This is a genomic window from Rhizobium bangladeshense (assembly GCF_017357245.1).
GTDB classification, from domain to species: Bacteria; Pseudomonadota; Alphaproteobacteria; order Rhizobiales; family Rhizobiaceae; genus Rhizobium; species Rhizobium bangladeshense.
Window position 1 is genome coordinate 168,957 of record NZ_CP071616.1, and the last position, 111,463, is coordinate 280,419.

113 protein-coding genes and 3 pseudogenes (2 of these 116 only partly in view) are annotated in these 111,463 nt (G+C 61.0%); 61 read left to right on the top strand and 55 right to left on the bottom strand.

What is annotated here, in order from left to right; all coding sequences use genetic code 11:
* The 3 genes in view from J2J98_RS28560 to J2J98_RS28570 are tightly spaced (each overlapping or abutting the next) and all read left to right on the top strand, a layout consistent with a single transcriptional unit that may run on beyond the window.
* Positions 1–811: the 3' portion of an ABC transporter ATP-binding protein gene (locus J2J98_RS28560; protein ID WP_207604009.1), read on the top strand. The gene continues 740 nt to the left of window position 1, outside the view; the window shows 811 of its 1,551 coding nt (coding positions 741–1,551); the start codon falls outside the window, past its left edge; its stop codon occupies positions 809–811.
* Positions 811–1,479 (top strand): cysteine hydrolase family protein, encoded by a 669-nt coding sequence (locus tag J2J98_RS28565; RefSeq protein WP_207604010.1) that lies wholly within the window; start codon positions 811–813, stop codon positions 1,477–1,479. The genes J2J98_RS28560 and J2J98_RS28565 overlap by 1 nt, the downstream gene beginning before the upstream one ends.
* A complete protein-coding gene (locus tag J2J98_RS28570) occupies positions 1,472–1,825 on the top strand; it encodes a cupin domain-containing protein (protein WP_064713065.1) in 354 nt (117 codons plus the stop codon). The genes J2J98_RS28565 and J2J98_RS28570 overlap by 8 nt, the downstream gene beginning before the upstream one ends.
* A 102-nt stretch (positions 1,826–1,927) precedes the next feature.
* Here J2J98_RS28570 and J2J98_RS28575 read toward each other — a convergent pair.
* Positions 1,928–2,490 (bottom strand): annotated as a pseudogene (locus J2J98_RS28575) (LysE family translocator).
* A gap of 128 nt (positions 2,491–2,618) precedes the next feature.
* On the opposite strand from J2J98_RS28575, the gene J2J98_RS30635 reads away from it, so the two are divergent.
* Positions 2,619–2,822 (top strand): hypothetical protein, encoded by a 204-nt coding sequence (locus J2J98_RS30635; protein ID WP_246569489.1) that lies wholly within the window; start codon positions 2,619–2,621, stop codon positions 2,820–2,822.
* Positions 2,823–3,119: 297 nt separating this feature from the next.
* Here the strand turns inward: J2J98_RS30635 and hemA are convergent, their stop codons facing one another.
* From hemA to ccoN, 13 genes and pseudogenes are all read right to left on the bottom strand, one after another.
* Positions 3,120–4,334 (bottom strand): 5-aminolevulinate synthase, encoded by a 1,215-nt coding sequence (gene hemA, locus J2J98_RS28580; protein WP_207604163.1) that lies wholly within the window; start codon positions 4,332–4,334, stop codon positions 3,120–3,122.
* A gap of 251 nt (positions 4,335–4,585) precedes the next feature.
* Positions 4,586–5,263: a CBS domain-containing protein gene (locus J2J98_RS28585; RefSeq protein WP_207604164.1), complete on the bottom strand. Its 678-nt coding sequence runs from the start codon at positions 5,261–5,263 to the stop codon at positions 4,586–4,588.
* A gap of 243 nt (positions 5,264–5,506) precedes the next feature.
* Positions 5,507–6,004, bottom strand: coding sequence for a cytochrome c maturation protein CcmE (gene ccmE, locus J2J98_RS28590; protein ID WP_207604011.1), 498 nt, complete (start codon positions 6,002–6,004; stop codon positions 5,507–5,509).
* Positions 6,005–6,269: 265 nt separating this feature from the next.
* Positions 6,270–6,935: a Crp/Fnr family transcriptional regulator gene (locus J2J98_RS28595; protein ID WP_207604012.1), complete on the bottom strand. Its 666-nt coding sequence runs from the start codon at positions 6,933–6,935 to the stop codon at positions 6,270–6,272.
* Between the two features lie 32 nt (positions 6,936–6,967).
* Complete coding sequence (ccoS, locus tag J2J98_RS28600; RefSeq protein ID WP_207604013.1) at positions 6,968–7,126, bottom strand: cbb3-type cytochrome oxidase assembly protein CcoS; 159 nt, start codon at positions 7,124–7,126, stop codon at positions 6,968–6,970.
* Entirely contained in the window at positions 7,123–9,411 is a 2,289-nt protein-coding gene (locus J2J98_RS28605; RefSeq protein ID WP_207604014.1) for a cation-translocating P-type ATPase, read from the bottom strand. Before J2J98_RS28605 ends, ccoS begins: the two co-directional genes overlap by 4 nt.
* Complete coding sequence (locus tag J2J98_RS28610; RefSeq protein WP_064709249.1) at positions 9,408–9,893, bottom strand: FixH family protein; 486 nt, start codon at positions 9,891–9,893, stop codon at positions 9,408–9,410. Before J2J98_RS28610 ends, J2J98_RS28605 begins: the two co-directional genes overlap by 4 nt.
* Positions 9,890–11,458: a cytochrome c oxidase accessory protein CcoG gene (gene ccoG / locus J2J98_RS28615; protein WP_207604015.1), complete on the bottom strand. Its 1,569-nt coding sequence runs from the start codon at positions 11,456–11,458 to the stop codon at positions 9,890–9,892. The genes J2J98_RS28610 and ccoG overlap by 4 nt, the downstream gene beginning before the upstream one ends.
* Before the next feature lie 172 nt (positions 11,459–11,630).
* Positions 11,631–11,816: a hypothetical protein gene (locus J2J98_RS28620; RefSeq protein ID WP_064709251.1), complete on the bottom strand. Its 186-nt coding sequence runs from the start codon at positions 11,814–11,816 to the stop codon at positions 11,631–11,633.
* Between the two features lie 10 nt (positions 11,817–11,826).
* Positions 11,827–12,689, bottom strand: a pseudogene (gene ccoP / locus J2J98_RS28625) (cytochrome-c oxidase, cbb3-type subunit III).
* 1 nt (position 12,690) lies between these two features.
* Positions 12,691–12,843: a CcoQ/FixQ family Cbb3-type cytochrome c oxidase assembly chaperone gene (locus J2J98_RS28630; protein WP_017969139.1), complete on the bottom strand. Its 153-nt coding sequence runs from the start codon at positions 12,841–12,843 to the stop codon at positions 12,691–12,693.
* Between the two features lie 8 nt (positions 12,844–12,851).
* The gene (gene ccoO, locus J2J98_RS28635) at positions 12,852–13,586 is read right to left on the bottom strand and encodes a cytochrome-c oxidase, cbb3-type subunit II (protein ID WP_207604016.1); all 735 of its coding nucleotides are present in this window, start codon (positions 13,584–13,586) and stop codon (positions 12,852–12,854) included.
* A gap of 8 nt (positions 13,587–13,594) precedes the next feature.
* Positions 13,595–15,217: a cytochrome-c oxidase, cbb3-type subunit I gene (gene ccoN, locus J2J98_RS28640; protein ID WP_207604017.1), complete on the bottom strand. Its 1,623-nt coding sequence runs from the start codon at positions 15,215–15,217 to the stop codon at positions 13,595–13,597.
* A gap of 236 nt (positions 15,218–15,453) precedes the next feature.
* On the opposite strand from ccoN, the gene J2J98_RS28645 reads away from it, so the two are divergent.
* From J2J98_RS28645 to J2J98_RS28655, 3 genes are all read left to right on the top strand, one after another.
* On the top strand, positions 15,454–16,185 hold the full coding sequence (locus tag J2J98_RS28645; protein WP_138395943.1) for a Crp/Fnr family transcriptional regulator: 732 nt from the start codon (positions 15,454–15,456) through the stop codon (positions 16,183–16,185).
* A gap of 26 nt (positions 16,186–16,211) precedes the next feature.
* Positions 16,212–18,137 (top strand): hybrid sensor histidine kinase/response regulator, encoded by a 1,926-nt coding sequence (locus J2J98_RS28650; protein ID WP_207604018.1) that lies wholly within the window; start codon positions 16,212–16,214, stop codon positions 18,135–18,137.
* A gap of 245 nt (positions 18,138–18,382) precedes the next feature.
* Positions 18,383–18,826, top strand: a complete 444-nt coding sequence (locus J2J98_RS28655) for a pseudoazurin (RefSeq protein WP_138395945.1) — start codon at positions 18,383–18,385, stop codon at positions 18,824–18,826.
* Positions 18,827–18,998: 172 nt separating this feature from the next.
* Here J2J98_RS28655 and hemN read toward each other — a convergent pair whose 3' ends face one another.
* Positions 18,999–20,351 carry an oxygen-independent coproporphyrinogen III oxidase gene (gene hemN, locus J2J98_RS28660; RefSeq protein ID WP_207604165.1) on the bottom strand — a complete coding sequence of 451 codons (1,353 nt, stop codon included), beginning with the start codon at positions 20,349–20,351 and terminating at the stop codon, positions 18,999–19,001.
* A 321-nt stretch (positions 20,352–20,672) separates the two neighbouring features.
* Between hemN and J2J98_RS28665 the strand changes: the two genes are divergently transcribed.
* Both J2J98_RS28665 and J2J98_RS28670 read left to right on the top strand, forming a co-directional pair.
* Positions 20,673–21,005, top strand: coding sequence for a hypothetical protein (locus tag J2J98_RS28665; RefSeq protein ID WP_138395947.1), 333 nt, complete (start codon positions 20,673–20,675; stop codon positions 21,003–21,005).
* 132 nt (positions 21,006–21,137) lie between these two features.
* Positions 21,138–21,863 (top strand): response regulator, encoded by a 726-nt coding sequence (locus J2J98_RS28670; RefSeq protein ID WP_064712910.1) that lies wholly within the window; start codon positions 21,138–21,140, stop codon positions 21,861–21,863.
* A 60-nt stretch (positions 21,864–21,923) separates the two neighbouring features.
* On the opposite strand, the gene J2J98_RS28675 is transcribed toward J2J98_RS28670, so the two are convergent.
* From J2J98_RS28675 to J2J98_RS28700, 6 genes are all read right to left on the bottom strand, one after another.
* The gene (locus J2J98_RS28675) at positions 21,924–22,850 is read right to left on the bottom strand and encodes a ribokinase (RefSeq protein WP_207604019.1); all 927 of its coding nucleotides are present in this window, start codon (positions 22,848–22,850) and stop codon (positions 21,924–21,926) included.
* Positions 22,847–23,308, bottom strand: coding sequence for an RbsD/FucU family protein (locus J2J98_RS28680; protein ID WP_138395950.1), 462 nt, complete (start codon positions 23,306–23,308; stop codon positions 22,847–22,849). Before J2J98_RS28680 ends, J2J98_RS28675 begins: the two co-directional genes overlap by 4 nt.
* A gap of 109 nt (positions 23,309–23,417) precedes the next feature.
* Positions 23,418–24,437, bottom strand: a complete 1,020-nt coding sequence (locus tag J2J98_RS28685) for a LacI family DNA-binding transcriptional regulator (protein ID WP_138395951.1) — start codon at positions 24,435–24,437, stop codon at positions 23,418–23,420.
* A gap of 17 nt (positions 24,438–24,454) precedes the next feature.
* Complete coding sequence (locus tag J2J98_RS28690; RefSeq protein ID WP_064709263.1) at positions 24,455–25,366, bottom strand: carbohydrate ABC transporter permease; 912 nt, start codon at positions 25,364–25,366, stop codon at positions 24,455–24,457.
* The gene (locus J2J98_RS28695) at positions 25,366–26,484 is read right to left on the bottom strand and encodes a carbohydrate ABC transporter permease (protein ID WP_138395952.1); all 1,119 of its coding nucleotides are present in this window, start codon (positions 26,482–26,484) and stop codon (positions 25,366–25,368) included. The genes J2J98_RS28690 and J2J98_RS28695 overlap by 1 nt, the downstream gene beginning before the upstream one ends.
* 71 nt (positions 26,485–26,555) lie before the next feature.
* The gene (locus tag J2J98_RS28700) at positions 26,556–28,196 is read right to left on the bottom strand and encodes an extracellular solute-binding protein (protein ID WP_138395953.1); all 1,641 of its coding nucleotides are present in this window, start codon (positions 28,194–28,196) and stop codon (positions 26,556–26,558) included.
* Between the two features lie 338 nt (positions 28,197–28,534).
* On the opposite strand from J2J98_RS28700, the gene J2J98_RS28705 reads away from it, so the two are divergent.
* On the top strand, positions 28,535–29,602 hold the full coding sequence (locus J2J98_RS28705) for an ABC transporter ATP-binding protein (RefSeq protein WP_207604020.1): 1,068 nt from the start codon (positions 28,535–28,537) through the stop codon (positions 29,600–29,602).
* A 112-nt stretch (positions 29,603–29,714) separates the two neighbouring features.
* Here J2J98_RS28705 and J2J98_RS28710 read toward each other — a convergent pair whose 3' ends face one another.
* A complete protein-coding gene (locus J2J98_RS28710; protein WP_207604021.1) occupies positions 29,715–30,539 on the bottom strand; it encodes a universal stress protein in 825 nt (274 codons plus the stop codon).
* A gap of 234 nt (positions 30,540–30,773) precedes the next feature.
* On the opposite strand from J2J98_RS28710, the gene J2J98_RS28715 reads away from it, so the two are divergent.
* A complete protein-coding gene (locus J2J98_RS28715; RefSeq protein ID WP_138395956.1) occupies positions 30,774–31,118 on the top strand; it encodes a TraR/DksA family transcriptional regulator in 345 nt (114 codons plus the stop codon).
* Between the two features lie 141 nt (positions 31,119–31,259).
* Complete coding sequence (locus J2J98_RS28720) at positions 31,260–31,715, top strand: pyridoxamine 5'-phosphate oxidase family protein (protein WP_064709269.1); 456 nt, start codon at positions 31,260–31,262, stop codon at positions 31,713–31,715.
* A gap of 88 nt (positions 31,716–31,803) precedes the next feature.
* On the opposite strand, the gene J2J98_RS28725 is transcribed toward J2J98_RS28720, so the two are convergent.
* Entirely contained in the window at positions 31,804–32,637 is an 834-nt protein-coding gene (locus tag J2J98_RS28725) for a universal stress protein (RefSeq protein WP_207604022.1), read from the bottom strand.
* A gap of 177 nt (positions 32,638–32,814) precedes the next feature.
* On the opposite strand from J2J98_RS28725, the gene J2J98_RS28730 reads away from it, so the two are divergent.
* Positions 32,815–33,114 (top strand): hypothetical protein, encoded by a 300-nt coding sequence (locus tag J2J98_RS28730; protein WP_064709271.1) that lies wholly within the window; start codon positions 32,815–32,817, stop codon positions 33,112–33,114.
* A 12-nt stretch (positions 33,115–33,126) separates the two neighbouring features.
* On the opposite strand, the gene J2J98_RS28735 is transcribed toward J2J98_RS28730, so the two are convergent.
* A complete protein-coding gene (locus J2J98_RS28735) occupies positions 33,127–33,498 on the bottom strand; it encodes a hypothetical protein (protein ID WP_138395959.1) in 372 nt (123 codons plus the stop codon).
* A 243-nt stretch (positions 33,499–33,741) separates the two neighbouring features.
* Between J2J98_RS28735 and J2J98_RS28740 the strand changes: the two genes are divergently transcribed.
* On the top strand, positions 33,742–34,998 hold the full coding sequence (locus J2J98_RS28740) for an MgtC/SapB family protein (RefSeq protein WP_207604023.1): 1,257 nt from the start codon (positions 33,742–33,744) through the stop codon (positions 34,996–34,998).
* A 96-nt stretch (positions 34,999–35,094) separates the two neighbouring features.
* Here J2J98_RS28740 and J2J98_RS28745 read toward each other — a convergent pair whose 3' ends face one another.
* The 3 genes from J2J98_RS28745 to J2J98_RS28755 all read right to left on the bottom strand — a co-directional run bounded on the left by J2J98_RS28745 (position 35,095) and on the right by J2J98_RS28755 (position 38,587).
* Positions 35,095–35,367, bottom strand: coding sequence for a hypothetical protein (locus J2J98_RS28745; RefSeq protein WP_207604024.1), 273 nt, complete (start codon positions 35,365–35,367; stop codon positions 35,095–35,097).
* Positions 35,368–35,508: 141 nt separating this feature from the next.
* Positions 35,509–36,093 carry a cysteine hydrolase family protein gene (locus J2J98_RS28750; protein ID WP_207604025.1) on the bottom strand — a complete coding sequence of 195 codons (585 nt, stop codon included), beginning with the start codon at positions 36,091–36,093 and terminating at the stop codon, positions 35,509–35,511.
* Positions 36,094–36,217: 124 nt separating this feature from the next.
* The gene (locus J2J98_RS28755) at positions 36,218–38,587 is read right to left on the bottom strand and encodes a putative bifunctional diguanylate cyclase/phosphodiesterase (protein WP_207604026.1); all 2,370 of its coding nucleotides are present in this window, start codon (positions 38,585–38,587) and stop codon (positions 36,218–36,220) included.
* 123 nt (positions 38,588–38,710) lie between these two features.
* Here J2J98_RS28755 and J2J98_RS28760 point away from each other — a divergent pair, with 123 nt between their 5' ends.
* Positions 38,711–39,517, top strand: coding sequence for an ABC transporter substrate-binding protein (locus J2J98_RS28760; protein ID WP_064709277.1), 807 nt, complete (start codon positions 38,711–38,713; stop codon positions 39,515–39,517).
* Positions 39,518–39,608: 91 nt separating this feature from the next.
* Here J2J98_RS28760 and fdhA read toward each other — a convergent pair whose 3' ends face one another.
* Positions 39,609–40,799, bottom strand: a complete 1,191-nt coding sequence (gene fdhA, locus J2J98_RS28765; protein WP_207604027.1) for a formaldehyde dehydrogenase, glutathione-independent — start codon at positions 40,797–40,799, stop codon at positions 39,609–39,611.
* A gap of 687 nt (positions 40,800–41,486) precedes the next feature.
* On the opposite strand from fdhA, the gene J2J98_RS28770 reads away from it, so the two are divergent.
* The gene (locus J2J98_RS28770; protein ID WP_064712920.1) at positions 41,487–41,921 is read left to right on the top strand and encodes a hypothetical protein; all 435 of its coding nucleotides are present in this window, start codon (positions 41,487–41,489) and stop codon (positions 41,919–41,921) included.
* Positions 41,922–42,067: 146 nt separating this feature from the next.
* On the opposite strand, the gene J2J98_RS28775 is transcribed toward J2J98_RS28770, so the two are convergent.
* Positions 42,068–42,973: a DMT family transporter gene (locus tag J2J98_RS28775; RefSeq protein WP_064709279.1), complete on the bottom strand. Its 906-nt coding sequence runs from the start codon at positions 42,971–42,973 to the stop codon at positions 42,068–42,070.
* Between the two features lie 113 nt (positions 42,974–43,086).
* Between J2J98_RS28775 and J2J98_RS28780 the strand changes: the two genes are divergently transcribed.
* The gene (locus J2J98_RS28780; RefSeq protein WP_207604028.1) at positions 43,087–43,962 is read left to right on the top strand and encodes a LysR substrate-binding domain-containing protein; all 876 of its coding nucleotides are present in this window, start codon (positions 43,087–43,089) and stop codon (positions 43,960–43,962) included.
* Here the strand turns inward: J2J98_RS28780 and J2J98_RS28785 are convergent.
* On the bottom strand, positions 43,937–44,929 hold the full coding sequence (locus J2J98_RS28785) for a GlxA family transcriptional regulator (RefSeq protein WP_207604029.1): 993 nt from the start codon (positions 44,927–44,929) through the stop codon (positions 43,937–43,939). The genes J2J98_RS28780 and J2J98_RS28785 overlap by 26 nt on opposite strands.
* 101 nt (positions 44,930–45,030) lie before the next feature.
* Between J2J98_RS28785 and bcoG the strand changes: the two genes are divergently transcribed.
* The 10 genes from bcoG (at position 45,031) to J2J98_RS28835 (ending at position 58,724) form a co-directional block, all read left to right on the top strand.
* Positions 45,031–45,933: a 3-dehydrocarnitine:acetyl-CoA trimethylamine transferase BcoG gene (bcoG, locus tag J2J98_RS28790; protein ID WP_064709282.1), complete on the top strand. Its 903-nt coding sequence runs from the start codon at positions 45,031–45,033 to the stop codon at positions 45,931–45,933.
* 7 nt (positions 45,934–45,940) lie between these two features.
* Entirely contained in the window at positions 45,941–47,431 is a 1,491-nt protein-coding gene (locus tag J2J98_RS28795) for a carnitine 3-dehydrogenase (protein WP_207604030.1), read from the top strand.
* Positions 47,432–47,441: 10 nt separating this feature from the next.
* A complete protein-coding gene (locus J2J98_RS28800; RefSeq protein ID WP_207604031.1) occupies positions 47,442–48,602 on the top strand; it encodes an acyl-CoA dehydrogenase family protein in 1,161 nt (386 codons plus the stop codon).
* Between the two features lie 4 nt (positions 48,603–48,606).
* Positions 48,607–50,661, top strand: coding sequence for an acetate--CoA ligase family protein (locus tag J2J98_RS28805; RefSeq protein WP_207604032.1), 2,055 nt, complete (start codon positions 48,607–48,609; stop codon positions 50,659–50,661).
* Positions 50,662–50,667: 6 nt separating this feature from the next.
* A complete protein-coding gene (locus J2J98_RS28810; RefSeq protein WP_138395969.1) occupies positions 50,668–51,450 on the top strand; it encodes a carnitinyl-CoA dehydratase in 783 nt (260 codons plus the stop codon).
* 115 nt (positions 51,451–51,565) lie between these two features.
* The gene (locus tag J2J98_RS28815; RefSeq protein WP_064709287.1) at positions 51,566–53,155 is read left to right on the top strand and encodes an ABC transporter substrate-binding protein; all 1,590 of its coding nucleotides are present in this window, start codon (positions 51,566–51,568) and stop codon (positions 53,153–53,155) included.
* Between the two features lie 89 nt (positions 53,156–53,244).
* Positions 53,245–54,252: an ABC transporter permease gene (locus J2J98_RS28820; protein WP_064709288.1), complete on the top strand. Its 1,008-nt coding sequence runs from the start codon at positions 53,245–53,247 to the stop codon at positions 54,250–54,252.
* Positions 54,249–55,076: an ABC transporter permease gene (locus J2J98_RS28825; protein WP_207604033.1), complete on the top strand. Its 828-nt coding sequence runs from the start codon at positions 54,249–54,251 to the stop codon at positions 55,074–55,076. Before J2J98_RS28820 ends, J2J98_RS28825 begins: the two co-directional genes overlap by 4 nt.
* Positions 55,069–56,700, top strand: a complete 1,632-nt coding sequence (locus J2J98_RS28830; RefSeq protein WP_207604034.1) for an ABC transporter ATP-binding protein — start codon at positions 55,069–55,071, stop codon at positions 56,698–56,700. Before J2J98_RS28825 ends, J2J98_RS28830 begins: the two co-directional genes overlap by 8 nt.
* A gap of 20 nt (positions 56,701–56,720) precedes the next feature.
* Complete coding sequence (locus tag J2J98_RS28835; RefSeq protein WP_207604035.1) at positions 56,721–58,724, top strand: CocE/NonD family hydrolase; 2,004 nt, start codon at positions 56,721–56,723, stop codon at positions 58,722–58,724.
* Positions 58,725–58,727: 3 nt separating this feature from the next.
* Here the strand turns inward: J2J98_RS28835 and J2J98_RS28840 are convergent, their stop codons facing one another.
* A complete protein-coding gene (locus J2J98_RS28840; RefSeq protein WP_064712929.1) occupies positions 58,728–59,639 on the bottom strand; it encodes an alpha/beta hydrolase in 912 nt (303 codons plus the stop codon).
* A 251-nt stretch (positions 59,640–59,890) separates the two neighbouring features.
* Between J2J98_RS28840 and J2J98_RS28845 the strand changes: the two genes are divergently transcribed.
* The 4 genes and pseudogenes from J2J98_RS28845 to J2J98_RS30640 all read left to right on the top strand — a co-directional run.
* On the top strand, positions 59,891–60,418 hold the full coding sequence (locus J2J98_RS28845) for an RNA polymerase sigma factor (protein ID WP_207604036.1): 528 nt from the start codon (positions 59,891–59,893) through the stop codon (positions 60,416–60,418).
* Complete coding sequence (locus tag J2J98_RS28850; protein WP_207604037.1) at positions 60,415–62,553, top strand: vWA domain-containing protein; 2,139 nt, start codon at positions 60,415–60,417, stop codon at positions 62,551–62,553. Before J2J98_RS28845 ends, J2J98_RS28850 begins: the two co-directional genes overlap by 4 nt.
* Positions 62,554–62,662: 109 nt before the next feature.
* Positions 62,663–63,427 (top strand): SDR family oxidoreductase, encoded by a 765-nt coding sequence (locus J2J98_RS28855; protein ID WP_064709295.1) that lies wholly within the window; start codon positions 62,663–62,665, stop codon positions 63,425–63,427.
* Between the two features lie 12 nt (positions 63,428–63,439).
* Positions 63,440–63,634: pseudogene (locus J2J98_RS30640) on the top strand (hypothetical protein); the annotation flags it as partial.
* Between the two features lie 76 nt (positions 63,635–63,710).
* Here J2J98_RS30640 and mctP read toward each other — a convergent pair.
* The 6 genes from mctP to J2J98_RS28880 all read right to left on the bottom strand — a co-directional run bounded on the left by mctP (position 63,711) and on the right by J2J98_RS28880 (position 68,222).
* On the bottom strand, positions 63,711–65,186 hold the full coding sequence (gene mctP / locus J2J98_RS28860) for a monocarboxylate uptake permease MctP (RefSeq protein WP_207604038.1): 1,476 nt from the start codon (positions 65,184–65,186) through the stop codon (positions 63,711–63,713).
* Entirely contained in the window at positions 65,176–65,373 is a 198-nt protein-coding gene (locus J2J98_RS28865; protein WP_064709297.1) for a DUF3311 domain-containing protein, read from the bottom strand. Before J2J98_RS28865 ends, mctP begins: the two co-directional genes overlap by 11 nt.
* A gap of 12 nt (positions 65,374–65,385) precedes the next feature.
* A complete protein-coding gene (locus tag J2J98_RS30750) occupies positions 65,386–65,517 on the bottom strand; it encodes a hypothetical protein (RefSeq protein ID WP_259665029.1) in 132 nt (43 codons plus the stop codon).
* 100 nt (positions 65,518–65,617) lie between these two features.
* On the bottom strand, positions 65,618–66,289 hold the full coding sequence (gene mctR, locus J2J98_RS28870) for a two-component system response regulator MctR (protein ID WP_064709298.1): 672 nt from the start codon (positions 66,287–66,289) through the stop codon (positions 65,618–65,620).
* Positions 66,286–67,671, bottom strand: a complete 1,386-nt coding sequence (gene mctS, locus J2J98_RS28875) for a two-component system sensor histidine kinase MctS (RefSeq protein ID WP_207604039.1) — start codon at positions 67,669–67,671, stop codon at positions 66,286–66,288. The genes mctR and mctS overlap by 4 nt, the downstream gene beginning before the upstream one ends.
* 86 nt (positions 67,672–67,757) lie before the next feature.
* Entirely contained in the window at positions 67,758–68,222 is a 465-nt protein-coding gene (locus J2J98_RS28880) for an Lrp/AsnC family transcriptional regulator (RefSeq protein ID WP_064709300.1), read from the bottom strand.
* 162 nt (positions 68,223–68,384) lie between these two features.
* On the opposite strand from J2J98_RS28880, the gene J2J98_RS28885 reads away from it, so the two are divergent.
* The 7 genes from J2J98_RS28885 (at position 68,385) to J2J98_RS28915 (ending at position 73,296) form a co-directional block, all read left to right on the top strand.
* Positions 68,385–69,164 (top strand): ABC transporter ATP-binding protein, encoded by a 780-nt coding sequence (locus tag J2J98_RS28885; protein ID WP_207604040.1) that lies wholly within the window; start codon positions 68,385–68,387, stop codon positions 69,162–69,164.
* Positions 69,165–69,212: 48 nt separating this feature from the next.
* Complete coding sequence (locus J2J98_RS28890) at positions 69,213–69,986, top strand: transporter substrate-binding domain-containing protein (RefSeq protein ID WP_207604041.1); 774 nt, start codon at positions 69,213–69,215, stop codon at positions 69,984–69,986.
* Between the two features lie 12 nt (positions 69,987–69,998).
* Positions 69,999–70,724: an ABC transporter permease gene (locus J2J98_RS28895; RefSeq protein ID WP_207604042.1), complete on the top strand. Its 726-nt coding sequence runs from the start codon at positions 69,999–70,001 to the stop codon at positions 70,722–70,724.
* A gap of 13 nt (positions 70,725–70,737) precedes the next feature.
* Positions 70,738–71,427: an ABC transporter permease gene (locus J2J98_RS28900; RefSeq protein ID WP_207604043.1), complete on the top strand. Its 690-nt coding sequence runs from the start codon at positions 70,738–70,740 to the stop codon at positions 71,425–71,427.
* 76 nt (positions 71,428–71,503) lie between these two features.
* Positions 71,504–72,412: a homocysteine S-methyltransferase family protein gene (locus J2J98_RS28905; protein ID WP_207604044.1), complete on the top strand. Its 909-nt coding sequence runs from the start codon at positions 71,504–71,506 to the stop codon at positions 72,410–72,412.
* Between the two features lie 198 nt (positions 72,413–72,610).
* The gene (locus J2J98_RS28910; RefSeq protein WP_064709306.1) at positions 72,611–72,877 is read left to right on the top strand and encodes a type II toxin-antitoxin system Phd/YefM family antitoxin; all 267 of its coding nucleotides are present in this window, start codon (positions 72,611–72,613) and stop codon (positions 72,875–72,877) included.
* Positions 72,874–73,296 carry a type II toxin-antitoxin system VapC family toxin gene (locus tag J2J98_RS28915; RefSeq protein WP_207604045.1) on the top strand — a complete coding sequence of 141 codons (423 nt, stop codon included), beginning with the start codon at positions 72,874–72,876 and terminating at the stop codon, positions 73,294–73,296. The genes J2J98_RS28910 and J2J98_RS28915 overlap by 4 nt, the downstream gene beginning before the upstream one ends.
* A gap of 76 nt (positions 73,297–73,372) precedes the next feature.
* On the opposite strand, the gene J2J98_RS28920 is transcribed toward J2J98_RS28915, so the two are convergent.
* From J2J98_RS28920 to J2J98_RS28940, 5 genes are all read right to left on the bottom strand, one after another.
* On the bottom strand, positions 73,373–74,143 hold the full coding sequence (locus tag J2J98_RS28920; RefSeq protein ID WP_138395988.1) for an ABC transporter ATP-binding protein: 771 nt from the start codon (positions 74,141–74,143) through the stop codon (positions 73,373–73,375).
* Between the two features lie 9 nt (positions 74,144–74,152).
* Entirely contained in the window at positions 74,153–75,136 is a 984-nt protein-coding gene (locus tag J2J98_RS28925; RefSeq protein WP_064712939.1) for an ABC transporter substrate-binding protein, read from the bottom strand.
* Positions 75,137–75,174: 38 nt separating this feature from the next.
* On the bottom strand, positions 75,175–76,026 hold the full coding sequence (locus J2J98_RS28930; protein WP_207604046.1) for an ABC transporter permease: 852 nt from the start codon (positions 76,024–76,026) through the stop codon (positions 75,175–75,177).
* Between the two features lie 10 nt (positions 76,027–76,036).
* A complete protein-coding gene (locus J2J98_RS28935) occupies positions 76,037–77,389 on the bottom strand; it encodes an LLM class flavin-dependent oxidoreductase (protein WP_207604047.1) in 1,353 nt (450 codons plus the stop codon).
* Between the two features lie 337 nt (positions 77,390–77,726).
* On the bottom strand, positions 77,727–78,512 hold the full coding sequence (locus J2J98_RS28940) for an IclR family transcriptional regulator (RefSeq protein WP_064709312.1): 786 nt from the start codon (positions 78,510–78,512) through the stop codon (positions 77,727–77,729).
* A 360-nt stretch (positions 78,513–78,872) separates the two neighbouring features.
* Here J2J98_RS28940 and J2J98_RS28945 point away from each other — a divergent pair, with 360 nt between their 5' ends.
* Together J2J98_RS28945 and J2J98_RS28950 are read left to right on the top strand one after the other, a co-directional pair.
* On the top strand, positions 78,873–79,127 hold the full coding sequence (locus J2J98_RS28945) for a type II toxin-antitoxin system Phd/YefM family antitoxin (protein ID WP_207604048.1): 255 nt from the start codon (positions 78,873–78,875) through the stop codon (positions 79,125–79,127).
* Positions 79,124–79,546, top strand: coding sequence for a type II toxin-antitoxin system VapC family toxin (locus tag J2J98_RS28950; RefSeq protein WP_207604049.1), 423 nt, complete (start codon positions 79,124–79,126; stop codon positions 79,544–79,546). Before J2J98_RS28945 ends, J2J98_RS28950 begins: the two co-directional genes overlap by 4 nt.
* Positions 79,547–79,633: 87 nt before the next feature.
* Here the strand turns inward: J2J98_RS28950 and J2J98_RS28955 are convergent, their stop codons facing one another.
* Positions 79,634–80,704, bottom strand: coding sequence for a LacI family DNA-binding transcriptional regulator (locus tag J2J98_RS28955; RefSeq protein ID WP_138395994.1), 1,071 nt, complete (start codon positions 80,702–80,704; stop codon positions 79,634–79,636).
* A gap of 218 nt (positions 80,705–80,922) precedes the next feature.
* On the opposite strand from J2J98_RS28955, the gene J2J98_RS28960 reads away from it, so the two are divergent.
* The 12 genes from J2J98_RS28960 (at position 80,923) to J2J98_RS29015 (ending at position 94,096) form a co-directional block, all read left to right on the top strand.
* Positions 80,923–81,876, top strand: coding sequence for a sugar phosphate isomerase/epimerase family protein (locus J2J98_RS28960; protein ID WP_138396086.1), 954 nt, complete (start codon positions 80,923–80,925; stop codon positions 81,874–81,876).
* Positions 81,877–81,933: 57 nt separating this feature from the next.
* Positions 81,934–83,166 (top strand): ABC transporter substrate-binding protein, encoded by a 1,233-nt coding sequence (locus J2J98_RS28965; RefSeq protein ID WP_138395995.1) that lies wholly within the window; start codon positions 81,934–81,936, stop codon positions 83,164–83,166.
* Between the two features lie 102 nt (positions 83,167–83,268).
* Positions 83,269–84,156 (top strand): carbohydrate ABC transporter permease, encoded by an 888-nt coding sequence (locus tag J2J98_RS28970; protein WP_138395996.1) that lies wholly within the window; start codon positions 83,269–83,271, stop codon positions 84,154–84,156.
* Complete coding sequence (locus tag J2J98_RS28975; RefSeq protein WP_138395997.1) at positions 84,156–85,040, top strand: carbohydrate ABC transporter permease; 885 nt, start codon at positions 84,156–84,158, stop codon at positions 85,038–85,040. The genes J2J98_RS28970 and J2J98_RS28975 overlap by 1 nt, the downstream gene beginning before the upstream one ends.
* Positions 85,041–85,048: 8 nt before the next feature.
* The gene (locus J2J98_RS28980) at positions 85,049–86,131 is read left to right on the top strand and encodes an ABC transporter ATP-binding protein (protein ID WP_138395998.1); all 1,083 of its coding nucleotides are present in this window, start codon (positions 85,049–85,051) and stop codon (positions 86,129–86,131) included.
* Positions 86,132–86,215: 84 nt separating this feature from the next.
* Entirely contained in the window at positions 86,216–87,868 is a 1,653-nt protein-coding gene (locus J2J98_RS28985) for a GMC oxidoreductase (protein WP_207604050.1), read from the top strand.
* 217 nt (positions 87,869–88,085) lie between these two features.
* The gene (locus J2J98_RS28990) at positions 88,086–88,295 is read left to right on the top strand and encodes a hypothetical protein (protein WP_207604051.1); all 210 of its coding nucleotides are present in this window, start codon (positions 88,086–88,088) and stop codon (positions 88,293–88,295) included.
* A gap of 308 nt (positions 88,296–88,603) precedes the next feature.
* The gene (locus J2J98_RS28995) at positions 88,604–91,759 is read left to right on the top strand and encodes a putative Ig domain-containing protein (RefSeq protein WP_221109941.1); all 3,156 of its coding nucleotides are present in this window, start codon (positions 88,604–88,606) and stop codon (positions 91,757–91,759) included.
* 108 nt (positions 91,760–91,867) lie between these two features.
* A complete protein-coding gene (locus J2J98_RS29000; protein WP_207604166.1) occupies positions 91,868–92,398 on the top strand; it encodes a phage tail protein in 531 nt (176 codons plus the stop codon).
* Between the two features lie 36 nt (positions 92,399–92,434).
* Positions 92,435–92,962, top strand: coding sequence for a phage tail protein (locus tag J2J98_RS29005; RefSeq protein WP_064709324.1), 528 nt, complete (start codon positions 92,435–92,437; stop codon positions 92,960–92,962).
* Positions 92,963–92,990: 28 nt separating this feature from the next.
* Positions 92,991–93,524: a phage tail protein gene (locus J2J98_RS29010; protein ID WP_064695086.1), complete on the top strand. Its 534-nt coding sequence runs from the start codon at positions 92,991–92,993 to the stop codon at positions 93,522–93,524.
* Complete coding sequence (locus tag J2J98_RS29015) at positions 93,524–94,096, top strand: GNAT family N-acetyltransferase (RefSeq protein ID WP_082928141.1); 573 nt, start codon at positions 93,524–93,526, stop codon at positions 94,094–94,096. Before J2J98_RS29010 ends, J2J98_RS29015 begins: the two co-directional genes overlap by 1 nt.
* On the opposite strand, the gene J2J98_RS29020 is transcribed toward J2J98_RS29015, so the two are convergent.
* Positions 94,089–94,382 (bottom strand): DUF6916 family protein, encoded by a 294-nt coding sequence (locus tag J2J98_RS29020; RefSeq protein WP_207604167.1) that lies wholly within the window; start codon positions 94,380–94,382, stop codon positions 94,089–94,091. The two genes, J2J98_RS29015 and J2J98_RS29020, sit on opposite strands and share 8 nt — an antisense overlap.
* A 222-nt stretch (positions 94,383–94,604) precedes the next feature.
* On the opposite strand from J2J98_RS29020, the gene ppk2 reads away from it, so the two are divergent.
* Positions 94,605–95,519, top strand: coding sequence for a polyphosphate kinase 2 (ppk2, locus tag J2J98_RS29025; protein WP_064709327.1), 915 nt, complete (start codon positions 94,605–94,607; stop codon positions 95,517–95,519).
* Between the two features lie 74 nt (positions 95,520–95,593).
* Here the strand turns inward: ppk2 and J2J98_RS29030 are convergent, their stop codons facing one another.
* Positions 95,594–96,469 (bottom strand): aldo/keto reductase family oxidoreductase, encoded by an 876-nt coding sequence (locus tag J2J98_RS29030; RefSeq protein ID WP_207604053.1) that lies wholly within the window; start codon positions 96,467–96,469, stop codon positions 95,594–95,596.
* Between the two features lie 97 nt (positions 96,470–96,566).
* Here J2J98_RS29030 and J2J98_RS29035 point away from each other — a divergent pair, with 97 nt between their 5' ends.
* Complete coding sequence (locus tag J2J98_RS29035; RefSeq protein WP_138396006.1) at positions 96,567–97,478, top strand: LysR family transcriptional regulator; 912 nt, start codon at positions 96,567–96,569, stop codon at positions 97,476–97,478.
* Positions 97,479–97,506: 28 nt separating this feature from the next.
* On the opposite strand, the gene J2J98_RS29040 is transcribed toward J2J98_RS29035, so the two are convergent.
* The 4 genes from J2J98_RS29040 to rpsU form a co-directional block, all read right to left on the bottom strand.
* Entirely contained in the window at positions 97,507–97,986 is a 480-nt protein-coding gene (locus J2J98_RS29040; RefSeq protein ID WP_064709330.1) for a pyridoxamine 5'-phosphate oxidase family protein, read from the bottom strand.
* Positions 97,987–98,047: 61 nt separating this feature from the next.
* Positions 98,048–98,617: an alpha-ketoglutarate-dependent dioxygenase AlkB gene (locus J2J98_RS29045; protein WP_207604168.1), complete on the bottom strand. Its 570-nt coding sequence runs from the start codon at positions 98,615–98,617 to the stop codon at positions 98,048–98,050.
* Between the two features lie 20 nt (positions 98,618–98,637).
* Positions 98,638–98,832, bottom strand: a complete 195-nt coding sequence (locus J2J98_RS29050) for a hypothetical protein (RefSeq protein ID WP_207604054.1) — start codon at positions 98,830–98,832, stop codon at positions 98,638–98,640.
* Between the two features lie 44 nt (positions 98,833–98,876).
* Positions 98,877–99,110 carry a 30S ribosomal protein S21 gene (gene rpsU, locus J2J98_RS29055; protein ID WP_011427834.1) on the bottom strand — a complete coding sequence of 78 codons (234 nt, stop codon included), beginning with the start codon at positions 99,108–99,110 and terminating at the stop codon, positions 98,877–98,879.
* A 635-nt stretch (positions 99,111–99,745) separates the two neighbouring features.
* On the opposite strand from rpsU, the gene rapA2 reads away from it, so the two are divergent.
* Together rapA2 and J2J98_RS29065 are read left to right on the top strand one after the other, a co-directional pair.
* Positions 99,746–100,462 carry a calcium-binding lectin RapA2 gene (rapA2, locus tag J2J98_RS29060; RefSeq protein ID WP_064695079.1) on the top strand — a complete coding sequence of 239 codons (717 nt, stop codon included), beginning with the start codon at positions 99,746–99,748 and terminating at the stop codon, positions 100,460–100,462.
* Positions 100,463–100,632: 170 nt separating this feature from the next.
* A complete protein-coding gene (locus tag J2J98_RS29065) occupies positions 100,633–100,821 on the top strand; it encodes a hypothetical protein (protein WP_207604055.1) in 189 nt (62 codons plus the stop codon).
* A 100-nt stretch (positions 100,822–100,921) separates the two neighbouring features.
* Here the strand turns inward: J2J98_RS29065 and J2J98_RS29070 are convergent, their stop codons facing one another.
* On the bottom strand, positions 100,922–101,560 hold the full coding sequence (locus tag J2J98_RS29070) for a TetR/AcrR family transcriptional regulator (RefSeq protein ID WP_064709334.1): 639 nt from the start codon (positions 101,558–101,560) through the stop codon (positions 100,922–100,924).
* A gap of 282 nt (positions 101,561–101,842) precedes the next feature.
* Here J2J98_RS29070 and J2J98_RS29075 point away from each other — a divergent pair, with 282 nt between their 5' ends.
* The 5 genes from J2J98_RS29075 (at position 101,843) to J2J98_RS29095 (ending at position 107,619) form a co-directional block, all read left to right on the top strand.
* The gene (locus J2J98_RS29075; RefSeq protein ID WP_207604056.1) at positions 101,843–102,406 is read left to right on the top strand and encodes a TRAP transporter small permease; all 564 of its coding nucleotides are present in this window, start codon (positions 101,843–101,845) and stop codon (positions 102,404–102,406) included.
* 10 nt (positions 102,407–102,416) lie between these two features.
* Entirely contained in the window at positions 102,417–103,697 is a 1,281-nt protein-coding gene (locus J2J98_RS29080; protein ID WP_064709336.1) for a TRAP transporter large permease subunit, read from the top strand.
* Positions 103,698–103,765: 68 nt separating this feature from the next.
* Positions 103,766–104,782 (top strand): TRAP transporter substrate-binding protein, encoded by a 1,017-nt coding sequence (locus tag J2J98_RS29085; RefSeq protein WP_207604057.1) that lies wholly within the window; start codon positions 103,766–103,768, stop codon positions 104,780–104,782.
* 63 nt (positions 104,783–104,845) lie between these two features.
* Positions 104,846–105,706 (top strand): shikimate dehydrogenase, encoded by an 861-nt coding sequence (locus J2J98_RS29090; protein WP_207604058.1) that lies wholly within the window; start codon positions 104,846–104,848, stop codon positions 105,704–105,706.
* 23 nt (positions 105,707–105,729) lie between these two features.
* The gene (locus J2J98_RS29095) at positions 105,730–107,619 is read left to right on the top strand and encodes a bifunctional sugar phosphate isomerase/epimerase/4-hydroxyphenylpyruvate dioxygenase family protein (RefSeq protein WP_207604059.1); all 1,890 of its coding nucleotides are present in this window, start codon (positions 105,730–105,732) and stop codon (positions 107,617–107,619) included.
* An 88-nt stretch (positions 107,620–107,707) separates the two neighbouring features.
* On the opposite strand, the gene J2J98_RS29100 is transcribed toward J2J98_RS29095, so the two are convergent.
* From J2J98_RS29100 to J2J98_RS29120, 5 genes are all read right to left on the bottom strand, one after another.
* Positions 107,708–108,472, bottom strand: coding sequence for an SDR family NAD(P)-dependent oxidoreductase (locus J2J98_RS29100; RefSeq protein ID WP_207604060.1), 765 nt, complete (start codon positions 108,470–108,472; stop codon positions 107,708–107,710).
* A gap of 42 nt (positions 108,473–108,514) precedes the next feature.
* Complete coding sequence (locus J2J98_RS29105) at positions 108,515–109,243, bottom strand: SDR family oxidoreductase (protein WP_207604061.1); 729 nt, start codon at positions 109,241–109,243, stop codon at positions 108,515–108,517.
* Positions 109,244–109,269: 26 nt separating this feature from the next.
* Positions 109,270–110,529 (bottom strand): sugar ABC transporter permease, encoded by a 1,260-nt coding sequence (locus tag J2J98_RS29110; RefSeq protein ID WP_207604062.1) that lies wholly within the window; start codon positions 110,527–110,529, stop codon positions 109,270–109,272.
* Positions 110,526–111,344 carry an ATP-binding cassette domain-containing protein gene (locus J2J98_RS29115; RefSeq protein WP_207604063.1) on the bottom strand — a complete coding sequence of 273 codons (819 nt, stop codon included), beginning with the start codon at positions 111,342–111,344 and terminating at the stop codon, positions 110,526–110,528. The genes J2J98_RS29110 and J2J98_RS29115 overlap by 4 nt, the downstream gene beginning before the upstream one ends.
* A gap of 64 nt (positions 111,345–111,408) precedes the next feature.
* A protein-coding gene (locus J2J98_RS29120; protein WP_138396014.1) for an ABC transporter substrate-binding protein crosses the window boundary here: on the bottom strand, positions 111,409–111,463 show its final stretch. The gene runs 1,019 nt beyond the window's last position; the window shows 55 of its 1,074 coding nt (coding positions 1,020–1,074); its start codon lies off the right edge, out of view; it ends in the stop codon at positions 111,409–111,411.

Consider the following 111,463-nt stretch of genomic DNA (forward strand, 5'->3'; position numbering starts at 1 on the left):
GATGATGATCGGCGACGTCAAGCTCGCCGAGCTCGACACCCGCATCCCCGTCCCGGAGGACGCCAAGCCGGTCCTCAAGGTGGAGCAGGTCAGGGCGCCCGACCGCTCGGGTCTCAAGACCATCGAAATCAAAAATCTCATGGTCCGCTCTGGCGAGATCGTCGGCATTGCCGGCATATCAGGCAATGGTCAGAAGGAACTGACTGAGATCCTCGCCGGCCAGCGGCCGACCGATACCGGCCGTGTCAGCGTTAAGGGCGAGACGTACACGGCAACACGTCTGGAGACGCGCAAGAACAATGTCCGTTTTATTCCCGAGGAGCCGCTGCAGAACGCCTGCGCGCCACGGATGACGGTCAGCGAAAATCTCGCCTTCCGCACTTTCGATCTAAAAGCGGACGGCAAGGATGCCGTCTGGCTGAACAAGGCCAAAATGAAGAAGAGCGCCACCGCTCTGATTTCCGACTTCAAGGTGAAGACAGCCTCGTCTTCCTCGCCGATCGCGGCACTATCGGGCGGCAATGTGCAGCGCGCGGTGCTCGCCCGCGAGCTCACAGGCGAGGTTGACCTGCTGATCGTGTCCAATCCCTGCTTCGGCCTCGATTTCTCGGCAGTAGCCGAAATCCGCTCCCGGATCATGAAGGCGCGGAACGCTGGCACGGCTGTGCTGCTGCTTTCCGAGGATCTCGACGAACTGCTCGAGATGTCCGATCGGATCATGGTCATTTCCGAAGGCAAACTGGTCTACGAGACGCCGGCGCGCTCGGCGGATATCGGTGTGATCGGCGCCCATATGGCGGGGCATCACTGATGGCGGAGATCAAGGCAGAACCCTTCGCCTTTCCGGCGAGGCATGATCAGCTCGCGCTCATCGTCATCGACATGCAGCGTGATTTCGCCGAGCCCGGCGGCTTTGGCGCCAGCCTCGGCAACGACGTCAGCCGCATCATGAGAATCGTGCCCGAAGTCAGACGCCTCATCCAGGGCTTCCGCTACGCCGGACTGCCGGTCATCCACACGATGGAATGCCACAGGCCCGATCTTTCGGATTTGCCGCCGGCAAAACGCGACCGCGGCAACCCTACACTCCGGATCGGCGACGAAGGCCCCATGGGTCGCATCCTCATCTCCGGCGAGCCCGGCACGGCTATTCTGCCAGAGCTCGCTCCGGTAAAAGGCGAAGTGGTTATCGAAAAACCCGGCAAGGGCGCCTTCTACGCGACCGAGCTCGCGGAAGTGCTGCAGCAGAAGGGTATCACACAGCTGGTTTTCGCAGGTGTGACGACCGAAGTTTGCGTGCAGACCACCATGCGCGAAGCGAATGACCGCGGCTATGAGTGCCTGCTCGCCGAGGAGGCGACGGAAAGCTACTTTCCCGAATTCAAGGCCGCCGCCATCGCCATGATCCGCGCCCAGGGCGCGATCGTCGGCTGGACGGCCCGAGTCGACGATATACTGGAGAGCATCGCCCATGCCTGAAACCACACGCGAACTGCTCACAGCAGGCGGTTGGAAGGATCTGGAATTCGGTCCGTTTCGCGATCAGGTGACCATCCACTGGATCCGACCTTTCGCCGACGACCAGCCAGGCGTGGCGCTCCTGAAATACGAAGCCGGCGCGGGTGTTCCCCGCCATCGGCATGAGGGGCTCGAAACCATTCTCGTGCTCGACGGCGTGCAATCGGATGAAGCGGGCGATTACGGCCGCGGCAGCTACGTCGTCAACGCACCCGGTACCGAGCATTCCGTCTGGAGCGACACCGGCTGCGTCGTGCTCATCCAATGGGATCGGCCTGTCAAAATGTTGGAACAGGAGGCAGTGTGAAGCGGGCGATTGCGCCTCCGCAAACCGGCTGTCGTCGGCGCCAGTGCGCGATGAAGACTCCGCCGGCGTTCGCTCCGGCGCGCAGGCGCAATAGCCGCATGTTCATCCGCCAAGAGCGCTGAACGTCAGCACGGCGGAGAATGCGACGAGGGTCGCGGAGCCGCACCGCCGGGCAAATGACGGCATTCGTTTCTCACGTCCGAGCATGACCCTGCCGATCGACAGCCAGATGGAGGACACTGCCAGGACCGCGGATGCGAGAATGGCGATAGATTCCGTCGCGGGCACCTCCTCGGTGGGAGGGACCATCGTCACTGCGATGATAAGGGCTTTGGGATTCAACAGCGTAGTAACGGCCAGCTGCCGCGCGCTCACGGCCTCGGCTCGGCTAGATCCGAGGCTCCAGAGCCGGAGCGCCAGGTACAGCACCCAGGTCGCCGAGAGAAGTTTGACGCCTTGCGAAACCAGCGGGTGGTCGTGGAAAAAGAACCGGCCAGACTGGATGCTGGAAGGACGATCGCAAGATATGCGGTCAGAACAGTGACGAGCAGCGCGGCCGCGCGTCCAAAGGTCAGACCCTGAGATGCCATTGCCAAAACGGTGTTGGTCGGCCCAGGCAGGATGAGAAGCGTGAAAACGCCCGCTGCAAAAGGCAGAAGATGCACTGCTAAAGTCTCCGGTTTCGCCCGCTTCTTGCACGGCCGCTCGTTCCAGTCGTTGATGAAAATCATTTTGCGTCCGGAACAATCCTGGTGCCCGGACATTTTAAATTGTTAGCTCTGAGGTGGGCGCTATGCCTTGCATGATCAGGTTCATGCTCACTCGGTTTGCCGCGGGATTCGCCATTGGTTGCACCGTGGGACTAGTCATTTGCCAGCAAGCGTTTCCTGCGATGGGTGCAGTTGAGAGCTATCTCGTGCATGGCCTCTTCATCTACTTTTTTGCGAGCACCATAGGCATGGGTTACCTCGCAACCGCTCTCCTCCTGGAAGAATAGTGCCGCAGGGAGCCGGACGCCCGCCATCATGCCGCGTCCTGCCCAGGTTCGAAGTCGGCGGGATCCGTAAACCGCAGCTGCATCGGCCGGCCGGGCGACGGAGAGCGCGGAAGAGGGAACGAATGTTCGATTTCGCGATGGTGATCCGTTCTCTCCGTGCTAGCAGAAGCCAACAACTCGTTCTTGTGAAATGGCGGCTTGCCGGTCAGGGACTATGACCAGGGCCGGTGTCTTGTCGCTGCTCGCTCGCGAGCGGCTGGCTGATCGCAATCGGTATGCGCATTTTTCCCTGTATGCTCAGGCAACCATTCGCGCCAGCGCGCAGCGCGACCAGAGCGAATGCAGGGCGTCGACGAGATGGGCGATGTCGGCGTCGGAGTGCAACGGCGTCGGGGTGATGCGCAGCCGCTCGGTCTTCTTCGGCACGGTGGGATAGTTGATCGGCTGGACGTAGACGCCGCAATTGTCAAGCAGCAGGTCGGAGATCCATTTGCACTTGGCCGCATCGCCGACCAGCACCGGCACGATATGGCTGGGATTGTGCATATGCGGAATGCCACGCTGGTCGAGCAGCGAGCGCAGCCTGCGCACCCGGTCCTGATGGCGGGCGCGCTCGAACTGGCTGACTTTCAGATGCTGGATCGAGGCGACCGCACCGGCGGCCAATGCCGGCGGCAGCGCCGTGGTGAAGATGAAGCCGGAGGCGAAGGAGCGGATGAAATCGCACAGCGCCGCGGAAGCAGCGATATAGCCGCCCATCACGCCGAAGGCCTTGCCGAGCGTGCCCTCGATGACCGTCAGCCGGTCCATCAGCCCCTCGCGCTCGGCAATGCCGCCGCCGCGCGGGCCGTACATGCCGACCGCATGCACCTCGTCGAGATAGGTCATCGCGCCGTATTTGTCGGCCAGGTCGCAGATCTCCCGGATCGGGGCGATGTCGCCGTCCATCGAATAGACGCTCTCGAAGGCGATCAGCTTCGGCGCCTTCGGATCGGCGGCCGCAAGCTTGGCTTCGAGATCGGCGACGTCATTGTGCTTCCAGATCACCTTGTCGCATTTGGCATGACGGATGCCCTCGATCATCGAGGCATGGTTGAGCGCATCGGAGAAGATGATCAGGCCGGGGATTTTCGCGCCGAGCGTACCGAGTGCGGCCCAGTTGGAGACATAGCCGGAGGTGAAGATCAGTGCTGCTTCCTTGCCGTGCAGATCGGCAAGCTCCCGCTCGAGCAGGACGTGGTAATGGTTGGTGCCAGAGATATTCCGGGTGCCTCCCGCACCCGCGCCACAGTGGTCGATGGCGCTCTTCATCGCCTCGATCACCTTCGGGTTCTGGCCCATGCCGAGATAGTCGTTGGAGCACCAGACCGTGACTTCCTGCTCGCCATTCGCGGTATGGCGCGTCGCGCGCGGAAAGTTGCCGCGGCGACGTTCGAGATCGGCAAAAACGCGGTAGCGGCCCTCGGCATGAAGCCCGTCCAGCTCGTTTTTGAAATACGCTTCGAAATCCATCATATGCTCCCTTTGCACGTCAAGCGATACATCGGGGCAGCCGGCCGGTGTTTGATCTCCGTCAAGTTCGGCGCAAGTTGCTTCCTTTCGCGGAGGTCGTGGTATTTGCTTTCCATCAAAGAGGAAGCACGCGGCGGGTCAGGAGCTCCCGTGTCAAGCAGGGAAGTTGGCAGATGGCTTGCTCAATCTTGGCACAACGGGCAAGGCTCTTGTCATTTGCTCGTGATGGTCCGCCGATACGGCCCGAGCCTTCAATCCTGGCTGCGAACAGGAGAAACCAGCAGACAATCCTTATAGCCGGCAATTCCGCCAAGGCCTTCGACGAGTACCTTGACCGCCCTGCGCTTAAGTTCGGATTCCACCTGACCGCCAACCGTCACCTGCCCGTTCAGGACGGACACCTGGACTTTTTGCGGCGTGAGACCGAGATCTGATCTCAACCGGGTGCGCACTGCCAGCGTGATGGCCTCGTCTCCCCGCGGCAACAGGGCCGTCGGCGCCTCGGCGATGACGCTCAGGATGTCCCGTCGGCTGACGATCCCGACCAGTCGTTCGTCTTCGACGATGGGTAGCCGTTTGATGCGATGCACCTGCAGGCTTTCGGCGATGTCGGAGACTTCGCTATCCGGCCGGGCGACGATGACGTCCTGGGACATGACGTCGGCGACACACCATCCGTTGCTGCCAATATAGCGTTCGAGATCGATTTCGGAGATCAATTCCGGCGCGCGCGCCGGACGGGGAGAAAAGCGAACCTCCCGGCGTAAAAGCAGATCGCCCTCCGTGACCATGCCGCAGATACGGCCGTGGTCGTCAACGACAGGAAGGCCGCTGACGTGGTTTTGCAGCATCGTCGTGACGGCATGGCGCACGCTGACCGATGGGCTGATCGACACCACATTTGTCGTCATTATATCCCTTGCTTGCATGGTCGCTGCCTCACTGATCATGATTATTCTTGGGACATGCTAGAGGCCGGCCGGTCATGCCGCTTTGATTTTCATCAAACTGTTCGTGGCCGCCCGTCACATTCGCTACAGCTCGGCTTCCTGCGGATCTATCGGTGACCGAACGGCACGATGACGAGCAGAGGCGCCATCAAGAGACTGAAGGTCACATCGAAGAAGGGCGCCCGACCGAGTTCTTGTCGCGGTTAGGGCCGATCTCGATGATTATGGCGTCGCTTTCGCCTCCTGCCCCTGTCCCGGATTTTGGCTCTGCCCCCGCCCCTGGCCTTCCTGCCACAGCCCCTGCTGCTTCAGTTTGTCGGCCACCTCCTTCGGCATATAGGTCTCGTCATGCTTGGCAAGCACGGTATCGGCAGTAAAGACGTTACTGCCGGCGGCAAACACGCCCTCGGTAACGACGCCCTGGCCCTCGCGGAACAGATCGGGGAGGATGCCGGTATATTTGACCTTCACCGCATTGGCGCTGCCGTCGGTGACGGAAAACTCCACCGTCGAACCGGCGCCGCGCACGACGCTGCCCTCACCCACCAGACCACCGAGCCGGATGCGGGTCTCCGGCGCCACCGGCGTCTTGGCAAGATCGCCAGGCATGTAGAAATACGCCACAGACTGGCTGAAGGCGAACATCACCAATAACACCGCCGCAAGGATGAAACTCATCCCGCCTGCAATCACCACAAGGCGCTTCTGCTTGCGCGTCATTGCAAATCTCCTGCAGCTGTCGTGTGCTTAACTCCGCCACACCGCCATGGAAAAATCGCCGCGCGACTTCGGCACGGGCATTCGCACTCGTTGCCGCCGAGGTGGTCGGCAAGTGGATAAGGAAGGATAGCGATGACGCGTCGCGGCGAACACAATAGGGACAGCATGACATCGAGGTGCCATTTACCCAAAGCTTGGTGGAGCTGGCGATCCCCACATTGATGCCGGTCAAATTGCGCCGCGCTTTTCCGGCTGGTTGACAACGTCAGCATGCCTTCCGCAACAGATCGACACTGTCGACCAGCACTACCTTGCCTCTGACTTCTACACCTGCGGGAACGAGCGCCGCGAATGCCCGCGACAGGGCTTCGGGCGCGAGCCCCAATTTTCCGGCCAGAATTCTCTTCCGGTAAGGCAGGCGAAACGTAACCTGCGAGGCCGAGGCCGGGCATCGGCTCACGAGATAGTTCGCGACACGTTGCGCGGCGGTGTGCAACCGGTCCCCCGCAATGCAATCCATGGCGCCGAGCAGGTGCCGGGTCATAATACGCATGATGTTGCGATGAATGATGGGGTGCCGGTCGGCGAGTGTCCGCAGGTCCGAAAGTTCGAACAACGCCACCTCCGCTCCGTCGGCGGACCAGGCGCTGTATGCGTAGGCGCCGCCACCCGACAGAAGATATTCGCCGAAGGTGTCGCCGCACTCGCAGACATAGATATCTGCCTCGCGCCCGGCGGATTCGGATTTCGAAAGCCGGACGAACCCGCTCATCACGCAATAGACGAACGACGCCGGCTCGCCTTCGGCGATGATCCGCTCATCCGGCGCGAAGGTTTCAAACCGGGCCGTGGCGGCCAGTTCCTCTATCGTCGCCTCGTCGAGGCCGTCGAACAGGTCAGACCGCAAGAGTACGGGGTTTTTCGCAAGCATCGATCTTCCTTTCGTTTTGGCCTGTCTGCGATTCATGATTTGTTGCGATCGGTTTCGTCGTCGGCGAGAATTCGCCAGGCGGCTCCTTCAAGGTCGTCGTACTGGCCGCTCTTCAGCGACCATAGGAACGCCAGGAGCCCTATGCCTCCCATCAGGAGCGCGATCGGTATCAGATAGATCAGCATATTCATCCGGTTGTCGCCTCTCTGCTCCTGCGTTCCCGCGTCTCGATCGCCATGCGGGGACCTTTGCCGAATGTGTTCAGCCGCAGCGCGTTCGTGACTACGATGATCGATGATGTCGACATGGCTACCGCAGCGATGAGCGGCGTTGCCAGTCCGGCAATCGCAATCGGCACCGCCAGGACGTTGTAGCCGATGGCAAGCGCGAAGTTCTGCCGGATGAGGCTCGCGGATCTCCGCGCAATGGCGATCGCCTCTGGAACGGCGTCAAGGCGATCGTTGAAGAAGACAAGATCGGCCGCCTGCCGTCCGATGTCGGACGCTGTGGCAGGCGCCATTGAGACATGCGCGACGGCAAGCGCCGGAGCGTCGTTGATCCCGTCGCCGACCATGAGCACGCGACGGCCCTGGCCGCTCAGCCTCTGGCATTCCTCGACCTTCTGCTTCGGCGTGAGCGTGCCCAATGCCACGTCGATCCCGAGAACCTTTGCGGTATTGTCGACGACAGCCCGCTTGTCCCCCGAGACCATGAACGTGTCAAGACCGGCCGCGTCGAGCTTGCCGATGGTTTCGGCAGCTCCCGGGCGCAGCGTGTCGTCGAACAGGAAACGGGCCAAATGAATGCCGTTCTTCGACAGAATCACTTCCGAGAACGGGCTGTCGCCGTCTGGAGGTGCGAAACCGGCTCCGCGGGCGAATTTCGCGTTGCCGAGGCGGTAGACATCCGTCCCACGCCTTGCTTCCAGTCCGCCGCCCGGAATTTCCGCGACGCTGTCGAAGGACGACATAGGAGCGAGGTTCGTATCCCGAACCAGCGCCTGGGAAAGAGGGTGGCGCGAATGGATCGCCAATCCGCGGGCGATGACCGCGGCGTCCTCATCCACCGCCTCGGTCTTGATGAGGCGCGGTCTGCCCATCGTGACGGTGCCGGTTTTGTCGAAGGCTACAGTGTCTGCCTCGGCCAATCTTTCGAGCGCCGAGCCATCCTTGACCATGATGCCCTTCCGAAAAAGTTCGCCCGCTGCGACGACCTGAACCACGGGAACCGCCAGACCCAATGCGCATGGGCAGGTGATGATCAGAACTGCAATTGCGACCAGCATCGCCTGTTTCCAGTCGCCGCCGATAAAGCCCCAGGCAAGGAAAGAGATGAGCGCCAAAAGATGCACGGCCGGGGAATAAAGTGCGGCGGCACGATCGGCGATCCGGCGATAGCGGGCTCGTCCTCCCTCCGCGGCTTCCATCAATTCGATGATTTCCGATAGAAGTGAATCCTTCGCCACTTTCGTCGCCCGCAGGATGAGCGATCCGGTCAGATTCAACGCGCCCGAATTCACCGCGCTACCGTTGGCGACGGCGACCGGACTGCTTTCACCGGTGACGATAGAGAGATCCACGTCGCTCTCGCCGCTGACGACCATGCCGTCGACCGGGATGCGTTCGCCTGCTGCGATCGAGATGTGGTTTCCCACCGCAATCTCTTCCACCGGAACAAAGCGTCGCGATCCGTCCGGCATCATCAGCAGCGCCCCGCGCGGAGCCAGCCTCGCAAGTCCGTTGATCGCCGCGCGCGCTTTTTCCCGCATGATATGATCAAGTGTCCTGCCGATTAGCAGAAAGAACAGCAGAGAAACCGTAGCGTCGAACCATGCATGTTCGCCGTGATGAGCGGTCTCCCACAATGAAACTGCATAGGAGAGCGTCACGGCGAGCGAGATCGGAACGTCCATGTTGGTGCGCCCGCGCTTCAGCGCGTTCCAGGCCGATTTGAAGAAGAAGCGCCCCGCATAGATCAGCGCGGGGGCCGCGATCATCGCCGAAATCCAGTGAAACATGTCACGCGTCGCCGCATCTGCGCCCGACCAGACCGATACCGACAGCAACATGATGTTGGCGGCGGCGAAACCGGAAACCCCGACCGCAAGCAGAAGCTGATTTCTGGTCCTGTCGTTTTCGGGGGCTGCGGGTGTGAAAAGGTGTGCTCGATATCCGGCCGCATTGATTGCTGTAAGAATTTCGGACGGATCGGTTTCACGATCCTGGATGGTTTCCTCGTAGACGCAGGTCACTCTTCGCGCGGTGAGATTGACCCGAGCCCTCCTGACGAAGGCGAGTGCTGACAGCGCCTTTTCAATGGTCGAGATGCAGCCGCCGCAATGGACGTCGGGCACGCTGAGGTCCAGCTGGCGCAATCCTGCGCCGAGCGGATGACTGGCTAGGCGGGCCTCCTCTGCGCTGGATGACGTCGCGCTGAGGGCGAGCACGCTTTCCGTATCCATGGAGCAGCAGGTCATTGCCCGAACTCCGCAGTATCGATGCGCTTGGCCTCATGCATAATGACCGCGCCGTTCCTCCTCGATGTGGCTTCGACGATCCAGTCGCCGACCGCGACCTCGTGGTCGGCTTCGAACCTGCCCTCACCCGTCTTCCGGAGCGTCAGGTGGAAATCCTCGTGATCGCCGACCGGGCGTTTGAAATTCAACGTGACCTCGTCGATGATCGCAGGCTCGCCGTTTCCGTCGTGGATGTCGTAGCGGATCTCGCGGCCGTTGACGGAGAGAACGCCCTCGACGCCGGAGGCGGCCATCGCCTTCATCGCCGCGGCCTTGCCGTTGAATTCCTGACTGGCCACATAGGTGTTTTCGACGACCAGGCCGCTCCAGCTGGATGAGGCATAAAAGGCCATGGTGACGTTGACGGCGATCACCACGGCGAAGAATGCCGAAATTGAAAGCAGCATGTGCAAGCCGGTAAAACCTCGAGGGGAAGCATTCATTTCACGTCTCCCGGTGCGTTGAACGCCGCGCGATAGGTCGCCCGGTCGGAATGGCCCGTATCTTCGATGACGAAAAGGAATTCATTGATCTCGGCCCCATCCGGCTTGCGCGTTACGAAGACCTTCAGCGTCGTGGCCGCGTCGGGTTCTGCACGGACCGTAAAGCTGCGGCCATCCTGCCTGCCGAACTCGGGGATGCGCATCGTCCCGCCCTCGAGCCCGACAAGAGTGAGGATCACATCCCGCGGCATGGGCACCATGTTGAGGACACGAAGCGTGTAGCCGTTGCGGATGGAGCCATCGCTTTCCAGAACATATTGAGGGTTGCGATCATGGACGACGTTAAGTTCGAGCCGTTCGCGGAAGGCGAGATGGATGACCATGGCGATGCCGATCGATGCCCAGACGACGGCATAGAAGATGATTCTCGGACGAAAGATGATGCGCCAGTCAAAATGCCGGATTGCCGGAATGAAGCTTCCATCGTCATTTCGAACATTCGAGGGCTGGATAGCTGTCCGTCCTCCGTCCGTCGCAAGCGACATATTGCTCGAATACTCACTGAGCGTCGCATAGGCGATCAGGCCGCGAGGTTTTCCGAGCTTGTCCATGACGCCGTCACAAGCATCGATGCAGAGAGCGCATGTGATGCATTCCATCTGCTGTCCGTCGCGAATGTCGATTCCCATCGGACAGACCGCGACGCAGGCATTGCAATCCACGCAATCGCCGACCGGCAGGCCCTTTGCCTGGGCCTTCTTGGCGTGGCGCGACCTCTGCTCGCCGCGCCAGTCATTATACGTGACGACAAGCGAATTCTCGTCCAGCATCGCGCCCTGGATGCGCGGCCACGGGCACATATAGGTGCACACCTGCTCGCGCATGAGGCCGCCAAGCACATAGGTCGTGGCGGTCAGGATGGCGACCGTCGCATAGGCCGCTGGAGGAGCACTGCCGGCAAATAGCGACGCCGCCAGGCTCGGTGCGTCAGCGAAATAGAAGATCCATGCGCCGCCGGTGGCGGCGCCGATCAGAAGCCAGATCGCATGCTTGATCACCCGCTTCCGCAACTTGTCGAAGGTGAAGGGGCCGCCGTCGAGCTTCATTCGCGCGTTTCGATCGCCTTCGATGGCGCGTTCGACGACGAGGAAGAGATCGACCCAGACGGTCTGCGGGCAGGCGTAGCCGCACCAGGCGCGGCCCACCGCGGCGGTGACGAGAAAGAGGCCAAATCCGGCCATGACGAGCAAGCCCGCGACATAGTAGAATTCCTGGGGCCAGATTTCGATGAAGAAAAAGAAGAAGCGCCGCGAGGAGAGGTCGACGAGGATTGCCTGATCGGGCGCGTAGGGACCGCGATCCCAGCGGATCCAGGGCGCCAGGTAATAAATGCCGAGCGTGATCAGCATCACGATCCATTTGAACCGGCGGAACTGGCCCTCGGCGCGCTTTGGAAATATCTTCTTGCGCGGCGCATAAAGAGGCTGCCGATTACGACGGGCGTTGACCGGCTCGACGCTGACACGCTCGATGTCATTTGGATCTGGGGCGGTGTAAAGGTTCATGGGAGCTGTCCGGTGTTCGCCCGCTCTTGTCCCACCCGCGGCGCATCAATTCCTTGATCCAGATCAAGAAATGACCTCCGGAAACAAAAAGGGCCACGCCCTGGGGTAAAGGGCGTGGCCGGAGGACAGCGGGGGAGAAACACCGCTGGAATGTCCTCGACAGGAGTTGAAACTACCGGCTTGTCTGCCTGTGATCCTTGAGGCAGATCAAGCTGACGATCGAATTGCCGATCTTTGCCGGATCGTCCTGTTCGGCAGACGGAGGCATCGCCTTTGCGCGTGCCGAAACACGCGACCGAATGGCGGCGCGCGGTGTGCCGTAGAGGCCGAGGATCGGGTTGTGGTCGTGGGACGTCATCAATCTCTCCTTAGGTCCCGCCGCCAAGCGAATGAACGAAAATGGTGAGCTCCTTGACGGTCGTGTCCCCCAGGCGTTCTGCCCAGGCAGGCATGACGCCATGCTTGGGGAGGCAATCTGGCGAATGATGGCGTCTTCGCCGCGCGTTTTCAGCCAGATCGCGTCGGCAAGATCCGGAGCACCCATTTCCGACTTTCCTTTGGCATCTTCGCCGTGACATGCGGCGCAGTTGTCGAGGAAGAGCTGCTTTCCGGCCTCCGCGAGAGCGGGGTCCGAGGGCGTATTGGTCAGTCCCCAGACATAAGCGGCGACCTGTCGCATCTGGACAGGCTCCAGAACATCGGTGAAGGCAGGCATCTCGGAAGCGTGCGTTTCGGCATCGGACTCGGAGCGGACCCCGTGGGCGATCGTGGCCTGGATGGCTTCCAGGTCGCCGCCCCACAGCCAGTCGTCGTCGTTAAGGTTTGGAAAGCCGAGGCCGCCGCTCGCCCCGGAGCCATGACAGGGCGCGCAGTTGACTTTGAATGCCGAGGCACCGCCGGCTATGGCGAATTCACGAAGGGTAGGATCGGCGTCGATCTCCCGCACTGTCTTTGCCGCGATGAGGTCATGAAACTGCGTCTGGGACGCTTTGGCCAGATCCAGATCCTGCTGCAGCTCCGCGCGAGTGGAGTAACCGAGATAGCCTTTTGTGGCGGAAGTAATCATCGGGATCGCGGGATATGCGATCGCATAGCCAATCGCCCAGAGAATGGTGGCGTAGAAGGTCCACACCCACCAGCGGGGCATGGGATTGTTAAGCTCGCGGATGCCGTCCCATTCATGTCCGGTCGTTTCGACGCCGCTCAATTCATCGATATGTTTTTCCGACATCTCAATCGTCCTTCAAGGGAATATCCGCGGCTTCTTTCGCCGTCTGCTTGCTGCCTGGGCGAAGGGTGAACACGACCACGCCGACGAAGAATGCCGCCATCGCCAGGAGGCCCCAGCTGTCCGCGAAGTGTCTCATTGCAGTGTAGGTTTCCATGGATCACCTCAACGGTAGCCGGTCGCGTCGTCATAGGTCGAAAAATCGACCAGGGTCCCGAGCATCTGCAGGTAGGACACCAGGGCGTCCATTTCGGTCAGCTTGGCCGGATCGCCGTCGAAATCGCCGACCTTCGCCTTCGGATAGCGTTCGAGGAGGGCAGTCGTGTCGGCATTGGGATCGGCTTGAGCCCTCATGTCAGCCTCCGCGTTCGCCAGCATGTCGTCATTGTAAGGCACGCCCACGTGCTCATTGGCCTTGAGGTCCATTCCGACACCCTTGACCGTCACTTCCTGCTCCTTGAGGAAGGCGTAGCTCGGCATAATCGATTCCGGCACGACCGCCCGTGGCTCCGCGAGATGCTGCACGTGCCATTCGTTCGAATAGCGGCCGCCGACGCGGGCAAGATCCGGCCCGGTCCGCTTGGATCCCCACTGGAACGGATGGTCGTACATGGATTCCGCGGCCAGCGAATAATGGCCGTAGCGTTCGACTTCGTCGCGGAATGGCCGGATCATCTGGCTGTGGCAGAGATAGCAGCCTTCACGGATGTAGACGTTCCGTCCAGCGAGCTCCAGCGGCGTGTAAGGCCGCATGCCCTCCACTTTCTCGATCGTGTTCTGCAGGTAAAACAGCGGGGCGATTTCGACGATGCCGCCGATGCTGACGACGAGCAGCGAGCCGACCAGAAGAAGCGTCGCGTTCTTTTCGAGGATCTTATGTTTATCCAATATCGATGCCATGTCTCACCTCATTCGGCAGGCTGTGCTTGGGGCACGAAAGTGGTCGGGATTGCGGCTTCGTCGCGCAGATGGCCGCGGATCGTCATGAACACGTTCCAGGCCATGACGAGGCCACCTGCTAGATAAAGCGCTCCGCCGGCCGCGCGCAGCACGTAGTAGGGGATCATCGCCGCAACAGTTTCGGCAAAGGAATAGACGAGGAAGCCCTGGGAATTGTATTCTCGCCACATCAGCCCCTGCTGTATGCCGGCAACCCAGAGCACGGCGGCGTAAACGACAATGCCGAGCGTTGCGAGCCAGAAGTGCCAGTTGACCATCCGCAGGCTGTAGAGACGCTCGCGCCCCCACAGTTTCGGCGTCAGGTAGTAGATCGCCCCGAAGGTGATCATCCCGACCCAGCCGAGCGCGCCGGAATGCACATGGCCGATCGTCCATTCGGTATAGTGACTGAGTGAATTGACCGCCTTGACCGACATCATCGGGCCCTCGAAGGTCGACATGCCGTAAAAGGCGATGGCGACGATCATCATCCGGATGATCGGGTCCGTGCGGATCTTATCCCAGGCGCCGGACAGCGTCATAAGGCCGTTGATCATGCCGCCCCAGGAGGGCATCCAGAGCATGACCGAGAAAACCATGCCGAGCGTCTGGGCCCAGTCCGGTAGCGCCGTGTAATGCAGATGATGCGGTCCGGCCCAGATATACATAAAAATTAGGGCCCAGAAGTGGATGATCGAAAGCCGGTACGAATAGACCGGCCGATTCGCCTGCTTCGGTACGAAGTAGTACATCATGCCGAGGAAGCCGGCGGTAAGGAAAAAGCCGACGGCATTGTGGCCGTACCACCATTGCGTCAGCGCATCCTGAACGCCCGAGAAAAGAGAATAGCTCTTGGAACCGAGCAAGGAAGCAGGAACTGCAAGGTTGTTGACTACATGCAGCATCGCAATGGTAACGATGAAGCCGAGATAGAACCAGTTCGCCACGTAGATGTGCGGTTCTCTGCGCTTCAGGATCGTTCCGAGATAGACGGCGAGATAGGCGACCCAGACGATCGTCAGCCACAGGTCGACATACCATTCAGGCTCGGCATATTCGCGGGCCTGGGTGATGCCGAGGACGTAACCGGTCGCCGCCATAACGATGAAAAGCTGGTAGCCCCAGAAGACGAACCAAGCAAGGTTGCCGCCGAAGAGACGCGCGCGACAGGTACGCTGCACGACGTAAAAGGACGTCATGATCAACGCGTTGCCGCCGAAGGCGAAGATCACCGCCGACGTGTGAACCGGCCGTAACCTTCCGAAATTGAGATAGGGCGCGATGTTGAGGTCGGGAAAGGCCAGCTGCAGCGCGACAACGACGCCGACGAGGAAGCCGACCACGCCCCAGAATACCGTAGCGATCAGGCCGTAGCGGACCACTTCGTCGAAATAGCCCGATAGGTCCACTTTCCGCCGTTGGTCCGCCGGTGCGAAGTCGACCTTCCTGACAAGGAGCAGGGTTCCCGCAACGAGGCAGAAGCTGAGTATGCCCATATGGATCGCAAAGAGATGATCGTGCGCAAATGCGGCTCCAAGCAGCGCTAGAAACGCCGCGACCGCGAGCATCATCGTTTCCGTGGTGTAATTCATGATGTCGTCCCCAGTGCAAAGACGACCGCCCCGCGGCCGGCTTTCTCGTGCTTCGAGGCAGGACTGTCATGAAGCCGGCAACGGCTCCTTGATCTACATCAACAAGGCGACCCCAAGCCGCGGACCAACCGCCGCTGTTACATACTGTTACAATCTTTCACCCTTTCGCACCGTCCGCTCATCTGCTTGTGACGCAGCAGCTTTCTACTGGCCCCACTGCCACGAGGGACACGACGATGCTGATGCAGAACAACCACGCGTTCGACCATGTCGAGAAAACGGGCGAAGCCATTGATGCCGGTCAATCGCTTTCATGTCTCTTCCTGAGTTCGGCGGCGGAACCCGTCTCAGCCGGCAAGGCAATTTGTTGGGAGGGCGACAAGGCGAAACATCTCTTCCAGGTGGAAGAGGGCGTCGTTCGCCTCCATCGCATCATCGGCGAAGGTCGCCGGGTGATCACCGCATTCCTTTTCGCCGGCGATCTCATCGGCGCCTCCTTACAAAATGATTTTATTTTCACGGCCGAGGCCGTGACCGAATGCAAGATCCGGCGCATGTCGCGGAAGAGCTTCCACGAAGAAGTCGCCCGGTCCGAAGCGCTCGTCCCGGCCTACATCTCCCTACTTTGTCAGGAGGCGGCCGCCGCACATGAACAGATGGTGCTGTTGTCGAAGAAGAATGCCGAGGAGCGCCTCTGCAGCTTCATCGTCAAGCTTGCATCCCGCCGCAACCCGCGGCCGCGCCAAGGGCTCGTGCGCGTTCCTATGAACCGCCAGGACATTGCAGATCATCTCGGCCTGACCATCGAGACGGTGTCTCGCACGATCACGAAACTGGCTTCGCGCAACATCGTTATTCCCGAGGGCAGGCACGACCTGCGGATCGTCAATCTCCCCCGGCTGATACAGTTATCAGGCGACGCTGATGATTTTTCTGATGATTCCTGTCATAGGGTCAAGCTGCACTGATGCAACCAGCCGCAGGATCGACATTCATGCCTCACCGCCTCGTGTCACCGAGAACCGCATCGCCGCAGGAGCTGGATGCCATGGTGCACGTCCTCGACGGAGCGGATATCGTGGTCCATCGTTTCGACGGAACGATAACGCACTGGTCCATCGGCTGCGAGAACATGTATGGCTGGGCAAGAGAGGAGGCAATCGGCGAGAAGGTCCACGAACTTCTGGCGACGAAGTTTCCCGAACCAGCGGAAAACATCCGCGACCAGCTGAAATCGCGCGGCTTCTGGCAGGGCGAAATCATTCATCGCCATAAGAGCGGGCACGATATTCATGTCGCATCCCGCTGCGTGCTGGTCAGCCTGCCGGACGGCGAGCTTACCGTCATCCAGACAAACAGCGATGTCAGCGCCCTGAGGCGGGCTCAGGAGGCGGTCAAGTCGCGTGAGGCGCATCTGAGCTCCATCCTCGAAACGGTACCTGATGCTATGGTGGTGATCGACCATAAGGGAACCGTGCTGTCGTTCAGCAAGGCTGCCGAAAAACTGTTCGGAATGCCGGCGGATCAGATTTGCGGCCGTAACGTCAGCAACCTGATGCCGAACCCCTACCGCGACGCTCATGACGGTTATATCGGCCACTATATCGAAACCGGCGAGAAGCGCATCATCGGCTACGGGCGAGTCGTAACCGGACAGCGGGCCGACGGCTCGCAATTCCCGATGGAACTCCACGTCGGCGAGGCAACGGCCAACGGCGAACGTATTTTCACCGGTTTCGTCCGCGACCTGACGAGCCGTTTCAAAATCGAGGAGGATCTCCGCCAGGCGCAGAAGATGGAGGCGATCGGGCAGCTGACCGGAGGCCTCGCGCACGATTTCAACAATCTCCTGACGGTCATCAGCGGCAATCTCGAAATGATCGAGGACAAGCTGCCGCCCGGCAGCCTCCGCGATATTCTCAAGGAGGCCCAGGCCGCCGCGCAGGACGGAGCGATCCTGACCGGCCAGCTGCTGGCCTTCGGCCGGCGGCAGCCGCTGAACCCGAAGCATGCCGACCTCGGTCAGCTCGTCAGCGGCTTTTCGGATCTGCTGCGGCGGACGCTCGGCGAAGATATCAAACTTTCGACCGTTATTGACGGGTCGGGCTTCAACGTTCTCGTCGACAGCTCGCAGCTTCAGAACGCCATTCTGAATATCGCCTTGAACGCAAGGGACGCGATGCCGAGGGGCGGCAGTCTGACGACCACGATCTCGCGCGTCTACCTCGATGCCGATTATGCCAAGATGTATCCGGAGGTGCGCAGCGGCAACTTCGTCCTCATTACCATGACGGATACTGGTACGGGCATGACCGAGGAGGTCAGAATGCGCGCAATCGAACCTTTTTTCACGACGAAGGAAGTCGGCTCAGGCACGGGTCTCGGGCTCAGCATGGTGTATGGCTTCGTCAAGCAGTCGGGCGGGCATCTCCAGCTTTACAGTGAGGTGGGACACGGCACGACCGTCAGGATATATCTGCCTGCCATCAATGGGGCGAAGCCCCGCGAGCTTGCGCCGGATCTTGGCAGCGGAGAGAGCCAGATGCCGCGCGGCGACGAGACGGTTCTGGTCGTCGAGGATGATGCCCGCGTCCGCCGCGTGGCCGTCGCCAGGCTCGCGTCAATGGGTTACACGGTGCGTGAAGCCGAAAATGGCCGCCGCGCACTCGAAGTCCTGCGGGAAAACGCCGACATCGCCCTCCTGTTCACCGACATCGTCATGCCGGGCGGGATCACCGGTGACGAACTCGCACGGGAAGTGCGCGTTATGCGGCCCGACATCGCGGTTCTGTTCACGTCGGGATATTCCGAGCCGGGTCTTGCGGAAAAAGGGACCGTTCCCGGCGCACAGTGGTTGCGCAAGCCCTATACCGCCAAAGAGCTGGCGTTGAAGATCCGGGAGCTTCTCGACGCCAGGTGATCTCAGGCCTGCTGCCCCCTCGACTTGCCCCTGGAACTGACGCTTGGCGAGCGAACGTCTCCCCGGCAACTGGCGCAGCGCCGCTTGTCGAGCAAGGCAAGCGCATTCCCGACATGGTGCCCGGCAAGCTGCCAACCTGATCGCCGGCTTTTCCCCGAATTTGACGGGCGTCAAAGAACCCGGCTCGGGCATCTTCTAAGACATGTTCATGAGGCTGATCGAGCCTCGCAGAACAGGAGATTGCAATGCGTTTGAAATTCGGTCTGATCGCTGCAGCGGCAGCCTTGATTGCCTCGACAGCGCCGGTGATAGCCGCCGACCACCAGGTTCAGATGCTTAATAAGGGCATGGATGGCGCAATGGTGTTCGAGCCCAGCTTTTTGAAAATCGCCCCCGGCGACACCGTAACTTTCGTTCCCACCGACAAGAGCCACAACGTCGAGACCTTCAAGGGCCTCATTCCGAATGGCGTCGCCGAATTCAAATCCAAGCCGAATGAACAGTATCAGGCAAGATTCGATGTTGCCGGCGCTTACGTCCTGAAATGCACGCCGCATGTCGGGATGGGCATGGTTGCCTTGATCCAGGTCGGCGACAGCCCGGCCAATCTCGAAGCGATCAAGACGGCAAAGGTGCCGAACATGGTACGCAAGCGGCTTGATGCCGATCTTGCGCATATCACCCAGTGATGAATGACCGGTGCGGGTGGGCGCACTCGCGCGCCCTCCCGCACGATGGAGAACCCCTAGCTTCGCCGACGGTGAACCGATCAAGGCTGCGCTGCGGCGTTGGCTGCCGGCGATCTATCGAACCTGACCGCCTGAAGGGCACGAACAGACAGGCCGCAGTCATTGGATCGGGTCAGGCGGCCTTGCTGTGCGTGCGTCCGTGCGAGCCGAAATAGGCGTCGAACGCCGCCGCGACGGCACGGACCATGAAGCGTGCGTCCTGGGATACGACGATCCGCTCGCCGTCCATTGTGACAACGCCATCGGCCATTAGCTCACCGAGACGGTCGTTGCGCTCGACAAGGAAGCCGGTGTCGAAACCCGATCCGCTGCTAACTCTGCCGAGGTCGACCTCGAAATCGCACATCAGCCTTTCGATGATCTTCGCCCGAAGCTTGTCCTCTTCACTGAGAAGATATCCCCTGGCGGTGGGCAGCACGCCGGAGGCAATCCGTTCGGCGTAGAGACCGAGAGGCACGTGGTTCTGCATGTAGCCAGTCGGCAGCCGCCCGATCGCGGAAGCGCCGAGGCCGATGAGATTATCGCAGTCATCCGTGCTGTAGCCCTGGAAGTTTCGTCTCATCGTGCCGTTGCGCGCGGCGCGCGCCAGCTGATCCTCCGGCAAGGCAAAGTGGTCGAGTCCGATACGCACATATCCGGCTTGTTGAAGCTCCTGGGCGATGGCTTCCGCCTGCTCGTTGCGCTGTTTTGCCTCTGGCAGCGATGCTTCGTCGATGAGACGTTGATGCTTCTTGAAGGCGGGTATGTGGGCGTAGCCGAAAACGGCGAAACGATCGGGACGCAGCTCCGCAGCAAGGCGGACGGTTTCCACGCAGGATTGGACTGTCTGCTTCGGAAGGCCATAGATCAGGTCGAAATTGATGCTTGTCACGCCTGCTGAGCGCAGTCCGACGATCGCCGTCTCCGTCTGCTCGAAGGACTGCAGCCGATTGATTGCCGCTTGCACGACCGGATCGAAGCTCTGGACGCCGAGGCTCGCGCGATCGACGCCGTTTTCGCTGAGCGCATCGATCATGGAGGCAGCCAATGTGCGCGGGTCGATCTCGATTGCGACGCTGGCACTCGCTTCGAAAGCGAAGGCGCTCCTGAGCTTTGCCATCAGAGCGGAGAAGTCCTGCGGCCTCATGATTGTCGGCGTGCCGCCACCGAAATGCACGTTCCTGACGGGCACGTGGTTGCCAGCGGCGAAGGTGACGAGCTCGATCTCCTGGCTCATCACGTCAAGATATTCGACAACAGGAGCGCCCTGCCGGGTGATGGACGTGTGGCAGCCGCAGTACCAGCACATCGAACGGCAGTATGGCACATGGAGATAAAGCGAGACTGGTCCGCCCTCTCCGATTTCGGCGAGGCCCCTAGCATATTCATCTGGTCCGACGGCGGCTGAAAAAGCCGGTGCCGTCGGGTAACTCGTATAACGCGGAAGCCGTGCATCGCCGTATTTGGCGACAAGATCGTCGGGCATCATCACATTCCTTTCAAAAGCAGGATGCTTTGTGCGCGTGGACCGAGATGTCTTCCTTGTTCCAAATCAATGATGATGCCGCCGCCGCGAGATAATCCACATATTCGTTGGCTCCCGAGCCGGCTAGCGTGTCGTTCCGACACTCAGGACGAAATATGGCCCATTACCTTGAAGCGTCGCGGGCGGTCACGGAGCGAATGTTCGGTGCCGACCCCTTCGCCCTTCCACTTGATCGAGGTCAAAGCGTCATTCGACAGGCGTCGTAGCTTGGAGAAAATGGGAGAGGCCGCAGCGACGAAGCGATGATCCGGAGCGAGTGGAATGCCATATGAAATCGTCACAGCAAGTCTCGACGTGAACGACAAGTCGGGGCGCATCGACGTGTGGTTCGGACCCGACATGAAGACCATCGTCGTGTCGCGGCGGGCATTGCTCTCGGTGGCCTCGCCGCCGCGGGCGACGGAATTCCGCCTTCTCCAATACGTCGAAACCTTCTGCCAAATCGCCGCGCGCCGCCTTGCCTCGACGAGCGGCAACACCATTCTGATCACGGCGAACGATGTCCGCGGATGGCTCTGCGCGTGGCAGTCCTCTCCAGCCCCGGTCCCGATACAGGCGGTCCGCCATCGGCTCCACGACGCCGGATCGGTGTGATCTTGCCCGGAACAGTTTCCGGCGTCCGATGAGGACAATGGACCGCGTGCTGGTGACACCAGCTTGACCGGCATGTTAAAGACGATGCCATTGAACAGGATCTGTAACGAGCAACGGCTTGGCGGATGGACGATGGCAGCAACTCAGCATGACGCGCATCTTCTCGTCGTCGACGACGATCCGCGCATCCGCCAGATGTTGACGCGCTATTTCGAGGATGAGGGTTACACGGTCTCCTCCGCCGCCGACGGCACCGAGATGCGGTTGCGGTTGCGTCAGCAGAATTTCGACGCCGTCCTGCTCGATCTGGTTCTTCCCGGCGGTACGGACGGACTTGACCTTGCCCGCGAAATCCGCGCCCATTCCGATGTGCCGATCATGATGCTGACGGGCCGCGACGACGTCGTCGATAGAATCGTCGGTCTAGAGGTCGGCGCCGACGATTACATCGCCAAGCCCTTCCATCTCCGGGAAGTCCATGCGCGCCTGAAATCGATCCTGCGCCGCCGGCAATCTCCTGCGCGCAGCGCCGAATCGACTGGCGAGGAAATCATCGGCTTCGAGGAGTGGAAACTCAACCTCAGCCGCCGCCAGCTTCTCGACCCCGAAGGCACGGAAATCGAACTGACGACCGGCGAATTCGATATGCTGACGACCTTTGTCCGGCATGCCGGACGGGTTCTGACCCGCGACGTGCTGATGGACCTGACCAGAGGCCGAAGCCTCGAAGCGTTCGACCGGACGATCGATGCCCAGATCGTCCGGCTGCGGCGCAAGATCGAGACGGACCCGAAGAAGCCGCAATTCATCAAGGCCGTTCGCGGCGTCGGCTATGTCTTTACCGCCAGGCTCGATTGACGGTTTCAGGAGATGGCGAGGCTGACGCGCCTCGCCGAAATCCCATGCAACGTCCAATCATCAGGGGCGCAGCAAGGCAGTGATCTCGGCGCGAGAAGGCATGGCGGGGGCTGTGCCCGGCCGTGTTACCGCGATTGCGGCGGTCGCGCAGCCGAAGCGGACGGCCTCGATCGGCGCCTGACCTTCGGAAATCGCTGTCGCGAACCCGCCGAGAAAGGCGTCGCCGGCTCCGGTTGTGTCGACGACGTTTCCCGCCGAAAATGCGGAGACAAATTCGCTCTGCCCGGCTGTGTGATAGAGCGCACCGCGAGCGCCGAGCGTGATGACCGCTGCTTTCGCCCCCCGATCGACCAGCGTGCGCGCCGCCGCCCGTGCCTGCTCATCAGTTTCGATAGCATGGCCCACCAATTCCGCCGCTTCGACTTCATTGGGGACGATGAAATCGCACAAGCCGTAGATGCTGTCCGGGATGGCGCCGGCCGGCGCGGGGTTGAAGATCGTAATGGCCCCTGCCCTTTTCGCGATCGACAGGCCGTGCAAGGCCGCTTCCAGCGGCTGTTCGAGCTGTGTCATGAAAATAGCGGCGCTTTCGATCGCCGCCCGGTTGGCTTCGACATCTTCGATGCCGATCAGCCCCGCGGCGCCCGGCACCACGATGATGGCGTTGTCGCCGCTCACTTCGTCGACGAAGATGAAGGCGGCACCCGTGGAAACGCCTTCCATCTTCATCACATTGGCTTTGACGCCCGCCTCCGCATAGGCCGCAAGCGCCATCGCGCCGAACGCGTCGTCGCCGACCCGTGAAATGAAAGCCGCCTTGCCGCCTGCCTTTGCCGCGGCAATGGCCTGGTTGGAGCCCTTGCCTCCCGGCCCGAGCGTGAAACCTGACCCCATCAGCGTCTCGGCGATATAGGGCAGACGCTTTGCCTTATAGGCGGTGTCGGCGGCGAAAATGCCAAGAATGACGATCCCGCTTTTCTCGCTCATCTGACCGCCTCTTCCGCTGGAATGACGCCCTTGGTCAAAAGGAAGCATCCGTAGAACCGCAGCTCCCCGGTTGCGATCACGCAATAGGCCTTTTTGGCGATGTCGTAGAACGCCATGCGTTCGACGGGATACATCGGCGAAGGCTTGCTTTCGGCGCGGTCGACGATCGCCTGCACTTCCTGTTGAATCGGCGGAATTTCATCCGGCTTGCCGATCACTTCCATACGGCCAACCGAAGGCTGGATCGGTGTGTCCAGAGGCAGCACCGAAAGGATGGCGTCGATCGCCTGCGGCGCGGGAATGTTCTCCATTGTCAGCAGCTTCCCCAAACGCGTCTGGCGGGCTATCGAATCCGATGGAAAATTCATGTCGGAGATGACGAGATAGTCACCGTGTCCCATGTTGCAAAGTGCTTGAAGAATGTCGCCGTTGAGTTCGGCCCGAATTCCCTTGAGCATTGATCTCCATCCTTTCTCTAGCCGGAACGCCGGCCGTGCTTCAATTTCTGTTGTCCGGCGATATCCGGCATGGAGCGCCGTGCGCTTTTCGTGCGCACAAAACAGCGCCTCATTTTCGGCCCGATGCGCCGGGTTGCGGGCACGGGCCGCTCGAACCGCGCACGATCAGCGATCCGTCTACCATTTCGTCCCCCTTGCCAGGCGGTTCCTCCAGGAGAAGGCTGACTGCGCGCCGTGCCAGCATGTCGGCCGGCTGACGTATGGTTGTCAGCCGCGGCACCACGAGATTGGCAAGCGAAATGTCGTCGAAACCTGTGACGGACAGTTTTCGCGGCACATCGATCTTGAGGTCGCGGGCGGCGCGCAACGCGCCGATCGCCTGCTGGTCGCTGGCGGCCGCAATCGCCGTTGGCCGGTCCTGCGGCGGGTACGAAAGCAGCTCGCGGGCAATTCTTTCGCCGGACTCGTAGTCGAATCTGCCATAGGCGATTTCCAGTTCGACAGGCTCGCCGGTCTTGCCGAACCCGTCCATGCGGCTGACGAAGGCCTCCTTGCGCATGCGCCCTGCTTCGGTGTCGGTCGGCCCGGCGATATAGGCGATGCGGCGATGCCCCAGCCCATAAAGATGATCGGCGATCAGCGTGGCCGCCTGCGCATGGTTGGTCGAAACCAGGGGAAAGGTGCCGAAGCGCCGGTCCAGCGATATGACCGGCACCGAGGCTGGCAGATCGAGACCTGAACCGTCGCTTGAAGCCACCACGATGATGCCGCGCACCGATCGGTCGAGAAAAGCCGAAACGTGGCTCTGCTCCGCCTCGCTGTCGTTATGCGAGCTCGCCAGCATCAGGCTGTGGCCGCATTCGAGCGCCGCACGCTCGACGCTTGCCGCAAGCTGTGCAAAGAAAGGATTGGTGATGTCGGGAACGACGAGGCCTATGACGTCGGTTCTGCTGGTGCGCAAGGCTCTTGCGGTCACGTTCGGCCGGTAACCGAGGGCCGAAATGGCGTCGTTGACCCTTTCACGCAGCAACGGTTTGACCGCGGCTTCGCCCGACAGGACACGCGAAACCGTGCCCACGGATACGCCCGCATATTCGGCGACATCCTTGACTGTGGGCATCTTTGACATTTTCAAACGTCCCGCAGCTATTTTACCGCTCCCGCGGTCATCCCGGCGATGATGTGCTTTTCCAAAACGACGCCAACAATGACCAGCGGAAGGATTCCAGCGGTGGAAAGGGCGGCCATCGACCACCAGTTGATGCCCTGGCTGCCTGTCTGGCTCGCAATCATGACCGGCAGCGTGTTCGTATTGGTGGAGGTCAGCAGTGCGGCAAAGAAATATTCGTTCCAGCACAGGATCAGCGCCAGAAGGAAGGCGGCCACCATACCCGGTAGAACGAGCGGCACTATGATGCGGGCAAACGCGCCCCAGATCGACAGGCCATCGACCAGGGCCGCCTCCTCGAGCTCTACCGGAATGGTCGCGAACTGGTCGCGCATGATCCAGACGACGATCGGTAGCACCATAAGCGTATAAACTGCGATCATTCCGGCATACGTGTCGAGCAGCGCCAGTTCCTTGTAGAGCACTAGGAACGGCAGGGCGAGGACGACAGGGGGCATGATGAGCTGCGACAGGAAGAAAAAGGAAATGTCGGAATTGCGCATATGGCCGAATTTGTAGGAAAAGCGGCTAAGGCCGTAAGCCGCGAGCGATCCGAGCACGACGGCAAGGGCGGAAGCGGTGACGGAGATGATGACGCTGTTCCAAAGCCTGCGCATGAACTCGTCACGTACGGTTGATATCTGGGAAATCGTATCGGGAGAGAGGCCGAGCGAGCGCCAGCCCAGCCAGTTCGGCGCGAAATTCGCCCATGGGATCAGATTGCCGCGCATGACATCTGCGGCCGTCTTGAACGAGGTCGAAACCGTCCAGAACAGCGGGAAGATGCAGACACACGCCCAGATGACGAGCAGGCCGTAGACGGCCAAACGCATGGCCCACCAGCGAATGCGTTGACCGCGCCCATATTTTTCGAAGTCGATGCGAACCATCAGAGCCTTCCTGTCATCCGCTTCACGATGCGGTCGGAGATCTTCATCAGCACCGTCATGGCGACGACGATGATCACGAGGTAGACGAGCGCCAGCAAGGTTCCGTATCCCACATTCGAACGGTCGCGGTATTCGCGATAGATGAAACTGGTGACGGAGTCCGTCGCCCCGCCGGGACCTCCCGATGTCACGGTGATGATGATGTCGGCGAGCTTAAGCTTGAAGATGATGCGGATCATCACCGCCGTGACCGACACCGGCAGCATCAGCGGGAAAATCACCTGCCAGAAGCGTTGCCACTTGGTGGCGCCGTCGACTTCGGCCGCCTCCAGCACCTCCCTCGACAAGGCCTGCAGTCCGGCCAGCAGCATGATCATCATGAAGGGAATGAAGGTCCAGGCGTCCATGATCATGATCCAAAGGCGCGCCGTCAGCGGATCACCGAAAAAGGACGGGTTTTCCCAGCCGAGCCAGCGGGCCATGCGCGCGATCGGGCCGAAACGGGTTTCCAGCATCGACTTGCCCACCATCCAGCTCACCGCGACCGGCGACAACATCAAGGGCACGAGGAAGGTGACGCGCCAGAACTTTCGGGCAATGATTTCCTGGTTGAGAAGCAGCGCCAGGCCGAAGGCGATTGCATATTCGACGGCAATCGCGAGGCAATAAAGGATCATGTTGAGCAGGGCGTTGGCATAGAACGGATCGGCGATCATCCGGCGCACATTGTCGAGCCCGTTGAAGCGCCGCCCGGCCGAAGAGGCGAGGTTCCAGTCGGAGAAGCCGATCCAGAGCGCAAAGAGCAGCGGGAAGACCACCATCGATACGACGAAAAGTGCTGCCGGCAGCACAAAGAGCGCCTTCTTGCCGGCCTCTCCGTATATGACGACGCGGGTGACGCAAAGAACCGCGGCCCAGATGAAATAGGCGTAGAGAATCGGCCGCCAATTGGCAAAGCCCCAATCGGTCCAGCCGAGTTCGTGGACGGCCTGCAACACAAAAGATGCCATGAACCATATGGCGCTGAGCCACAGAGCCGAGCGGCCCCAGAGACGGCGGCTCGCGGAAATGGAGCCGGCTTCGACCGTGTGGAGCAGGTCGCCTTCGACTGTCGACATTGATATTCCTCGTCCAGACAGGATGGGCGCTGGCGGAGCCTTCCGGTCCGCCAGCGCGTTATGTCAAACGATCAGAGCCCGAGGCTCGCCCGATACAGCTTCAGCTGGCTATCGCGGCCGATCTGGTCGGTGATCTTTTCCCAGGCGGCTGCAATCGCATCCGCCGTTTCCTGCGCCGACTTGTATTGTCCGGCAAAGCCCTTCGCCAATTCGTCCTCGGCGACGGAGTAGTATTGGAAGATGCCGGGGATGCGCGGTTCGATCGCGGCGTTCGGGTGATTGTAACTGTCGGCGTTCGAACCCAGATAATCCTCGATATAGGCGCGGTCGTAACCGGCCTTTTCCCATTCGTCATAGTTGAAGTGGGACTGACGATAGGGCTGGAAGCCGGAGGGATAGGCCGAGGTCCAAAGGGACAGATCCTTGCCGCCGAGATGGGCGGCAGCAGACCAGGCCGCCTTGCGCTTCTTCTCGTCGCTGGAGACCCGCTTGGTGACGTAGATGCCCCAGCCGATGTAGGCCATGTTGGGCGCCTCGTTATACTTGTCTTCCCACTGCCCGGACTTGCGGTTGTAGACGCGGTTGGAGCCGCGGTTGATGCCGAAGCCGACCACGTCGCCGACGACCGAGGTATCGGATGTGCGGGCGCCGGAGCCAACATCGCCCCACCACATCAGCATTGCACCGGTGCCTGCCAGAAACTGCGAGAAGGCCGTGGTGCCGGGGTCCGCATTGATCTGATCGGCCGGATAGGCCTTGGCTGCGATCAGATCCAGCACGTCCTGGATCGCCTGGACCCAGGCGGGGTTATTAACCAGCGGCTTCATATTTTCGGGGTCGAACAGCCAGGCCGGATCGCCGGGATATTTGGCATAGGCCGTCGCACGGTTTTCGATGAAATAGAAGCCGAAGCCGCCCCAGCCCTTAAGCGGGTCGAGATAGCCGTAGGCCGGCTGGCCGGTCAGCGGATCGGTCTTGCCGATCAGCGCCTTGGACGCTGCGTTGACATCCTGCCAGGTCTTCGGCGGCTCGGCCATGCCGCTGATCGAGCCTTCACCGAAATAGTCCTTGCGATAGGCGAAGGTGTGGCAGTCGCCGTCGATGGTGACGCGATAGTTCTTGCCGTCCCAGGTGCCGACCGGCGGCTTCAGGTAGCTCACCAGGTCGTCGGCTTCGATTTGCTTTGCAGCCCAGTCGGGCATCTCGTCGAGAAGCCCGCGTCCGGCTGTATCGCCTTCGAAGGGAGCGCCCATTTCAAGGATGTCGAAATCAACAGTGCCGGTTGCGATCGACTGCTGAAGGCGGGCGTTGTAATCGGCCTGAGCGAGGTCGATCCAGTTGATCTTGGCGCCGGTATAGGCTTCCCAAGGCTTCAGGAAGCCGCGGAACAGGAAGTTGTGGAGGTTCTGGTTGTTGAGCCCCATGAAGGTCAGCTCGACGCCGGCGAATTCCCCCTGCTTGACATTGGCCTTTGTCGGGCCGAGGCAGAGCTCGCCAACCTTCTGCCAGTCTGCATCGGTCGGAGACCCCTTGCCGACGCCTGGAATTTGCAGAATCTGGGCCCGCAGATCATCGGCAGCCAAGGCCATGCCGGGAATTCCGGCCATCGCGCTGGACAGGCCAAGCAGAGCCGCCGCACTTGCCGTTCCGCGCAAAACGTCGCGGCGACTTGCCTGACGGCGCATCAATGCATCGTAAATCTCGATTTTCATGTCTTCCTCCTCCACGTTTGGTGCGCTGCCGCCAGCCAGTGTTCCGGAAGGCTCCGGCCGATTTTGGGACTGGTCTCGTGCAGAACTATCTGGTAAACAAGAAAATGAAACGTTTCATAATTCTTGTTTGAAACCGCTCCTCTCGGTCTCGCCATCGAGCATTAGACGGCAAGCGGAAAAAGTCAATAAAAAATGAAACGTTTCATGGAGGAGGCTCGACGGGTAATTCAGGTCATGGCGCAGCGCTGCTTTTGCTGGCCCTGAGTCGCTGTAATCTGTCGGGAGATGCGCGGGCGCCCGGAATTCTTCCGGGCTGCTGTAAAGCGAGTGGGAGGCATATGGCTGAGGTCAAAATTTCAGAGGCGCGGAAGGCCTATGGCGCCTTAAATATCCTGCATGGCGTGAATATCGAAATTCGCGACGGCGAGTTCGTGGTGCTCGTCGGCCCGTCCGGTTGCGGCAAGTCGACCTTGTTGCGCATGGTCGCGGGGCTCGAAAGCATCACCGGCGGCACCATCTCGATCGGCGGAAAGATCGTCAACAATCTGCCGCCGAAGGACCGCGATATCGCGATGGTCTTCCAGAGCTACGCGCTCTACCCGCACAAGACCGTTGCCGAAAACATGGTCTTTGCGCTACGCCTGCAGAAGCAGCCGCCCCATGTCATCAAGCAGCGGCTGCAGGCGGCGGCCGAAACGCTCGACCTGGTGCCCTATCTTGACCGTTACCCGCGCCAGCTTTCCGGCGGCCAGCGCCAGCGCGTGGCGATGGGACGAGCCATCGTCAGGTCGCCGCAGGTCTTCCTGTTCGATGAGCCCCTGTCGAACCTCGACGCCAAGCTGCGCGTGCAGATGCGCAAGGAGATCAAAGAGCTCCACCAAAGGCTGAGAACTACGACGATCTACGTGACCCATGATCAGGTCGAAGCGATGACCATGGCGGACAAGATCGTCGTCATGCAGGGCGGCAAGATCGAACAGACCGGAACGCCGCTGGAACTCTATGATCGTCCCCGCAATACATTCGTGGCCACCTTCATCGGTTCGCCGTCGATGAATCTGCTGAAAGGCCGCTACAAGGCCGACGGTGCCGTTTTTGTCACGGAGACAGGCGACGAGATCGCGCTCGGTTTCACGCCGGAGGCATCCGATGGTCAGGCTGTGCGCCTGGGCGTGCGGCCGGAACATCTGTCACTCGCTCCAAGCGGCTTGACGACGACCGTCAACGTCACCGAACCCACGGGCCACGAGACGATGGTATTCCTGCGCTACGGATCCGGTGAGCTTGTGGCGGTGCTGTCCGAACGTCACGATTTCGAGCCGGGGCAGGTCGTAACAATAGCTGCCCGGCCGGGCAAGCTTCATCTGTTCGATGCGGAGTCCGGTAAGACGCTGCGCCGAGACTGAGGAGCTGCTTCCTGCTGAGCGACAAGCCGCGGGTTATGAGGCACGTGGCCTTCGTGGTTGACAATCAGTTCGAGAGCCAGTCGAAGCCGATCCCCTGATCGCATGCCGTGTCTCAATGCGATAGCAGGACAGGCAGGGTAATGCTGGTCAGCACTGCCTCCGTCGCGCCGCCGAGCACGAATTCCCGCAGGCGCGAATGGCCGAAGCCACCCATGACGAGAAGATCGGCCCGCAATTCGAAGGCCTTGCTCTGAAGGACCTCCCCGACCGGCTTGCCGTGTGCGCGCAGTCGCGCCGCCTCCGCCGTCACACCGCTCTTTAGCAGGTTTTCGATGAGATAGTCGCCTGTCTCGTGCGTCACCGGCTTCTCGTCGGTCACGGAAAGCAGCCAAACGTTGGAAGCCTGCTCCAGGAAGACGGAGGCATCATGGGCCGCCCGCGCAGCCGCGCGGCTGCCATCCCAGGCGATGGCGATATGATCGATCCGGCCGCCGAAAGGCGCCGGCGGATAGAGGATGAGCGGCCGCCCCGATCCGAACAGCACCGCCTCGACGATCGGACGGGAGAGGCCTGTCAATTCCAGAAGCACGAGATCGTAGGCCCGCGAGGCTTCCGCCAGCGCGTCGACGACGAATGGCTCTTCAACTTTGATCGCGCGGGTGCGTAGATCGACGGAAGCCGTCCTTGCCTCATCGACCGCTTTCTGCGTCAGCGTCGAAGCATGCTTGCGGCTTAGCGCTCCCGCTTCCCGCGCCATTCGTGCCGCATCGATGATCAGTGAGGACAGGGCATTGGAGACGTCGGGAATGGTAATCTCCACTGCGCAGACGGTCAGCGTCGCCTGCATGTGGCGCGCGAGCATGATCGCATTGGTGATCATGCTTTCCGAAGTGGCATCCGGATAAGTGAGGAGCGGAAGAAAGATATGCCGTTTCATGGTGTACACCCGAAGAAGAGAATGGCCGTCTGATATTACCACTCTGGCACTCGACCCGGAATGCGCATTGACATGTCTCAAACTGGGCATCTCCCACCCCATTGACACCGATCAATGCGGCATTCCTCCGCAGCCGTACGGTAATGACCGTAGCGTAATGACCGGCCACCGGCCGGCTGTGTGTACCGATAGAGCGCGGCAGGTGCCGCGCTTTCCACAGCGGGAAAGCCGTCGATGAAAAACGAAGAGATAGAAAACAAGCTGAACACCATGAAAGCGGATCTGCAACGCCGGCTGTCGGTGATCGATGCCGATCTCGGTGCTGCGCTGGATCCGGATAGCGAAGATAGAGTTACCCAGATCGAGAACGATCAGGTGCTGACCGAAATGCGAAGGGAAGCAGGTGAGCAAATCTCATTGATCGAGGCGGCCCTCGAACGGCTGAAGCGCGGAAGCTTCGGTCGCTGCGTCAGATGTCTTGCACCGATCCACCCCAGCCGGTTGGAAGCCATCCCCTATACGCCCTACTGCGTGACCTGTGCCCGCCTGGTAGACGAGAGACTTTCCTCATTGGCTTGAAGCATTCTGCCGGAGCAGATTCCTTCTGTTGCCCAAGCTCCCAGTCGGCCCCGCTCCGGCCGATTCGACTTTGCTCTTCATCAATGCGCGAAAGGGCGGTCGGCCTACAGTGACTCCTCGAACACCCGAAAGGAGCGTCTCATGTCATTGGGTTTACGGGAGTTAACGCTGGCCGAATGCCACGCCGTCCTGGGAGAGACAAGAATAGGGCACCTGGCCTGCTGCAAGGGCGGCCAGCCCTATGTCGTTCCCATCTATTTCTCCTATCAAGATGGCGTCGCATATTGTTTTTCGATGCCCGGCCGCAAAGTGGAATGGATGCGGGAAAACGACAGGGTGTGCCTGCAGGTGGACACGCGGGTGGGCAAAGGCTGGACGAGCGTTATAGCCGAAGGAAAGTTCGAGGAGTTTCCGGACACCGACCTCTGGCGAAGCGAGCGTCTGCACGCCTGGGAAATACTGCAGAAGCACCTGGACTGGTGGGAAATCGGTTCGCTCAGGCCGAAAGAGGTTCCGGTCCTTGCCGAATCTCCGCACATCTTTTTCGGCATCCTTGTCCGGACGTTGTCGGGCCGCGCCGCTTTTGCCATCGACTAGACTCATGCATATCGCCCGGACGTGTGCAGCAACCGGGCGACATGCATAACAAGGTGTGAGACGCAGGGCCGGCTGAGCGCCTGCCGGTTCAATGGGCCATGAAGATCGGCATCCTGCTTTCTTCGATCATGCTGCGGGTCACCCCGCCAAAGATCGTCTGCTGCCAGCGGGGATGATTATAGGCGCCCATGACGATGAGATCGGCGGACACGTCGAGAGCGTGCTGCCGCAGGACCTGGTCTGCCGAATGGCCGCCGCTTGCAATGCGGTCCACCTGCACCTTTACCCCGTGACGGGCAAGATAGGCAGCAATGTCGGCGCCCGGTTCCTCGCCGTTTGCGCGCATCCGCGCCACCGGATCCACCATGGTGACGTAAACGGTGTCGGCTTGCTTGAGCAGATCAAGCGATTGCCGGGCGGCGCGCGACGCTTCGTCGCTCGAATCCCATGCCAGCAAAACCGACCTCACGGAGGCAGTCATCGCCCGTGTTCCGCGGTTGATGAGGATCGGGGTCGGTGTCTGGAAGAGAGCACCATCGATGATGCGTTTGCGGAGATCTTCGTCTCGGGCCGCCTGCCGCCCGACCAGGACGACGTCGGCATAGAGCGCCCTTTCGGCGATATCTTCGTCGGCCCATGCGAATTCGGTGTAGACGTCCTGGACTTCGTAGGAGATCTCGCTGCGGTCGAGCGTAGTCTTGATCTCGTCTGTCCTCCGGGACAGGACCTCGATTTCGCGCTGACGTTCGTCGAGCCAGACAGAAGAGATGGTGTTATAATTGCCTACCGTTGGAGCAGCTCCCAACGAGATCACCAGCGCATTCAGATGCGCGCCATGGGCGCCGCAGAAGTCGATCGCGGTTTTGAGATCTTCCTCGAACTGGTGAACGCTGAGGATGCTTAGTACCGTCCTGATGGTCATGTCGATATACCTCTGTGGTTGGATACGACAAGGATAGTCGCCATGGCCCTGGGTTCCTTGACCTTCGTCAAAGCGATAGGGATTCCTATCCGGTAAATTGCTTCTAGATGGACAGAACGTGGACGTCCTGATCGCGGAATTCGGAGTGAAGGTCTGCCACCGGTTAGGAGGCCGCAAATGCTGTCGACAGAGAGAGACTTCAAACGGGGCGGTGAGCGGTTGCCCATTCCTTCGCAAGGCGAAGTCGAAGGCAAGCTTGTCATGTTCGAGGCGGTTGCCGTCACCTGTTTGCAGGAGCTTCTCGCCAAAGCGGAATCGCGCCTGGTTCCGAGGCTTCGACGGAGACTTGTCCGCAATCTGAAGAAGCGGTGCGCCCCGTTGAAGCTATGCGCTGATGACGAAAAGGCTGCAGAGGAGTTCGCGCTCCAACTGTTAAGGGCAGCTCTGGAAGAGGCTGAAGACGAAGCAGCCCGCTGAAAGGCAGACGCATCAAGCGCAGGTGCGGGCGCCTAGGTCTTTGACGGTCTCATCCGCCAGCTTGCGCACCACCTTTGCGGAGACCACCCCCATTTTCGATGAGATCCCCGCCAGTCGCGCAGTCTCTCGAGGTGCTTCGGCCAAGGCATTCTGTGCAAAGTCGGCTACGACCTCGAATGTATCGTTCAGTTCTGCACTTTCAGCAAGGTCGTCCAGGAAGACCTGGTAAAGTTGAAGCCGGCGCCGGAATGAAGCCAGTAGCTCGATCTGACAACGTAGCATCGTCCGCGATGCTTCGGTATTCAGACTGTAGGCCGCGAGGAAAAGATTTCTTGCGGAAGCAGGCAGCGCCTGCTCCGGTATCAAGGGCGCGTTATTGACCATGGCAGAGTCCTCTCTTCTTCTTCAAGACTATCGCCGCGGCGGAAGATCTCGTTGATCTGCATCAAGCGGAATCTGCTCATTGCGACGTCATGGACAGATGAGGTGATTGAGCAATCGCAATGACCGGGCCGCATGGGTGTGGATGGATTGCAGGGGCAAGGAGATCGACATGCGAGCTTATTCCGGCAAATTGGGCATAAGGCCGCCGGGGGGCGGCGGCGCCGGCGAGAACTGGATCTTCGCATGATGACTTCATTGGTGATGGCTGATGCCTTTCAACGTCTCAGCCTTGCGCTTGCGATCGGCATACTCGTCGGCATCGAGCGTGGATGGCAAGAGCGCGAGGCCGCGCCGGGCAAGAGAGTGGCGGGCATTCGCACCTACGGCCTCTCGAGTTTCCTCGGCGGCTTTTGCGGCTTCCTGCAACCGGTCACGGGACCGATCCTGCCGACGGCAATCTTCGTATTCTTTGGCATAACGATCCTTGTTTTCAGCCGCGTGCAGGCGTTGCGGGAGGGTGACTACAGCGCAACCGGCGCCATTGCCGCAATTACGGTGTTTGCGCTCGGTTTCGGAGCTGTCGTTGCAGACATGACGACGACCGCGGCGAGCGCGGTCGCAATGACGGCACTTCTGGCGGCGCGGGAGCCACTGCACGGATTTCTGCGGAAGCTGACCTGGCTTGAGCTGAGAGCCGCCCTGATCCTGTTGACGATGACCGTCGTCATTCTTCCAGTTCTTCCCAACGAGGCCATTGATCCCTGGCACATGATCAACCCCTTCGAACTGTGGATGCTGACCATATTCGTAGGAGCGGTTTCATTTGCGGGCTATGTGATGATCAGGCTCACCGACGCCAGAGCCGGACTGCTCCTGACAGGAGCCTGTGGGGGTGTCGTCTCCTCGACGGCCCTGACTCTCTCCTTTGCACGGCAGTCCAAGCAGATGCCCGCCCTCTCGCCGCTGCTTTCAGCGGGAGCGATGATGGCCGGGGCCGTATCGCTGAGCCGGGTGCTTTTGATTTGCGGGGTAATCGCACCGGCGGTGCTGGAGGAGCTTGCAGCAGTGCTCGGCTCGGCTGCAGCGGTGCTTGCCATTGGAGGTGGTCTCGCCGGCTTGTCGCCGCGCTCCGGTGACAGCCCCGATTTTTCACCGAAAAACCCGCTGGAGGTGATTGTCGTTCTACGCTTTGCTCTTCTTCTTGCCGCCGTCACCATCGTGACGCGAGCGGCTTTGGAATTCTTCGGAACACAGTCGCTGGCGGTGGTCGCCTTCATCACAGGGCTGGGCGACCTCGACGCGATAACGCTTTCGATTGCCAAGCTTCCGAACGTGCCGCTGGATGCGGCTGCACATGCCATAGCAGTCGCTGCCTTCGCCAATCTTCTTGCGAAAACCGGGCTTGCAGCAAGCGCGGGAAGCCTTGGCTATGTGGTGCGGCTCGCCATCGTGAGTGGCATCGCAGTGCTTGCCGGCGCTGCCGGCTCATTTCTGATGTAAGCCGCTGATCTGGTCGTCGGCGATGGCGCTTGCCGCTTTATCACGCCGGATCTGACGCGCTACCTTCTATGGCCGCCGAGCGAGGTGCCATCCGGCCTACGCGCCCACTGATGTGCCAAGGTCGGCCGCATGAATGTGGATGCACCCGTCGGGCTCGATATCGCCACAATCGAACTTCGCGCAGGCGATTCGACTGAAAAGGCCGATATTTTCCTGAAGCCGGCTTTCGTCGCAGCGCGGCGGCTGGGCAACCTCAAGAAGCGCCTGCCTGTCGATAACGACCATCTGGTTGGTGCCGCCGGTATCCATTACCAGCAGGGCCTCCTCGCCGGACGATTTCATCATTCCACTGATCAGCTTCAAGGACATAGCTTATCTCCGGACCGGTTGATCTCGTAAACCTGCCGCGGGACGCGCTACCGGGCTGCTCGGGCAGGCTGCCGGCAACCTTATGCCAGCGCGGGAAGACCACGCCTTGATGCATATCAATAAAGATCGCCAGAGAGGCTCTCAGCCAAGGCCGCTCAAGAACTCCTCGGTCTCCATGAGCTCGAGCTGCACGGAAAAGCGGTCGTGCAGAAGCTCTAGCGATGCGTCATAGGTGTCGTCGGCGCTACTGCAGACGGCGTCCTTCAGCATGATGACACGATAGCCGAGATCGATGGCGCCGAGCGTCGTGGCAAGCACGCAGACGTCCGTTTCCCCACCGGTGACCACAAGGGTGTCGACCCGCTCGGATTGAAGAGTTGTGTGGAGGCGGCCGTCGATCCAGGGGGAATAGGTGCATTTGTCGAAATATCTTGCCGGCGGAACAAGCAAGGTCAGCGAGGAAGCCAGCTCGACGAGGTCACGCGGAAGATGCTCGCCCGTCATCATCCACCATTTCCGGTAATAGTCGCGCCATTTTCCGGGCATCGCATCCGCGCGCTGGGGCGGCACGAAGCGCGTGAAGATCGTTCGGGACGGATGCCGGCCGGCGAGTTCCTCGATCTGCGGGGAGATCCGGGCCATCCAGGGAACGTGCCACGGGGTGTCTTCGGCGAACATCCGCTGCATGTCGACGCAAAGGTGCCGCCACTCGCCGATCTCGCCCATTACATCTCCCTTCGTCCAAGAGCCTTTCCTGCTCAGAATGCTTCAATCTGACGAGGAAAGGCTCTGGGGCGTGAACCGCTGCCCGGGGCGAAAGTTCCCGACTGCCCGGCAGATCAAAAGCTGCTCAGGCAATGGCTCCGGGAACGATCGTCCGTAATGCGGCGCCGCTTTCGGATTTGCCGAAGCAGTCGAGTTCGCGAAGCGGAAGCGGTTTGGAGAAGAAGTAGCCCTGAAGATCGGTGCAGCCGAGGGCTGCCAGAAAATCCCTTTGATATTCTGTTTCCACCCCTTCGGCCGTCGTCGAAATGCCGAGGTTGCGGCTGAGCGCGACGATGGCGCCGATGATGGCCGCTCCATTGGCTTTCGTGCCGAGCAACGAGACGAACGAGCGATCGATCTTAATGCGGTCTATTTCGAAGCGCACTAGGTGGCTGAGGCATGAAAAGCCAGTTCCGAAATCGTCCAGCGATATCTGAACGCCTTGGCTGCGGAGCGACCTCAGCACCGAATAGATCTCGGAATTGTCCTCGATGAGCGAAGATTCGGTGAGCTCGAGCTCGAGCCGGTATGGCGACAGCCCGCTCTCCTCAAGCACGGCGAACACCTCCTCGGCAAAATTTGGCCTTCTCAACTGGGCGGGAGATACGTTGACCGCGACAAAGGTGCCTTCAGGCCATTTGCAGGCGGCTCTGCAGGCTTCGCGCAATACCCAAAAACCAAGCGCGTCAATAAGACCGCCCTCCTCGGCCGCAGGGATAAAGCTGGCGGGCGTCAGGAGCCCGCGCTGACTGTGACGCCAACGCACCAGCGCCTCGGCGCCCGACGCCTGAAATCCCTGCCCGGCACGATGCACCGTCTGGTAATAGACCTCGAGGGACCCGAAATCAGACCGTCCCGTAATCGGAGCCGAGGAGGAAGTCTCGGGGAATGAGGCGGTGCTCTTGGCGAGAACTTCCCGCAGCTCGTTCTTGAGGATATCGCGCGCATTTCTGCCGCCGTCCATGGACGGCGAATAGACGCGCCACTGGCCTCTTCCGCCCATTTTTGCCTCATAAAGCGCGACGTCGGCGTAACGCATGATATCGTCGGCATTGCGCCCGGCATCGGGCACGACGGTCACGCCGATCGAGCCGCCGACCCGGGCGACTGCTTCGCCCCTCAAAAGCGGGAAGGGTTTGCCAAGTTCAGCAACGATTGCATCGCAGATGGACGGCAAGGTTTGATCATCTCTGATGTTCGGGAGAAGCAGGGCAAACTCGTCCCCGCCGAGCCGGGCAAGCGTGTCGTCCGGACGAAGCAACGCGCGGATTCGCGCCGCAGCCATCCTGATGAGTTCGTCGCCGGCAGCATGGCCGAACGTGTCGTTCACCGCCTTGAAGCGGTCGAGGTCAAGAAGCGCCACTGCCGACCGTTCGGTGGAATTGCGCGGGTCGGCCAGGCACTCCTCGAACCGCATCGCGAACATGGCGCGGTTGGGAAGGCCTGTCAGCACGTCATGCAAGGCGAGCTGCCTTGCGTGCAGCTCGCTTTTCTTCAATTCGCCGAGACTGCTTCGCAGGCGCAAGAGCAGAACCGAAAACAGGACCGCGATCACCAGGGCGGCAATCGAAAGCGCCGGCATCAAGCGGCCGATCACCCTCGAACCCGGAAGATCGGGCCGCCATACGATGAAGCCGATCGGTTCACCGTTCGCCGTGGCGTCGATCTGGAACGCGACCTCGTTTTCGTCAGCGTCGGCCGTGCGCGCGAAGCGGGCGCCGTTGAGGCCCTGTTGCCGGCTCAATTCGTCGAGCGCCGCGCCGTCAAGAAACCGTACGACGATCAGGAATTGCCGCATCGGCTGCGGTTGGCTCTCGGCGGCTTCGTTGACGGCGACAATGCCCACGATGGTCGGCCGGCCTTCGAGCCGCATCAGATTGGCAAGTGCTCGGTTGGCGCGGGCGGTATCGGCGAAGCGGCTTTCCATCGATGATGGGGTCCGGTCGCTGGGAACTGTGCCCCGGCTCCCCGTAAGGCGGGCATCTTTAAGGAGAGGCAGAAAGAGCGGCCTCATCCAGCGATAGCGCTTTTCCGTTTCGGCGTCGGTCATCATGATCAGCTGCGCCTTGTCGTCGACGACGAAGGCCTGATCGTAGCCGAAGGCCGACATTGCAGTCTGGCTGATCGCACTCCCGGCCGCTGCGGTGAGAACAGTATCGAGGCTGGAGGAAACTCCGGCTGCCCGGGAGGCCGGATAGACACCGGCGAGATAGCCATTGCCGAATTGACCGATGACATGCGCGACTTGATCGACCTGTTCCCTGAGGCGCGCATTGACGAGCTGGCGCTGTCGATCGAGGGCCGCGGCGTCGCTTTCGGTTCCCGCCCAGAGCGCAGAGAGCACGACCAGTCCGATCGCTCCCAGCCCGCTGACAGCGATCAGGAACAGAATTCTCCCCGAAGCGATCCAGGATTGCTGAAACGTATTGGAGCTGGAAGGAACAACGATGTGCAAGCCTAAACCCCTGAACCCACCACGATACGGGCGCATTCGTGGAGGCTAACAAAGAAGCGTTCACGTAGAATTAAAGGCTGCGGCGCACTATGGGGCGAGATTACCTCACAAGGAGTTTCAGACATGTTGCGCCTTTCCATTCAGACTATACTCCGCGGAGCGCTGATGGCGGGCGGACTGGGTCTTCTTCTCGCCGCGACCGTACCGTTGCAGCTGGCTGCGCAAGATCGCACGCCCATGAGGGTTGCCGTCGAAGGTGCATTTCCGCCCTTCAACTATCTTGATGCGAATAACAAGCTGCAAGGCTTCGACATCGATATCGCCAATGCCCTTTGCGAAGCCGGCAAGTTCGAATGCGAATTCATCATCCAAAAGTGGGACGACATGATCCCCGATCTCGTCGCCGGCAAATACGACGCGATCATTTCCTCCATGTCGATGAGCCTGGAGCGCCGCCAGAAGGTCGCGTTCACCGCCCAATATTACACCAGCCCGTCGGTGTTCATCGCCCGTAAGGACTCGCCGATCAGTGACGTCAGCCCCGCCGCCCTCAGCGGCAAAAAACTCGGGGTGACATCGTCGACAGCGCAGGAATCTTATGCCAACCACCTGTATCCAGACATGAAAAAGACGGTTTTCCGATCTTCGCCGGAATTATACAAAGGGCTGTCGGACGGGCGCGTCGACATTATCCTTGAGGATAAACTCGCCATTTATGACTGGATCGCCAACACCAAGGCGGGGACCTGCTGCGAGTTCAAGGGGCCGGACCTGGTCGATATCACTTATTTCGGCGAGGGTGCCGGGATCGCATTGCGCCTGGATGACAAGGAGCGTCTTGCGCGCCTGAACGAAGCCTTGAAGGCCATCAAGGACGACGGGACCTATGACATGATCAACGCTAAGTATTTCCCGTTCAGCATCCAGTAGTTTTGTCGCGCGCTTCTTGTGATCGACACGTCAATTGTTTACAACGCCGCGCCTGCGAAACAGGCGCGGCGTCATAAATTTTTCCTTTGGGTCAGGCAGCTTTCGCGACCTCTCCGTGCGGATCGAGGACATATTTCGTTGCCGCGCCATGGTCGAAGCTTTCATATCCAGCGGCGGCGTCGTCGAGCGGGATGACCTTGGCGTTGACGATATCGGCGATCGGCAGCCGGTCGTGGAGGATCGCCTGCATGAGCTGGCGATTATATTTCAGCACCGGTGTCTGGCCGGTGTGGAAGGACTGCGCTTTTGCCCAACCGAGACCGAAGCGAAGCGAGAGATTGCCGTGCTTGGCGGCATTGTCGACAGCACCCGGATCCTCGGTCACGTAGAGACCGGGAATACCGATCGAGCCGGCGGCGCGGGTGATCTCCATCATCTGGTTGAGCACGATCGCCGGCTGTTCTCCGCCGGAATGGCCGCGTGCCTCGAAGCCGACCGCATCGATGGCGCTGTCCACTTCGTTGCTGCCGACGACCTCGGCAATCATGTCGCCAAGACGATCGCTCTTGGAAAGATCGATGGGTTCGAAACCGACCTTCGCGGCATGCGCCAGGCGATCATTGTTGAAATCACCGATCATGACGACGGCGGCACCGAGGATGCGAGCCGAAGCCGCAGCCGCTAGACCGACAGGGCCGGCACCGGCGACATAGACGGTCGAGCCGACCCCGACGCCTGCGCGCACTGCGCCATGAAAGCCGGTGGGCAGGATGTCGGAAAGCATTGTGAGATCGCGGATCTTCGCCATCGCCTTGTCGCGATCGGGGATTTTCAGCAGGTTGAAATCGGCATAGGGAACGGTGACGTAACGTGCCTGTCCGCCGATCCATCCGCCCATGTCGACATAGCCGTAAGCGCCGCCGGCGCGGGCTGGGTTTACCGTCAGGCAGACGCCCGTATCCTGAGATTTGCAGCAGCGGCAACGGCCGCAGGCGACATTGAACGGCACCGAGACGATGTCTCCGATGTCGAGCATCTCGACGTCGACGCCTTTCTCGATGATCTCGCCGGTGATTTCATGGCCAAGGATCAGGCCCGGCATTGCCGTCGTGCGGCCGCGGACCATGTGCTGGTCGGAGCCGCAGATATTGGTGGAGATAACCTTCAGGATCACGCCGTGTTCGATGCGGCGGCCGTCCGGCGCTTCCAGCTTCGGATCGTCGATATCGCGGACTTCGACCTTACCCGGCCGGAGATAGACGACGCCTCTATTCTTGCTCATGGATTCCTCCCATGTGTTGAATGCCTCGAGCTGCAACCGATGCAGTCGACGGCAAGCTTTCCTCCGGCCTGCCTCCTCTGCAGCCCGGCATTCACAACGCCGCATCGGGCGATGTTCGAATTTCTGAGATAGGCGGGACAGACTGGATCGAGGAGACAGCGAGCACGAAAGGTCTGGCCTGTCGTTCCGCTCATCATCGCCCGCCGCACTCCGCGGGTCTGCTACGCAAAGAGCTGGTTTCGGGCTCCAGAACCTCCTTTCGATCCATCTCGATATCTCCGGATGTCAATCCGGCGACCTCTTGAGGAGTTCAGTTCTTCTACCGCTGCCGGATCGCGCGCAGGCGGCTGGCCGGCCTCCTATAATTCATAGCGCCAGCTTGAGAGGCAGCGCCGTGAACATGACAAGAAAACCATGCCTGACGAAAAACAGCGCCCGAAAAAACGACATGGGTGACACTCAAGGCGACAGTCGGACAAGTCGCATAGCTTCCAGTTGAGGACGCAGGCTGATCCCGCGAATATGACGGTTTACCCGCATCGACCCGGCTAGCTCATGTCACCTGCGAGCGCATCAATTTGGCCAAGTGCCGTTGCCGTTCTCAATCGTGATTGGACATCCGCTGCGACCTGAGCGAGGCTGTTTTTGGGAGCGGACCATCTATTTTTCCGAAGATAGGAGGCCGAAATGGAACAGTATACAGTAGAGCAGTTGAAAACGATTGCGAAGGTCAGCACGACCTGCAAGCGCCTAGAAATAACGCGGCGCGAACGGCTTGAGCGGTGGGCCGAAAGTCTGGAACGCAGCTCCAGACCTTTCCTCAAGACGCTTCACGAAACCGAATATCAGCCGATTGCAGATCGTATCGCCTTGCGGGACGACGACACCCCAATCTCTGTTGCATTCGCTGATCCCATTCTGCGGGCGGCAGGAATGGAAAATGACAGCTATGGAGAAGCCAAGCGGTTCTTCGAACTCAGCGATGAACAACTGCACGACCTTGTCTGCTTCTGTCATTTCGGTGAACGCGTCAGCGCGGCAACGGTCGCTCGCCGCGTACGGAAGATAGCGAGTCACAAACCAGGCGGGTTTTTCGCTCAGCTTCGTGCGTTCTTTGGCTAAGTGAGGCCGAAGGTACCTGACGCTGTGAAGGCTGGTCTTGGCCACCGTGTGGAATGGTCGCCATGGCAATCGGTCGGTCGCTCATCTCAGTATGAGCGAACAGGACCAGCCCAACACGGTTGCGTCAGCGGACGGAGAAACGGCAATTAGCTAAGCTGCGGCCGCCGGCCTCGGCTGAAGTCGACCGCCGTATGCCAGAACACGGCGCCGAGAATGATGGCGCCGCCGAAATAGGTGGCGACGGGCGGCTCTTCGGAAAATAGCAGCCAGACCCAGAAAGGCGTCAGCACGATCTCCATCGTGCCGATCAGCGCCGCCTCCGCCGGCGGCATCCGCTTCGCCCCGGCGAGGAAGAGCACCAGCGCCAGCGAGAAATTCGTCGCGCCGAAGGCGGCGAGGACGATCCAATTGTGCAGGTCGAGCGAGCCGACCGAACCGAAGGGCGCGAAGATAACGAGCGTCAGGAAAGCGCTGACCACGGTCGGCGGCAGGCTCGGCACGCCGGGATCGATACGGGGAATGATGATAACGAGCGCGAAGGAAGCGGTCATACCAAGCGCCAGCAGGTCGCCCCAGCCGGTGCCGCCGCCGATCGACGAGGCGACAATGACGGCCACGCCGAAGAGCGAGATCGCGCCGGCAATCAGCGTCCGTCTGGCCACCCTCTCCTTGAGGATGAGCCAGCCGAACAAGGCGGCGATGAAAGGCGTCGTCGCATAGATCATCGTCACATTGGCGACGGTGGTCATGTAGAGCGCCCCGATGAAGCATCCCTGACTGAAGGTCTGGCAGGCAATCATAGCAAGGCCGGTGGGACGGAGGACGGAACGCCATTGTCGCCGTGAGATGCCCCCTTCGAGGAAAAGGCAGGGGATCAGCAGGAACAGGCCTCCGAACAACGACCGCCACGCGATCGCCGTCCATACGTCGGTCGTAAGCAGCCGCGAGTAAACGCCGCTGGCACTCCAGGCAAGCGTCGCGGCAATGATGAGAAGAACACCCTTCTCGTGCTCGCTGCCTGCGAGGCGTGTGGTCGGATTGTCAATGGTCACGCAGAGATTCTCAAAGAAGGAAGTCGAACGCCGCCCATTTCTGCGCCGGCAATTGACATAAGGCAAACGAATAGTAAAGATGGCTATCATCGATTTTTTCTATGGCATGTCCCATGCATGAGCCGGTCGAAAGCGATCTGTTAAGAACCTTTCTCGTCGTCGCCGAGACATCCAATTTCTCTGCGGCGGCCCAGCGCATCGGGCGGACGCAATCGGCCGTCAGCACCCAGATCAAGCGGCTCGAAGAGGCGATCGGCGAAACCCTGTTTGAGCGCGGCGCCCGTGGCGTGCTGTTGACGCGCCAAGGCATACAACTCGTGCCCTATGCCCGCCGCGTGATCGACCTCCTGAACGAGGCGGCGGCGAGAATCCGCAGCAAACCGCTCGACGGTCCTGTGCGCATCGGAATACCCGAGGAATACAGCCAGACCGTGCTGCCGGCAGCCCTTGCGGCTTTTGCCGTACGTCACCCGGCTGTCGAAGTCACAGTCTCCTGCGATTATACAATCCGCAACATCGCAGCTCTCGAGCGGGGTGAACTCGATCTCGCCGTGGTTTTCGACTGGAGCGACCAGGCGAAAGGCGAGGTCATCTGCGTCGATCCTACCGTTTGGGTCACATCCATGGTCCACCGGCTGCACGACCTGGATCCCCTTCCCATTGCGACTTATCGCAACTCCACCTGGTGTCGCGATTTTGCGCTCCGGTCGCTGGAGCAGATCGGCCGAAACTACCGGATCGCATTCATCGCCGATACAAGCTCCGGACTGAAGAACGCAGTCACCGCAGGTCTTGCCGTCACCGCGCTGTCCCGCAGCAATATCCCGTCCGGCTGCCGGGAGCTGACAACCGAAGACGGTTTCCCGCCGGTCGATTCATCCAAGGTCGTGCTACGTCGGAGCACCTACCGTTCGAGCGAGGCGGTGCGCGAGCTTGCCGAGATGGTTCGAGACGCGTTCCAGCCTATGTACGCGCTTCCGACGGTGTGATGCGCCGGCGCAAGCGGCGGCGGGTCTCGGACGGGCTCTCGGAAAAATTCGCCCGATAGCTTCGGGCAAAGGCCGAGGCCGAATTGAAGCCAGTCGCCGCAGCGATATCGGCGAACGAGGCTGTCGTCTCGATCACTTTGCGGCGTGCCGCGTTCAAGCGCAAAGCGAGATAATGCACATGCGGCGGCGCGCCGAAGCTCTGCTGAAAGAGGTCCTGGAGATGCCGGGCGCTGATGCCTACCCTGCGGGCGAGCCGCGCCAGGATCAGCGGCTGCTCGATGTGCTCCTCCATCAGCCGCACCGCCTGACTCACTCGAGGATCGTGCATGCGCAGTCCTGCCGCACCAGCCGAAAGCGGCTCGTCGGCATGAAAGGAGGGCTGCTCGTAACGGAACAGCCGGCTGACTTCGAGCGCCAGTGAATAACCCTGCCGCTGCCTGACGATCTCCAGCATCAGGTCGACGGTTGGAAGGGAACCCGATGTCGTCAGCCGCTTGCCATCGATAACGAACCGATCCTTGACCGCTCGCACCTCAGGATAAGCGAGCGCAAAATCCTCATAATCCTCCCAGTGGACGGTGGCCGGTAGCCCACGGAGCAGGCTTGCCTCGGCGAGCAACCAGGTGCCGGACTCGATGCCCGCAATCACCGAGCGGTGGCGGGCGGCCTGGGAAAGCTGCATCTTGAGGGCCGGCGTCGCGCTGCGTCGCCAGTTGTAGCTTGCCAGGACGAACAGCGGATTATCCTCGGCCGTCGCCCGAAAGGTTCCCTCCGCCGGCACCGCGATATTGCTGGTCGTCAGGATTGGCGCTCCGTCCGGCGTCAGCAGCCGCCAGCGATAAAGCTCGCTGCCGGAAATGCGGTTGGCACCGCGCAGCGGCTCGATGACCGACGCGATCAGGATCAGGTTGGTATCGGGAAGAACCAGGAGATCGATATCCAGTCGTTCCGTCGATCGTTGTAGCAAGCTGACCTCCTCGGTTCTGATAATGTATCAAGTGTCTCTGATAGTGCAAAGCATCATTGTCCGTCCTGGCGCGTAATGCTGCATAGACGGGAGAACAAAAAATGCCTCTTGCTATGAACCGCGATGTCTTCATCACCTGTGCCGTGACCGGCGCCGGCGATACGGTTTCCAGATCCAGCCACGTTCCCATCACTCCCAAGCAGATCGCGGTTTCCGCGATCGACGCCGCCAGGGCTGGGGCGGCCGTCGTTCACTGCCATGTCCGCGATCCGGAAACGGGGGCTGCCAGCCGCCGCAACGATCTCTACAGGGAGGTCACCGACCGCATCCGATCGGCCGATGTCGACGTCGTCCTCAATCTCACCGCCGGCATGGGCGGGGACCTGATCTTCGGCGATGTCGAAACCCCCCTTCCCCTCAATGCGAAAGGCACTGACATGGCGGGCGCCACCGAGCGCGTCAGCCATGTCGCCGAATGCCTGCCGGAGATCTGCACGCTCGACTGCGGCACGATGAACTTCAATCTCGGCGACTATGTCATGACCAATACGCCGGCCATGCTGCGGGCGATGGCGAGGAAGATGACGGATCTCGGTGTGCGGCCGGAGATCGAGGCCTTTGACACCGGCCATCTCTGGTTCGCCAAGCAGCTTGCCGAGGAAGGCCTGATCGAAGATCCGGTGCTGATCCAGCTCTGCATGGGCATTCCATGGGGCGCGCCCGACGATCTCAACACCTTCATGGCGATGGTCAACAACGTGCCCGACAGCTGGACCTTTTCGGCCTTTTCGATCGGCCGCAATGCCATGGCCTATCCGGCAGCGGCGGTTCTCGCAGGCGGCAACGTTCGTGTCGGTCTGGAGGATAACCTCTTCGTCGGCAAAGGCCAACTCGCCACCAATGCGCAGCTCGTCGAAAAGGCCGTGCAGGTGGTGGAAGGCATGGGCGCGCGGATCATCGGTCCGCAAGACGTCCGCGATAAACTGAAACTGACGAAGCGCTGAGGGCGGTATGACAAGGATCAGCAAAGCGGCTTGCATCGGCGGTGGCGTTATCGGCGGCGGATGGATCGCCCGTTTCCTGCTCGCCGGCATCGATGTCGACGTCTTCGACCCGCATCCGGAGGCAGGCCGGATCGTCGGCGAAGTGATTGCCAATGCCGAAAAGGCTTATGCCATGCTGACTGGCGCACCGCTACCTCCGCGCGGCCGGTTGACATTCTGCAGCACACTCGTGGAAGCCGTCGCCGATGCCGACTGGATCCAGGAAAGCGTGCCGGAAAGGCTCGACCTCAAGCGCGGCGTGCTGACACAAATTGATGCTGCGGCGCGTCCCGACGCGTTGATCGGCTCTTCCACCTCGGGACTGCTGCCGACCGATCTGCAGCGGGATATGAAGCACCCCGAGCGCCTTTTCGTCGCCCATCCCTACAACCCCGTCTATCTGCTGCCGCTCGTCGAAATCGTCGGCGGCGAGAAGACCTCGGCAGCGACCATCCGGGCAGCGATGGAACGATTGCCGCCGATCGGCATGAAGGGTGTCCACATCGCCAAGGAGATCGAAGCCTTCGTCGGCGATCGCCTGCTCGAGGCGCTCTGGCGCGAGGCCCTTTGGCTCATCCACGACGATATCTGCACCGTCGAGACGCTCGACGACGTCATCCGCTATTCCTTCGGCCTGCGTTGGGCGCAGATGGGCCTGTTCCAGACCTACCGCATCGCCGGCGGCGAAGCCGGCATGCGCCACTTCCTCGCCCAGTTCGGTCCCTGCCTCGCCTGGCCCTGGACCAAGCTCACCGATGTCGTCGACCTCGACGATGCGCTGATCGAAAAGATCGGCCGGCAATCCGACGAGCAGGCGGCTGGACTTTCAATCCGCGCGCTCGAACGCCTCCGCGACGAAAACCTCGTCGGCATTCTGCAGGCGCTGAAAGGCGGCGATGGCGGCAAAGGCTGGGGCGCCGGCAAGCTGCTGAAGGATTTCGAACAATCGCTCTGGGCGCGAGGCGGCGGTCCGGCCGTCACGGTCGATGCGTCAAAGCCGCTGAGGCTCGTCGAAACCAAGGTGAGCCCCGCCTGGGTCGATTATAACGGCCACATGACCGAACACCGCTACCTCCAGGTCTTCGGCGACACGTCGGATGCCTTGCTGCGCCTCGTCGGCGTGGACCTTGCTTATGTCGAGGCAGGCCACAGCTACTATACGGTGGAAAGCCATATCCGCCATCTCGGTGAGGCCAAGCTCGGGCAGGCGATCCATTCGACCTGCCAGGTGCTCGCCGCCGATGACAAGCGGCTGCACGTTTTCCACACTCTGTACGACACGGCGACCGACGAGGCTCTCGCCACCGCCGAGCACATGCTGCTGCATGTCGACAGCAAAGCCGGCAAGGCCGTGCCGGCGCCGGCAGCCGTGCTCGACAAGGTCAAGACAATCGCCGCGGCTCATTCGGGATTGCCGCTGCCCGAAGGCGCCGGTCGTCACGTTGGCCAGAGGCGGTAGGAGGAGCGGCATGAATTTCGGTCTCAGCGAAGAACAGGAAATGATCGTCGACACGGTTCGCGCCTTTGTCGAAACCGAAATCTATCCGCATGAGAATGAGGTCGAGCGCACCGGCATCGTCCCGCCGGAGCTCGGGCGCGAGATCCAGCGCAAATGCATCGATCTCGGCTTCTACGCCTGTAATTTCCCCGAGGAGGTCGGCGGCGCCGGCCTTGACCATGTCACCTTTACCCTGGTCGAGCGGGAGCTCGGACGCGGCTCTCTTGGGCTCACGGTATTTTTCGGCCGGCCCTCCGGCATCCTGATGGCCTGCGAGGGCGAACAGCGCGAGCGTTACCTGCTGCCTGCAGTGCGCGGCGAGAAGATCGATGCGCTCGCCATCACCGAGCCGGACGCCGGTTCCGATATGCGCGGTATGAAATGCACGGCCCGCCGCGACGGCGGCGACTTCGTCCTCAACGGCACGAAGCACTTCATCTCGCATGCCGATGTCGCCGATTTCGTCATCGTCTTTGCCGCGACGGGCGAGGAGGAAACGGCGAAAGGCATCAAGAAGAAGATCACAGCCTTTCTCGTGGATCGCGGCACGCCGGGCTTTCAAATCCTCAAAGGCTACGAATCCGTCTCGCATCGCGGCTACCATAACTGCACGCTGAGCTTCGAAGATTGCCGCATTCCCGAAGCCCAGGTGCTGGGCGAGGTGCATCGTGGGTTCGATATCGCCAATCAGTGGCTTTACGGCACCCGGCTGACGGTCGCCGCCACCTGCGTCGGCCGGGCGCGCCGCGTCTTCGAAATGGCCCTGCCCTATGCGGCCGAGCGCAAGCAGTTCGGCAAGCCGATCGGGGCCAACCAGGGCGTGTCGTTCAAGCTTGCCGACATGATCACCGAGATCGACGCGGCCGACTGGCTGACGCTTGCGGCCGCCTGGCAGGTCGATGCTGGCTGTCCCGCGGACCGGCAGATCGCCTCGGCCAAGCTCTACGCCTCCGAGATGCTGGCCCGCGTGACAGACGAGGCGATCCAGATTTACGGCGGCATGGGCCTGATGGACGATCTGCCGCTCGCCCGCTTCTGGCGCGACGCGCGTGTAGAGCGCATCTGGGACGGCACCTCCGAAATCCAGCGGCACATCATCAGCCGTGACCTTCTCAGACCTTTGGGAGCGTGAGCCGATGACCTCTCGCCCACTCGACCGCCTGCTCAGACCGCAAACGATCGCCGTCTTCGGCGGGCGCGAGGCGCGCAGGGTGATCGAGCAATGCGACCGCATGGGCTTTTCAGGCGAGATCTGGCCCGTTCATCCCAGATTGGACGATGTGCTCGGGCGCCCCTGCTATCGTTCCGTCGCCGATTTGCCTTCGGCACCGGACGCCGCTTTCGTCGGCGTCAACAGGATGCTGACGGTCGAGATCGTGCGCGCCCTTTCAATGGCCGGCGCTGGCGGCGCGGTCTGTTATGCGTCCGGCTTCAGCGAAGCCACGGCGGAACTCGGCGACGGCGCCGAGTTGCAGCAGGAACTGCTTTCGGCGGCCGGCGACATGCCGATCCTCGGGCCGAACTGCTACGGCCTCATCAATGGGCTCGACGGCGCGTTGCTCTGGCCCGATCAGCATGGCATGCGCCGACTGGAAAAAGGCGTCGCGATCCTCACCCAGTCTTCCAATATCGCCATCAACCTGACCATGCAGACGCGCGGCCTGCCAATCGCCTATGTGGTCACGGCAGGCAACCAGGCGCAGACATCGCTCGCCGATATCGCCTGCGCGCTGATCGAGGATCCGCGCGTCACGGCGGTCGGCCTCCATGTCGAAGGTTTCGGGCAAATCGCTTCCCTCGAACGCCTCGCCGCCATCGCCCGCCGGTCGAAGAAGCCGGTCGTCGTGCTGAAGGTCGGCAGGTCCGAGCAGGCAAAACACGCGGCCGTGTCGCATACCGCCTCGCTTGCCGGCAAAGATGCGGTGGCGGATGCCGTGCTCGCTCGTCTCGGCATCGGCCGTGTCCAGAGCCTGCCGGCACTGCTCGAAACCTTGAAGTTGCTGCATATCGCCGGGCCTCTCCCATGCAATTCGATCTCGTCCATGAGCTGCTCTGGCGGCGAGGCTTCGCTGATGGCGGATGCCGCTGTCGGCCGCAATGTGGAGTTCCCCGCACTACAGCCGCAGCAATTGCCGCGCTTGCGGCGGGCGCTCGGCGAAATGGTCGCGCTTGCCAATCCGCTCGATTACCACACTTTCGTTTGGGGCGATGTTGTGCGCCAGACCGAAGCCTTCAGCGCAATGTTCGAAGGGGACTACGCGCTTAATCTCGTGGTTCTCGATATTCCACGTGGTGACCGCTGCGATGCGTCCGAGTGGGTGATGACGGTAGACGCGGTCATCGCGGCGGCCTCCGCCACCGGTGCGCTGGCCGGCGTGCTCGCGACCCTTCCCGAGAACATGCCGGAGCTTGTCGCCGAGCGCCTGATGGCCAATGGCATCGTCGCCTTCTCGGGTACCGACGAAGCCATCATCGCGGCGGAAGTTTCCGCTGGGATCGGCGATGCCTGGGGTCGTCCGCCTCCCCTGCACCTGCTCAACGTCGTCCCTGTCGATGGCGAGCTCGAGACGCTGACGGAAGCGGATGCGAAGATCGAGCTTGCTGCCTGCGGCCTCCCAGTTCCCCGGGGGCTGCAGGCTTTTTCTCCCGGCGAAGCCGCCGCGCAGGCGGAACGGCTCGGTTTCCCTGTCGTGCTGAAGGGGCTCGGTATCGCGCATAAGACTGAAGCCGGGGCCGTCGTCCTCAACCTTAAGGATATTGAAGCCGTGACGAAAGCGGCGGCGGAAATGGCATCGAATGCCGGTTATCTCGTCGAGAAGATGATCGATCCGCCGGTCGCCGAACTCATTGTCGGCGCCATGCGTGACCCTGTTTTCGGTTTGTCTCTCACCTTGGGAGCGGGTGGAATCTTCGTTGAATTGGTTGAAGATTCCGTCATCCTGCCGCTTCCGGCAACGAAAACTCAGATTCACGCGGCGATTTCGCGTCTCAAACTGGCGAAACTGATCTATGGCTATCGCGGCCGGTCAAGAGGTGATCTCGAAGCTGCGGTCGATGCTGTCGCAGCTGCGGCAGAATATGTCGTAAAGAATGCGGCGCGCTTGGAGGAACTGGACATTAATCCGTTGATGGTTCTTCCCGAGGGGCAAGGTGTTGCCGCAGTCGATGCCCTGATACGGCGAAGGAGGTAGCATAGGTTGAGCGACCAGATACGCACACGACGGGACGGCGGAGTGCTTGAAGTCGTCATCGACCGGCCGAAGGCAAACGCCATCGACCTCGCAACCAGCCGCGCCATGGGATTGATCTTTCGCGATTTCCGCGACGACCCTGACTTGCGCGTTGCCATCGTCACGGGTGCGAGCGAAAAGTTTTTCTGCGCCGGATGGGATCTAAAGGCGGCTGCTTCGGGCGATGCTGTCGACGGCGACTACGGCGTGGGTGGCTTCGGTGGGCTGCAGGAACTGCGTGACCTCAACAAGCCCGTCATCTCAGCGATCAACGGCATCTGTTGCGGCGGCGGACTGGAGATCGCGCTCGCGACCGATCTGATACTCGCTGCCGAGAATGCGACTTTTGCCTTGCCGGAAATCCGCTCCGGCACGGTTGCCGACGCCGCGTCGATCAAGCTGCCGAAGCGCATCCCCTATCATATCGCCATGGACATGCTTTTGACGGGGCGTTGGCTCGACGTTCACGAAGCGCATCGCTGGGGTTTCGTCAATGAGATCTTGCCGGCCCAGCGCTTGATGGCGAGAGCCTGGGAGCTTGCCCGATTACTCGAAAGCGGGCCGCCGCTCGTCTATGCTGCGATCAAGGAAATCGTGCGCGAAGCGGAGGGTTCGACGTTCCAGACTGCCATGAACAAGATCACCAAGCGGCAGTTTGCAACGGTCGACAGACTCTATTCGAGCGAAGACCAATTGGAAGGCGCGCGGGCTTTTGCGGAGAAGCGAAGCCCCATTTGGAAAGGACGATAAGGAGGCGGCGGCAACCGCGCATTTTCCCGCATGATGCGGGCACCGGAGGTGGAGAGGAAACCGCCTGCGATCCTGCCCGGAAGTTCTGTCAACGCACCAAAGAAGGAACTGGGGAATGAACGACTATAGCAAATATCTCGCAAGCCGCGTCACCGCCGGCGGGCTCAGCCGCCGCGAATTCATGGGACGCGCCATGGCGGCCGGCATTACACTTGCCGTCGCCGACAAGCTCTTCACCGAAAGTGCCGAAGCCGCGGAACCGAAACGCGGCGGTCACCTGAAGCTCGGCCTCGAAGGCGGTGCCGCCACCGATTCCAAGGACCCGGCGAAGTTTCTGTCGCAATTCATGTTCTGCGTCGGCCGCTGCTGGGGCGACATGCTGGTCGAATCCGACCCGCTGACGGGGGCTGCCGTGCCGGCGCTCGCCGAATCCTGGGAGCCGTCGAAGGATGCCGTCACCTGGACTTTCAAGATCCGCAAGGGCGTCAAGTTCCACGATGGCAAGGAGCTGACGATCGACGACGTCGTCGCAACGCTGAAGCGTCACACCGACGCGAAATCGGAATCCGGTGCACTCGGCGTTCTCGGCTCGATCAAGGAGATCAAGGCCGATGGCGGCAACCTCGTCCTGACGCTCAGCGAAGGCAATGCCGATATGCCGCTGCTGCTCTCCGACTATCATCTGGTTATCCAGCCGAATGGCGGCGTCGACGATCCGCTCGCTTCGATCGGCACCGGTCCCTATAAGATGACGAGCTTCGAGCCTGGCGTCCGCGCCACCTTCGAGAAGAACAAGGACGACTGGCGCAGCGACCGCGGCTATGTCGATTCGATCGAAATCATCGGTATGAACGACGCCACCGCCCGTATCGCGGCGCTCTCGTCGGGCCAGGTACACTACATCAACCGCGTCGACCCGAAGACCGTCAACCTCTTGAAACGCGCTCCTAATGTCGAGATCCTCTCGACCGCCGGCCGCGGCCATTACGTCTTCATCATGCATTGCGACAAGGCGCCGTTTGACAATAACGACCTGCGCCTTGCGCTTAAATACGCCATGGACCGGGAGACCATGGTGGAGAAGATCCTCGGCGGCTATGGCAAGGTCGGAAACGACTTTCCGATCAACGCCACTTATGCATTGTTCCCAGAGGGTATCGAGCAGCGCGCCTACGATCCCGACAAGGCTGCCTTCCATTACAAGAAGTCGGGCCATAGCGGCTCGGTCCTCCTGCGCACCTCGGAAGTCGCCTTCCCCGGCGCCGTCGATGCCGCTGTCCTTTATCAGGAAAGCTGCAAGAAGGCCGGGATCGAGATCGAGGTCAAGCGCGAACCGGGCGACGGTTACTGGACCAACGTCTGGAACGTCCAGCCCTTCTCGACCTCCTACTGGGGTGGCCGGCCGACGCAGGACCAGATGTATTCCACCGCCTATCTCTCAACGGCGGACTGGAACGATACCCGCTTCAAGCGGCCCGACTTCGACAAGCTGCTGCTGGAGGCCCGTGCAGAGCTCGACGAAGCCAAGCGCAAGGAGATGTATCGCACCATGGCGATGATGGTGCGTGACGAAGGCGGGCTGATCCTGCCGATGTTCAACGATTTCGTGAACGCCTCCACCAAGCAGGTGAAGGGCTATGTCCATGATATCGGCAACGACATGTCGAACGGCTACGTCGCAACCCGCGTCTGGCTGGATGCCTAAGGGGCTTAGCGCCCTTTGATCTCCGACGAAGCCGGGACCGCGGGATAAGACCTGCGGTCCCTCCTGACGTTTTACGAGAGGCCTCCGCCATGACCAATCCCGCTCCGAGCAATATCTTGCCCGGCCTCAGGTTCCGACAGCGATTTCCGTTGCTGGCCCTTATCCTCGAACGCCTGCTGCTCAGCGTCGTTCTGCTTTTTGCCGTCTCGATCCTCATCTTCGGCGGCCTCGAAGCTCTTCCCGGCGACTTTGCCACCACCTATCTCGGCCAGTCGGCGACGCCGCAGGCAGTCGCCAATATCCGTCAGGATCTCGGGCTCGATCGGCCGGTGACGACGCGTTATGTCGAATGGCTCGGCAATGCCGTTCAGGGCGATTTCGGCACCTCCTGGGCCAGCAAGAACTCGGTGAGCGAACAGATCGGCAAACGTCTCGGCAATTCGCTTTTTCTGGCGGGTTTCGCAGCTGTCATATCGGTGCCGCTCGCTGTCGGGCTCGGCATGCTGTCGGTGCATTTCCGCAACCGCCTGCCCGACAAGATCATCAACGTCATCTCGCTTGCGGCGATCTCGCTGCCGGAATTTTTTATCGGCTACCTGCTGATCCTATTCTTCGCGGTGAAGTTCGGCATGGCGACCTTCCCGGCGACCGTCTACGACAGCATGGTTTTCACAGAGCGGTTGAAGGCGATCGCCCTGCCGACGGCGACCCTGGTGCTCGTCGTGCTCGCGCATATGATGCGCATGACGCGCGCGGCGATCCTCTCCGTCATGTCCTCGGCCTATATGGAGACGGCTGAACTGAAGGGTTTGAGCGCCTTCCGCGCGATCGTCAAACACGCCGCCCCCAACGCGCTCGCGCCGATCATCAATGTCGTGGCTTTGAACCTTGCCTATCTCGTCGTCGGGGTCGTCGTCGTCGAGGTTGTCTTCGTCTATCCCGGTATGGGGCAATATATGGTCGATGCGGTTACCGTGCGCGACATGCCGGTCGTGCAGGCCTGCGGCCTGATCTTCGCGGCCGTCTACATCTTGCTCAACATGATGGCCGACATTCTCGCGATCATCGCCAATCCCCGACTGAGGCATCCGCGATGAGAGCAAGAGACATCCCCATCACCGCCTGGACCGGCATGGCCGGCATCGCCCTCGCCTTCATCTTCGCGATCTTTGCGCCCTGGATTGCGCCCTATGGCGAAACCCAGGTCGTCGGCGACGTCTGGCAGCTGCCTGACGATAAATATATCTTCGGCCTCGACAATCTCGGCCGCGACATCCTCTCGCGGCTGATCTATGGCGCGCGCACGACGCTGCTGGTCGCGTCTGCCGCCACCATCATCTCATTCTCGCTCGGCGTCATCCTAAGCTTCACCGCCGCAGTGTCGCGCGGGCTGATCGACACGGTCTTTTCGCGCTTCAATGACCTAATGATGTCGATCCCGACGCTGATCTTCGCGCTTGTGGTGCTGGCGGTCCTGCCGCAGAACATGGTCGTCCTGATCCTCGTCATGGCGGTCCTGGATTCCACCCGCGTCTATCGTCTCGGCCGTGCCGTGGCGCTCGATGTCGCGGTGATGGAATTCGTCGAAGCGGCGAAGCTGCGTGGGGAAGGCAAGCTCTGGATCATCTTCCGCGAGATCCTGCCGAACACGCTGTCGCCGCTGCTGGCCGAGTTCGGCCTGCGCTTCGCCTTCTCGATCCTGTTCCTCTCGACGCTGTCCTTTCTCGGCCTCGGCATTCAGCCGCCGGCGGCGGATTGGGGCGGCATGGTCAAGGACAACAAGGACGGAATCATCTTCGGCATATCGGCCGCCCTTGTGCCGGGTACGGCCATCGCCGTCCTTGCCATCTGCGTCAACCTCGTCGTCGACTGGCTCCTGAAACGCACATCCAGCCTCAAGGGAGGGCGCGGCGATGCCTGAGCTTCTTTCCGTCCGCAATCTGAAGATCGAGGCGACCAGCTATCCACCCGGCGAACCGCCCAAGCGGGTGACGATCGTCGACGGCGTTTCCTTCGATCTTCAGAAGGGCAAGGTTCTCGGTCTGATCGGGGAATCGGGCGCCGGCAAGTCGACGATCGGTCTCTCGGCGCTAGCCTATGGCCGTGGGGGTGCCGAAATCACCGGCGGCGAGGTGCGGCTCGGCGGCACCGACATTCTGGCGCTCGGCAAGAACGGCATCCAGAAAATCCGCGGCGCCCGGGTCTGCTACGTCGCCCAATCGGCGGCGGCCGCCTTCAATCCGGCGCACAGGCTCGGCGATCAGGTGATCGAAGCGTCGGTCAAGCATGGTCTGATGACCAAAGATGAGGCGCGCAAACGGGCGCTTTATCTGTTCCGTGTTCTCGGATTACCCAACCCCGAAAGCTTCGGTGAGCGCTTTGCCCATCAGGTTTCCGGCGGCCAGTTGCAGCGCGCAATGACGGCGATGGCGCTTTGTTCGAACCCCGAACTCATCGTGTTCGACGAGCCGACGACGGCGCTTGACGTCACCACGCAGATCGACGTGCTGGCGGCGATCAAGCATGCCATCGAGGAAACGCATACAGCCGCGCTCTACATCACCCACGACCTTGCCGTCGTCGCCCAGATCTCCGACGACATCATGGTCTTGCGCCATGGCAGGCAAGTGGAATATGGCAGCGTCCAGCAGATCATCGAGGCGCCGCAACAGGACTATACGCGCGCCCTCGTCAATGTCAGGCAAGCCTATCGCGACGAAGCCGCAGACCAGTCATCGGCCCTACTCAAGGTGGAAAATCTCAGCGCCGAATATTCCAACGGCTTCAAGGTGCTGCACGATGTCTCGCTGCATGTCCCCAGGGGTCAGACGCTTGCGGTCGTCGGCGAATCCGGCTCGGGTAAATCGAGTCTGGCGCGCGCCATCACCGGCCTTTTGCCGCCGAGCAGCGGGCGTATCGTCTTTGACGGCAAGCCTTTGATGCCAGGCCTCAAGAGCCGGCCCAACGATGATCTCCGGCGCATTCAGCTGATTTACCAGATGGCCGACACGGCGATGAACCCGCGCCAGACGGTGCGCGACATCATCGGCCGCCCGCTGACTTTCTACTATGGCCTGAGAGGTGCAGAGAAAACCGCCAGGGTGAAGGAATTGCTCGATCAGATCGAAATGGGCAATGGCTTCATCGACCGCTATCCGGCTGAACTGTCCGGCGGCCAGAAGCAGCGGGTAGCGATCGCCAGAGCGCTTGCCGCCAAGCCAGAACTCATCCTCTGCGACGAGCCGACCTCGGCGCTCGATCCGCTGGTGGCGGAGGGCATCCTCAAGCTGCTGCTGCGCCTGCAGGAGGAAGAGCAGCTTTCCTATGTCTTCATCACCCACGACATCGCAATCGTCCGGGCGATCGCCGACAGCGTGGCGGTGATGCATCGCGGCAAGCTGGTGCGCTTCGGCCCGAAATCGACGGCGCTGTCGCCGCCCTTTGACGATTACACCGACCTGCTTCTGAAATCCGTACCGGAGATGGAAATCGGCTGGCTGGAACGGGTGCTTGCCACACGTCGTATGGAAAGCGCCGGCAACTGAATGGGCATCAAGGAATCAGCATGACCTCGCGCGGCTTTACCACCATCGAGAATGAATGGATTACGCTGAAGGACGGAACGCGGCTTGCCGCGCGCATGTGGATGCCCGAGGGCGCGGAGGACGATCCCGTTCCCGCCGTTTTCGAATTCCTGCCCTACCGCAAGCGCGACGGGACGAGCCTCAGGGACGAGTCGACCTATCCGGTCTTCGCGGCCGCAGGCATTGCCGGCGTGCGTGTCGACATTCGCGGATCCGGAGAATCCGAGGGCGTCATCGACGGCGAATATACCGAGCGCGAACTTACCGATGCCTGCGAGCTGATCGCCTGGATCGCCGAGCAGCCATGGTCGAACGGTTCGGTCGGCATGATGGGTATCTCCTGGGGCGGCTTCAACAGCCTTCAGGTCGCAGCATTGCGCCCGCCGGCGCTGAAGGCGGTCATCTCGATCGCCTCGACCGTCGACCGGTACAACGACGACATCCACTACAAGAACGGCTGCCACCTCTCCGCGCAACTCTCCTGGGCGGCAACCATGCTCGGCTACCAGTCGCGCCCGCCCGATCCGGTGCTCGTCGGCGAGCGCTGGAAGGAGATGTGGCTGGAACGTCTGGCCGGCGAACCGTTCTTCATGGAGGAGTGGCTGGCTCACCAGCGGCGCGACGGTTTCTGGCGACACGGTTCGATCTCAGAGGATTTTTCGGACGTGGATATCCCAGCGCTCGTCATTGCCGGCTGGGCGGACGGCTACCGCAATACGCCTCTGATGGCGGTGGAAGGTCTCGGCGGAAAGGCAAAAGCGCTGATCGGCCCGTGGGTTCATAAATATCCGCACTTTGCCTGGCCGAAGCCGCGCGTCGACTTCCACAGCGAGGCGATCGCCTGGTGGAACAAATGGCTGCGCGGCGAGGACAATGGGATCGACCGGCTGCCGCAGGTCCGCGCCTACATTCTCGACGCCGTCAGGCCTGCCGCCCGACGCGACAGCGATCCAGGCTTCTGGATCGCCAAAGAGGACTGGTCGCCGCCGCGGATGCAATGCTTCTATGTCGAGCAATTCGGGCGGTTGACGCAAGGCATGCCGATCCCGCATGCGCCCGAGCATCCCATCTATCTCCATTCGCCCCTCGACACGGGCACGGCATCGGGGGAATATTTTACGCTGAAACCCGACGCCGAAATGGCCATCGACCAACGCTGCGACGATGCCGGCTCTCTCGTCTTCGACACGGCGCCGCTTGCAGGGGATCATGACTATCTCGGCCGGCCCGTCGTGACGCTTGCGTTGCGCGCGCACGCGACCGGCGGCAATCTCTGTGCCCGGCTGGTCGATGTCCATCCGGACGGCACGGCCACGCGTGTCGCCTTCGGCGTGATCAATCTCACCCACCGTCAAGGCAATGCCGATCCTGAGCCGCTCACGCCGGGAGAGAGAGTGCCGATCCGGCTCATGCTCGATGCCTGCGGCTATCGCTTCCGCAAGGGGCATCGCATCCGCCTTTCCCTTTCGACCGCCTATTGGCCGATGATCCTGCCGCCGCCCGATGAACATGGCGTCGAGATCGATGTTGCAACGCTCGGCCTGGCGCTGCCCTTGCTCGGGGACCACCGGAAGATCGAAATCGATGAACCGGCCAATCCCGATCCCCTGCCCAAATATATCGAGCATGCAGGCGCCGCGACGAAGCGTCAGGTCGTCCGGAACCTCTCGGCCAACCGCACGGATTATCGTATCCACGAGGAGACCGGGCTTTACGAACATCCCGAGACTGGCCTGTCGACGCGGCAATTGCGGGAGGAGGTCTGGTCGATCTCGCCGGATGACCCGCTGTCGATGACCGGCACTTCGACCTGGACCTGCGACATGCACCGGCCCGGCTGGTTCGTCCGCACCGTCGCGACCGCGCGAATTGCCTGCACCGCGAATGATTGGGTCATCAGCGCTGTCGTCACTGCTTTCGAGGATGATGTGCAGATCTTCGAAAAGATCTTTGCCGAAAAGCGGATCGCGCGCGACCTGATGTGATCGTCAGGGCGCCGCGAAATGCCGAACCGCCTCGCAGACGGCGTGGAAGCCGTCGCGCGCGCCTTCACTCATGTGCCGGGCGCGCAGCCAGGCATGCACCATCTGCGGTTCCTCCCGAAAGGAGACCTCGACACCCTCCGCTGCGAGCCGGGCCGCATACTGGCGGCCGTCGTCTCTCAAGGGATCGAAATGCGCGACGGTTATATAGGTGGGCGGCAGTCCTGCGAGCGAAGATGCGTTCAGCGGCTCGGCGATCTCGGCGCCTGCCGGCGCCTGCAGGATCTCGCGATAATAGGCAACATCCGCCGTGGTCAGGCCAGGCGCCGCAGCCATTTCGACATAGGAGCCGGCGGCCAGGTCTCCGCCAAGCGCCGGGTAGATCAGGACCTGACCGACGACGCCGGGCAGGCCTTCGTCGCGTGCGCGTAATGCAAGGCCCGCCGCAAGGTTGCCGCCGGCGCTGTCGCCGATCAGCACGACCTTGTTGCTGGCCGAAAGGAGATGCTTCAGCACGGCAAAGCCGTCATCCGTCTGTGCCGGCCAGCGGTATTCGGGAGCCAGGCGATAATCGACGGAAACGAGTTCTGCACCGGCAAAATCGGCAATCTCGGCACAGATGGCATGATGGCTCTCCAGCGAACCGACGACGAAACCGCCGCCATGGAGATAGAGAAGAACCGTGCGCGTGCTGATCTTGCGGGGACGGTAGCGCCGGATCGGAATGCGCTGGACCATGCCGTCGGCAAAAACCATGTCAGGCGGCAGCGGGCGGTCGAACCGCGCGCATAGGGCATCGTACCAGTTTCGCTGCTGCTCGACTGACGCTTCGACGGCGTCCTGGGGATAGAAACTATCGCAAATATCGAGAAACTGCAGGATGGCTTTTTCGGTAGGGACAGGCGATGGAGCGGACATGGAGAGTCCTTTCGATTTGGGACATGCAGATCCATGCCCTTGGCCGACTCTGCCATCATCATGCGCCTGCGGGGCGAAGGCAATCTGTCTGGTCGCGACTCGCGGATGTCGTGATGCTTCATTATTTTAAGCTGCGCCCGAGATAGTGCCCGTGTTCGAACGAAAATTTTGCTGTCGACCCAAGGAACGCCATCGGAAAAACGTCTCAATCCCGAATGGCATCTTGCTTGATAGCTTGGGGTAGGTGCGCATTGGATGCGGAGCTCATAGAACGGGCGCAGCGTGGTGACCGGGAGGCCTTCGGGCAACTGGTCTCGCGCCATTATGATTTCGTCCATGCGACGGCGTGGCGATGGTCGGGCAGTTCCACCGATGCTGATGACATTGCCCAGGAGGTCTGTGTCAAGCTCGGCGCGGCGATCCGCGGCTTTCGCGGCGCCAGCCGGTTTAGGACATGGCTTTATACGCTGACGCTGAACGCCGCCCGCGACCATAGACGCAAGCTGGCGCGGGAAGAGCAGACATCCCGCGCGTATGCTGCCGAACCACGACAGGATGCGCCTGATGCAAATGATGATGACGAGATGTCGAACGAATTATGGGCGGCCGTGCGCGCCTTGCCGGAAAGGCAATGCGACGCCGTGCTGCTCGTTTACGGCGAGGGCCTCAGCCATTCGGCTGCCGCCGATGTCATGGGCTGCTCGGAGACGACCGTGTCCTGGCAGGTCCACGAGGCGCGCAAGAGGCTGAAGGCAATGCTCGGCAAGGAAGAGGTATGACCATGGACAAGGAACTGGACAAGCTCTCCCGCCTTGCGCCACCGGCAGCCGATCCGGAGGCACGCTCACGCGCGCTCGCCGCCGCGATGCGGGCCTTCGACGACGTAGGAAATGATGCTGCCGCAGCCAAAGGAAATGCGAAGGGCCGGCGTCCAAGCTCCATCATCAACTGGATATGGAGCCCTGCCATGAACAAGAAATTCCTTGCCGGTTCAGCCCTTGCGACTTTGCTCGTCATTCCCGCCGCCGGTTATCTCACCTTCAAGCTGACCCGCAACCAATTGCCGATCGTCGGTCAGGAAGAGATTGCGGCCAGCCGTTCGAAAAATGACGCGCCGAACCAAACCGCCGAACTGGTGCCCCAGGCGGTTGGACCGGTTACAGTCGCGCCTCCAGTTCCACCGACAAGGCCAGAAATAAGCGAGCCTGTCGAGAAACCTGCCGCCGATAGCGCGCAGGTGTTGCAGGACAGCGAGCAGCGTGCCCCGGCGAGATCGGCTGAGTCGCCGTTATCCAATTTCAGCTCCGATGAGATATCGGCTCTCCTGAATAAATCGGACGGGTCCGCCAGACGGGCCAAACGCGCTGCACCGACCGCTCCCGGTATGGTGGCTCAAGGGCAGCTGTTGGCCGAACCGATGGCTGTCGCGCCCTCGCCTGTTCCGCCAGCAGATGGGCGCGCGCAGATTCAGCTCGATCCTGATCGCGAGCGGTTTGCCAATGCCGCGGCAAATCCGATCAAGAGCGTGGCGACCGATCCGGTTTCGACCTTCTCGGCCGATGTCGACAGCGCCTCCTATTCCTTCGTCCGCCGGTCGTTGACGGGCGGGGCGATACCCGATCCGCAATCGGTTCGCGTCGAGGAGATGATCAACTATTTCCCCTACGATTGGCCGCGTCCCGACAATGCCGGTCAGCCCTTCAAGGCGACCGTAACGGTGATGCCGACGCCGTGGAACCACGACACGCAATTGATGCACGTGGCGATCAAGGGTTATGACATCGCGCCGGCGACCGCGCCGCATGCCAATCTGGTCTTCCTGATCGACGTCTCGGGCTCGATGGATGAGCCGGACAAGCTGCCGCTTCTGAAGAGCGCTTTCCGCCTCCTGGTCAACAGGCTAAAACCCGACGACACCGTCTCGATCGTCACCTATGCCGGTAATGCCGGCACGGTGCTTGAGCCGACTCGGGTGGCGGAGAAATCGAAGATCCTCGCGGCGATCGACAGGCTGGAGGCTGGAGGCTCGACCGGTGGCGCCGAAGGTATCGAGGCGGCCTACGAGCTCGCCAAACAGGCCTTCGTCAAGGACGGCGTCAATCGGGTGATGCTGGCGACGGACGGCGATTTCAATGTCGGCCCTTCGAGCGACGAGGATCTGAGGCGTATCATCGAAGAAAAGCGCAAGGACGGCATCTTCCTGACCGTTTTGGGCTTCGGGCGGGGCAATCTCAACGATTCCCTGATGCAGACGCTTGCGCAGAACGGCAACGGCAGCGCCGCTTACATCAACACCCTGTCAGAAGCGCAAAAGACGCTGGTCGAAGAGGCGGGATCGACGCTGTTTCCGATCGCCAAGGACGTCAAGTTCCAGGTGGAGTTCAATCCTCAGCGCATTGCCGAATACCGGCTGATCGGTTATGAAACCCGCGCCCTCAACCGCGAGGACTTCAACAATGACCGTGTCGACGCAGGCGATATCGGCTCCGGCCACAGCGTCACGGCAATCTACGAGATCACACCCAAGGGAAGCCCGGCGGTGATGAACGACGATCTGCGTTACGGCGCGGCAGGGAGGGCGCCGACCACGACGTCTGACAATTCGCACCAAGGCGAGATCGCCTTCGTCAAGATGCGCTACAAGCGGCCGGGCGAGGACAAGAGCGCTCTCATCACAACGCCCGTCGGCGATGGCAATGCAGTCGCCAGCGTCGATGCCGCGCCGCAGGATGTCCGCTTCTCGGTGGCGGTCGCCGCCTTCGGCCAGAAACTGAGCCGCCTCCCCGCCCTCGACACCTATTCCTATCAGGCGGTCGCCGACCTCGCCGCAGCATCGCGGGGGGCGGATCCCTTCGGCTACAGGTCGGACTTCCTTGGTCTCATCAGACTGGCTGACAGCCTCAGTCAACGATAAGAGAGGGCACGGCGAAAGCGGCCCCTGAATATGCGGCATCGGAAGTCAAGTAAGTTTCACCGCGAACACCAGTGTAAGCTGCTTGCCAGAGACTGGAGGAGTTATCTGCATGAAGAACCTGTTTGATCTTACCGGACGGCTTGCCCTGATCACCGGCTCGAGCCAGGGGATAGGCTACGCCCTCGCAGAAGGGCTAGCGCAGCACGGCGCCGAAGTCATCATCAACGGCCGGACCCCCGAAACTGTCGGGCGCGCGATCGAAAGCCTCAAGGCTCAAGGTCTGTCCGCTCATGCGGCTATCTTCGACGTCACCAGCAGGGACGCCGCTAAAGAGGGCATAGACGCGATCGAAGCTGATATCGGGCCGCTCGACATTCTGATCAACAATGCCGGCATGCAGTTTCGTACCCCGCTCGAAGACTTCCCGGCGGACAAATGGGAACTGTTGCTGACCACCAATATTTCGAGCGTGTTTTATGTCGGGCAGGCCGCAGCCAAGGCGATGATCGCGCGCGGCCAGGGCAAGATCATCAACATCGCTTCCGTTCAAAGCGAGCTCGCCCGTCCCGGAATCGCGCCCTACACCGCGACCAAGGGCGCAGTGCGCAACCTGACGCGCGGCATGTGTGCCGATTGGGCCAAGCACGGCCTGCAGATCAACGCGATTGCGCCCGGCTATTTCAAGACGCCGCTTAACCAGGCGCTCGTCGACAATCCGGAATTCTCATCCTGGCTGGAAAAGCGCACACCGGCTGGGCGCTGGGGCAACGTCGAGGAACTGGTCGGCGCGGCCGTTTTCCTCTCGGGCTCCGGCTCGTCCTTTATCAACGGTCACACGCTTTATGTCGATGGCGGCATCACGACATGCCTCTGATATAGGCGCCACGACGCGCTGTTTCAGCTCTTGGGGAAGCTCAATATCGGCGGAGCGGTGACATCGAAGCCCATATCACTGCCGGCCGCTGCGGCACAGCCATGCTCAAGCCGTGGTCTCACCCCGCCCTCGATGATTGCAAAGGTGGGCAAGTCTTTCCAGTCAAATGGCAACGAGGCATTGGCTGGCGACCGGGAAGATTTCTGATCGGCTGCTCCTTCATCAGCTTCTGCCGAAGTACAAAGTGACGAAGGGCAGCGTCTGCTGCCCTTCGCATTTCCTGTCATGCTCGAGCTGTGGCCCGGGCGGGAAGCAGGGCGTTGACCACGACTGCAACCGCGATGTTTGCCGCCAGCGCCAGCAGGCCGGTATAGACGGTGAAGGGTTCGCCGCCGAGGCTGATCAGATGCAGCGGCTTCCAGCCGGCATCCCAGACCAGGAAAGTGCCGCCGCAGAAGCCGACGAACCAGCCGGCAAGCAGGCCGGGTGCTCGGAACCAGTTGGTATAGAGGCCGAAGACGAGCGCCGGGAGCGTCTGCAGGATCCAGATGCCGCCGAGCAGCTGCAGGTCGAGTGCGAACTGCGTCGGCAGGAAGAGGATGACAAGCAGCGCGCCGACCTTGACGACGAGCGACGTCACCTTCGCGACCTTGGCCTCACCCGCATCGCTGACTCTGGGATCGACATAGGCTTTCCAGAAATTGCGGGTGAAGAGGTTGGCCGCGCCAATGCTCATCACCGCCGCCGGCACCAGCGCGCCAATCGCGATCGCCGCAAAGGCGAAGCCGGAGAACCAGCCCGAAAAGAGCGTCTTGAACAGGGTGGGAACGACGTCATTGGCGCTGTCGAGCTTCAGGTTGGCGGCGTGCCCCATATAGCCGAGCAGAGCCAGAAGGCCGAGCAGCAGCGTATAGGCCGGGAGCATGATAGCATTCTTGCGGATCGTCTTGTCGCTGTTCGAGGCAAAGATGCCCGTCAGCGTATGCGGATACATGAAGGCCGCCAGCGCCGAGCCGAGAGCGAGCGTGGCATAGGCGACGTATTGATTGCCGCCGAGCAGCAGATTGCCCGAACCCTTGGCCTGGAAAGCTGCGTCCGCCGAGGCGAAGACATTGGCGTAGCCGCCGAGCTTCGACGGGATCAGCGCGACGGCGGCGATCACCACGATATAGATCATGATGTCCTTGACGAAGGCGATCAAGGCGGGCGCGCGCAAGCCTGCCGAGTAGGTATAGAGCGCCAGCACGATGAAGGCGATCGCAAGCGGCAGTTCGCCATGCAGCCCGAGCGCCTTCAAGACCGCCGTCATGCCGACGAGCTGCAGGGCGATGTAGGGCATGGTGGCGATCACGCCAGTCGCCGCGACGGCGAGTTCAAGACCGCGCGATCCGTATTGGCCATGCACGACGTCGGCTGCCGTCACATAGCCGAAATCCTTCGCGCGTTTCCACAGGACCGGCATGACCATGAAGACGAAGGGATAGACGACGATCGTATAGGGCAGCGCGAAGAAGCCGTAGGCGCCGACCGTGTAGACCAGCGCGGGGACGGCGATCACGGTATAGGCGGTGTAGAAATCGCCGCCAACAAGGAACCAGGTGATCCAGGTGCCGAAGCTGCGTCCGCCGAGGCCCCATTCGTCGATATGGGCTAGCGTCTCGGGCTTGCGCCAGCGGCTGGCGACGAAACCCATGACGGTGACGAGGGCGAAAAAGAAGATAAAGACGGCAAGCGCCGTGCCGTTGATGTCAGTCGTCATGGCGAACGCTCCGATAGGCGATCCAGGTCAGCGTCGCGGTGATCGGCACCCAGAGAAGCTGATACCAGTAGAAGAAGGGAAAGCCGAAAAGCGTCGGCTCCCGGAGATTGTAGAATGGAGGCCATAGCAGCCCTATGTACGGGATGATCAGCAGCCAGAGCGCTGCCTTGCTTTGTGGTTTTTCCATGTCGGGTACCTTTCAGACGCCGCGGGCGGCGGTCGCCATGTTCCAGTTGTCGGCGTGGAAGGCAGGTCTGTCAGCCGCAGGCCGCGGCGAGCCCGGCTCGGATCGCTCGACCTTTCCAGCCGATCGAAAGCTGATGTAACGCATGTGAATTCCTCCCAACGACTGACACTCGGTCAGCCGCGGAGGGAGTCCTATGGCGTCGGTTTTGTCGTCACAAGATGGCGCGGGGCGGAAATGCCGGGGCCTACCCAGAAGTGGGTAGGCGCGGGTTTCCGCTGACTTTCGAGGCGATACCGTGATCGAGCGCATAACGGATGAGGCCGGCCGTGGTGGCGATGCCGAGCTTCTTCTTGAGGTTCTTGCGGTGCGTTTCCGCCGTCGCGGAGGTTATTCCAAGCGCTTCGGCGATCTCCCTGTTGCTCCTGCCGGCAACGATCAGCTCGAGAATGTCACGCTCACGTGGCGTCAGGGGGTCACTCCCCTCCTCCGCGCGTTCGCCCATCAGCGCGTCGAACACGCCCGAGGAGAAATAGGTGCCCCCGGCCGCCACGGTGTCGATGGCCGAGACGATCTCGTCGGTAGAAACGTCTTTGAGCACGTAACCGGCGGCGCCATGCATGACCGAGGAAGAGATATATTCGCGGCTGTCATGCATGGAGAGCATCACGACACGCGCTTGAGGAAGCTCGTTCCTGAACAGTTCGATCGCATCGATGCCGCTGAGTTTCGGCATGTTGATGTCCATCAGTACCACCTGCGGCTGGACCTGCCGGGCGATGTCGAGGCCCGTTTGGGCGAGCCCGGCGGTGCCGGCGACTTCGATATGGTCGAATGTTTCGAGCACCGCCTTCAATCCGTCCAGCACCAGCGGATGATTGTCGATCAGGAGAACCCTGATTTTCGGCCGTTCGCTCATGCGGCTTCCGCCTGCTTGCCGGCGGGCAGATTGGCCGACCTCGGCATCATTGCCGTCAGCGTCGTGCCGGACTCGCTGCTGTTGATGAGCAGCAGGCCCCGGAAATGGGCCATGCGTTCCTGCATGTTGCGCAGTCCGAGACCTGTTCCGCCGGATGCGCCGCCCTTGCTGCCGTCGAAGCCGGTGCCGTTGTCGGAAATCGTCAAGCGGGCGCGGCCGCCGTCGCTCCAGAGCTTGACTGAAAGCTTTGAGGCGCCCGAGTGCCGCTCGACATTGTTGAAGGCTTCCTGTGCGACGCGATAGAGGGCGGTGTTGGCTTCGGCTTTCAGCGTGCCGGTAAAGCCCGAGGCGTCGATCGTCGTCTCGATTCCCGTCCGTTCGGCAAAGTGATGACAGAGCGCCTCCAGCGCGGCCGTCAGGCCGAGATCGTCGAGCACGCGGGGCCGCAGGTCGTGCGACAGCCGCCGGATTTCCTTGATGGCGCCGTTCAGCGCCTCGACGCCACGGTCGATGGTCAGCGCTGCATCCTCGACATTGGTCCTGACCTTGCGGCCGGCGAGATCCATCGCATAGCGCACCCCGAGAAGATTCTGGGAAATGCCGTCATGCAGCTCGCGTGCAAGCCGCGAGCGCTCTTCCTCCTGGGTGTCGATGACCCGCTGCGTCAGCTCCTTCAGCCGGCTGTCGGCCATGCGGCGTTCGTGGAAAGTCAAAAGCATGCAGGTCGTGAAGACGACGAGCACCGAGGGCACTGCAATCAGCGCGACGATCACGAAGGTTCGTCTGATGTTGGCGCGCATCACGGTGTTGGCGGCCGCGCTCTGAGCAAAGACGTCGTCGAGATAGACGCCCGTGCCTACCACCCAGTGCCATTTGTCGAGGCTGACGACGAAGGAGAGCTTGTCGGCGATCTGTCCCGTGGAAGGTTTCTGCCATTTGTATTGATGCAGGCCGCCGCCCGCCTTTGCCGTGGAGATCAGCTCGGCAATAACCTTGTCGCCGTCAGGATCGGTAAGATCCAGCCAATTTTGCCCGTGCCGGAAACTCTGGCGCGGATGGACGATATTGTTGCCGTCATAATCGTAGACGAAGAAATAGCCGTCCCTGCCATAGTCGAGCGAGGTTAGAATCTCAGCCACCTGCTGCTTGGCGGCTTCGTCGTCGGGACCGGCCCTGTCATAGATCGCCTGGATGGCGGACAAGGCAAGATTGGTCAGGTTGAGGATCTCGGTTTCCTTGGCCTTCAGCATGTTCTGCTCGAACGTGTCGATGCTGTTCTTGGCGAGATTTGCCGATTGCCAGGTGATGAAGGTGGTGATCGCGAGGATCGAAATCACGAGCGGGACGATCGCCAATGCGATGATCTGGTGTCGTAAGGTCAAAGATCGTTCCTCCCGAAATTGCCCTCCGGGATTATGCCCTTTGTCCGACATGAGTCCAGCAGCTTGCCGGCTAAACAAGGTGATGGCTATTCCAGGGGCACGAACAGGCCGAGCTTGACGTCTCGCAGCACCACATTGGTGTGCATGCGGCGGATCTGCGGATTCTCAGCCATGATCAGGGCGGCGATGTCGTCATAATGCTCGACGTCGCGGGCGGTCACGATCGCGATCAGATCGACCGCGCCTGTGACGTAATAGACCTGCTGGATATGATCCTGTTTTTCCGCCCAGACGCGGAACTTCGCCAAGGCGTCGTAATTATCCCGCTCGATCTCCATTCCGACGATGAACACCATCGAGGTCCCCGTCGCCTTTCGGTCGACGATGGCGACCTCCGCCTTGATGACGCCCTCCTCCCGCAGGCGCTTCAACCGCCGCTGCACGGCCGAGACCGACAACCCCACCCGTTCGGCGATCGTTTCGGCCTTCAGCTGGCAGTCGCGCTGAACGATATCGAGAATGTCACGATCAAAACGATCCAGCTGTTCCATTGTCCAGTCCATTCCGGCGTTTCGCGGCTCATGCGTTCCGCCTGATTTGCCGCGTGAGAAAGATTATTTTGCACATTAAATGCAGAAGAGGCAGAAATTGCGCGAAAAAACCGCGCAACTTTATCATTATTCTTCGCAAATTCAGCTCAGCCGGACCCATGCATGTCGGATCACCCTATACCTGCTCTTCGCGTCGAAGATCTTCATAAAAGCTTCGGCTCCCAACAGGTTCTCAAGGGGATTTCGGTCGAGGCCCACAAGTCTGACGTCATCTCCATTATCGGCTCATCCGGTTCTGGCAAGAGCACCTTCCTCAGATGCATCAATTTTCTGGAAACGCCGGATCGTGGCCGCATCATCGTGAGCGGCGAGGAGGTCGCCCTGAAGACCGGCCGCGGCGAACGGCTGCAACCGCGCAGCTGGCGGCAGATCGAGCGGCTGCGAACCGGCCTCGGCATGGTCTTTCAGAGCTTCAATCTCTGGGCTCATCGCACTGTCCTGGAAAATGTCATCGAGGCGCCGGTGCATGTCATGGGCGTTTCTAGGCGCGAGGCCATCGAAAAGGCGGAAGCTCTGCTCCACAAGGTCGGGCTCTTCGACAAGCGCGACGTCTATCCCGCCTTCCTCTCCGGAGGCCAGCAGCAGCGCGCGGCGATCGCAAGAGCGCTCTGCGTCGATCCCGCTGTCATGCTGTTCGATGAGCCGACATCGGCACTCGATCCCGAACTGGTTGGCGAGGTGCTGAAAGTCATCCGCGATCTGGCGGAAGAGGGCCGGACCATGCTGATCGTCACGCATGAAATGCGTTTCGCCCGCGATGTCTCGAGCCGCGTCCTCTTCCTGCACCGGGGACGGGTCGAGGAGGAAGGCCCGCCCGAGCAAGTCTTCGGGGCGCCTGTCAGCGCCCGCTGCCGGGAATTCACTCGTCTCAGCGCCCACTGAACCCGCATCGAGCCATCACCCACAACACGAACCAGGAGAACCCTGCGAATGAAACTGCTCCCCACGCTTTTCGCCGGCGTCGCATTAGCGCTTTCCGCCGTCGCGGCACAGGCCGACGTCCGCTTCGGCGTCATGAATGAATCTTATCCGCCCTTCTTTGCCAAGGACGCTTCGGGCCAGTGGCAGGGATGGGAAATCGATCTGATGAATGCCGTCTGCGAAGAGATGAAGGAGAAGTGCTCGATCGTCGAGATCTCCTGGGACGGCCTCATTCCGGCTCTTGAGAGCAAGAAGTTCGACGTGATCTGGTCGTCGATGTCGAACACTGCCGAACGTTCGAAGGTGATCGACTTCACCGACAAATATTACAACACGCCGAGCACCCTGATCGGCCCCAAGGACCTGAAGCCAGGCGCCACGGCAGAGGACGTGAAGGGCAAGACTATCGGCATCCAGGTGTCGACCATCCAGTCGGAATATTACAAGAAGTATTTTGCCGCCGTCGCCGAGGAAAAGACCTACCAGACGCTCGACGAGGCTTTTCAGGACCTTTCTTCCGGCCGCATCGACTATGTCTTTGGCGATTCGCTGGCGCTTGACGCCTTCCTGAAAAGCGATGCCGGAAAGGATTGCTGCGCCAACATGGGAGATGTCACCGACGACAAGGAGATCCTCGGAGCCGGCGTTTCAGGCGGCCTGCGCAAGGAAGATACCGAATTGAAAGCCAAGCTGAACAAGGCAATCGCGGCAGTGCGCGCCAACGGTCAGTACGACGCGGTTACCAAGAAATACTTCGACTTCGATATTTACGGCGCGAAGTAAGCAGTCCTGATAATGGCGACCGCGCAGCAAGGAATTCTGGACCTCCTTTCCCCCTCTCCTCCGGGATGGGGCGGCGTTCTCTTGGCAGGTGCGGTCTCCACGGTCGCCATCTCGGCCTGCGCCTTCGCCGTCGGTCTGCTGCTCGGCACGGGCGGCGCGCTTGGAAAGCTTTCCGGCAACCCTGTGCTCCGCCTGCTGATCGATCTCTATACGACAGTCATTCGCGCCGTTCCCGAGCTGATCCTGATCGTCGGGCTCTATTATGCCGGCACCGATGGCGTCAACCGGCTGCTGGCTGCGCTGGACCTGCCGCCGGTCGAGGTGAACGGCTTCGTCGCGGGCGTCGCCGTTCTGGGTTTCGTGCAGGGCGCCTATATGACCGAGGTGCTGCGCGGTGCGATCCTTGCCATTCCCCTCGGCCAGATCGAGGCCGCCAAGGCTTTCGGCATGGGCCCGGTGCTCCGCTTCCGTCGCGTCCTCTTGCCGGCGCTGTTGCCGAACGCGCTGCCGGGCCTTGCCAACCTGTGGATGTCGGTGACCAAGGACAGCGCGCTCGTCGCGGTCGTCGGCTACCAGGAACTGGCGCTCGCCACCCGGCTCGCCGGGGCGAGCACCAAGCACTACTTCGTCTTTTTCCTCGCTTCGGCTCTTCTCTACCTCGCCATCACCCTTGTTTCCAACGTCGCCTTCAAGCTGATCGAAAGTCGGGTGCGGCGGGGACAGCCGCGCCTTGCCTGAAGAGACCGCACTCATGAATTTTACCTGGATCTCTTCCTATTGGGCGCTTCTCCTGACGGGTGCCTGGCAGACAGTGTCGCTGCTGGTGATCTCCGTCACGTTCGGCTTCGTCATCGCCATAGGCCTTGCTTTCGCGCAGGTCAGCGGAGGCAGGATTACCAAGCTCCTTGCCCGCGGCTACTGCACTTTCTTCCGCGGCACGCCGCTGCTGATCCAGCTTTGGCTCCTCTATTATGGGGTCGGCTCGCTGCTGCCCATGATCCCCGGCATCCGCCAGAGCCTGTTGTGGCCGGTTCTGCGCGAGGGCTTTTTCTTCGCTTCCGTCAGCTTCACGCTGAATTACGCGGCCTATGAGGCCGAGGTGCTGCGCGGTGCCCTGCTTGCCGTTCCCAAGGGCGAGCTCGAGGCCGGTCGGGCCTTCGGGCTCTCGCCCTGGAAACTCATCCGCCGCATCTGGCTGCCACGCGCCATTCGCATCGCCCTTCCGACCATTGCCGGGGAGATCGTCATGCAGCTCAAGGCCACCCCGCTTGCCTTCACGGTGACGGTGATGGATCTCTACGCCGTTGCCAACAAGGTTCGCCAGGACACGCTGCTCGTCTACGAACCGCTCATCGTCGTCACCCTCTTCTATCTTGCTCTGACCGCAGTGATCGCACGCGTCTTTCGAGGTCTCGAAGCGCAGGTGCCGGTTCGCCGCTAGGCCAAGAAAAGCTCGCCACTTTGTATTGAAAGCCCGCCGCCGCCAATGGCGCGACAGCCTGAATGGAGACTACCTCATGAGCACAACGCGAATTCTCGATGGCGGCATGAGCCGCGAGCTTCTGCGGCTGGGCGCCGAACTGAAGCAGCCCGAATGGTCGGCGCTGGCGCTGATGAATTCGCCGGAGATCGTGCGCGAAGTGCACCAGGAATTCATCGCCGCCGGCTCCGAGATCATCACGACGAACAGCTATGCGCTCGTGCCCTTCCATATCGGCGAACACCGCTTTCGGCAGGAGGGGCCAGCGCTCATCCGTCTTGCCGGTCGCCTGGCGCGCGAGGCCGCCGAGGGCGTCACCGGCCGGAAGGTGCAGGTCGCCGGTTCGCTGCCGCCGATCTTCGGCTCGTATGAGCCGCAGAATTTTCAGCCCGCCCAGGTGCAGGATTATCTGGAGGTGCTGGTCGAAAACCTCGCTCCTTTCGTCGACCTATGGCTCGGTGAGACTTTGAGCCTGATTGCCGAAGGCGAAGCCGTCCGCAAGGCGGTGGCGGCATCGGGCAAGCCGTTCTGGATTTCGTTCACGCTGGCGGATGACGAGGCTGCGCTCAGGGGCGGCGCGCCGAAACTCCGCTCCGGCGAAAGCGTCGAGGACGCGGCGTCCTGGGCGGTTTCGTCGGGTGCGGCGGCTTTCCTGTTCAATTGCAGCAAGCCCGAGGTCATGCGGGGCGCGGTTGACACGGCGGCACGGGTGTTCCGGGAGAGAAATACTCAGATTGAAATCGGCGTCTACGCCAACGCCTTCGAAGGGGAAACTGGCGAGCAGGCCGCCAATGAAGGCCTGCATGGCACCCGCGACGATCTGGATGACGATGCCTATTCGCGCTTCGCCTGCTCGTGGGCCGAAGCTGGCGCGACGATCATCGGCGGCTGCTGCGGCATCGGCGCCGCCCATATTCATCGCCTGACGAAGACGCTTTCCCGCTGAAGTGACATCTTGGCCGCGGGTAACGGCCCCCGTTGCCGCCGCTCAGCCCTTGATTGTTTCGAGCATATTCATGTGATCATGGCGCAAGTCGCTCATTCCGCCTTCGCCGACGGCCGTCTGTCATTTCTTTCGCGAAGCTTGCCGTTCACCCATTCACCGCTTATAGTCACAGTAGTCATTCTGGTCAGGAGGTGGGCCATGCAGTCATCACGGCAAGGCGACGAAAGCTGGACCGTCGCCAGCGCAAAGGCGAAGCTTTCCGAAGTGATCGAACGCGCGCAATCCGCGCCGCAGACTATTACACGCAACGGCAAGCCGAGCGTGGTCGTCGTCTCTGCGGAGGAATGGCAACGGAAGATCGCCCGCAAGGGGACGCTGGCCGAATTTCTGATGGAGTCACCGCTGCGTGGAGCCGATCTGGATCTCGAGCGTCAACGCGACGAACCGCGCGATAGCGGATTGTGAGACTTCTGCTGGACACCAACGTCCTGTCTGAGGTCACGAAGCCGAACCCCGATGTGCGCGTCCTGGGGTGGCTGGGTGGGCTCGACGAGGATCGCTCCTTCATCAGCGTCGTGTCGGTCGCAGAAATCCGGCGCGGTGTCACCCTGATGGACAATGGACGAAAACGTGACGTGCTGGCCGATTGGCTTGCCCGCGATCTGCCGCAGCGTTTCGAGCGGCGCATCATCCCAGTGGACGAAGCGGTGGCCTTGGCTTGGGGAGATCTGATGGGCCACGCAAAGCGGAACGGCCGCGGCCTTTCGTCGATGGACGGCCTGATCGCCGCGACCGCGATTGCTCACGATCTCACCCTTGCGACGCGCAACACCGGGGATTTCGAAGGTTTTGGGATCGAGCTCGTCGATCCATGGGTCGGGTGAAACGCTGCTGATCCGCGAGATTGATACCCGTCAGCGGGTAGAGGCGGACGGCACAGGCCGCCCGCCTCCGCAGCCGTCAATGCAGCCCAAACAGGTGCAGCAGTTCCTCGCGGTGCCGGACGAATTCCGGAGCGCTGCGATCGCGGGGACGCGGCAGATCGATTTCGATCAGGCGCGGCTCGCTTCCTTTTTCCCGGGGCAGGATCAGGATCCGGTCGGCGAGATAAATCGCCTCCTCGAGATCGTGCGTGACGAGAATGGTCGTCACATCCTCATCGCGCCAGATCCGCGCGAGCTCCTGCTGCATGCCGATCTTGGTCATCGCGTCGAGAGCGCCGAGCGGTTCGTCGAGCAATAGGATCTCGGGCTGGACGGCGAGCGCGCGAGCGATGCCGACGCGCTGCGCCATGCCGCCGGAGAGTTGCCGGGGATAGGCCGCTTCGAATTGCTGCAGACCGACGAGCTTGACATATCGGCGGGCTCGGTCCCTCGCCTGCTCGTGAGAGAGACCTCTTGTTTTCAGTCCGAAGGCGACATTGTCGAGCACGGTAAGCCAGGGAAGAAGGCGCGGCTCCTGGAAGATGACGGCGCGCTCGGCGCCGACGCCTCGCATCACCTTACCGTCGACGAGCACTTCTCCGGTGTCGGACTCTTCCAGCCCCGCGAGAACCCTGAGCAGGGTCGTCTTGCCCGATCCGCTGGCGCCGACGATGGCGAGGCTTTCGCCGGAGCGGACGTGGAGATTGATATCTTTGAGAACCTGCAGCGGTGTGCCGTTCAGCCTGTAGGATTTGGAGAGGTGACGGATGGTCACCTCTCCGCGGCGAATGTCCTCAGCGACGCTCATCGCGGCTCCTCAATTGCTTGCCGGCTTGGCGTCGGCGGTAAAGAGAATATCCTTGGCCGCGAGCTGGCCTTGCTTCAGCTTGCCCTCGCGAACCAGGACGTCGATCCAGAACTGGATGTCGCGCTCGACCGGGAGACCGCCGGCGCGCACGCCGTAGCCGCGGAAATATTGCGCGATATCCGGGTTTTCGCCGCGCTCGGCGAGCGCTTTGGCCAGGATCTTCTTGGTGTCCTCAGGATGCTCACGGGCATAGTCGAGCGCGCGTGCCGACTGCTCGACAAAGATTTTCGAGGCTTCCGGGTGTTGCTTGATGAAATCGCGGCGCAGGACCACGAAGCCGCCGGCGATGTCGCCGAGCACGTCGGTATCATCGAAAACCGGGCGCAGCCCCCCGTTCTTCAGCGCCGCACCCTCGAAGGTCGTCTGCCAATAGCCAAAGGCGGCGATATCGACCTGCTTGGAGCGCAGCACCTGCTCGAGCTGGGGTCCGGGAACGACGACCTGGTTGGCGGAGTCGCTCGGCAGGCCGACTGAATGCAGGGCCTCGCGGATTGTATAGTCGAGATGCGCACCGAGTGTATTGACCGCGATGCTCTTGCCGGCAATGTCCTTGATTGTTTTGATCGGGCTGTCTTCCAGTACGAAGAAGGTCGACTGAACCTCGTCATTGATGCCGTTCGAGGGATAGGCGGCGACGAAATCATTGCCGCCGATGATCGAATTGAGGACGGCGGAGGTGGCGGCGCTGCCGATCTCGACATCGCCCGACGCCAGGGCGATGAGGGAGGCCGGGCCGCCATGGGCATAGCCGACATTCTCCAGGGTGATGCCCGTGTCGTCGAAATATCCAAGTTCGGCGGCGAGCTCGTGGGCGGCAAGGCCCCCTTGGCTTGCGAGATAGCGCAGCTTCACCGCGTCGGTGGCTGCGGCCGGCGCGGCGAGACCGAGAGCGATCACGGCCGGCAGGAGAAGATTGCGGAGATGGTATGTCATGGGGTGTCCTTTCGGATGAGGAAAATCGATGGAAGCAGTCAGGTGCTCGGCTGAGACCAGCGGCAGAGACGGCGCTGCAGGAGAACGAGCAGCGCATTGGCGGCAAGCCCCAGAAAGGCGAGCAGCAGGATCGCCGCAAACATCAGCGGGATCTGGAAATTGTACTGGGCGTTCATCACCTGGAAGCCGATGCCCTTGTTGGCGCCGATCATCTCGGCAGCGATCAGCAGCAGAAGCGCAGTCGTCGCCGAAAGACGCAAGCCGACGAAAATCGCCGGGACGGAGGCCGGCAAAATGACACGGCGGAAGACGGTGAGCGGCCCGGCGCCATAGGTGCGCGCCATCTCGATGAGCTTCTTGTCCACTTCCTTGACGCCGCCGATCGTGGAGAGCAGCACCGGAAACAGCGTCGCCCAGAAGATGACGAATATCTTGGAGGTTTCACCGAGCCCGAGCAGCAGGATGAAGACTGGATAGAGCGCCAGCGCCGAGGTCTGGCGGAAGAGCTGCAGGATCGGGTCGAGCGCCTGTTCAACCAAGCGAAACTGGCCCATGAACAGGCCGAGCGGAATACCGACAGTGACGGCAAAGGCGAAAGCGGTTCCGGATCGCTGCAAGCTGATGGCGATGTCATCGAGCAAGGCGCCACTGGCAAGATTGGTCCACAGCGCCGACAGGATCACATTCAAGGGTGGGAAGACGGCGGGATTGACCCAGCCTCGGGTGCTCGACACTTGCCACAGCACGAGGAAGCTGATGAGCAGACCGTAGCGCGGCAGAAACGCTGCAAGCACTCCGCGCACATGGGAGGCGAGAGGGGAACTATTGCTTTTGCTGCTTCTCAACCGGCCGAAGCTTCTCGGAAGAGCTTGATTGATTTCGTAGGCCATGGATTTCTCCTCACTCCGCTGCCTCAAGGACGGCGCGTCCGGCAGTCCAGCGGTTTGTCGGGAAAGGCAGGCCGAGGTTTTCCCGGAGCGTCTTGCCTTCATAGGCCGTGCGGAACAGTCCGCGGCGCTGGAGTTCCGGAATAACGAGATCGACAAAGTCGTCGAGCGCCGTCGGCAGCCAGGGCGGCAAAATGTTGAAGCCGTCGGCCGCTTCGTTTTCGAACCATGTCTGCAGCGTATCGGCGATCTGCTCGGCCGTGCCGACGATCGTGTAGTGACCGCGAGCCGATGCGATCCACTGATAGAGTTGGCGGATGGTGAAGTTGTTTTCGTCTGCGATCTGGCGGATGAGGGCCTGGCGGCTCTTCATGCCTTCCGTCGGCGGTGCCGGGGGAAGAGGCCCGTCGAGATCGTAACCGTGCAGGTCGAGCGTACCGCCGGTCAGGCCGTTGAGGAGGCCGATCCCGTCTTCTTCAAGGATGAGCGAGGTCAGGCGATCATACTTCTCGCGTGCCTCGGCCTCGGTCCGGCCGACGAAGGCAGATACGCCGGGCATGACCAGGATATGATCGGGGTTGCGGCCGAGGCTGCGGGCGCGCGCCTTGATATCCCGATAGAACTCCTGGGCGGTTTCGATATGCTGGTGGGCGGTGAAGATGACCTCAGCCGTCGCGGCGGCGAGCCCGCGTCCGTCTTCCGACTGTCCTGCCTGCACGATAACGGGGTGCCCCTGCGGCGAGCGCGAGACGTTGAGCGGACCGCGCACGCTGAAATGCTCCCCGCGGTGGTCAGTGTCATGCAGCTTCGCCGGATCGAAGAAGACGCCGGTCTTCTTGTCGCGTATGAACGCGTCATCCTCGAAGCTTTCCCAGAGTTGGCGGACGACGTCGACATGCTCAGCGGCGCGGCGATATCGCTCGGCATGCGGCAGCTGCGTTTCGCGGTTGAAATTCTGCGCCGTGAGGTCGCCCGTTGTGGTGACGACGTTCCAGCCGGCACGGCCTCCCGAAATCAGATCCAGCGAGGCGAACTTGCGGGCGGTCGTATAAGGCTCCTCATAGGTGGTCGAGGAGGTCGCTATAAAGCCGAGATTGGTGGTGAGGGGCGCAAGGGCGGAGAACAGGGTGACCGGCTCGAAGCCGGCCACCCGGGCGTTACCGCCTTCACGCGCTCCGCCGAAACCGACCGCCAATCCATCGGCCAGGAAGTAGGCATCGAACAGGCCGCGCTCCGCCGTCAGTGCGAGCTGCTTGTGAAACTCGAAACTGGTCGCGCCGTCGACCGGCTGGTCGGGATGCCGCCACGATGCAACATGCTGTCCACCGCCGGGAAGAAATGCCCCAAGTCTGATTTTCCGCGTCATCTGCGTCCTCTCCGTTCGCCGGCGACAGCCGGCCTTGCCGAAGAGCAAGGCAGAAATATCTGTCGCTGAGGACATCAGAATACGTACTCTATAAATTTAATAGAGAAACTTCATTCCGTAGTTTCGGGAGAAGGGTGAATAGATTTGCGGGATTGGACTGAATCCCGAAATCAACATTGGAGCGCACAACAGCACATGGCTCGTCCTGCGACGGCTCTTCGACCTGCACGCGGCACAGAACCAGCGCGAGAGTGCTATTATTAAAGTAAGCACGCAGCGCGGTGCGGCTTCCGCAGGAAGTCAGGCCCGCGATTAATACGTGTTCGCGTCCGGGGTGTCAGCCTCGTTTGGGCCGGGCCGGGGCATGCTCCAAGCCGGCGGCGGCCTTCTTGAGGCAATCGAGGTAGCGTTCGCGGTTCGCGATGCCGTCGTCGCGCGGCGTGACCAGGCAGAGCGTTGCGGCCGCATGACCCTCCTCGCCCCGCACCGGCACGGCAAAACAGTGGGTAAAGCTGTCGACGATGCTGTTGAACGTGAAGACACCTTCGCGTTCGGCCTGGCGGACCTCGACGATGAAGCTTTGCGGATCGAGCCATTCGCCGTTCGGCAAACGAAAATCCTGCGATGGAATGAAGTTTAGGATTTCCTGATCCGACAGATGGGCGACCAGCAAGCGTCCGGAGGCCGTCCACGGGATTGGCACCGACTGGCCGATATCCGTCGAAATGCGGAATGGCCGCGCGCCTTCGCGCATGCGCACGACCGTATATTTGTTTCCGTCCAGCATGCAGAACTGCGCCGTCTCCCGCGTTTCGTCGGCGAGCTGTTCCAGCGCGGCCTCGCATTCGCGGGTGAAATCGAAATGGTTTTCATAGGCGGCGCCGAGGAAATAGAGCTTACGGCCGAGGTAGACGCGCCCCTCGCCGCCCGTGAATTCCAGAATGCCATTGCTCAGCAGCAGGTTGACGAGCTCGTAGACGGATGAGCGCGGCGCGCCGATCTGCGCGGCGATTTCATTCGGCTTCAAAGCCTGCCGTTTCTGGCGCAGGAAATCGAGGATTTCGAAGGCGCGGTCGAGCCCTCGGGCACGCTTGCCGATTGCTTCGTCCTGAATTGCGTCCATTGCTGTCGATCCCAATTTCTGTTCGGCCAAGCTTTTCAAACCCTCTGGTGCATCTGTCAACCGATCCTGTAATTCCCAGCAAACGAAAATCCTTTCACCCCTCTGCGAGGCTGAAAAATTGGCATAGGATTACCTCGTCCGCTATATAGATCAGATGTACAATATATTGGACAAAAACAGATGGCAAGCGTCACCGGATAGATGAAGCAGCACACCTCCTACCCTCCCCCTCCCCTGAGATAACGATGCGAAGCTGTGCGTCCGGGCGGGAGATTTCCAACCCCTCCACTCCGGCGGCCCAGTGCTTGTTCTCACCGCTGACGGTGATATATGTAGGTAAATACCTACATGGAGTGTGCCATGACAATTACGACACTTTCCAGCCGTGAGCTCAACCACGATGTCAGCAATGCGAAAAAAGCCGCTAGAAAAGGGCCGGTCATTATCACTGACCGGGGCAAGCCTTCCCATGTACTTCTGACATATGAGGAATTTGAGCGTCTTTCCGGCAGGCGCCAGAGCCTCGTCGACGGGCTTTCCATGACAGGCCTGTCGGAAATCGATTTCATGCCGCCGCGCGTCGAGATCAAAATCCGCGGAGTTGATCTGTTTTGAGCTACCTGCTGGATACGTACGTCATTTTCGAACTGCGCAAAATTGGTGATGGTAAGGCTGATCCTGAAGTCGTAGCTTGGATCAACACGGCAAATGCTTCGGACTTCTATCTCTCCGCAATCACCATTCTCGAATTGGAACGGGGCGTGCTTGCTGTCCAGCGACGAGATGCAGCGCAAGGTTCACGCCTGCGTAAATGGCTTGATGACCACGTACGTCCGCAGTTCGCCGGCCGGATACTGCCGATCGATGAAGCCATCGCAACGCGCTGCGCGCATCTGCATATTCCTGACCGGCGCAACGAGGCAGATGCGTTGATTGCCGCGACCGCACTTGTTCACAATCTCACCGTGGTCACGCGAAACGTGAGAGATTTCGACGGCACCGGGGTCGTTATTGTCGATCCCTGGCAGGGCTAGGCACCGCGGGCGCCTGACTGGATGCAAGTTGCAGCATTCATTGACGGCGTCCGTTTTTTGCGGGACGTGCGGCTCGCTCCGTCCCCGTCAGCTTTTCGGAGTGCCAATGCTCTCCCGCAGAATAAGCTCGCTCGGAATGACGGTGCGGACCTCCGCCATCTTTTGCCGCTGATCAATGGCGTCGAGCAGCAGATCCACCGCCGCGCGCCCCATCTCTTCCACCGGCTGCTTGATCGTCGAGAGCGGCGGAGAGCAGAACTCGCAGACGGGAGAGCCGTCGAAGGAGACGATGGAGAGGTCACCCGGTACGGCGAGGCCTGCACGCTGAATGCGGCTCATGAAGGAGATCGCCATGTCGTCGCTCGTCGCGATGACGGCCGTCGGCCGAGCATCGAGCTTCATGAAATCGTCGACCGCGCGAATGCCGGTCTCGAAACCGTGCTGATATTCGAGGTCTCCGCCGGATATGGACACGGCCTCCTCGGAAAGTCCCCCTGCCCAAAGCGCCTCGAGGACGCCGGCATAGCGCTCGACATCATGATAGTTGCCCCTCGGGCCGGCGATATAGAGGAATCGCCGGTGGCCCAGGCGGATCAGTTCCGTCGTTGCGTCTCTGATCGCTTCCCGATCGTTGGTCACGACGCTCGGCACCCCGGCATCGCTCATGTCGAACAGCATCGAGACGATTGGCAGCCCTGCGCCGGCTGGAGAGCGCCCGTCGACCTCGGGAAGTTTCGACGAGAAGATGATGGCGCCCCGCACCGTTCCACCAAAGGCAAGATTGAGGATGTGCCGTTCGGAGGCTTCCTCACGATCGAGATTGGCGATCATCAAATTGTATCCCTCCTGGATCAGGGATTTGTTGATGCTCTGGAGAACCTGCGGGATGATCTGCGATGCGCCGTAGTAAGGCGATCCGGGCAAGATGATCATGATCGTATTTGACTTGCCGACCCTGAGACCGCGCGCCATCGCATTCGGAGTGTAGCCGAGCTGCTTGGCGGCCGCATTGATCTTTGCGCGGGTCTTCTCGTTGACCCGACCGGGATTGGCAAGCGCCCGGCTGACGGTCGAGATCGCAACGCCGGCAAGCCGCGCGACGTCGGCCATCAAGGCACCCGACTGCTCATCTCCCATCACATCCTTGTTTTTATTCACCCTTATGTCTTTCTCCCGGATGTTTCGATTTGCAACTCTAAGGCAAGCGACGATTTATAGCAAACGTTTGCCAAAAATCGCTTGCTTAAAAAACCAGCTTGATTATCATCTAGGCATGGCAAACGATTGCCATTCCTTAATGTGTTGAAATCCATGGCTTATTGAATGTGGGGCTCTCGTTCCGCACGCGGGTAGGTCATGCCTCGAGAAATGGACAGATTATGGCTGGCAACAGGCTGCGTTTCGGCGTCGATCTCGTGACATTCTTTCATCCCGGCTTCTGGGGCGTCGGCAGCCACGATGCGATCGTCGACCATGCGCGGGCTCAGCCGCGCGTCTTCTGGGACAAGATCCTCGACAGCGTCCAGGCTTCCGGCGTGACAGGCGTCGAACTGACCTTTTCTCCCTTCAACTGGCAGGACGCTATCAAGACCTATGGTTCCATCGATGCCTTTGCCGGCGAACTGGCAAGGCGCGGCCTGACGCTCTGCAGCGGCTTCTTCGCGGAACTGGAGGCGGCCGGTGACTTTGCCGATCCCGAGGCGCAGCGCGCATTGATCGACAAGGCGGAACGCTATGCCGATTTCCTGAAATCCTGCGGCAGCGACATCATGGTGATCGGTGCGCCGCTTCGCCAGACGCTCGGCGCTCAGCCGGTGCAGTTCCATGATTTCGACCGTGCCAAGACGATCGCAGATTTCTTGAACCGGCTCGGCGGGACCCTTTATGCCAAGGGTGTGCGGCTTGCGCTGCACACCGAGGCGCATTCGATGTTTGCCGCCGCGCGCGATGTCGACCTGCTGATGCTTTTGACCGATCCGGCCTATGTTCACATGTGCCCCGACACGGCTCATATCATCGTTGCCGGTTCCGACCCCGTCCAGCTCGTCGACCGTCATCACGAGCGCATGATCATCGCCCATTGGAAGGATGCGGTCGGCCCGATGCCTGCCGACACGCCGATCGACAAGCACATCCACGAACGCCACCAGCCCTATTTCTGCGGCTTCGGCCTCGGACGGGTTGACTGGCCGGCCTGGATCCGACTGCTACGCGACCGGGCCTACGAAGGCTGGGCGATCCTCGAACTCGATGCCGCGCCGGATCCCGTCCGCGACATCGCCAACGGGCTCACGCTCGTGCGGCAGGCGCTCCTGCCGATCTATCGCTGACATTATTCCGAGAACGACAAACGCCCCGGCAAGAGGGCATTTTCAAGAGGTGGAACAATGAAGACCATGATGAAGCTTTTTCTTGCCGGCGTGGCTTTCGCCGGTTCCTTCGTCCCGGCGCATGCCGAGGACAAACCGACGATCGAGATCATGTCGTCCTGGACGTCGGGCGGCGAAGCCGCGGCCCTCAACGTCATCAAGACGGAATTCGAAAAACGCGGCGGCGTCTGGAAGGACTCCTCGATCGCCGGTTTCGGCGCGGCCGATGCGGCTTTTCAGAACCGTATCGTTGCTGGTGACGCGCCCGGCGCCAAACAGGGCGTCATCGGTCTTGCCGCCGCCGATTTCGTCAGCCAGGGCCTGTTCAATCCCATCGACGACGTGGCCGCTGCGGGCAAGTGGACGGATGCCCTGCCGAAATCGATCCATGATCTAATTTCCTATGACGGCAAGGTCTATCTCGCTCCAACAGGTGCTCATGGCGAAAGCTGGGTCTTCTATTCCAAGGAAGCCTTCAGCAAGGCGGGTATTGCTCAGGAACCGAAGAGCTGGGACGAGTTTTTCACCGATCTCGACAAGCTCAAGGCCGCCGGCATCATCCCGATTGCCTGGGGCGGCCAGCCCTGGCAGCAGACCAAGGTCTTCAACATGATTCTGCTCTCCCAGGTCGGGACCGACGGCTTCCTGAAGATCTATGCCGACAAGGACAATAGCGACGCCTCCGTCGAGGGCGTGAAGAAGACGCTCGAAATCCTCGGCAAGCTGCGCGGCTATGTCGATGCAGGTGCGGCCGGCCGCAACTGGAACGACGCAACCGCCATGCTGATTACCGACAAGGCCGGCGTGCAGTTCATGGGCGATTGGGCCAAGGGCGAATTCACAGCCGCCGGCCAGGAGCCGGGCAAGGATTATGGCTGCATGTTCGCACCTGAATCCAAAGGCATGGTCTACATCGCCGACGCCCTGTGGTTCCCTAAGACCGGCAATGCCGCGACCGACAAGGCGCAGAAGCTTCTCGCCGAGGTCGTCATGGACCCGAACGTCCAGCTCGAATTCGCCCTCAAGAAGGGCTCGGTTCCGATGCGCTCGGATGTCGACAAGTCGAAACTCGATGCCTGCGCCCAGAAGGGCCTCGAGATGATGAGCACCGGCGCCATCGTGCCGGATCAGGCGATCGTGCTCACGCCGCAGCAGGTCGGCGCGCTCGATGATTTCGTCGACGAATACTGGAGCGGCGGCTCGAACGACGCCGGCTCCGCTGCCGAAAACTTCTTCGCCATCTTCGAGTAGGATCGTACCCGTGGCGTCGGCTCGATCCCGACCGCCACGGCTGCCGGCCGCCGCATGCTAGGCGGCGGGTGTTCCGCTTTCCATCCGTCAAAGAGCTGGCCGATGTCCGTCAAACGCAAGCGTAATCTTTCCGCGACCATCGCTCTCTTGCCGACATGGTTTGCCGCGGTCGTGGTCTTCGTCGGCACCATGGCCTGGTCGATCCGGCTGTCCTTCACCAATTCCACACTCTTTCCGTCCTCGACCTACGTCGGCCTTGCACAGTATTCGAAGCTCTTCGCCTCCGCCAAATGGCTCGCCTCGCTGCAAAACGTCTTGGTCTTCGGCGTCCTTTATGTGGCCGGCTGTCTGGTGCTCGGCTTCCTGCTGGCCGCAGCACTGGACCGCAAGATCCGCTTCGAAAGCGCCTTCAGGACGATCTTCCTCTATCCCTATGCCATGTCCTTCGTGGTGACGGGGCTGATCTGGCAATGGATGCTCAATCCCACACTCGGCATACAGGCAAGCGTGCGTTCGCTCGGCTGGGAAGGCTTCGTGCTCGACTGGGTGGTCAATCGCGATATGGCGATCTACGCGCTGGTGCTCGCCGGCGTCTGGCAGGGCGCGGGGCTCGTCATGGTGATCGCGCTTGCCGGCATACGCGGCATCGAAGCCGAGCAATGGAAGGCGGCGCGTATCGACGGCATTCCCGTCTGGCGCATCTATGTCTCCATCATTCTGCCCCAGCTCGGGCCGGCGCTCGCCGCTGCCGGCATGCTGCTCGCCATGGGCGTGATCAAGACCTACGACATCGTCGTCGCCATGACCAATGGTGGCCCGGGCAATGCGACCGAAGTGCCGGCGAAATTCATCATGGACAATCTGTTCGGGCGCCAGAACCTCGGCCTTGCCACAGCAGGCGCAACAGTGCTCGTCCTCGGCGTCATCATCGCAGTTGCACCATTCCGTTACGCGATGCACATGCGCAACCAGGCAAAGGGAGCGGCGTGATGAACCAGCCTCATCCGAATGGCCCGAAGCCCGCACGGATCACGGCGGGACGCATAGGCCTTTATGCCTTCCTGGTCGGCGCTGCGCTTTTCTTCCTTCTGCCGCTCTATACGATGGTCGTCACTTCGCTGAAGAGTATGGACGAAATCCGGCTCGGGCAGATCTTTGCCCTGCCTGCCACGCTCGATTTCTCCGCCTGGGTGACCGCCTGGTCGGGTGCCTGCATGGGCACTGTCTGCGTCGGCATTCGCAGCGGCTTCTGGAATTCGGTGGCGATCACCATTCCCTCCGTCGCGCTCTCGGTCTTCATCGGCGCCGTCAACGGCTATGCGCTGTCGCTCTGGCGGCCGCGTGGGGCAAATGCGCTCTTCGGCCTTCTCATGACCGGTGGTCTGATCCCCTATCAGATTTTCCTCTATCCGATGGTCCGCGCCATGGCGAATATCGGTCTCTACAATTCACTCGCCGGCATCATTCTCGTCCATGTCATCTTCGGACTGCCGTTGGTGACGCTGCTCTTCCGCAACTATTTCGTCAGCGTGCCGGAGGAGCTCTGCAAGGCCGCGCGCGTCGACGGCGCCGGCTTCTGGCGCATCTTCTTCGAGATCATGCTGCCGATCGCCCTGCCGATGGTCGTCGTCGTCTCCATGTTGCAGTTCACCGGCATCTGGAACGACTTTCTCCTCGGCCTCGTCTTCGCCGGCCGAGACAATCTGCCGATGACCGTACAGCTCAACAACATCGTCAACACCACGATGGGCGAGCGCACCTACAACGTGAACATGGCGGCGACGATCCTGACCGCCATCGTCCCGCTCGCCATCTATTTCCTGTCCGGCCGCTGGTTCGTGCGCGGCATCGCCGCCGGCGCAGTCAAGGGGTAACTCATTCCATGCAGTCCGCCGTTTCCGTCAAGGACCTGAAGATCGCCTATGGCGACCATACGGTGATCGAGAAGATGTCGATCGATATCGCGTCGCGCGAATTCCTGGTGCTGCTCGGCCCTTCCGGCTGCGGCAAGTCCACGCTTCTGAACGCCATCGCCGGGTTGCAGGACATTACTGCAGGCGAAATTTGGATCTCTGGCAAGAATGTCACCTGGGAGGAGCCGAAGGACCGCGGCATCGGCATGGTCTTCCAGTCATACGCGCTCTACCCGCGCATGTCGGTCCGCAAGAACCTCTCGTTCGGACTTCGCGTCGCCGGCCTGCCGAAGGCGGAAATCGAGGCGCGCGTTGCCCGCACGGCCGCGCTTCTCCATCTCGACACATTGCTCGACCGGCGTCCTGCCGAGCTGTCCGGCGGCCAGCGCCAGCGCGTCGCCATCGGCCGGGCACTGGTGCGCGAAGTGGATGTGTTCCTCTTCGACGAGCCGCTCTCGAATCTCGACGCCAAGCTGCGCAACGAATTGCGCGTCGAGATCAAGAAGCTGCATCAGAGCCTCGGCAATACCATGATTTACGTGACCCACGATCAGGTCGAGGCCCTGACGCTCGCCGATCGCATTGCCATCATGCGCGACGGCGTAATCCAGCAGCTCGCTTCGCCGGCCGAGATCTACCGCCGTCCGGCCAATCTCTTCGTCGCCGGCTTCATCGGTGCTCCGGCGATGAATTTCGTCGAGGGCCGGATCGAGCGCGGCGGCGGAGCACCCGTCTTCAGAAGCAACGCATTGGCTATCGATCTCTCTGACTATGCCTTCCGGACGGCTGCGGTGGAAGGACCTGTTACGTTAGGCTTTCGCCCTGAGCACCTTGTGCTCAACGGGGCGGCAAGCGGGCTTCCCACCATTCCTGGCTGCGTTTCGGTCGTCGAGCCGATGGGTTCGGATGCCGTCGTCTGGTTCGACTGGGCGGAGCAAAGTCTCTCGCTTCGTTTCATGGGCGACGTCTCCTTCAAGCCCGGCGATGCCATGGCTCCAGGCCTCGATATCACCAAGGCGTCGCTCTTCGCTGCCGATGGATCGCGGCTTTGACGCGCCACCCCTTTGCTTTCCCGCAATTTCGGATGCGCTTTGCGCGGCTTTGAGGAATTGCTCCAGGACAGGATTTAAGAAGACATGTCTGAGATCGTTTATGATGCGCTGGTGATCGGCTCCGGCGCGGCGGGTTCCTTTGCGGTTAAAGAGCTGACGGCCCAAGGCCTGTCTGTGCTGCTGCTTGAGGCCGGGCCGGCCGTCGGGCCAGGAGATTTCGACCCGGCGCGCAAGAAGGCGCCGGCAAGCAGCATCAATATCTGGGAGCGTGCACGCGCCACCCTCAAGGGCCAGCCGATCCAGGCGCGGGCGGCCTTCTTTACCGAGCGTTTCAGCCACTTCTTCGTCAACGATCGCAAGAATCCCTATACGACGCCGAAGGACGAGCCCTTTCTCTGGATCCGTGGCCGCCAGGGCGGCGGCCGCCTGCACAGTTTCGGCCGCGTGCTGCTGCGCTGGACCGACGATGATTTCAAGATCCGGTCGCGGACCGGAAAGGGAGTGGACTGGCCGGTCTCCTATGACGAGCTCACGCCCTTCTACGACGAAGTGGAGGCTTATCTTGGGCTCTACGGCAACAAGGACGATGTGCCGGCCTTGCCGGACGGCATCTATGCGAAGCCAGCAAGCCTGACGCCCGCCGAGCAGATATTCAAGCAGGCTGTTGAAAGCCGCTGGCCGGACCGGCACGTCGTCTCCTGGCGCTATATCGCGCCGGACGCCGAACGCATACCGCGACCGTTGCGGGAAGCAACGGCGAGCGGGCGGCTGACGGTCCTCTATGACGCGATCGTGCGCCGCATCACCACCGACGAAAAAACCGGCCGCGCCACCGGCGCGGAATTCATCGACCGCAATACGGGGAAGGTTTCGACGGCGCGTGCCGCGACGGTCGTGCTCTCCGCCTCGCCGATAGAGAGCGTGCGCCTGCTGCTGAATTCAGCATCGGCAAGACATCCCGGGGGGCTCGGAAACAGCTCGGGGGCGCTCGGGCGCTATTTCATGGATCAGCTTCCTTGCCTCGCCTTCGGTTCCTTTTCCAAGGCAAAGGGGTGGGCCGTTGACGATTCCGCTCCTGTCGATCCCTTCTACAACCCGTCGGGTGGCATCTTCATCCCCCGCTTCGGCGAGGGTGACGCCGCCCGCGGCGATTTCGATTATCAGGGCAGCATCGGCAGGGCACCGGTTTCAGGCGAGACAGATGCCCGTCTCGCCTTCTTCGGCTTCGGCCGGATGCTGCCCTATGCCGACAACCGCATCACCCTCGACGTCAAGCGAAAGGATGCCTGGAACGTTCCGGTGCCGCATATCCGCTGCGTCATGCAGGAGGAGGAGCAGAGGCTGCTTCGCCGGCAGGAGGAGACGCTGATCACCATGATCAGGGAGGTCGGTGGCGAGCTGGAATTCATCGGCTCTCCCGAGGGCCTCAAGGAGATGGGCAGGGGCGCCTTTCCCGACGCCGATGCCTTCAGCCGCTTCATGTTCCGCAAATGGTTCCGCAAGACCATGTGCATGGGCGCGGCAATCCATGAAACCGGCGGCGCGCGCATGGGCGAAAGCCCGGAAGCTTCCGTGCTCAATTCCTACAACCAGCTCTGGGATGCCCCGAACCTCATCGTCACCGATGCCAGCGCCTTTCCGGGCAGCGGCATCGCGGGCACGACGCTCACCGTCATGGCGCTGACGATCCGTGCCTGCCGGAACCTCGTCGACTGCCATCGGTCGGGACAGCTGTAGACGCACTTTCGCTTATGGCGCCTGCACGGGCGATGCCGGCTTAGCTTTTTCGCATAGGCCGTGTGACGCCGGGTTCGGGCAGGGCTGGGGAACGCGACCTCACCAGGCATCCTGCTCAAATCAACTGTGTCTTTTGACCGGCGCCGCTCTGGACGGTGCCGCGAGCTTCAGCGCCCTTGCGGAGGACTCGGATCCTCTCTGGAACACGCAATCCGCGATGTTGCTAATCTACAACAAAAAATTGAAAATCATTTCTGATCAACCGAAATCGCGTGATTTACGGCGGCAGAAAATTGCCTTTCAAGATGCTTCCACTACTACTGTAAATGCGTGGGCCGGCGTCAGCTACAATGCAGGCGGGCAAGCGCAAGCGCAGCTTGCTGTTGTTTGCAGTGGAGTGCGCTCGGTCTTCGGGTTGGGCAAATGACAAGTGACGAACAGCTGGACATCGGACTTTCCGGAAGAGAATCCTCGCCTGGAAACGTGAGCGGCATCTCACAAAACGACCTGATCAGAACCCGGCCGCGCTACAGGATGCGGAAGGCGAAGCAGGCCTTTAAAACAGATAGAAGATCAATTGCTGCCGGCACCCTCGCTTGCAAGCTGCTGTTGAAGCTAGCGCTGCTCGTTACTCTTTTCTGTTCTGGTTTATCGCTGGCAAGCCCGGGTGTGGCTCATGCTGCTTGTACCGTCTTCAACTTCCCTGATGCGAACACGACGCCATCGACAAGTCCGATGGCCTCCGGCGGGTCCATTGATGTCAACATCGGCACTCAGTGCGATCCCGTTGGCCTCAATCCCCTCAACGACCCAAGTGCAACCTCTCCGCAGCATGGCTCGATAACGAACTACAATGCCGCCGCGGGGACGTTTACGTATACAAACAATGGCGACGGAGCCACCAGCGACAACTTCATCCTGGTCGATGCCAGCGCCAATCCTTTCACGATCAATATTGCGATTGCGGCAAGTGTGGCGCCACCGGTTGCCGGGCCGGCCAGCGCAACAGTCAGCCATGGAAGCAGTTCGAATCCGATTACGTTGAATCTGTCGGGGGGAGCGGCCACATCCGTGGCTGTCGGCACGCAGGCGGCTCACGGCACAGCCTCGGCAAGCGGCACGTCGATCACCTATACGCCGACGGCAAGCTATGCCGGCCCGGACAGTTTCACCTATACCGCGACCAATGCCGGCGGTACTTCCGCACCGGCAACGGTAACGATAACCGTCAGCCCGCCGACGATCTCGCTCAGCCCAGCGACATTGCCATCCGGCGCAACCGGGGCGGCCTATGGCCAGATCGTCACGGCCTCCGGCGGCACGGCCCCCTACTCCTATGCGATCACCGCCGGCGCTCTTCCGCCCGGTTTGAGCCTGTCGGCCACGACGGGCGCGCTCGCCGGTACACCGACGGCGGGAGGTACATTCAACTTCACTATCAGCGTGACCGACAGCTCGACGGGGGTTGGACCGTTCACCAGTTCGAGGCCCTACAGCATAACCGTTGCTGCACCGACGATCGCGATCAACCCTTCCTCTTTGCCGGCCGCGACCACCGGAACCGCCTATAGCCAGACCATCACCGCCTCGGGCGGAACAAGCCCCTACAGCTATGCGGTGACGGCAGGCACGCTTCCGTCCGGCCTGACCCTGTCATCGAGTGGGGTTCTCTCCGGCACTCCGACGGTATCGGGCACATTCAACATCACGATCACCGCGACGGACAGTTCGAGCGGCACGGGACCCTTTACCGGCTCCAGGGCCTATACCCTGACAACCAACATCCAGCCTCCGGTCGCGGGTGGCGTTACGGCAACCGTTGCCGCCAACTCGTCGAACAATCCCATCACGCTCAATATCACGGGCGGAGCGGCGAGCTCGGTTGCGATCGCAACCGGAGCCGCCAATGGGACGGCGATCGCATCGGGAACGTCCATCACCTATACGCCGACGTCAGGCTACAGCGGATCCGACAGCTTCACCTATACCGCAACCAATGGCTCCGGTACCTCGGCGCCGGCAACGGTCACCATCACGGTCAGTCCGCCGACGTTGGCATTCTCGCCGCCGAGCGGCGCCCTGCCGAATGGTGCAGTCGGCATCGCCTACAGCCAGACAGTTACTGCTTCGGGTGGTGCCAGCCCTTACAACTACGGCGTTACCGGCTCGCTGCCGGCCGGGCTGACGCTCAATCCGTCGACGGGGGCGATCACCGGCACGCCGACGACGCCAGGCAATTATGGTTTCTCCATCACGGCCACCGATGCCAACAGCGCCGCCACGTCGGCCGCCTATACGATCACAATTCCAGTTCCCACGAGTTTTGTCTTCTCGCCGGCCGATGGTGCGCTGCCCGAGGCCATGGCGGGCGAAGCATATAGTCAGCAGATCTCGGCGACCGGCGGGGTCGGCACGAAGATCTACAGTCTGGCCTCCGGCAGTTTGCCGAGCGGGCTGGTTCTGAACATCTCGACCGGGCAGCTAACCGGCCCGCTGGCGATTGGCACGGAAGGCGATTACAGCTTCACGATCGAGGTCCGCGACGGCAACGGCGCAACTGGAATAGCCTCCTATTCGCTGAAGGTGAAGACCCGCTCCGTCACTGTCCAGGACATGGTCGTCGACGTGCCGGCCGGTTCGACGCCTCCCGACGTCTACCTCAATCGCGGCGCAACCGGCGGTCCGTTCACCGCTGCGGCCCTCGCATTCGTAGAGCCCGCCAATGCGGCCACCGCGACGATCATCCGAGGTCAGCTGGCCCAGGCCGGCCCGGCGACCCCGGCCGGCTGGTATCTGCACCTTACGTTGAACCCAGCCTATTCCGGCCAGGTCCGTGTCGGCTACAGGCTCGTCAGCGCGCTCGGAACCTCCAATACAGCCACGGTCACCTATAATGTCAGCTATGACGCCGGCAAGGTGGCCGACGATATCGACAAGCTCGTACATGACTTCGTGCAATCCCGACAGAACATGATCGCCAACACGATCAAGGTTCCGGGACTCATGCAGCGCCGGCGGATGCAGGAGGCGACCGATCCGATCACCGCGCGCATGATGCCTTCCGAAGAAGGGATGACGTTCGGCTTCGCCACCAGCCTGTCGCAGATTCGCGCAGCCGGTGGTGATGCGGATGCGGCCTCGGCACCCTTCAACGTCTGGATCGACGGCGCCTTCCTGGCCCATTACGAGAGGAATAGGGACGACGGCGCCGGTGAGTGGGGCAGCTTTGCCATGGTGAATATGGGAGCGGATTATCTGCTCTCTGACAAGGCGTTGATCGGGCTGTCCTTCCACTATGACCGCATGACCGATCCGACCGATCAGGATGCCGAGCTGACGGGCAATGGCTGGCTTGCGGGACCTTATGCCTCGCTAGAGATCGGCAGGGGCGTATTCTGGAACGGTAGCCTGCGCTACGGCGGTTCCGGCAACACCATCGACACGGAGTTCTGGGACGGTGATTTCGAGACGACGCGGTGGATGGCCGATACGTCAATCGAAGGACAGTGGAATCTCGACGATGAAACCACGATCGCGCCAAAACTGCGGGCGATCTACTTCTCGGAAAAGGTCGACGATTATACCGTCAAGAACAGATCCGGCGATGCCATCATCATCGACGGCTTCAACGACGATCAGTTCCGGGTCAGCCTGGGTGCCGAAATCGCCCGGTCCTTCCTGCTGGAGAGCGGCGCGAAGCTCACTCCGAAGCTCGGCCTTACCGGCGGCTTCTCCGGACTGGACGGGTCAGGTGCCTTCGCTTCTCTTACCGCCGGGCTGACGATGCAGACCGCGAACTTCTGGATGCTCGACACAAGTCTGCTCTTCGACGTCGAGGGCGACGGGGAGCAATCCGCTGGCGCCAGGGTCGCTGCGTCAAAGAAGTTTTAGAAGTTGCCTCAATTTGCTGCACTTAAGATAGCAAATTGCTCTTGCGTTTAGCGCAGTGATTGAGTGATGATGCTCTTCAATATCGTTGGTATATTCAGGGGTATGGGTATGTCGGAATTCTTTCTCGGCCAGATCATGCTCACAGGGTTTCCGTTCGCGCCCAGAGGCTTTGCCCTGTGCGACGGCCAGTTCCTCAGCGTGGACCAGAACCAGGCCTTGTTCTCACTCTTGGGCACGCATTACGGTGGTGATGGGCAGACGACATTCGCCGTGCCCAATATGCAGAGCCGTACGCCGGTGGGATTTGGATCATCCTACGATCCCACATGGCAGCCTTCGCCCTATGGGATTGGCGCAACCGGCGGCGTCGAAAGTGTGACTTTGCTGCAGCAACAATTGCCTCAGCACATTCACCTGGCGACAGGAACCACGAGCAGCGGCACCGTGCGAAATCCGAGCGATGCGCTCTACGGAACCAACAGCGCCGAAATTTACGGCGCTTCCGGTGGTGATCAGGTCACGCTGTCGAGCCAGACTGTGATCCCCGCCGGTAATGGCCAGCCCCATGAGAATAGGCAGCCCTATGACGTGATCAGCTTTTGCATTGCACTGTCGGGGATTTTTCCGTCCTCCAATTGAACAGCGCTTGTCAACCCATTGCTTGGAGGATCAATCATGAGCACTCCCTTCGTCGGAGAAATCCGGTTATTTGGCTTTTCCCGAGTGCCCAGCGGGTGGTTGCCCTGCAACAATTCCCTACAACCCATTTCCGAATATGAGAACCTGTTCACGCTCATCGGGACGACGTATGGCGGCGATGGAGAGACAACGTTTGCAACCCCCAATCTTTGCGGGCGCGTACCGGTGCATCAGGGCAGCGGGCCGAACTTGTCGACCTATGTGATCGGTCAATTCGCCGGTAGCGAGAACGTCACGCTTCTGCCCACACAAATGCCAGCACACACGCATCCGTATCTTGCCACCACCGGACTGGCGGAAGCGACATTGGTAAGCTCGTCCGAACTCGCCGCGCTGAGCGGCGACACGATGTATGCCACCGATATTAGCGGCGCCACTCCGATCACAGCATCACAGGCGGCAATACAGGCAACCGGATCGACGGTCATGCATGACAATACGATGCCGACATTGACGGTGCAGTATTGCATCGCATGGGCCGGTATCTTTCCCTCATCCCCATGAGCCCGCTTCATGCATCAAGGACATTGCCATGACAGAACCTTATCTCGGCGAGATCCAACTGTTCGGTTTCGATTTTGCTCCCCGCGGCTGGGCATCGTGCAACGGTACATTGCTCCCCATCCAGCAGAACTCCGAACTTTTTTCCCTGCTTGGCACCCAATATGGCGGCAATGGCAAGAGCACGTTCCAGTTGCCTAACTTCGCCAACCGGGCAGGCTGCAACCAAGGTCAGGGCGTAGGTCTGACGCCGCGCACCATCGGCAACAGCTTCGGCAGCAACTTCATAACGCTGACGCAGGCGGAGATGCCGGCACACACGCATTCCTTGACTATCTATAATCAAGGCGATGCATCCAAGCGCGCCGCCTCGCCCAGTGAAGGCAATGCCCTGAGCCTGCCGAATTCGAGCAGTCCGTTTCTTCCCGATGCCCAGCCGAATACCCAATTTGCCCCGAACGTCATCGGCATTGCAGGCGGGAGCCAGCCGCATGAAAACCGTCAGCCTTTTCTTGCCGTCAACTTCTGCATCGCGCTGGTCGGCGTTTATCCATCCTTCGATTGATGATCGACCCGCTACCGGAGTTTCCTGCGCGAACGAGCCATCATCGGCTTTGTGTTCCGGCCTGTATCCTGCGTCCGGCAAAGCAGGACGATCTCCCCTTTCTACGTCAGCTTTACCATTCGTTCCGGAGCGATGAACTGGCTCGGATCCCGTGGTCGCAAGAAGACAAGCAGGCATTCCTCGACCAGCAATTTAATCTTCAACATCGCTACTACGTCGCCGCATTCCCGCAAACGGACTTCCTAATCATCGAGAAGGACGGCACCTCCATCGGCCGCCTCTACATCGATTTCGACGCTGATATCTGGCATATTGTCGATATCGGCTTCCTCCCCGAATGTCGTAATCTGGGTCTGGGCTCCGGGACACTGAAAGCCATTCAACATGCGGCAGTGACAAGGGAAATCCCGGGAATCGCACTGCATGTCGATCGAAACAACACGCGCGCATACGACCTTTATATGGCCTTGGGATTCATGGTGATTGAAACGACCGTTACCCACATTCGTATGGAATGGCGCTCGCACCGGCTCCTGCCAGAGCCGGCGGATGAGCCGTCAGGCGTTAATTGAAGACGGCCTGATAGATGATCCCGTCTTTGTCCCTAGCGACCGGTACAAGGAAAATATCGAGAATCCCAAGTGTGGCGTTGCGCAGCCTGTAAATCTGTTGTGGCAACAGCACCTTTGACGCACTGCGAAACAGCAATGAAAACGGCGCTCTCACCATCCCTGCGAAGCCCCGCTCGGGCAAGGGCCGTGCCTCGGTCAGCGTAAAAACAAGGCATCCTGTCCCCATATCGACTTCGAAGCCTTCCCCGACACAGCGGGCGAAATGATCCAGCGTTACGATCGCCATCCGGACCCCACTTGCTTTCTCTCTCTTTGCTTGCAGATATTTGCGCTTCATTCCCTGGTTGAAGTTTATCAAGAGATTGGAGTGACGCAAGCAACTCTCTCCAGCAAGCCGATGCGTTAGCGCCCAATCGGGAGGCCGCTGTTCCAGCTCTCGGTCGGCCGAACCGTCACACAAACTTCGCAGTGACATGCTCCTGTCAAACAAAGCAAAAGGGAAAAGACCATGTCTCAAAAAGATCAGGACCAGCTCAGCCGGATAAAGGCCGAAATCGCCGACAGCTTCGATGAGGAGCTGGAAATGCAGATGGAAGAAGACCGGCTGGGCGATCTGGTCGTCGAAGGAATGACGGAACCGGCGGAGCAGACGCTCGACCGAAAGATTTATTTCCGGGAACTTTTCCGGCTGCAGCATGAGCTGGTGCGGCTGCAGGATTGGGTTCAGTACAAGAAGCTCAAGGTCGTCGTGCTTTTCGAAGGCCGGGATTCGGCCGGCAAGGGCGGCGCTATCAAGCGCGTGACCCAAAGGCTAAACCCGCGCGTCTGCCGGACGGTGGCACTGCCCGCTCCGACCGAACGGGAACGCCATCAATGGTATTTCCAGCGTTATGTTCCGCATCTTCCCACCGCCGGCGAGATCGTGCTCTTCGACCGCAGCTGGTACAACCGCGCCGGCGTCGAGCGCGTGATGGGGTTCTGCACCCCTGACGAACTCGAGGAGTTTTTCCGCTCGGTGCCCGAATTCGAACGGATGCTCGTCCGGTCCGGGATCGTGCTGATCAAATACTGGTTCTCGATCACCGACGAGGAACAGGAATTCCGCTTCAAGATGCGCATCCACGATCCGCTGAAGCAGTGGAAGCTTTCGCCGATGGATATGGAAAGCCGCATCCACTGGGAAGAATATACCAAGGCCAAGGAAGAAATGCTGGCGCGCACACACACCAGGGAAGCGCCCTGGTGGGTGGTGCAGGCCGTCGACAAGAAACGGGCGCGGCTGAACTGCATCGCCCATCTTCTTGATCAGATTCCCTATGAGGATGTGCCGAAGCCTGAAATTCAGCTGCCGGATCGTATTCGCCATGCCGATTATATCAGGGCGCCGGTTCCGGCCGAAATGCTTGTACCAGAGCGCTATTGAAAGCATAGCCGCGACGTCCCGCAAGATCGGCGGCGCGAGAACCGCTGCGTAGCGACCTGAACCACCGGCGACCGTCAGGCGGCCATATGGGCCATTCGGTTCAGTTCCTCAACAGCATCATCCGGTAGCACCAACCGGGCTGCGGCGAGATTCTCCCTGAGATGGCCGAGCGAGGACGTGCCCGGGATCAGCAGGATATTGGGTGCACGCTGCAGCAGCCAGGCGAGCGCTACCTGCATCGGCGTCGCACCGAGACGCGCGGCGACATTGGAGAGCGTGGACGACTGCAGCGGCGTAAACCCACCGAGCGGGAAAAACGGCACATAGGCGGTGCTTTGACCGGCAAGATCGTCGACCAGTCCGTCGTCGGTCCGATGCGCCAGATTATAGTGGTTCTGCACGCAGACGATCTCGGTGATCCCACGGCCTTCGATAACCTGTTTTGATGTGGCGTTGCTTAAGCCCAGGTGACGAACCAGGCCTTGCCGCTGGAGATCAGCGAGAACCGTCAGGGGTGCTTCTATCGAGCCCTCGGCCGGGCTATGCAGGTCAAATGCGATCCGGAGGTTGACGACATCAAGCACGTCCAAGCCGAGGTTACGAAGATTGTCGTGCACCGCCTGCGTCAGTTCCTGGCGCGAGAAGGCGGGAATCCAGGATCCGTCCGCGCCGCGCCGTGCGCCGACTTTCGTGACGATCACGAGATCGTCGCGATAGGGATGGAGCGCTTCACGGATGATCTGGTTGGTCACATGCGGACCGTAGAAATCGCTGGTATCGATATGATTCACGCCGCTTGCGACCGCCTCGCGCAACACCGCCAGGGCGGCGCCATGATCCCTGGGCGGTCCGAATACACCGAGCCCGGCGAGTTGCATGGCGCCGTAGCCAAGCCGCCTCACCTTGCGGTCGCCGATAGTGAATGTGCCGGACTGATCTATGATGGACATGATCTCGCTCCCTTCAAGAGATGGGATCGAAATTACTCCTTGGCGGCGCGTGTGATAATTGAGTACAATGCGCACAGGCTGTGCGGAGTGGCGAACAGTGAAAGCAGACCTGAGTGACCTCAACGCCTTTGTCGCGGTGGCGCGGGCAGGTGGTTTTCGCGAGGCAGCGCGTGCCAGTGGCAGCAGCGCCTCCTTCTTGAGCGAAGCGGTCCGTCGCCTGGAGGCCAAACTTGAGGTTAGGCTTCTAAATCGCACGACGCGCAGCGTCGTTGCGACCGAAGCGGGAAAGGGTTTGCTGGAGCGGCTCGGCCCCGCTTTGACGGAGGTGGAGGCCGCGCTCGACGTGGTCAACCGTTTTCGCGACAGGCCGGCTGGTTCGCTGCGGCTCAATGTCCCGGTCAGTGCTGCGCGGCTGGTGCTGCCCGCTGTCGTCCCGCCATTCCTTGCCGCCTATCCCGATATCCGCCTGGAAATCGTTGCCGAGGAGAGCTTTGTCGACGTGCTCGCTGCCGGATGTGATGCCGGCATCCGTTATGACGAGCGGCTGGAACAGGATATGATTGCGATTCCGATCGGTCCGCGCCACCAGCGCTTCGCCACTGCGGCGTCGTCTGCTTATCTCGACCGCCGCGGGCGGCCGCAACATCCGAGTGAACTCCTCGGCCATTCCTGCTTGCTGGGCCGTTTTGCCAGCGGCGCGCTGACGACCCCATGGGAATATGAGCGGGACGGCGAGGTGGTGCGGGTCGAACCCACCGGCCCATTGATCGTCACGGTTGGTGGTGCAACCGATCTTGCCGTCGACGCGGCGATAGCGGATAGAGGGATCATCTGCATTTTCGAAGATTGGCTGCGTCCGCATTTCGACAGCGGTGCCCTCGAACCGGTCCTAGAGCCGTGGTGGCAGCGCTTTTCCGGGCCGTTCCTCTATTATCCCGGCCGGCGACTGGTGCCTGCGCCGCTGAGGGCATTCATCGATTTCATCAAGGCGTCGGCCAACCGATCCTGATATCCAATCCTCGTTGAGCGCCTATTCGTCAGAGCGTGACCTCGGCATTGTCGCCCATATCCGGTTTGCTGTTCGTAACCGCTGCGGCCGCCATTTTGATATAGCTGATGATGGTGCCGGGGCTGTCCCAATATTCGGCCGAGGTCGGGCTAACCTTGAGGATGCGGATGGAGGGATCGTCGGGGTTGTCCCACCATGCCTTTGCCGGTGTTGCCCACAATTCACGGATCTTCTCGCGATCGTTCTGCACTTCGGCCGTCCCTGACACGGAAACATATTTCTGTGCCTTGGTGTCGGCAAAGGCCAGGCAGACGCTCGGCCAGCGGGCGACCTCGTCGTCCTTGTGGCTACCGAGATCCGTTAGAAAATAGACCGCGTTTTCAAGTTGCGCGCTATAGGCGGACATCGGTCGGGCGCGCAGGTTGTCGCCATTTCGGGTCGTCAACATGCAAAACCCTATTCTGTCGATTAACTCCCATACCCGTGTCGCATCATCCTGCTCGACCATCGTTATCTCCATTTGTGCGAAAGACGGAGTAACCATCTGTTAGAGCCGATGTTCCCGTAGTTTACGCGGCCAATTCCCGGAAGGTGATCGAATAACGCAGTTGATCGACAGGCGGGATGGAATGCTCCCAGAGCGTTCTTGAGGCGCCGGCCATAAGATAGGCGGAGCCGGGTTCAAGCACCAGCGATCGCCGCAGCCATTTGTCGCCGTCCCGGCGCCTCAGCCTGAAGGTGCAGGACGAAAGCAGGGAGATGCCGACGACTCGGCCGAACACGAATTTATCCTTGTGCCAGCCGATTGGAGCGCCGGGCGAATATTCCGTCACGAGAGCATGTTCGAACGCCTCGGGCACGATATCCGCGAAGCGTGCTGCGGCCTCGCGAATGGGGAGCAGCAAAGACGGTATTTCCTCTGCTCTTCTCATGCGCTGACTGTCGAAGTCGTATCTCCAGCCGAAGGAGACGGTCCTGCGTTTGCCTTCGAACCCGTGGAAATCGAAGGCTTTGAACGGCAGGGCCGGTATCGCTTTGAGAACCGAGCGCTGCAGATCGACGGGCACAATATCCTGGGAATATCGGAAACCCTCAGGAAAATCGTCATCGGCCACACCAAAGAGATCCTTTTGTACCATCGTGGCCACTGCTCATGTCCTCAATGCACGCTCGGGGTTTCCATAACAATCGCGAAGTCTTCTGCGACCAATTCGCTGACTGCTATGAGGATTTCCTCCCGCGAAAAGCCCGATGTCAGTGCGCGCTGGATCAGCTCCTGCAAATCCGGCTCGACCACATCGCGGCAATCCTCGAGGCGTTCCTCCGAAACGGTGAGGCTAATCAGTTCGTCCATTGTCTATCCTTTCGGGAATTGTAATCGCTGAGACCGGGTAGATTCTAACGCGCGGCGGTCCGCTTGCGCCCGACCAGCAGCCCTTCGCGCTGCATCTTCTTGCGGGCAGCCTTTCGCTGCCGGCTGATTGCCTGCGCTTTTTCCCGGACGCGGCGTTCGGACGGTTTCTCATAGGCGCGCCGTTCCTTCATTTCGCGGAACAGCCCTTCGCGCTGCATTTTCTTCTTCAAGGCCCTGAGGGCCTGATCGACGTTGTTGTCTCTGACGAGTACCTGCATGTCGAGTCTCCTTGTTGGGATTATGATCGTTTCTCAGCCGAACTGTGCAGCGATCGGCGCCTACATTCGCGGCGGCAAAGAGGCAGGGGAAATGCCGTTCAGGCTCCCGCAGTTTAGGACAGCATGCTGCGCTTGCGCCGGCCGACCTGCCGCAATCGCAGTCGCTGTGTTTCGTGGTTCAAAAGAAATCCTCTGCCGGCCGCAGCCGTGATCATCGCTTGTTCTTGGGATTGCCCATAGTGCGCCGGCTGGCACACACCGCCGATCCTTGGCGTTCGCGGACGAGTCGGCACCACTCCGGTGTCCGATGGGATCAAGGTCGACCTTAAGATAGGTGCGGGTGTCTGGGATTGCAATGGTGTGCAGGCACCGTAAAGCAGCATCAGAGAAGCGCCGCGGTAACGTAGTCGCCGCAGAGGTTCTTTCAAGTTTACCGCGTGTAAATAGGTCGAAATTGCTTCAAATTTGATTGAAGTGAAAAGCGTATTAGTCGATTTATAAGCGGCTGCACACGCTAAACGCGAATGTTAACCTTGCGTTAAATAACCCATTGACTTGTAGTATTAATAAGTTGTTAAAGGAGCGGCTCGCTAAGGTCAAATTGGCCTGCTGATAAACAATTTTAGGAGAAACTAATGGCTTCGCTGATTCACGCAACTGACGATAGTGCAACATTTCAAGAAACTGACGTAATTTCCGGAAATCTTCTTTCCAACGACTCGTCCGAAAACGGTCATCTGTTCCTGCGTGCATTTGACGGCGCTAGCGTTGGCGCCAAGAGCGGCATGAACCAGATCACCGAAATCCAGGGCGAGTACGGCACGTTCTTCGTCAAGCCGGACGGCAGCTATACCTATGTGCTGAGCGATGCAGCCAAGATCGGCTTCAGCAACGGCGAGCTGCTCCAGGAGAAGGTATCGTACAAGATCTCCGACGGCAGCGGCCATACCGATGTCGGCCTGTTCACGCTCAACATCCAGGGCGTCACCCAGAAGCCGATTGCTGTCGACGACGTCTACAGCTTCACCGAAGGCAGCCCCATTGCCGGCAACGTTCTCGATAACGACATCGCAGGCGACAATGGCAAGATGTTCCTGCGTCAGTTCCTGAGCACGCAGGTGGATTCCAAGGCTGATGCCGTAACCGATATTGCCGGTACCTACGGCACCTTCCATGTCAAGGCGAACGGCGAGTTCACCTACGAGCTCACGGCCGATCTCGAAGCGGGTCAGACCTACACGGAAGTTCTCCGCTACTACAAGATCTCCGATGGCGAAGGCCATACGGACACTGCCAAGGTGACGCTCAACATCCTCGGCACGGACGCTCTGCCCGACGGCGTCGGCGTTTGATCCGCAGCCCATAGATCAGTGAGACAAGACGCCCGCCGCGCAATCGGCGGGCTTTTTCATATATAAGCCGCTTTTACCGAAATGCCGGATGCACGCCGGCATATAACACCTTTTAGCTAGTTCGTATAAAAGCCGGGCGGGCGTAGTCTCGATGTTCGGAGGACAAGCTCTTGACCGAACATATCGAACCCAACCAAATCGAGTCGGAGGATCTGACGAAAGTCTGGTCCGTAACCGAGTTCTGCGCTCGCCATCGGATAGATGCCGAGGAGCAGGCGCTGCTTCTCAAGCTCTTTGGGCCATTCGCGACAGCTTGCGAACTGCTCCACAATGCCAGGCGCGCGCCGCGATTTCGATAAAAGCTCCGCATTGTTGCTAGCGGTTGCCGGTTTGCTTGCCTCGGCGCGCCGATTTCGAAATTGCAAATACGCTTGCTATCCCAGGCGGCTAAGCGCGCCGTCAGCTTTTCAGGTAGCTGACGACCGCATCGGCGATCATTCCGCGATGGCGTTCGATGATCTCGCCATCCGATAGATTGCGCCGGAAGATCGTGCCGAACGTGTAGCGGTTCGACACGCGAAAGAAGCAGAAGGCGCTGATCATCATATGGATGTCGATCGGGTCGGCTTTTCGCCGGAAGACGCCTTGGGTAAAGCCTCGCTCCAAGATACCGGCAATGGTTTCGATGACGGAGACGTTGAGATCGCGGATAGCTTCGGAGCGAAGCATATGGGCGGCATGATGGATGTTCTCGATGCTGACGAGCCGGACGAAATCAGGATTGGCTTCGTCGTGATCGAAGGTCGTTGAAATCAGTGTCCGCAACGCTTCTTCCGGCTCGAGATTGGATAGATGCAGATCGGCTTCCAGCGATCGTATCTTGCGGTAGGACTGTTCGAGGACGGCGAGATAAAGGCCCTCCTTGCTGCCGAAATAATAATAGATCATCCGCTTCGAGGTGCGCGTCTTCTCGGCGATCGAGTCGACGCGGGCGCCGGCGAGCCCATGAGTGGAGAATTCCTCTGTTGCGACGAGCAGAATATCTTCCTTCGTCTGCTGTGGATCATTCTTCCGGCCGTTTTCGCCCCGTTCCGCCATGAGCCTGGTTACCGCACTTTCTAATCCGTTGTTTTATATCTCGATTTTATGGTCTTAAGCTCAAGTGGAAACAAGTTCTTTCTGTTTCCGAGCCCGCCAGTCTTATTCACGTTGATTGAATGTTTCAATAGATGCCGCTTGACATACGAACTAGTTAGTACATTCTGGAGTGGCGAACAGTGGAGGAATTGATCGCGACGGCAATATCTAGGTCATGACGTGCATCCGCGGGTCTGACTACGGTCGGCCGGCAGGAGCAAAGGCTACGCTTGGGAGGAGCGAATGACCCGTATCATCGATTTCTATTTCTTCGCGCTGAAGGTGACGATCGCGTTGCTGCTGGCAGGTATGGTCGTGCTGGTTTTCGGCAATGTGGTGCTTCGTTACGCGTTCAACCAGGGCATCACCTCCTCGGAGGAATTATCGCGGATCTTTTTCGTGTGGCTGACCTTCCTCGGCGCCGTGGTCGCAATGCGCGAGCACGCACATCTCGGGGTGGATTCTCTGATCACGCGCCTCCCGAAACCTTTCGCCAAGTTCGCTGTGCTGCTCGGTTACGGCATGATGCTAGCCGCCACATGGCTTATGATCAGCGGCAGCTGGACCCAGACGCTGATCAACCTTCACGTTTTGGCGCCGGCGACCGGTATTTCGATGGGCGTCTTCTATGGCGCCGGACTAGCCTTTGGCGTCCCGGCCTTTTTCATCCTTCTCTGGGACGCTTTTGCCATCGTGACCGACCGCATCGACGTGACGACCGCCGAGCTTGTGCGCGACAGCGAGGAACAGGCGGCGCTCCAAGAGCCCGCGCAAACGGCCTTCCCCGTTCTGAAGCCGAAGCACTGAGGAGCACGTCATGACTGTCACGATCTTTCTCGGCGCGCTTCTCGGTCCGATGGCGCTCGGAGTGCCGATCGCCTTTGCCCTCGTCATATCAGGCGTGGCGCTGATGATGTATCTCGACATGTTCGATGCGCAGATCGTCGCGCAGAACGTGCTGAACGGCGCCGACAGCTTCCCGCTGATGGCGGTGCCTTTCTTCCTTCTCGCCGGTGAGGTGATGAACACAGGCGGTCTTTCGCGCCGCATCGTCAATCTGGCCATGGCCATGGTGGGCCATATCAGGGGCGGCCTCGGCTTCGTCGCGATCTTTGCGGCCTGTGTGCTGTCGAGCCTTTCCGGATCGGCCGTCGCCGATGCCGCCGCCCTCGGCGCGCTGCTCTTCCCGATGATGCTGAAATCCGGTCATGATCCTGCTCGCGCCGGCGGTTTGCTTGCATCGGCCTCGATCATCGGCCCAATCATCCCGCCATCTATCGGCTTCATTCTCTATGGTGTCATTGGTGGGGTCTCGATCACCAAGCTGTTTCTCGCCGGTATCGTTCCCGGCCTGCTGATCGCGGCAGCACTCTGCGTCACCTGGCTGATCGTGGCGCGCAAGGAGCAGTTCGCCCTGCCGCCGAGACAAAGCGGCGCCGTGCGGATGAAGGCCTTCGTCGAAAGCATCTGGGCGCTGATGCTTCCCGTCATCATCATCGTCGGCCTGAAGTTCGGCGTGTTCACCCCGACCGAAGCCGGAGTCGTGGCGGCGGTCTATTCGCTGTTCGTATCGATGGTCGTCTATCGCGAACTGCCGCCGGCGCGGCTGTTCGAGGTCTTCGTCGCGGCTGCAAAAATCACCTCGGTGGTGATGTTCCTGGTGGCCTGCGCCGCGGTCTCGGCCTGGCTGATCACCGTCGCCGATGTGCCCGGCGAACTCGCGGCCCTTGTCGAACCCCTCATGGACAATCAGACGCTGCTGCTGCTTGCCATCATGGTGCTGATCGTCGTCGTCGGCACCGCAATGGACATGACGCCGACGATCCTGGTCATGACGCCGGTGCTGATGCCCATCATCAAACAGGCCGGTATCGACCCGGTTTATTTCGGTGTGCTGTTCATCATCAACAACTCGATCGGGCTGATAACGCCGCCTGTCGGCACCGTGCTCAACGTCATTTGCGGCGTCTCGAAGCTTTCGATGGAGGATCTGATGAAGGGCGTCATCCCCTTCATGATCGCCGAACTGATTGTTCTGCTTTTGCTCGTCCTTTTCCCCGCGCTTGTGACCGCTCCGGTTGCCTGGTTCGGGCACTGACTTCGCCTGTGGCGATGGAATTTCAACGCGGCCGGAGGGAGATTCCGGCTCTATCCTGGGAGGAAAACATGCTGAACAGATTGACGAAACTGGCTCTGGGGCTGGCCCTGCCCATTGCCTTCCTGGCAAGCGGCCCCGCTATGGCGGAGATCCGCGAACACAGCCTCAAATTCGCCGCCGCCAATAATAAAGGCCATCCCCAGGTCATGGGCATGGAGAAATTTGCCGAACTGGTGAAGGAAAAGAGCGGCGGCAAGATCGAGGTCAAGCTGTTTCCGGGCGGCGTGCTCGGCGGCGACGTTCAGACGGTGTCGGCGCTGCAGGGCGGTGTGATCGAGATGACGGTGCTCAACGCCGGGATTCTCGCAAGCAACGTCAAACAGTTCGGCGCTGTTGACCTGCCGTTCCTCTTCAACAGCGGCGAAGAGGCCGACAAGGTGATGGACGGTGCGTTCGGTACCGGCCTGATGAAGCTCCTGCCCGACACCGGGCTCGTCGGTCTCGCTTATTGGGAACTCGGCTTTCGCAACCTCACCAATAACCGTCATCCGGTCACCAAGCTCGAGGACATCAAGGGCCTGAAGATCCGCACGATTCAGTCGCCGATCCCGATCGAACTCTTCAACAGCCTCGGCGCCAATGCGGTGCCCCTGCCCTATACGGAACTCTATACCGCGCTTGAAACCGGCACCGTCGACGGCCAGGAAAATCCGGCCGCCAACATCATCAATGCCAAATTCTTCGAAGTGCAGAAGTACATGACGATCACCCGTCACCAGTACAATCCGCAGATCGTGCTCATCAGCAAGAAGTTCTGGGATGGCTTGAACGACGAGGAAAAGGCGGTCTTCCAGTCGGCTGCCACGGAAGCCCGCGATTATCAGCGCAAGGTGTCCAGGGAAAAGGACGCCAGCGCAATCGCGGAAATCAAGAAGACCGGCATGGACGTCGCCGAACTCAGCCCCGAAGAGACGCAGAAACTGCGCGACGCCGTCAAGCCGCTGATCGACAAGTTCACGGCCCAGATCGGTGCCGATACCGTCACACAGCTCTTCAAGGAACTCGACGCGGTTCGCGGCAAGTAAGCGAATCAAGGCCCGCAGCGATCCTGCGGGCCTTTCCAATCACCAGCAAACGGGAACTGGCGCATGTCCGAGATACTGCTGAAACCGTTGAAAGCCGGGCTGATCGGCTCCGGCATCCAGGCGTCGCTCACGCCTGCCATGCATATGAAGGAAGGGGCTGCGCAGGGACTGGACTACGACTTTGAGTTAATCGATCTCGTCAAACTGAACGCTTCGCCGGCCGATCTCTCGCGGTTGATCGCGGACGCCGAAGCGCGTGGTCTTGCCGGCCTCAACATCACCCATCCCTGTAAGCAGCTCGTCATCCCGCTGCTCGACGACTTGTCGCCCGAAGCCCGGGCGCTCGGCGCCGTCAATACCGTCGTCCTGAAGGACAACAGGCGCTTCGGGCACAATACCGACTGGTGGGGCTTCGCCGAGAGCTTCCGCCGCGGGCTGCCGCAAGCCGATCTTTCCTCGGCCGTGCAGCTCGGAGCAGGCGGAGCGGGTGTCGCAACCGCCTATGCCATCCTGACGCTCGGCCTGAAGAGCCTGACGGTCTTCGACCGGGAGCATGAGCGCGCCGTGGATGTGGCGGAAACGATGTCCGCGCTCTTTCCCGATGCATCGATTACCGCCAGCAACGATCTTGAAGCCGCGATGAAGGTCGCATCCGGGCTGATCCACGCGACGCCGACCGGCATGACAAAATATCCCGGTGTGCCGCTTCCGCCCGAATTTCTTGAAAGGCGGCATTGGGTCGCCGAAATCGTCTACTTCCCGCTGGAGACGGAGCTTCTGCGGCAGGCAAGGCAGCGCGGCTGCCGGACGCTCGACGGCGGCGGCATGGCGGTCTTCCAGGCGGTCGGCGCCTTTCGCCTGATCACCGGCAGGGAGGCCGATGCTGGCCGCATGCTCGCTCACTTTAAGACCATGACGACCTGACACCTATCGCGAGGACCACTGCGATGAAGACATCGATTGCGACTGTTTCGCTGAGCGGCGACCTCAGTGACAAGCTGGAGGCGATCGCCAAGGCCGGCTTCGACGGGGTGGAGATCTTCGAGAATGATTTCCTGATCTTCGACGAAAGCCCGAAAGAGGTCGGCCGCATGGTGCGTGATCTCGGCATGGAGATCACGCTCTTTCAGCCGTTTCGTGATTTCGAAGGCATGCCGGAGCCGCTGCGCAGCCGCACTTTCGATAGGGCCGAGCGCAAGTTCGACCTCATGCAGGAGATGGGCACTGATCTCGTGCTTGTATGCTCGAACGTCTCGCCGGCCGCCCTCGGCGGTCTCGACCGGGCGGCGGCGGATTTTCGTGAACTCGGCGAGCGTGCCGCCAGACGCGGTCTGCGCGTCGGCTATGAGGCGCTCGCCTGGGGCCGCCATATCCACGATCATCGCGACGCCTGGGAGATCGTCCGGCGGGCCGATCATCCGAATATCGGCCTGATCCTCGACAGCTTTCATACCCTGTCGCGCAAGATCGACGTCAACTCGATTCGGTCGATCCCGAAGGAAAAGATCTTCATCATCCAGCTTGCCGATGCGCCGTCGATCGACATGGATCTGCTCTACTGGAGCCGGCACTTCCGCAACATGCCGGGTGAAGGCGATCTGCCGGTGCTCGATTTCATGAAGGCTGTCGCGGCAACCGGCTATGACGGCTATCTCTCGCTTGAGATCTTCAACGACCAGTTCCGCGGCGGTTCGCCGAGCGCGATTGCCGTCGACGGCCGCCGTTCGCTGATCTATCTCGGCGACCAGGTCAACCGCCAGCAGCCGGAGAGCGCATTGCCGGTGCCCTCGATGCCGCCGCGCGCTTCCGTCGAGGGCATCGCCTTCATCGAGTTTACGGCAGACGAGGACGAGGCGTCGCAGCTTGAAGTGCTGTTTTCAAGCCTAGGCTTCCGCAAGGCGGCCAGGCACAAGAGCAAACGGGTGACGGTCTTCCGGCAGGGCGCCATCAATCTCGTCATCAATACCGAGCGGAAAGGTTTTGCCAGCGCCTCTTTTGCCGTGCACGGCACCTCGGCCTATGCCGCCGGCCTGATGGTCGATGATGCCGTGGCGGCCCTGCGGCGCGCCGTCGCGCTTGGCGCCGAGCGCTTCTCCCAGTCGCTCGATGCCGGCGAGATCGAGATGCCGGCGGTGCGCGGCGTCGGCGGCGGTGTGCTCTATTTCCTCGACCGCAAGAGCGATCTCGGCCGCATCTGGGATATTGAATTCGAGGCGGTCGAAGACGACGAGGCTTGCCGGCCGGCCGGGCTGCAATCGATCGATCATATGGCGCAGACGATGAAATACGAGGAGCTCTTGACCTGGCTGCTGTTCTACACCTCGCTCGTCGAGGCGGAGAAGACGCCGATGGTCGATATCGTCGATCCCTCGGGCATCGTCCGGAGCCAGGTCGTCGAGAACCGCGAAGGCTCGCTGCGCATCACCATGAACGGGGCGGAAAACCGCAATACGCTCGCCGGCCGTTTCATCGCCGAAACCTTCGGCTCCGGCATCCAGCATCTCGCCTTCAGGACCGACGACATCTTCGCCACTGCCGCAGCCCTTGCCGCCAACGGCTTCGTTCCGCTGGCGATCTCGCCGAACTATTATGATGATCTCGAAGCCCGCTTCGGCCTCGACGCCGATTTCGCCGAGCGTCTAAAGGCTGGCAACATCCTCTACGACCGCGATGACCACGGCGAATATTTCCAGCTCTATAGCCCGACCTATGGCGAGGGCCTATTCTTCGAGATCGTCGAACGGCGCGGCTATCGCGGCTACGGTGCGGCCAACGCCATCTTCAGGATTGCGGCTCTCCGGAAACATCTGAGACCGGCGGGCCTGCCGCGTACCTGAGGCGCGATCTCAGGGCCGACTTCCGCAGCATCAGCACCGCTTGACCAAATGCGGGCGTGGCCCCCCTCCCCGAGGGATCGCTGACATTTTACCGCGTCGTATAGCCACCGTCGACAACAAGCACCTCGCCGGTGACATAACTTGCCGCCGCCGAGCAGAGAAACAGGGCTGCACCGGCCACCTCTTCCGGCTGCCCGACACGTCCCATCGGCGTCATGCTGCGCCAGGTCGGGAACCAGTCGGGGTTGGCGATGCCGCCGCGCGACATGTCGGTCTCGATATAGCCGGGAGCAATGGCATTGACGCGGATGTTCTCGGCGGCGACTTCGCTTGCCAAGCTCTTCGTCATCATATGGACCGCCGCTTTGGAGGCGTTATAAGCCACCTGGTTCTGCGGAATGTTGGATACAATGCCGGATATCGAGCCGATGTTGAGGATGACGCCGCCGCCCTGGCGCCGCATGGGTGCAAGTGCTGCGCGGCAGGTGCGGAAGACGGCGTCGACATTGACGGTCATGATCTCGCGCCAGATGGCATCGGAGAATTCGCCGCTGTCGCCATGAATTGCGATGCCGGCATTGTTGACCAGTATATGGAGCCGGTCCACCCGTGAGAGGGTTTCGGCAACGAGCGCATCGGGGGCATTGTCCCCCATCATGTCAGCGGCGATGAAATCGAAGTCGACGCCTGCCTTGGCGAGCCGGTCTTCACTCGCTACGCTGCGAGTTCTTCCGCTGATGAAGACCTTGGCGCCCGCCTCGCCGAGCGCCTCGGCGATCGCCAGTCCGATGCCGCGCGTACCGCCGGTCACCAGCGCCACCTGTCCGTTCATGCGAAATCTGTCGAAGATCATGGCCGATTCCTTTCTCCGGTTGGGGAGCCCGGCACATCCTCCTCAGATGTCGGTGCTCTGCGGCAGGATGACGAGGTCGCGGATCGTGACGTTGCGTGGACGTGTCAGCATGAAGAGCACCGCTTCGGCCACTTCTTTCGGCTCCATCAGACCGCCCGCGGCGAGTGCCTCATCGAGCTTCTCTTGCGGCCAATCGCTAATAAGGGCGGTGACGACAGGGCCGGGCGCGACGGCGCCGACGCGCAAGCCGTGCTTGGCGACTTGTCGTCTGAGGGTATGGACAAAGGCTTGGACCGCGTGTTTGGAGGCCGTGTAGATCGGCTCCCAGACGACGGGGATCATCCCGGCAACCGAACTCGTCAGGATGATATCGCCGGTCTTGCGCCCGACCATGTGCGGCAGGACGGCATGCACCGAGCGAAATGCGGCGTTGATGTTCAGGTTGAGCATGCGATCCCAGGCGTCAGGGTCGCCGTCAAGCACTTCACCGCCGATATAGGATCCGGCATTGGCGTGGAAGATGTCCAACTGGCCTGCTTTCTCCAGAATCCCGGGCATCATCCCAGCCACGCATTTGGGATCCAGGAGATCGACGACTAAGGGAACAGCCTCTTCGCCGAGCTTCGCGCAGATTTCCCTCAATGCCTCTTCGTTGCGGTCGATCAACACGACGCGCGCACCTGATGCAAGCATGGTCTTGGCGCATTCGAGGCCGATACCCGATGCCGCGCCGGTGACGGCCGCGACTTTTCCAGACAGATCCTGTCCCATTTTCTTCCTCTGCTTTCCTGGTTGGTTTAGGCTCTGCCGTGCGAAATCCGCGACCGGCGTGCCAGCGAATCGACGATGACGGCGACGGCAAGCACGGCACCCGTGATCATGTACCGAAGCGATGACGACAGATCGAGAAGTGTCAGTCCGCTGGCGATCGACTGGATAACGATGATGCCGAGAAGGGCTGAATAGGCGCTGCCGCGCCCGCCGAACAGGCTCGTGCCGCCGATGACTGCCGCAGCGATGGCGTTGAGATTGACGTCGCCCGTGCCGGCCTGCTGGCTGGCTGTCGCCAGCCGCGCGGCGGAAAGCACGCCGCCGGTCGCCGCCAGCAAAGCGCAGATGACGAAGGCGCTCGCATAGATGCGCGGCACGTTGATGCCCGAGCGGCGGGCCGCCTCCCTGTTGCCCCCGACGGCATGCATCGAGCGTCCCCATTTCGTCCGCGTCAGCGCGTAATTCATCGCGGCGACGAGCCCGACGAAGAGTCCGAACATCCAGGGAATGCCGCGCGACTGGTTGAGATAGAAGGCTATCGCCTCCAGGGCGACTGTAATGATGACGGCGCGCAGAAGCAGTCCGCCGACCGATTTCGACGACAGCCCGGCGGCGCGCCGGCGCGCCGCCGTGCGGTAGCTCGCGAAGAAGAAACCAAAGCCGGCAAGGGCAACAAGCGCATAGGCGACCGGATCCGGCATGACCATGATCTGCCCGAAATTCACGAGCCACGAGCCATAGGTCAGATTGATCGAGCCGGTCGATCCGAGGATGTAGAGCTGCAGCCCGAGAACGGCGAGCAGTCCCGACAGGGTAGAGACGAAGCTCGGCATGCCGAAGCGGTTGAAGAGGAAGGCGTAGAGCGAGCCGATCAAGGCGCCGACCGCCATGGCGGCAAGAATGGCCAGCACCACCGGCCAGCCCTGGTTGATCCAGAAGACGCCGACGAGCGCCGAGGCGAAGCCGCTGACGGAGCCGACGGAAAGATCGATCTCTCCTACCATCAGGATGCAGACGATGCCGAGCGAGATGACGCCGACCGTCGAGCAGTCGAAGAGCATGTTGACGAGATTGGCGCTCGAGAGGAACACGGGATTGAGCGCCTGAAAAACTGTCCAGATGATCGCCAGACCAACGATGACCGGCAGCGAGCCCAGGTCGCCGGAGCGGATTCGATCCCAGAAGGCGCGGGCCCAGCCGGCAAGGCTGTCGTCATGGCGCACTCTTTCGTCGCGCCGATCGAGAAGCGCGGGTGCTGCCGGTTCGTTCTCAATGGTCTTCATCATGGCCTTCCCTCCTCGTTCTCTCGGCTTTGCGCCTTGCGGCGCATCGCGCGGCGGGAGACGGAGTTGTTGGACGCGCCGGTAATCGCGCTGACCAGCTCTTCGTTGGACGCGTCGGGCATGAAGGTGCCGTTGTTGCGGCCGAGCCGAAGCACGACGATGCGGTCGGCGACGGCCCGCACATCCTCCATGTTGTGGCTGATCATGATAACGCCCAGCCCGCGTTCACGCACGCGTTCGATCAGGTCGAGCACCTCGGCCGTCTGGGCGACGCCAAGAGCTGCTGTGGGCTCGTCGAGCATGATCAGTTTCGGCTCGAGCAGCAGCGACCGGGCAATCGCCACGGTCTGCCGCTGCCCGCCGGAAAGCGAGGCGACCGGCTCGCGCACGCTTGGGATCCGGGCCGAAAGCTCGCTCAGCAGCTTCCAGGCGCGGATTTCCATGGCGACTTCGTCGAGCTGAAACGGATTGAGCTCCTTGCCAAGAAAGATATTGGCGACGACATCGAGATTTTCGCAGAGCGCCAGATCCTGGAAGACGGTCGCAATGCCAAGGTCGAGAGCAGCACTTGGGCTCGACAGATCGGCCTGTTTGCCCTCGAACAGGATCGTGCCCGACGTCGGTTGGTGGACGCCGGCCAGGATCTTCACGAGCGTCGATTTGCCGGCGCCATTGTCGCCCACCAGCGCCACGACCTCGCCGGCATGCACGTCGAGTTCGATATCGGTCAGCGCCGACACCGCTCCGAAATTCTTGGAAATTCCGCGCAGGCTGAGGACGGGCTGGCGTGAGTCAAAAGTGTGAGAGGTTTCAGACATCGCCTGGTCCTTCGAAAAGCGAAATCGGAAGCGCAGCCGATGACGGCCGCGCTTCTCTTGCCGATTACTTGATGATGCCTAGCTTCTTGCAGCCCTCGGCGTAACGCCCGGTGCACAGT

Bases quoted from the DNA above. Each gene is read 5' to 3' on its own strand.
- mctP (WP_207604038.1), bottom strand. From the start codon at position 65,186: ATGACGACTGACATCAACGGCACGGCGCTTGCCGTCTTTATCTTCTTT.
- J2J98_RS28850 (WP_207604037.1), top strand. From the start codon at position 60,415: ATGACCATGGACAAGGAACTGGACAAGCTCTCCCGCCTTGCGCCACCG.
- J2J98_RS28670 (WP_064712910.1), top strand. From the start codon at position 21,138: ATGGCAGCAACTCAGCATGACGCGCATCTTCTCGTCGTCGACGACGAT.
- J2J98_RS28780 (WP_207604028.1), top strand. From the start codon at position 43,087: ATGCATGAGCCGGTCGAAAGCGATCTGTTAAGAACCTTTCTCGTCGTC.
- J2J98_RS28770 (WP_064712920.1), top strand. From the start codon at position 41,487: ATGGAACAGTATACAGTAGAGCAGTTGAAAACGATTGCGAAGGTCAGC.
- ccoS (WP_207604013.1), bottom strand. From the start codon at position 7,126: ATGAATATGCTGATCTATCTGATACCGATCGCGCTCCTGATGGGAGGC.
- J2J98_RS28990 (WP_207604051.1), top strand. From the start codon at position 88,086: ATGTTGCTAATCTACAACAAAAAATTGAAAATCATTTCTGATCAACCG.
- J2J98_RS29050 (WP_207604054.1), bottom strand. From the start codon at position 98,832: ATGGACGAACTGATTAGCCTCACCGTTTCGGAGGAACGCCTCGAGGAT.
- J2J98_RS28610 (WP_064709249.1), bottom strand. From the start codon at position 9,893: ATGAATGCTTCCCCTCGAGGTTTTACCGGCTTGCACATGCTGCTTTCA.
- J2J98_RS28760 (WP_064709277.1), top strand. From the start codon at position 38,711: ATGTTGCGCCTTTCCATTCAGACTATACTCCGCGGAGCGCTGATGGCG.
- J2J98_RS29110 (WP_207604062.1), bottom strand. From the start codon at position 110,529: ATGATGAAGACCATTGAGAACGAACCGGCAGCACCCGCGCTTCTCGAT.
- J2J98_RS28835 (WP_207604035.1), top strand. From the start codon at position 56,721: ATGACCTCGCGCGGCTTTACCACCATCGAGAATGAATGGATTACGCTG.
- ccoG (WP_207604015.1), bottom strand. From the start codon at position 11,458: ATGAACCTTTACACCGCCCCAGATCCAAATGACATCGAGCGTGTCAGC.
- J2J98_RS28795 (WP_207604030.1), top strand. From the start codon at position 45,941: ATGACAAGGATCAGCAAAGCGGCTTGCATCGGCGGTGGCGTTATCGGC.
- J2J98_RS28630 (WP_017969139.1), bottom strand. From the start codon at position 12,843: ATGGAAACCTACACTGCAATGAGACACTTCGCGGACAGCTGGGGCCTC.
- J2J98_RS29045 (WP_207604168.1), bottom strand. From the start codon at position 98,617: ATGGTACAAAAGGATCTCTTTGGTGTGGCCGATGACGATTTTCCTGAG.
- J2J98_RS28840 (WP_064712929.1), bottom strand. From the start codon at position 59,639: ATGTCCGCTCCATCGCCTGTCCCTACCGAAAAAGCCATCCTGCAGTTT.
- J2J98_RS29015 (WP_082928141.1), top strand. From the start codon at position 93,524: ATGATCGACCCGCTACCGGAGTTTCCTGCGCGAACGAGCCATCATCGG.
- J2J98_RS29010 (WP_064695086.1), top strand. From the start codon at position 92,991: ATGACAGAACCTTATCTCGGCGAGATCCAACTGTTCGGTTTCGATTTT.
- J2J98_RS29095 (WP_207604059.1), top strand. From the start codon at position 105,730: ATGAAGACATCGATTGCGACTGTTTCGCTGAGCGGCGACCTCAGTGAC.
- J2J98_RS28690 (WP_064709263.1), bottom strand. From the start codon at position 25,366: ATGGTTCGCATCGACTTCGAAAAATATGGGCGCGGTCAACGCATTCGC.
- hemA (WP_207604163.1), bottom strand. From the start codon at position 4,334: ATGGATTTCGAAGCGTATTTCAAAAACGAGCTGGACGGGCTTCATGCC.
- J2J98_RS28725 (WP_207604022.1), bottom strand. From the start codon at position 32,637: ATGACCATCAGGACGGTACTAAGCATCCTCAGCGTTCACCAGTTCGAG.
- J2J98_RS28815 (WP_064709287.1), top strand. From the start codon at position 51,566: ATGAACGACTATAGCAAATATCTCGCAAGCCGCGTCACCGCCGGCGGG.
- J2J98_RS28740 (WP_207604023.1), top strand. From the start codon at position 33,742: ATGATGACTTCATTGGTGATGGCTGATGCCTTTCAACGTCTCAGCCTT.
- J2J98_RS28720 (WP_064709269.1), top strand. From the start codon at position 31,260: ATGTCATTGGGTTTACGGGAGTTAACGCTGGCCGAATGCCACGCCGTC.
- J2J98_RS28650 (WP_207604018.1), top strand. From the start codon at position 16,212: ATGCCTCACCGCCTCGTGTCACCGAGAACCGCATCGCCGCAGGAGCTG.
- J2J98_RS28980 (WP_138395998.1), top strand. From the start codon at position 85,049: ATGCAGTCCGCCGTTTCCGTCAAGGACCTGAAGATCGCCTATGGCGAC.
- J2J98_RS28705 (WP_207604020.1), top strand. From the start codon at position 28,535: ATGGCTGAGGTCAAAATTTCAGAGGCGCGGAAGGCCTATGGCGCCTTA.
- J2J98_RS28585 (WP_207604164.1), bottom strand. From the start codon at position 5,263: ATGCAAGCAAGGGATATAATGACGACAAATGTGGTGTCGATCAGCCCA.
- J2J98_RS28925 (WP_064712939.1), bottom strand. From the start codon at position 75,136: ATGACATACCATCTCCGCAATCTTCTCCTGCCGGCCGTGATCGCTCTC.
- J2J98_RS28645 (WP_138395943.1), top strand. From the start codon at position 15,454: ATGCTGATGCAGAACAACCACGCGTTCGACCATGTCGAGAAAACGGGC.
- J2J98_RS28735 (WP_138395959.1), bottom strand. From the start codon at position 33,498: ATGGTCAATAACGCGCCCTTGATACCGGAGCAGGCGCTGCCTGCTTCC.
- J2J98_RS28605 (WP_207604014.1), bottom strand. From the start codon at position 9,411: ATGACCTGCTGCTCCATGGATACGGAAAGCGTGCTCGCCCTCAGCGCG.
- J2J98_RS28620 (WP_064709251.1), bottom strand. From the start codon at position 11,816: ATGACGTCCCACGACCACAACCCGATCCTCGGCCTCTACGGCACACCG.
- J2J98_RS28970 (WP_138395996.1), top strand. From the start codon at position 83,269: ATGTCCGTCAAACGCAAGCGTAATCTTTCCGCGACCATCGCTCTCTTG.
- J2J98_RS28905 (WP_207604044.1), top strand. From the start codon at position 71,504: ATGAGCACAACGCGAATTCTCGATGGCGGCATGAGCCGCGAGCTTCTG.
- J2J98_RS28745 (WP_207604024.1), bottom strand. From the start codon at position 35,367: ATGTCCTTGAAGCTGATCAGTGGAATGATGAAATCGTCCGGCGAGGAG.
- J2J98_RS28965 (WP_138395995.1), top strand. From the start codon at position 81,934: ATGAAGACCATGATGAAGCTTTTTCTTGCCGGCGTGGCTTTCGCCGGT.
- J2J98_RS28825 (WP_207604033.1), top strand. From the start codon at position 54,249: ATGAGAGCAAGAGACATCCCCATCACCGCCTGGACCGGCATGGCCGGC.
- J2J98_RS28805 (WP_207604032.1), top strand. From the start codon at position 48,607: ATGACCTCTCGCCCACTCGACCGCCTGCTCAGACCGCAAACGATCGCC.
- mctR (WP_064709298.1), bottom strand. From the start codon at position 66,289: ATGAGCGAACGGCCGAAAATCAGGGTTCTCCTGATCGACAATCATCCG.
- J2J98_RS29070 (WP_064709334.1), bottom strand. From the start codon at position 101,560: ATGGCGGAACGGGGCGAAAACGGCCGGAAGAATGATCCACAGCAGACG.
- J2J98_RS28880 (WP_064709300.1), bottom strand. From the start codon at position 68,222: ATGGAACAGCTGGATCGTTTTGATCGTGACATTCTCGATATCGTTCAG.
- J2J98_RS28695 (WP_138395952.1), bottom strand. From the start codon at position 26,484: ATGTCGACAGTCGAAGGCGACCTGCTCCACACGGTCGAAGCCGGCTCC.
- J2J98_RS30635 (WP_246569489.1), top strand. From the start codon at position 2,619: ATGCCTTGCATGATCAGGTTCATGCTCACTCGGTTTGCCGCGGGATTC.
- J2J98_RS28700 (WP_138395953.1), bottom strand. From the start codon at position 28,196: ATGAAAATCGAGATTTACGATGCATTGATGCGCCGTCAGGCAAGTCGC.
- J2J98_RS28570 (WP_064713065.1), top strand. From the start codon at position 1,472: ATGCCTGAAACCACACGCGAACTGCTCACAGCAGGCGGTTGGAAGGAT.
- J2J98_RS28715 (WP_138395956.1), top strand. From the start codon at position 30,774: ATGAAAAACGAAGAGATAGAAAACAAGCTGAACACCATGAAAGCGGAT.
- J2J98_RS28935 (WP_207604047.1), bottom strand. From the start codon at position 77,389: ATGACGCGGAAAATCAGACTTGGGGCATTTCTTCCCGGCGGTGGACAG.
- J2J98_RS28665 (WP_138395947.1), top strand. From the start codon at position 20,673: ATGCCATATGAAATCGTCACAGCAAGTCTCGACGTGAACGACAAGTCG.
- J2J98_RS30750 (WP_259665029.1), bottom strand. From the start codon at position 65,517: ATGCGTTACATCAGCTTTCGATCGGCTGGAAAGGTCGAGCGATCCGAG.
- J2J98_RS28680 (WP_138395950.1), bottom strand. From the start codon at position 23,308: ATGCTCAAGGGAATTCGGGCCGAACTCAACGGCGACATTCTTCAAGCA.
- fdhA (WP_207604027.1), bottom strand. From the start codon at position 40,799: ATGAGCAAGAATAGAGGCGTCGTCTATCTCCGGCCGGGTAAGGTCGAA.
- ccmE (WP_207604011.1), bottom strand. From the start codon at position 6,004: ATGACGCGCAAGCAGAAGCGCCTTGTGGTGATTGCAGGCGGGATGAGT.
- J2J98_RS28855 (WP_064709295.1), top strand. From the start codon at position 62,663: ATGAAGAACCTGTTTGATCTTACCGGACGGCTTGCCCTGATCACCGGC.
- J2J98_RS28940 (WP_064709312.1), bottom strand. From the start codon at position 78,512: ATGGACGCAATTCAGGACGAAGCAATCGGCAAGCGTGCCCGAGGGCTC.
- J2J98_RS29105 (WP_207604061.1), bottom strand. From the start codon at position 109,243: ATGGGACAGGATCTGTCTGGAAAAGTCGCGGCCGTCACCGGCGCGGCA.
- hemN (WP_207604165.1), bottom strand. From the start codon at position 20,351: ATGCCCGACGATCTTGTCGCCAAATACGGCGATGCACGGCTTCCGCGT.
- J2J98_RS28730 (WP_064709271.1), top strand. From the start codon at position 32,815: ATGCTGTCGACAGAGAGAGACTTCAAACGGGGCGGTGAGCGGTTGCCC.
- rpsU (WP_011427834.1), bottom strand. From the start codon at position 99,110: ATGCAGGTACTCGTCAGAGACAACAACGTCGATCAGGCCCTCAGGGCC.
- J2J98_RS28655 (WP_138395945.1), top strand. From the start codon at position 18,383: ATGCGTTTGAAATTCGGTCTGATCGCTGCAGCGGCAGCCTTGATTGCC.
- J2J98_RS29115 (WP_207604063.1), bottom strand. From the start codon at position 111,344: ATGTCTGAAACCTCTCACACTTTTGACTCACGCCAGCCCGTCCTCAGC.
- J2J98_RS29020 (WP_207604167.1), bottom strand. From the start codon at position 94,382: ATGGCGATCGTAACGCTGGATCATTTCGCCCGCTGTGTCGGGGAAGGC.
- J2J98_RS29005 (WP_064709324.1), top strand. From the start codon at position 92,435: ATGAGCACTCCCTTCGTCGGAGAAATCCGGTTATTTGGCTTTTCCCGA.
- bcoG (WP_064709282.1), top strand. From the start codon at position 45,031: ATGCCTCTTGCTATGAACCGCGATGTCTTCATCACCTGTGCCGTGACC.
- ccoO (WP_207604016.1), bottom strand. From the start codon at position 13,586: ATGGCATCGATATTGGATAAACATAAGATCCTCGAAAAGAACGCGACG.
- J2J98_RS28885 (WP_207604040.1), top strand. From the start codon at position 68,385: ATGTCGGATCACCCTATACCTGCTCTTCGCGTCGAAGATCTTCATAAA.
- J2J98_RS28750 (WP_207604025.1), bottom strand. From the start codon at position 36,093: ATGGGCGAGATCGGCGAGTGGCGGCACCTTTGCGTCGACATGCAGCGG.
- J2J98_RS28565 (WP_207604010.1), top strand. From the start codon at position 811: ATGGCGGAGATCAAGGCAGAACCCTTCGCCTTTCCGGCGAGGCATGAT.
- ccoN (WP_207604017.1), bottom strand. From the start codon at position 15,217: ATGAATTACACCACGGAAACGATGATGCTCGCGGTCGCGGCGTTTCTA.
- J2J98_RS28595 (WP_207604012.1), bottom strand. From the start codon at position 6,935: ATGCTTGCGAAAAACCCCGTACTCTTGCGGTCTGACCTGTTCGACGGC.
- J2J98_RS28890 (WP_207604041.1), top strand. From the start codon at position 69,213: ATGAAACTGCTCCCCACGCTTTTCGCCGGCGTCGCATTAGCGCTTTCC.
- ppk2 (WP_064709327.1), top strand. From the start codon at position 94,605: ATGTCTCAAAAAGATCAGGACCAGCTCAGCCGGATAAAGGCCGAAATC.
- J2J98_RS29100 (WP_207604060.1), bottom strand. From the start codon at position 108,472: ATGATCTTCGACAGATTTCGCATGAACGGACAGGTGGCGCTGGTGACC.
- J2J98_RS28920 (WP_138395988.1), bottom strand. From the start codon at position 74,143: ATGAGCGTCGCTGAGGACATTCGCCGCGGAGAGGTGACCATCCGTCAC.
- J2J98_RS29090 (WP_207604058.1), top strand. From the start codon at position 104,846: ATGTCCGAGATACTGCTGAAACCGTTGAAAGCCGGGCTGATCGGCTCC.
- J2J98_RS29075 (WP_207604056.1), top strand. From the start codon at position 101,843: ATGACCCGTATCATCGATTTCTATTTCTTCGCGCTGAAGGTGACGATC.
- rapA2 (WP_064695079.1), top strand. From the start codon at position 99,746: ATGGCTTCGCTGATTCACGCAACTGACGATAGTGCAACATTTCAAGAA.
- J2J98_RS29080 (WP_064709336.1), top strand. From the start codon at position 102,417: ATGACTGTCACGATCTTTCTCGGCGCGCTTCTCGGTCCGATGGCGCTC.
- J2J98_RS28685 (WP_138395951.1), bottom strand. From the start codon at position 24,437: ATGTCAAAGATGCCCACAGTCAAGGATGTCGCCGAATATGCGGGCGTA.
- J2J98_RS29000 (WP_207604166.1), top strand. From the start codon at position 91,868: ATGTCGGAATTCTTTCTCGGCCAGATCATGCTCACAGGGTTTCCGTTC.
- J2J98_RS28820 (WP_064709288.1), top strand. From the start codon at position 53,245: ATGACCAATCCCGCTCCGAGCAATATCTTGCCCGGCCTCAGGTTCCGA.
- J2J98_RS29040 (WP_064709330.1), bottom strand. From the start codon at position 97,986: ATGGTCGAGCAGGATGATGCGACACGGGTATGGGAGTTAATCGACAGA.
- J2J98_RS28910 (WP_064709306.1), top strand. From the start codon at position 72,611: ATGCAGTCATCACGGCAAGGCGACGAAAGCTGGACCGTCGCCAGCGCA.
- J2J98_RS28975 (WP_138395997.1), top strand. From the start codon at position 84,156: ATGAACCAGCCTCATCCGAATGGCCCGAAGCCCGCACGGATCACGGCG.
- J2J98_RS28800 (WP_207604031.1), top strand. From the start codon at position 47,442: ATGAATTTCGGTCTCAGCGAAGAACAGGAAATGATCGTCGACACGGTT.
- J2J98_RS28830 (WP_207604034.1), top strand. From the start codon at position 55,069: ATGCCTGAGCTTCTTTCCGTCCGCAATCTGAAGATCGAGGCGACCAGC.
- J2J98_RS28945 (WP_207604048.1), top strand. From the start codon at position 78,873: ATGACAATTACGACACTTTCCAGCCGTGAGCTCAACCACGATGTCAGC.
- J2J98_RS28895 (WP_207604042.1), top strand. From the start codon at position 69,999: ATGGCGACCGCGCAGCAAGGAATTCTGGACCTCCTTTCCCCCTCTCCT.
- J2J98_RS28930 (WP_207604046.1), bottom strand. From the start codon at position 76,026: ATGGCCTACGAAATCAATCAAGCTCTTCCGAGAAGCTTCGGCCGGTTG.
- J2J98_RS29085 (WP_207604057.1), top strand. From the start codon at position 103,766: ATGCTGAACAGATTGACGAAACTGGCTCTGGGGCTGGCCCTGCCCATT.
- J2J98_RS29030 (WP_207604053.1), bottom strand. From the start codon at position 96,469: ATGTCCATCATAGATCAGTCCGGCACATTCACTATCGGCGACCGCAAG.
- J2J98_RS28995 (WP_221109941.1), top strand. From the start codon at position 88,604: ATGGCCTCCGGCGGGTCCATTGATGTCAACATCGGCACTCAGTGCGAT.
- J2J98_RS28710 (WP_207604021.1), bottom strand. From the start codon at position 30,539: ATGAAACGGCATATCTTTCTTCCGCTCCTCACTTATCCGGATGCCACT.
- J2J98_RS28675 (WP_207604019.1), bottom strand. From the start codon at position 22,850: ATGAGCGAGAAAAGCGGGATCGTCATTCTTGGCATTTTCGCCGCCGAC.
- J2J98_RS28985 (WP_207604050.1), top strand. From the start codon at position 86,216: ATGTCTGAGATCGTTTATGATGCGCTGGTGATCGGCTCCGGCGCGGCG.
- J2J98_RS28865 (WP_064709297.1), bottom strand. From the start codon at position 65,373: ATGGAAAAACCACAAAGCAAGGCAGCGCTCTGGCTGCTGATCATCCCG.
- J2J98_RS28900 (WP_207604043.1), top strand. From the start codon at position 70,738: ATGAATTTTACCTGGATCTCTTCCTATTGGGCGCTTCTCCTGACGGGT.